Origin of the sequence: uncultured Roseibium sp., from assembly GCF_947496995.1 — a bacterium.
GTDB lineage: Bacteria > Pseudomonadota > Alphaproteobacteria > Rhizobiales > Stappiaceae > Roseibium.
In genome coordinates this window covers 1-114,866 of record NZ_CANMFD010000002.1, presented here as the reverse complement: position 1 = coordinate 114,866, position 114,866 = coordinate 1, and the positions used below count along the sequence as shown (strand labels likewise).

At 59.7% G+C, this 114,866-nt stretch carries 108 protein-coding genes and 1 tRNA gene (1 of these 109 running past the window's edge); 26 read left to right on the top strand and 83 right to left on the bottom strand.

What is annotated here, in order from left to right:
• The 10 genes from Q1B40_RS09195 to Q1B40_RS09150 all read right to left on the bottom strand — a co-directional run.
• Positions 1–1,895 carry the 5' portion of a xanthine dehydrogenase family protein molybdopterin-binding subunit gene (locus Q1B40_RS09195; RefSeq protein ID WP_299812847.1) on the bottom strand. 466 nt of this gene lie to the left of the window's left edge, so only the first 1,895 of its 2,361 coding nucleotides appear in the window; it begins with the start codon at positions 1,893–1,895; the stop codon falls past the left edge of the window.
• A gap of 197 nt (positions 1,896–2,092) precedes the next feature.
• Positions 2,093–2,584, bottom strand: a complete 492-nt coding sequence (locus tag Q1B40_RS09190) for a (2Fe-2S)-binding protein (protein WP_299812844.1) — start codon at positions 2,582–2,584, stop codon at positions 2,093–2,095.
• A gap of 130 nt (positions 2,585–2,714) precedes the next feature.
• On the bottom strand, positions 2,715–3,416 hold the full coding sequence (locus tag Q1B40_RS09185) for a carbon monoxide dehydrogenase subunit G (protein WP_299812841.1): 702 nt from the start codon (positions 3,414–3,416) through the stop codon (positions 2,715–2,717).
• 228 nt (positions 3,417–3,644) lie between these two features.
• Complete coding sequence (locus Q1B40_RS09180; protein ID WP_299812838.1) at positions 3,645–5,891, bottom strand: EAL domain-containing protein; 2,247 nt, start codon at positions 5,889–5,891, stop codon at positions 3,645–3,647.
• A 1-nt stretch (position 5,892) separates the two neighbouring features.
• Positions 5,893–7,503 (bottom strand): sensor histidine kinase, encoded by a 1,611-nt coding sequence (locus tag Q1B40_RS09175; protein WP_299812835.1) that lies wholly within the window; start codon positions 7,501–7,503, stop codon positions 5,893–5,895.
• 425 nt (positions 7,504–7,928) lie between these two features.
• Positions 7,929–8,732 (bottom strand): response regulator transcription factor, encoded by an 804-nt coding sequence (locus Q1B40_RS09170; protein ID WP_299812832.1) that lies wholly within the window; start codon positions 8,730–8,732, stop codon positions 7,929–7,931.
• 298 nt (positions 8,733–9,030) lie between these two features.
• Complete coding sequence (locus tag Q1B40_RS09165) at positions 9,031–10,377, bottom strand: FliI/YscN family ATPase (RefSeq protein WP_299812829.1); 1,347 nt, start codon at positions 10,375–10,377, stop codon at positions 9,031–9,033.
• A complete protein-coding gene (locus Q1B40_RS09160) occupies positions 10,346–11,146 on the bottom strand; it encodes a hypothetical protein (protein ID WP_299812826.1) in 801 nt (266 codons plus the stop codon). Before Q1B40_RS09160 ends, Q1B40_RS09165 begins: the two co-directional genes overlap by 32 nt.
• Positions 11,143–11,874 carry a flagellar basal-body rod protein FlgF gene (gene flgF / locus Q1B40_RS09155; protein WP_299812823.1) on the bottom strand — a complete coding sequence of 244 codons (732 nt, stop codon included), beginning with the start codon at positions 11,872–11,874 and terminating at the stop codon, positions 11,143–11,145. The genes Q1B40_RS09160 and flgF overlap by 4 nt, the downstream gene beginning before the upstream one ends.
• 3 nt (positions 11,875–11,877) lie before the next feature.
• Positions 11,878–12,666, bottom strand: a complete 789-nt coding sequence (locus Q1B40_RS09150; RefSeq protein WP_299812820.1) for a DUF1217 domain-containing protein — start codon at positions 12,664–12,666, stop codon at positions 11,878–11,880.
• A gap of 185 nt (positions 12,667–12,851) precedes the next feature.
• Between Q1B40_RS09150 and motA the strand changes: the two genes are divergently transcribed.
• The 10 genes from motA to Q1B40_RS09100 all read left to right on the top strand — a co-directional run bounded on the left by motA (position 12,852) and on the right by Q1B40_RS09100 (position 21,915).
• On the top strand, positions 12,852–13,745 hold the full coding sequence (gene motA / locus Q1B40_RS09145; RefSeq protein ID WP_299812817.1) for a flagellar motor stator protein MotA: 894 nt from the start codon (positions 12,852–12,854) through the stop codon (positions 13,743–13,745).
• Positions 13,746–13,748: 3 nt separating this feature from the next.
• Positions 13,749–14,708, top strand: a complete 960-nt coding sequence (locus tag Q1B40_RS09140; protein WP_299812814.1) for a flagellar motor switch protein FliM — start codon at positions 13,749–13,751, stop codon at positions 14,706–14,708.
• Positions 14,689–15,264 carry a hypothetical protein gene (locus Q1B40_RS09135; protein WP_299812810.1) on the top strand — a complete coding sequence of 192 codons (576 nt, stop codon included), beginning with the start codon at positions 14,689–14,691 and terminating at the stop codon, positions 15,262–15,264. The genes Q1B40_RS09140 and Q1B40_RS09135 overlap by 20 nt, the downstream gene beginning before the upstream one ends.
• Positions 15,264–15,656 (top strand): flagellar motor switch protein FliN, encoded by a 393-nt coding sequence (gene fliN, locus Q1B40_RS09130; RefSeq protein WP_299812807.1) that lies wholly within the window; start codon positions 15,264–15,266, stop codon positions 15,654–15,656. Before Q1B40_RS09135 ends, fliN begins: the two co-directional genes overlap by 1 nt.
• A gap of 51 nt (positions 15,657–15,707) precedes the next feature.
• The gene (locus tag Q1B40_RS09125; RefSeq protein WP_299812805.1) at positions 15,708–16,775 is read left to right on the top strand and encodes a flagellar motor switch protein FliG; all 1,068 of its coding nucleotides are present in this window, start codon (positions 15,708–15,710) and stop codon (positions 16,773–16,775) included.
• A 51-nt stretch (positions 16,776–16,826) separates the two neighbouring features.
• Positions 16,827–17,903 carry a flagellar biosynthesis protein FlhB gene (flhB, locus tag Q1B40_RS09120; protein ID WP_299812802.1) on the top strand — a complete coding sequence of 359 codons (1,077 nt, stop codon included), beginning with the start codon at positions 16,827–16,829 and terminating at the stop codon, positions 17,901–17,903.
• Positions 17,904–18,129: 226 nt separating this feature from the next.
• Positions 18,130–18,576, top strand: coding sequence for a hypothetical protein (locus Q1B40_RS09115; protein ID WP_299812799.1), 447 nt, complete (start codon positions 18,130–18,132; stop codon positions 18,574–18,576).
• A 201-nt stretch (positions 18,577–18,777) separates the two neighbouring features.
• A complete protein-coding gene (locus tag Q1B40_RS09110; protein WP_299812796.1) occupies positions 18,778–20,007 on the top strand; it encodes a putative DNA modification/repair radical SAM protein in 1,230 nt (409 codons plus the stop codon).
• Positions 20,007–21,446, top strand: coding sequence for a UdgX family uracil-DNA binding protein (locus Q1B40_RS09105; RefSeq protein WP_299812794.1), 1,440 nt, complete (start codon positions 20,007–20,009; stop codon positions 21,444–21,446). The genes Q1B40_RS09110 and Q1B40_RS09105 overlap by 1 nt, the downstream gene beginning before the upstream one ends.
• Before the next feature lie 211 nt (positions 21,447–21,657).
• The gene (locus tag Q1B40_RS09100; protein WP_299812791.1) at positions 21,658–21,915 is read left to right on the top strand and encodes a hypothetical protein; all 258 of its coding nucleotides are present in this window, start codon (positions 21,658–21,660) and stop codon (positions 21,913–21,915) included.
• Positions 21,916–22,043: 128 nt separating this feature from the next.
• On the opposite strand, the gene Q1B40_RS09095 is transcribed toward Q1B40_RS09100, so the two are convergent.
• The 30 genes from Q1B40_RS09095 to flgB form a co-directional block, all read right to left on the bottom strand.
• On the bottom strand, positions 22,044–22,502 hold the full coding sequence (locus Q1B40_RS09095) for a hypothetical protein (RefSeq protein WP_299812788.1): 459 nt from the start codon (positions 22,500–22,502) through the stop codon (positions 22,044–22,046).
• Positions 22,499–22,897 (bottom strand): hypothetical protein, encoded by a 399-nt coding sequence (locus Q1B40_RS09090; protein WP_299812785.1) that lies wholly within the window; start codon positions 22,895–22,897, stop codon positions 22,499–22,501. The genes Q1B40_RS09095 and Q1B40_RS09090 overlap by 4 nt, the downstream gene beginning before the upstream one ends.
• Positions 22,897–23,322, bottom strand: coding sequence for a rod-binding protein (locus Q1B40_RS09085; RefSeq protein ID WP_299812781.1), 426 nt, complete (start codon positions 23,320–23,322; stop codon positions 22,897–22,899). Before Q1B40_RS09085 ends, Q1B40_RS09090 begins: the two co-directional genes overlap by 1 nt.
• Positions 23,323–23,473: 151 nt before the next feature.
• The gene (locus Q1B40_RS09080; RefSeq protein ID WP_299812778.1) at positions 23,474–23,854 is read right to left on the bottom strand and encodes a flagellar biosynthesis protein R; all 381 of its coding nucleotides are present in this window, start codon (positions 23,852–23,854) and stop codon (positions 23,474–23,476) included.
• A 4-nt stretch (positions 23,855–23,858) separates the two neighbouring features.
• Positions 23,859–24,635: a flagellar biosynthesis protein FliR gene (gene fliR, locus Q1B40_RS09075; protein WP_299812775.1), complete on the bottom strand. Its 777-nt coding sequence runs from the start codon at positions 24,633–24,635 to the stop codon at positions 23,859–23,861.
• Entirely contained in the window at positions 24,632–26,722 is a 2,091-nt protein-coding gene (gene flhA, locus Q1B40_RS09070; RefSeq protein ID WP_299812772.1) for a flagellar biosynthesis protein FlhA, read from the bottom strand. Before flhA ends, fliR begins: the two co-directional genes overlap by 4 nt.
• A 219-nt stretch (positions 26,723–26,941) precedes the next feature.
• Positions 26,942–27,208, bottom strand: coding sequence for a flagellar biosynthesis protein FliQ (gene fliQ / locus Q1B40_RS09065; protein WP_299812769.1), 267 nt, complete (start codon positions 27,206–27,208; stop codon positions 26,942–26,944).
• Between the two features lie 16 nt (positions 27,209–27,224).
• Complete coding sequence (gene flgD, locus Q1B40_RS09060; protein ID WP_299812767.1) at positions 27,225–27,626, bottom strand: flagellar hook assembly protein FlgD; 402 nt, start codon at positions 27,624–27,626, stop codon at positions 27,225–27,227.
• A 12-nt stretch (positions 27,627–27,638) separates the two neighbouring features.
• Positions 27,639–28,109 (bottom strand): flagellar biosynthesis repressor FlbT, encoded by a 471-nt coding sequence (flbT, locus tag Q1B40_RS09055; protein ID WP_299812765.1) that lies wholly within the window; start codon positions 28,107–28,109, stop codon positions 27,639–27,641.
• Between the two features lie 4 nt (positions 28,110–28,113).
• Positions 28,114–28,464, bottom strand: a complete 351-nt coding sequence (gene flaF, locus Q1B40_RS09050) for a flagellar biosynthesis regulator FlaF (RefSeq protein ID WP_299812763.1) — start codon at positions 28,462–28,464, stop codon at positions 28,114–28,116.
• 51 nt (positions 28,465–28,515) lie between these two features.
• Positions 28,516–29,562 (bottom strand): flagellar hook-associated family protein, encoded by a 1,047-nt coding sequence (locus Q1B40_RS09045; protein WP_299812761.1) that lies wholly within the window; start codon positions 29,560–29,562, stop codon positions 28,516–28,518.
• A gap of 4 nt (positions 29,563–29,566) precedes the next feature.
• Positions 29,567–31,057, bottom strand: a complete 1,491-nt coding sequence (flgK, locus tag Q1B40_RS09040; protein WP_299812759.1) for a flagellar hook-associated protein FlgK — start codon at positions 31,055–31,057, stop codon at positions 29,567–29,569.
• Between the two features lie 43 nt (positions 31,058–31,100).
• Complete coding sequence (locus Q1B40_RS09035) at positions 31,101–32,390, bottom strand: flagellar hook protein FlgE (RefSeq protein WP_299812757.1); 1,290 nt, start codon at positions 32,388–32,390, stop codon at positions 31,101–31,103.
• 169 nt (positions 32,391–32,559) lie between these two features.
• On the bottom strand, positions 32,560–33,138 hold the full coding sequence (locus Q1B40_RS09030; protein ID WP_299812755.1) for a transglycosylase SLT domain-containing protein: 579 nt from the start codon (positions 33,136–33,138) through the stop codon (positions 32,560–32,562).
• Positions 33,092–34,426, bottom strand: coding sequence for a flagellar hook-length control protein FliK (locus Q1B40_RS09025; RefSeq protein WP_299812753.1), 1,335 nt, complete (start codon positions 34,424–34,426; stop codon positions 33,092–33,094). The genes Q1B40_RS09030 and Q1B40_RS09025 overlap by 47 nt, the downstream gene beginning before the upstream one ends.
• Entirely contained in the window at positions 34,423–35,646 is a 1,224-nt protein-coding gene (locus Q1B40_RS09020; protein ID WP_299812751.1) for a chemotaxis protein, read from the bottom strand. The genes Q1B40_RS09025 and Q1B40_RS09020 overlap by 4 nt, the downstream gene beginning before the upstream one ends.
• Positions 35,643–37,163 (bottom strand): MotB family protein, encoded by a 1,521-nt coding sequence (locus Q1B40_RS09015; RefSeq protein ID WP_299812749.1) that lies wholly within the window; start codon positions 37,161–37,163, stop codon positions 35,643–35,645. Before Q1B40_RS09015 ends, Q1B40_RS09020 begins: the two co-directional genes overlap by 4 nt.
• Positions 37,163–37,801 (bottom strand): hypothetical protein, encoded by a 639-nt coding sequence (locus tag Q1B40_RS09010; RefSeq protein WP_299812747.1) that lies wholly within the window; start codon positions 37,799–37,801, stop codon positions 37,163–37,165. Before Q1B40_RS09010 ends, Q1B40_RS09015 begins: the two co-directional genes overlap by 1 nt.
• Entirely contained in the window at positions 37,801–39,447 is a 1,647-nt protein-coding gene (gene fliF, locus Q1B40_RS09005) for a flagellar basal-body MS-ring/collar protein FliF (RefSeq protein ID WP_299812745.1), read from the bottom strand. The genes Q1B40_RS09010 and fliF overlap by 1 nt, the downstream gene beginning before the upstream one ends.
• A gap of 142 nt (positions 39,448–39,589) precedes the next feature.
• Positions 39,590–40,510, bottom strand: coding sequence for a flagellin (locus Q1B40_RS09000; RefSeq protein WP_299812742.1), 921 nt, complete (start codon positions 40,508–40,510; stop codon positions 39,590–39,592).
• A gap of 313 nt (positions 40,511–40,823) precedes the next feature.
• Positions 40,824–41,567: a flagellar type III secretion system pore protein FliP gene (fliP, locus tag Q1B40_RS08995; protein ID WP_299812740.1), complete on the bottom strand. Its 744-nt coding sequence runs from the start codon at positions 41,565–41,567 to the stop codon at positions 40,824–40,826.
• Positions 41,564–42,064, bottom strand: coding sequence for a flagellar basal body-associated FliL family protein (locus Q1B40_RS08990; RefSeq protein WP_299812738.1), 501 nt, complete (start codon positions 42,062–42,064; stop codon positions 41,564–41,566). Before Q1B40_RS08990 ends, fliP begins: the two co-directional genes overlap by 4 nt.
• Before the next feature lie 31 nt (positions 42,065–42,095).
• A complete protein-coding gene (flgH, locus tag Q1B40_RS08985) occupies positions 42,096–42,800 on the bottom strand; it encodes a flagellar basal body L-ring protein FlgH (RefSeq protein WP_299812736.1) in 705 nt (234 codons plus the stop codon).
• Positions 42,800–43,336, bottom strand: coding sequence for a MotE family protein (locus tag Q1B40_RS08980; RefSeq protein ID WP_299812734.1), 537 nt, complete (start codon positions 43,334–43,336; stop codon positions 42,800–42,802). The genes flgH and Q1B40_RS08980 overlap by 1 nt, the downstream gene beginning before the upstream one ends.
• 138 nt (positions 43,337–43,474) lie before the next feature.
• A complete protein-coding gene (gene flgI / locus Q1B40_RS08975) occupies positions 43,475–44,572 on the bottom strand; it encodes a flagellar basal body P-ring protein FlgI (RefSeq protein WP_299812732.1) in 1,098 nt (365 codons plus the stop codon).
• Between the two features lie 3 nt (positions 44,573–44,575).
• Positions 44,576–45,028: a flagellar basal body P-ring formation chaperone FlgA gene (gene flgA / locus Q1B40_RS08970; protein ID WP_299812730.1), complete on the bottom strand. Its 453-nt coding sequence runs from the start codon at positions 45,026–45,028 to the stop codon at positions 44,576–44,578.
• Positions 45,029–45,151: 123 nt separating this feature from the next.
• Entirely contained in the window at positions 45,152–45,940 is a 789-nt protein-coding gene (gene flgG, locus Q1B40_RS08965) for a flagellar basal-body rod protein FlgG (RefSeq protein WP_299812728.1), read from the bottom strand.
• A gap of 53 nt (positions 45,941–45,993) precedes the next feature.
• Positions 45,994–46,332, bottom strand: a complete 339-nt coding sequence (locus Q1B40_RS08960) for a flagellar hook-basal body complex protein FliE (RefSeq protein WP_299812726.1) — start codon at positions 46,330–46,332, stop codon at positions 45,994–45,996.
• Between the two features lie 2 nt (positions 46,333–46,334).
• Positions 46,335–46,751: a flagellar basal body rod protein FlgC gene (gene flgC / locus Q1B40_RS08955; RefSeq protein ID WP_299812723.1), complete on the bottom strand. Its 417-nt coding sequence runs from the start codon at positions 46,749–46,751 to the stop codon at positions 46,335–46,337.
• Between the two features lie 11 nt (positions 46,752–46,762).
• On the bottom strand, positions 46,763–47,143 hold the full coding sequence (gene flgB / locus Q1B40_RS08950; RefSeq protein ID WP_299812721.1) for a flagellar basal body rod protein FlgB: 381 nt from the start codon (positions 47,141–47,143) through the stop codon (positions 46,763–46,765).
• A 709-nt stretch (positions 47,144–47,852) separates the two neighbouring features.
• On the opposite strand from flgB, the gene Q1B40_RS08945 reads away from it, so the two are divergent.
• The 3 genes from Q1B40_RS08945 (at position 47,853) to Q1B40_RS08935 (ending at position 50,589) form a co-directional block, all read left to right on the top strand.
• Positions 47,853–48,233, top strand: a complete 381-nt coding sequence (locus Q1B40_RS08945; protein ID WP_299812719.1) for a PilZ domain-containing protein — start codon at positions 47,853–47,855, stop codon at positions 48,231–48,233.
• A gap of 212 nt (positions 48,234–48,445) precedes the next feature.
• Positions 48,446–49,159: a DNA helicase gene (locus Q1B40_RS08940; RefSeq protein ID WP_299812717.1), complete on the top strand. Its 714-nt coding sequence runs from the start codon at positions 48,446–48,448 to the stop codon at positions 49,157–49,159.
• A gap of 281 nt (positions 49,160–49,440) precedes the next feature.
• Positions 49,441–50,589, top strand: coding sequence for a fumarylacetoacetate hydrolase family protein (locus tag Q1B40_RS08935; protein ID WP_299812715.1), 1,149 nt, complete (start codon positions 49,441–49,443; stop codon positions 50,587–50,589).
• Between the two features lie 62 nt (positions 50,590–50,651).
• On the opposite strand, the gene fumC is transcribed toward Q1B40_RS08935, so the two are convergent.
• Together fumC and Q1B40_RS08925 are read right to left on the bottom strand one after the other, a co-directional pair.
• On the bottom strand, positions 50,652–52,037 hold the full coding sequence (fumC, locus tag Q1B40_RS08930; RefSeq protein ID WP_299812713.1) for a class II fumarate hydratase: 1,386 nt from the start codon (positions 52,035–52,037) through the stop codon (positions 50,652–50,654).
• A 22-nt stretch (positions 52,038–52,059) separates the two neighbouring features.
• Positions 52,060–52,869, bottom strand: coding sequence for an alpha/beta hydrolase (locus tag Q1B40_RS08925; protein ID WP_299812711.1), 810 nt, complete (start codon positions 52,867–52,869; stop codon positions 52,060–52,062).
• A 411-nt stretch (positions 52,870–53,280) separates the two neighbouring features.
• Between Q1B40_RS08925 and lexA the strand changes: the two genes are divergently transcribed.
• The gene (lexA, locus tag Q1B40_RS08920; RefSeq protein ID WP_299812709.1) at positions 53,281–53,991 is read left to right on the top strand and encodes a transcriptional repressor LexA; all 711 of its coding nucleotides are present in this window, start codon (positions 53,281–53,283) and stop codon (positions 53,989–53,991) included.
• Positions 53,992–54,153: 162 nt separating this feature from the next.
• On the opposite strand, the gene Q1B40_RS08915 is transcribed toward lexA, so the two are convergent.
• Complete coding sequence (locus tag Q1B40_RS08915) at positions 54,154–56,409, bottom strand: ComEC/Rec2 family competence protein (RefSeq protein WP_299812707.1); 2,256 nt, start codon at positions 56,407–56,409, stop codon at positions 54,154–54,156.
• Between the two features lie 301 nt (positions 56,410–56,710).
• Between Q1B40_RS08915 and gltX the strand changes: the two genes are divergently transcribed.
• Together gltX and gltA are read left to right on the top strand one after the other, a co-directional pair.
• Positions 56,711–58,135: a glutamate--tRNA ligase gene (gltX, locus tag Q1B40_RS08910; RefSeq protein ID WP_299812706.1), complete on the top strand. Its 1,425-nt coding sequence runs from the start codon at positions 56,711–56,713 to the stop codon at positions 58,133–58,135.
• Positions 58,136–58,374: 239 nt separating this feature from the next.
• Complete coding sequence (gene gltA, locus Q1B40_RS08905; RefSeq protein ID WP_299812705.1) at positions 58,375–59,667, top strand: citrate synthase; 1,293 nt, start codon at positions 58,375–58,377, stop codon at positions 59,665–59,667.
• Between the two features lie 141 nt (positions 59,668–59,808).
• Here gltA and lpxB read toward each other — a convergent pair whose 3' ends face one another.
• The 14 genes from lpxB to rpsB all read right to left on the bottom strand — a co-directional run bounded on the left by lpxB (position 59,809) and on the right by rpsB (position 74,747).
• The gene (gene lpxB / locus Q1B40_RS08900; protein ID WP_299812704.1) at positions 59,809–60,996 is read right to left on the bottom strand and encodes a lipid-A-disaccharide synthase; all 1,188 of its coding nucleotides are present in this window, start codon (positions 60,994–60,996) and stop codon (positions 59,809–59,811) included.
• The gene (locus tag Q1B40_RS08895) at positions 60,993–61,877 is read right to left on the bottom strand and encodes an LpxI family protein (protein ID WP_299812703.1); all 885 of its coding nucleotides are present in this window, start codon (positions 61,875–61,877) and stop codon (positions 60,993–60,995) included. The genes lpxB and Q1B40_RS08895 overlap by 4 nt, the downstream gene beginning before the upstream one ends.
• A gap of 4 nt (positions 61,878–61,881) precedes the next feature.
• Positions 61,882–62,679, bottom strand: coding sequence for an acyl-ACP--UDP-N-acetylglucosamine O-acyltransferase (gene lpxA, locus Q1B40_RS08890; protein ID WP_299812702.1), 798 nt, complete (start codon positions 62,677–62,679; stop codon positions 61,882–61,884).
• A 6-nt stretch (positions 62,680–62,685) separates the two neighbouring features.
• Positions 62,686–63,150: a 3-hydroxyacyl-ACP dehydratase FabZ gene (fabZ, locus tag Q1B40_RS08885; protein ID WP_299812701.1), complete on the bottom strand. Its 465-nt coding sequence runs from the start codon at positions 63,148–63,150 to the stop codon at positions 62,686–62,688.
• Between the two features lie 51 nt (positions 63,151–63,201).
• A complete protein-coding gene (lpxD, locus tag Q1B40_RS08880) occupies positions 63,202–64,239 on the bottom strand; it encodes a UDP-3-O-(3-hydroxymyristoyl)glucosamine N-acyltransferase (RefSeq protein ID WP_299812700.1) in 1,038 nt (345 codons plus the stop codon).
• A gap of 79 nt (positions 64,240–64,318) precedes the next feature.
• A complete protein-coding gene (bamA, locus tag Q1B40_RS08875) occupies positions 64,319–66,700 on the bottom strand; it encodes an outer membrane protein assembly factor BamA (protein ID WP_299812699.1) in 2,382 nt (793 codons plus the stop codon).
• A gap of 200 nt (positions 66,701–66,900) precedes the next feature.
• Positions 66,901–68,043: an RIP metalloprotease RseP gene (gene rseP / locus Q1B40_RS08870; protein WP_299812697.1), complete on the bottom strand. Its 1,143-nt coding sequence runs from the start codon at positions 68,041–68,043 to the stop codon at positions 66,901–66,903.
• A 111-nt stretch (positions 68,044–68,154) separates the two neighbouring features.
• Positions 68,155–69,354 (bottom strand): 1-deoxy-D-xylulose-5-phosphate reductoisomerase, encoded by a 1,200-nt coding sequence (locus Q1B40_RS08865; RefSeq protein ID WP_299812695.1) that lies wholly within the window; start codon positions 69,352–69,354, stop codon positions 68,155–68,157.
• Positions 69,355–69,370: 16 nt separating this feature from the next.
• Positions 69,371–70,249: a phosphatidate cytidylyltransferase gene (locus Q1B40_RS08860; RefSeq protein ID WP_299812693.1), complete on the bottom strand. Its 879-nt coding sequence runs from the start codon at positions 70,247–70,249 to the stop codon at positions 69,371–69,373.
• Between the two features lie 15 nt (positions 70,250–70,264).
• A complete protein-coding gene (locus Q1B40_RS08855; protein WP_299812691.1) occupies positions 70,265–71,032 on the bottom strand; it encodes an isoprenyl transferase in 768 nt (255 codons plus the stop codon).
• Positions 71,033–71,063: 31 nt separating this feature from the next.
• Entirely contained in the window at positions 71,064–71,627 is a 564-nt protein-coding gene (gene frr, locus Q1B40_RS08850; RefSeq protein WP_299812689.1) for a ribosome recycling factor, read from the bottom strand.
• 274 nt (positions 71,628–71,901) lie between these two features.
• Complete coding sequence (gene pyrH / locus Q1B40_RS08845; RefSeq protein ID WP_299812688.1) at positions 71,902–72,621, bottom strand: UMP kinase; 720 nt, start codon at positions 72,619–72,621, stop codon at positions 71,902–71,904.
• Between the two features lie 175 nt (positions 72,622–72,796).
• On the bottom strand, positions 72,797–73,714 hold the full coding sequence (gene tsf / locus Q1B40_RS08840) for a translation elongation factor Ts (RefSeq protein ID WP_299812686.1): 918 nt from the start codon (positions 73,712–73,714) through the stop codon (positions 72,797–72,799).
• A gap of 145 nt (positions 73,715–73,859) precedes the next feature.
• Positions 73,860–74,747 (bottom strand): 30S ribosomal protein S2, encoded by an 888-nt coding sequence (gene rpsB, locus Q1B40_RS08835; protein WP_299812684.1) that lies wholly within the window; start codon positions 74,745–74,747, stop codon positions 73,860–73,862.
• A gap of 797 nt (positions 74,748–75,544) precedes the next feature.
• Here rpsB and Q1B40_RS08830 point away from each other — a divergent pair.
• From Q1B40_RS08830 to Q1B40_RS08795, 8 genes are all read left to right on the top strand, one after another.
• The gene (locus Q1B40_RS08830) at positions 75,545–77,164 is read left to right on the top strand and encodes an ATP-binding protein (RefSeq protein WP_299812682.1); all 1,620 of its coding nucleotides are present in this window, start codon (positions 75,545–75,547) and stop codon (positions 77,162–77,164) included.
• On the top strand, positions 77,164–77,790 hold the full coding sequence (locus tag Q1B40_RS08825) for a response regulator transcription factor (RefSeq protein ID WP_299812680.1): 627 nt from the start codon (positions 77,164–77,166) through the stop codon (positions 77,788–77,790). Before Q1B40_RS08830 ends, Q1B40_RS08825 begins: the two co-directional genes overlap by 1 nt.
• Positions 77,791–77,926: 136 nt before the next feature.
• Positions 77,927–78,313, top strand: coding sequence for a response regulator (locus tag Q1B40_RS08820; RefSeq protein WP_299812678.1), 387 nt, complete (start codon positions 77,927–77,929; stop codon positions 78,311–78,313).
• A 193-nt stretch (positions 78,314–78,506) separates the two neighbouring features.
• Positions 78,507–79,343 (top strand): alpha/beta hydrolase, encoded by an 837-nt coding sequence (locus Q1B40_RS08815; RefSeq protein ID WP_299814842.1) that lies wholly within the window; start codon positions 78,507–78,509, stop codon positions 79,341–79,343.
• Between the two features lie 91 nt (positions 79,344–79,434).
• On the top strand, positions 79,435–79,686 hold the full coding sequence (locus Q1B40_RS08810) for a DUF1427 family protein (RefSeq protein ID WP_299812676.1): 252 nt from the start codon (positions 79,435–79,437) through the stop codon (positions 79,684–79,686).
• A gap of 39 nt (positions 79,687–79,725) precedes the next feature.
• A complete protein-coding gene (locus tag Q1B40_RS08805) occupies positions 79,726–80,415 on the top strand; it encodes a hydrolase (protein ID WP_299812674.1) in 690 nt (229 codons plus the stop codon).
• A 258-nt stretch (positions 80,416–80,673) separates the two neighbouring features.
• Complete coding sequence (locus Q1B40_RS08800; protein ID WP_299812672.1) at positions 80,674–82,524, top strand: amidohydrolase; 1,851 nt, start codon at positions 80,674–80,676, stop codon at positions 82,522–82,524.
• A gap of 106 nt (positions 82,525–82,630) precedes the next feature.
• Positions 82,631–84,247, top strand: a complete 1,617-nt coding sequence (locus Q1B40_RS08795) for an MFS transporter (RefSeq protein ID WP_299812670.1) — start codon at positions 82,631–82,633, stop codon at positions 84,245–84,247.
• A 241-nt stretch (positions 84,248–84,488) separates the two neighbouring features.
• On the opposite strand, the gene Q1B40_RS08790 is transcribed toward Q1B40_RS08795, so the two are convergent.
• Entirely contained in the window at positions 84,489–85,373 is an 885-nt protein-coding gene (locus Q1B40_RS08790; protein ID WP_299812668.1) for a LysR family transcriptional regulator, read from the bottom strand.
• An 88-nt stretch (positions 85,374–85,461) separates the two neighbouring features.
• Here Q1B40_RS08790 and Q1B40_RS08785 point away from each other — a divergent pair, with 88 nt between their 5' ends.
• Together Q1B40_RS08785 and Q1B40_RS08780 are read left to right on the top strand one after the other, a co-directional pair.
• The gene (locus tag Q1B40_RS08785; RefSeq protein ID WP_299812666.1) at positions 85,462–85,767 is read left to right on the top strand and encodes a YciI family protein; all 306 of its coding nucleotides are present in this window, start codon (positions 85,462–85,464) and stop codon (positions 85,765–85,767) included.
• Between the two features lie 224 nt (positions 85,768–85,991).
• Positions 85,992–86,510 carry a DUF421 domain-containing protein gene (locus Q1B40_RS08780; protein ID WP_299812664.1) on the top strand — a complete coding sequence of 173 codons (519 nt, stop codon included), beginning with the start codon at positions 85,992–85,994 and terminating at the stop codon, positions 86,508–86,510.
• 36 nt (positions 86,511–86,546) lie between these two features.
• Here the strand turns inward: Q1B40_RS08780 and dnaE are convergent, their stop codons facing one another.
• From dnaE to Q1B40_RS08655, 25 genes are all read right to left on the bottom strand, one after another.
• Complete coding sequence (gene dnaE / locus Q1B40_RS08775; RefSeq protein WP_299812662.1) at positions 86,547–90,050, bottom strand: DNA polymerase III subunit alpha; 3,504 nt, start codon at positions 90,048–90,050, stop codon at positions 86,547–86,549.
• 640 nt (positions 90,051–90,690) lie between these two features.
• On the bottom strand, positions 90,691–91,407 hold the full coding sequence (locus Q1B40_RS08770; RefSeq protein ID WP_299814839.1) for an ABC transporter ATP-binding protein: 717 nt from the start codon (positions 91,405–91,407) through the stop codon (positions 90,691–90,693).
• Positions 91,408–91,417: 10 nt separating this feature from the next.
• On the bottom strand, positions 91,418–92,722 hold the full coding sequence (locus Q1B40_RS08765) for a lipoprotein-releasing ABC transporter permease subunit (RefSeq protein WP_299812660.1): 1,305 nt from the start codon (positions 92,720–92,722) through the stop codon (positions 91,418–91,420).
• 99 nt (positions 92,723–92,821) lie between these two features.
• A complete protein-coding gene (proS, locus tag Q1B40_RS08760; protein WP_299812658.1) occupies positions 92,822–94,153 on the bottom strand; it encodes a proline--tRNA ligase in 1,332 nt (443 codons plus the stop codon).
• Positions 94,154–94,827: 674 nt separating this feature from the next.
• The gene (locus tag Q1B40_RS08755) at positions 94,828–95,118 is read right to left on the bottom strand and encodes a DUF1467 family protein (protein WP_068418532.1); all 291 of its coding nucleotides are present in this window, start codon (positions 95,116–95,118) and stop codon (positions 94,828–94,830) included.
• 4 nt (positions 95,119–95,122) lie between these two features.
• Positions 95,123–95,527, bottom strand: coding sequence for a methylmalonyl-CoA epimerase (mce, locus tag Q1B40_RS08750; protein WP_299812653.1), 405 nt, complete (start codon positions 95,525–95,527; stop codon positions 95,123–95,125).
• A gap of 47 nt (positions 95,528–95,574) precedes the next feature.
• On the bottom strand, positions 95,575–97,254 hold the full coding sequence (locus tag Q1B40_RS08745) for a ribonuclease J (RefSeq protein ID WP_299812651.1): 1,680 nt from the start codon (positions 97,252–97,254) through the stop codon (positions 95,575–95,577).
• A 35-nt stretch (positions 97,255–97,289) separates the two neighbouring features.
• Entirely contained in the window at positions 97,290–98,063 is a 774-nt protein-coding gene (locus Q1B40_RS08740; protein WP_299812649.1) for a biotin--[acetyl-CoA-carboxylase] ligase, read from the bottom strand.
• A gap of 8 nt (positions 98,064–98,071) precedes the next feature.
• Complete coding sequence (nuoN, locus tag Q1B40_RS08735) at positions 98,072–99,511, bottom strand: NADH-quinone oxidoreductase subunit NuoN (RefSeq protein ID WP_299812647.1); 1,440 nt, start codon at positions 99,509–99,511, stop codon at positions 98,072–98,074.
• A gap of 23 nt (positions 99,512–99,534) precedes the next feature.
• Positions 99,535–101,061 carry an NADH-quinone oxidoreductase subunit M gene (locus tag Q1B40_RS08730; protein ID WP_299812645.1) on the bottom strand — a complete coding sequence of 509 codons (1,527 nt, stop codon included), beginning with the start codon at positions 101,059–101,061 and terminating at the stop codon, positions 99,535–99,537.
• Entirely contained in the window at positions 101,061–103,064 is a 2,004-nt protein-coding gene (nuoL, locus tag Q1B40_RS08725) for an NADH-quinone oxidoreductase subunit L (RefSeq protein WP_299812643.1), read from the bottom strand. The genes Q1B40_RS08730 and nuoL overlap by 1 nt, the downstream gene beginning before the upstream one ends.
• 6 nt (positions 103,065–103,070) lie before the next feature.
• Positions 103,071–103,379 carry an NADH-quinone oxidoreductase subunit NuoK gene (gene nuoK, locus Q1B40_RS08720; RefSeq protein WP_068418566.1) on the bottom strand — a complete coding sequence of 103 codons (309 nt, stop codon included), beginning with the start codon at positions 103,377–103,379 and terminating at the stop codon, positions 103,071–103,073.
• A 199-nt stretch (positions 103,380–103,578) separates the two neighbouring features.
• Positions 103,579–104,193 carry an NADH-quinone oxidoreductase subunit J gene (locus tag Q1B40_RS08715; RefSeq protein WP_299812640.1) on the bottom strand — a complete coding sequence of 205 codons (615 nt, stop codon included), beginning with the start codon at positions 104,191–104,193 and terminating at the stop codon, positions 103,579–103,581.
• Between the two features lie 90 nt (positions 104,194–104,283).
• Complete coding sequence (gene nuoI, locus Q1B40_RS08710) at positions 104,284–104,772, bottom strand: NADH-quinone oxidoreductase subunit NuoI (RefSeq protein ID WP_103223580.1); 489 nt, start codon at positions 104,770–104,772, stop codon at positions 104,284–104,286.
• Positions 104,773–104,793: 21 nt separating this feature from the next.
• Positions 104,794–105,030 carry an NADH dehydrogenase gene (locus Q1B40_RS08705; RefSeq protein WP_068418504.1) on the bottom strand — a complete coding sequence of 79 codons (237 nt, stop codon included), beginning with the start codon at positions 105,028–105,030 and terminating at the stop codon, positions 104,794–104,796.
• A complete protein-coding gene (gene nuoH, locus Q1B40_RS08700) occupies positions 105,027–106,085 on the bottom strand; it encodes an NADH-quinone oxidoreductase subunit NuoH (RefSeq protein WP_068418497.1) in 1,059 nt (352 codons plus the stop codon). Before nuoH ends, Q1B40_RS08705 begins: the two co-directional genes overlap by 4 nt.
• Positions 106,086–106,101: 16 nt before the next feature.
• The gene (gene nuoG, locus Q1B40_RS08695; RefSeq protein ID WP_299812629.1) at positions 106,102–108,165 is read right to left on the bottom strand and encodes an NADH-quinone oxidoreductase subunit NuoG; all 2,064 of its coding nucleotides are present in this window, start codon (positions 108,163–108,165) and stop codon (positions 106,102–106,104) included.
• A gap of 26 nt (positions 108,166–108,191) precedes the next feature.
• On the bottom strand, positions 108,192–109,493 hold the full coding sequence (gene nuoF / locus Q1B40_RS08690) for an NADH-quinone oxidoreductase subunit NuoF (RefSeq protein WP_068418490.1): 1,302 nt from the start codon (positions 109,491–109,493) through the stop codon (positions 108,192–108,194).
• Positions 109,494–109,502: 9 nt separating this feature from the next.
• Positions 109,503–110,822: an NADH-quinone oxidoreductase subunit E gene (locus Q1B40_RS08685; protein WP_299812624.1), complete on the bottom strand. Its 1,320-nt coding sequence runs from the start codon at positions 110,820–110,822 to the stop codon at positions 109,503–109,505.
• A gap of 81 nt (positions 110,823–110,903) precedes the next feature.
• Complete coding sequence (locus Q1B40_RS08680; RefSeq protein ID WP_299812622.1) at positions 110,904–112,088, bottom strand: NADH-quinone oxidoreductase subunit D; 1,185 nt, start codon at positions 112,086–112,088, stop codon at positions 110,904–110,906.
• A complete protein-coding gene (locus Q1B40_RS08675; RefSeq protein ID WP_299812620.1) occupies positions 112,081–112,512 on the bottom strand; it encodes a GFA family protein in 432 nt (143 codons plus the stop codon). The genes Q1B40_RS08680 and Q1B40_RS08675 overlap by 8 nt, the downstream gene beginning before the upstream one ends.
• 12 nt (positions 112,513–112,524) lie before the next feature.
• A complete protein-coding gene (locus Q1B40_RS08670; protein WP_299812618.1) occupies positions 112,525–113,130 on the bottom strand; it encodes an NADH-quinone oxidoreductase subunit C in 606 nt (201 codons plus the stop codon).
• Between the two features lie 87 nt (positions 113,131–113,217).
• Complete coding sequence (locus tag Q1B40_RS08665) at positions 113,218–113,796, bottom strand: NADH-quinone oxidoreductase subunit B family protein (RefSeq protein WP_068418475.1); 579 nt, start codon at positions 113,794–113,796, stop codon at positions 113,218–113,220.
• Positions 113,787–114,152: an NADH-quinone oxidoreductase subunit A gene (locus tag Q1B40_RS08660; protein WP_068418473.1), complete on the bottom strand. Its 366-nt coding sequence runs from the start codon at positions 114,150–114,152 to the stop codon at positions 113,787–113,789. Before Q1B40_RS08660 ends, Q1B40_RS08665 begins: the two co-directional genes overlap by 10 nt.
• A gap of 506 nt (positions 114,153–114,658) precedes the next feature.
• A tRNA-Asp gene (locus Q1B40_RS08655) sits at positions 114,659–114,735 on the bottom strand.
• Between the last annotated feature and the right edge of the window lie 131 nt (positions 114,736–114,866).

Below are 114,866 nucleotides of genomic sequence, written 5' to 3'. Positions count from 1 at the left end.
TTTGTCGGGTCGTAGAAAGCCCCTTCCTTCAGTCCAGGCTCCATGCCTTCCGGCAGATTGTGAGCCGTATAGGCGGCAAGCGCCACTTCGGTGAAGGAGAGTTTCTTGTCCGTACCGGCGACCTTCAGCTCACCGCCCTCGATCTGGATATCCCCTTCCGAGGCTTCCATGAGATGGGCGGCGATCTTTTTCGCCTTCGCCTCGACCTTGTCAAGTGCCTTGACGATCGCGGACATTCCGACGGCACCGGAGCGCGAGCCATAGGTGCCCATACCGAATTGAACCTTGTCCGTATCACCGTGGACGATGGCAACGGAGTCGGAATCAATGCCGAACCGCTCGCAGATCAATTGCGAAAACGTGGTTTCGTGACCCTGGCCGTGGCTGTGGGACCCGGTAAGGATCTCGATCGTTCCGACCGGATTGACCCGCACCTCGGCGGATTCCCAAAGTCCGACGCCAGCTCCAAGCGAACCGACAGCTGCCGACGGCGCAATGCCGCAAGCCTCGATGTAGCAGGACAGACCGATACCCCGAAGCTTCCCGCGCGAGGCGGCTTCCGCCTTGCGGGCGGCGAATCCGTCATAATCGGCGGCGCTCAGCGCGGCATCCAGCGTCGCATCGTAGTCCCCGGCGTCATAGCACATGATAACCGGCGTCTGATGCGGGAAGGATCTGACGAAATTCCTGCGGCGGAATTCAGCCGGTGAAAGACCGACTTCGCGCGCCGCGGTTTCCATCATCCGTTCGATCAGGTAGGTCGCTTCCGGCCTCCCCGCTCCGCGATAGGCATCCACCGGCGTCGTGTTCGTATAGACCGCCTTCACATTGGCGTGGATCGCCGGAATGTTGTACTGACCCGAGAGAAGTGTCGCGTACAGATAGGTCGGCACGGAAGACGAGAACAACGACATGTACGCGCCGAGATTGGCGACGGTCTTTACCCGCAAGCCAATGATCTTGTTATCGGAATCGAGTGCCAGTTCCGCTTCGGACTCGTGATCCCGGCCATGGGCATCCGTCAGGAAGGCTTCGGTTCGGTCACAGGCCCATTTGACAGGTCTGTTGACGCGCTTGGACGCCCAGAGGCAGACCATTTCTTCCGGATAGATGTAAATCTTGGCGCCAAAACCGCCACCGACATCAGGCGCGATCACCCGCAGCTTGTGTTCCGGTGCGATATTGTAGAATGCCGACAGCACCAGCCGGGCCACATGCGGGTTCTGCGACGTGGTGTAGAGCGTGAAGTGTTCCTCGGCGGAATTGTAATCCGCCAGAGCAGCACGCGGTTCCATCGGATTGGGAACGACGCGGTTGTTCTGGATGTTCATCCGCGTGACGTGAGCTGCGTTTTCGAACGCGGCGTTGACCGCTGCCTCATCGCCGATTTCCCAGTCGAAAATCAGGTTGCCTTCGGCTTCGGGATGAATCTGCGGAGCATCCGGGCCAAGTGCGGCAACCGCATTGGTGACCGACGGCAATTCTTCATAATCGACGACCACCGCATCGGCTGCATCGCGTGCCTGTGCAAGCGTGTCGGCGATAACCACCGCAACAGCCTGGCCGACGTGGCGGACCACTTCCGGTTCAAGCGCGCGCCAGCCGCCCATTTTCATCGGCGAACCGTCCTTGGAATGGATCATCCAGCCGCAGATGATATTGCCGACCCCATCGCCGACCAGCTGGTCGCCGGTCAGAACGGCATCAACCCCGGGCATCACCGACGCGGCGCCGGAATCGATGCTCCTGATCCTTGCATGAGCGTGCGGCGAGCGCACGAAGGCCGCATAGCCCATCCCCGGAGCGACTATGTCGTCCGTGTACCGGCCCTTGCCGGTAATAAACCGCTTGTCCTCTTTGCGCAGGGCGCGTGCCCCGATCCCCTCAACAGCCATCGTCTCTCTCCCAAAAAATGCTCCGGTGCCGCCTGTGCCGGAAATTCTCCTCAGACCGGTCTTGCCGGTTTCTGTCTGTCTCAAGACCTGGCGGACAGCCCTCAATTGCCATGTTCCTCCCGGCAACGGATCGAGCTGAACGGTCTTGTTGTCTCGGCGCAGAAATCCCGCGCGTTGAAGTCAGGAGTGCAGACTGACTATTCGGCAGCCTGGGCCATACCGGCCATCTGGTCGGAAGCGGCTTTGATCGCCTTGACGATGTTGTGGTAGCCGGTGCAGCGGCAGATATTGCCTTCCAGCTCGTGGCGGATGGTCTTCTCGTCCAGGTTTCCCGCGCCGTGGCGGTTGATCATGTCCAGGGCGCTCAGGATCATCCCCGGTGTGCAGAACCCGCATTGCAGACCGTGATGCTCCCGGAAGGCGGCCTGGATCGGATGCAGCGTGCCGTTGCTGGCAAGTCCCTCGATGGTCAGGACTTCGGCGCCATCAGCCTGCGCGGCCAGCATTGTGCACGATTTGACGGCCCTGCCGTCCACATGAACGACACAGGCGCCGCATTGCGACGTGTCACAACCGACATGGGTGCCGGTCAACTGGCGGACTTCGCGGATGAACGAGACAAGCAGCGTCCGGTCTTCGACATCCGCCGAAACCGCCTTGCCGTTCAATACCATCGATACTTTCGACATGAATATCTCTCCCTCATGAAATTCTTCGAGCCTTGGCTCAACAGCACCCGGCTTGCCGCCGTGTTCTTTTTCAGCGAGGTCTGGCGGATCGAAAACCGTCAGACCTCAATTCAAGATTGAGCAGCAAGGCTCATGTTGCAAGAGCCAGGATCACGATGACAGCCGCCAAAAGGGCCAGCCCCCACACAACCGGTCCTCCCAGAACATTCCTGCCGGCAGCTGCCTCCAGATTCTCCTCAGCCTGGTGCAGCTTCTCTTCAACGGCGTGCTCGGCGTCCTCGAGCGCGTGGACGACACCACCTGTCGTATCTTCAAGTGCAATCCGCTTGGCTTCCTCGGCCACGCCCGGATCGAGCTGATCGTCGGAAGCGCCGCCGGCTTGGTCCCCGGATGCCCCGCCAACCATCGCGGAAAATTTGCCGAAAAATTCTTCCGCCATTTTCTTTGCGGTGGAATCGATCAGCCGGCTACCCAGCTGTGCAAGCTTGCCGCCAACCTGCGCCTTGGCTTCATACGTCAGAAGGGTCTCGTCGCCTTCCTCGAGCAGCTTGACGTCTGCTGAACCTTTCGCGAATCCGGCAACGCCTCCCTTGCCTTCTCCAACGATCGTATAGCTTTCCGGAGCATTGATGTTCTCGAAAGTCACCGCACCCTTGAACTTGGCCTTGACCGGACCGATTTTCGTGGTCACCGCCGCAGTCATTTCCGTGTCGGATGTTTTTTCAAGGGTCTCACACCCCGGTATGCAGGCCTTCAGGATCTCCGGATCGTTCAGAGCTTCCCATACGGTTTCCCGTTTGGCCGGTATCCGGTGGGATCCGTTCATGTCCATTTATCTTCTCCCCATCTCGCGCTTCGGCGAATATTGGCAATGACTTGGCTGAAGCTCAACGCAAAAAGACCCTCAGCACCGTTGCGTTGGTCCCATGAGAGCTTGTTTTGTATAAAATTTCAATCGGTTATCTGCTTGGAAATTATGCACGGGACACACACGCGCGCACAAGCTGCCTTCAGGGCATGCTTTGTCGGCGTCAAGCTTGGTGAAAACGGCTGCCGGAGGCTATCCGACAACCAGTCCGGAGCCGGCAGCTTTCTGGACGAAGGCGACGAGATCGGTGCTGCTCAAGGGCTTGGAAAAGAAAAAGCCCTGCAGATAATCACACTTCAACTCGCGCATGAGCTTGCGCTGAGCATCTGTTTCAACGCCCTCGGCTGTGACGCTCAGGTCCAGCGCCTGGGCGACCGCAACGATGGATTTGACCACCGCAAGCGCATCCGAATCCTGATCCATGTTCATGATGAAACTGCGGTCGATCTTGATTCCATCCACCGGAAGCTTGCGCAGATAGCTCAGGGACGAATACCCGGTGCCGAAATCGTCTATGACGACCTTCGCCCCCTTGTTGCGCAACCATGTCAGCAGGGAAAGCGTGACCCGGTCATTGTTCAGGAACAATCCTTCCGTCACTTCGAAGACAAGACGATTGAAGGGCAAGCCTGCAGCCGAGGCCGCATCTTCTATGTCCTTGTAAATCCTGTTTGCCTGCACCTGCTGGGGAGACAGGTTCACATTGAGCCGGGTCTGATCCGAAACGGCCGCCATTTCGCTGAACTCGGCAAAGGCTGACTTGAACATCCACGCACCGACTTCGGATATCAGCCCGCTGGTTTCGGCAGCTTCGATCATGCGGCCGGTGTTGAGAAAAGTGCCTGACGGGGTACGGAACCGCATCAACGCTTCGAATGAAGCAATCGTGTTGTCGCGTGCCTGCATGATCGGCTGGTAATGCACGATAAATTCGGTCTTGTCGCGTCCGCCGGTGAGCAGCGAAGCAAGGCGAAGACGTTCGAACGCCGCCTCCTGCATCATGGGATGAAAGACCGCATGATTGGTGAGGCCTTTTTGCCGGACATCGTTCAACGCGATCGAGGCATGGCTTACAAGTTGCTCGGCTTCCTGATCCTCACCGTCCACCACAGCGGCAAATCCGAGCCGAATCCTCAGGGTGATCTGGGTATCGTCCAGGGTAATCGGCTCATGGAAGGCGTCTTCCACCCGCTCGACGACATCCTGTATCCGGTTTTCCTGGCCGTCCTTCAGAAGAATGAGAAACTCATCCTTTTCCTTGCGCGCGATCGAAAGCGCATCCGGAAACGTCTGCGCCAGCCGGTGACCGGTTTTTTTCAGGACGGCTCCGGCCTTTTCATCGCCGATACCGTCGACGATCACCCGGAACCGTTGAATGTCCAGATGCACGACAAGAAGGGACGCGTGCTTGGCTGCGTGACGTTGAAAAGTTTCGATGAACCCCGAAAACGTCGACAGACCCGTTGTCCGGTCAACATAGGCAAGGTTGCGGATATGCTCCAGCAGGCCGGTCTTTTCGTAGCCGAGAGCAACGTTGGCGACAAAAAGCTGGACAACTTCCGAGCCGACGAGATCTTCCAGCTCCTCCTCCGGCATGGCGAGAAAAAGCGCGCCGGTCATACCGTTGCGCGTCACGAGCGGCAGAGCCACCCCCTTGGGCGATGAACTGGAGGACAGGGTTTCGATGCACTCGTGCACCGAGGCCCTGATGGCGTCATCGCCCAGCATGTCGATAGGAAGGTCGGTCTTGTCTGCAAAATCGCCCATTGCAGCCAGGATCCTGACATTGGACTTGTCGATGATCCCGTAGTCGGGAAGCGCATCCAGTCCGCACAGGAAGCAGCCGACGGGTTCGCCGATCAGTTGCGTGATTTCCGTCAGAACCGCGGACGCGAAGTCGCTGAGGGCGTTCTTTTCCACGATGGCGGCGAAATGCGCATTCAACTGCTTGAGCTTTTGCCGGTTGGTCTCAAGCGACATGACCAGCTTGTATCCCCGCAAGGCCGTAATGATCGCGGTGATCAGCTTGGTGCGCGAGAGCTCGGCCTTTTCGGCATAGCCGTCGATATCGAATTTCATGATCACGTCGGTCTGCGGCGCGTAGCCCGGCTGACCTGTCCGCAGGATCAAGCGCGTGAACTTGTTCTCAAGTTCGGAACGGATCCAGCTGACCAGGGCGAGGCCGGCAGTGTCGCTTTCCATGACCACGTCCACAAGCGCAACTGCGATATCGTCCTCTTCGGTAAAAATCCTGCGGGCTTCCTCTGCAGACAGTGCATGAAGAAGTTCGAAGGGCCGGTCTTCGAAGACGCAACCGGAGACCGCGATCCGTGTAACCTCGTGAACGTCCGGGTCGTCATCGACGATCAGAATTTTCCATGGCGATTTAATATTCTTTTCCAGCTTGGGATCTGCGGGTGCAAGAAAATCCATCACCATTTTATTGAACCTTTTTTCTTATTGGTGTTCGAGCCTTCTGTGGGGCTCTGGCAGGAAATTCAATTGTAAATTCAGTACCCGATCCCACCTCCGAGCTGACGGAAATTGTTCCGTTCAGGCCTTCCGTCACCAGTTGGTAACAGATCGCCATTCCAAGGCCCGATCCACCCTTGCCGAACTTGGTCGTGAAAAACGGTTCAAAGACCTTCTTCAGGTTTTTCTCCGGAATTCCAACGCCGTAATCCTTGCATTTGAAGATGACGGTTTTTTCGGGCTCTCCATCCTCAACGTTTTCCGTCGAAGATATGATTTGCGAGGACAACCTTATCCGGCCCCGATCGAGGCCCTCATATCCATGTTTGATGGCATTTTCGACGAAATTGGAAACGAGCTGGCTGACCGCCCCCGGATAGCTGTCGATAACTTCGTCGGCATCAAGGTCGAGTTCGATCTCGAAAGAGGTTTTTCTGATGGTCGGCTGAAGGGTCGCCAGTGTTTCACGAATGATATGGTCGAAATTGAAAGGTCGCTTCTTCTCGCTCTGGCGGTCGACGGCAACCTGTCTGAAATTGCCGACAAGCTCCCGTGCCCTGCCGAGCGTCTTTTCAATGATGCTGGCCGTGTCGCTGATCCGCCCGACCTCGGTTTCCAGCGCTTCCTTGCTCAGGCTTTGCTGGTCAAGTTCGGTGCGAAGATATCCGGTTGAATCCTTGATCGTCGTCGCCGCCATAAGGGCATTGCCGAGCGGTGTGTTCAATTCGTGCGAGACACCGGCGACAAGTGCCCCGAGAGCAGCAAGATTGTCTGCCTGGATCAGCTCCTCCTGAACCAGCTTGAGCTGCTCCGTCCTGTGAGCGACCAGTTCTTCGAGATTGGTCTGGTACTCCTGGATCTTCTTCAGATCCAGATGACGGCGTTGAACCATCAACTGCAGGCTTTCCGCAAGAATGCCGATTTCGTCGGCGCGACCAGGCATCAGTTCAGCTCTTGGAGGATCCTCGATCAGACGGGGTGTCGACAGATAGTCGACGATTGCCGACAGCGGACGGCCGATCAGGCGGCGAAAGACCGTCCGGATGACAACCGCAAGAAGTGAAAGATAAACAATGATGGCCGATACGATGAAGCCGACCGTGGAGACGATTTCATAGGAAATCGTATTCCTGTCGATCAGAATGTAGACCTGACCGATCGCATCCTTCTGCAGGATCGTGCTGGGAGAATTCAAGGTATAGCTGAGGGCCTCGGCCTGACGAGGTCCGGACGCCGGCTCTCCGAAATTACCCGTATCGGGTGTCTCGACCCAGACTTTCTCGACCACTTCGAGGCTTTCAAGTCCGCGAATGAGCTGCAGGGTGGCATCCGCGTTTACGGTCCAGATCGCCCGCTCAAACGGCCGTTTGGTGGCCTGAAAGAAAGCCTCGGTGACACGGATCGCTCGGGCGTGTGCCGCGTCCCAGGTGATTTTGGTGAGGATTCCGACAAAGATGATGCCGAGGATTGCAAAGAGGCCAAGTGTATAAAGAATAAACGTTCGGGACAGGCTCGCCCGGCCCTTCTCCTTGGGAGTATATGGCAACGCCGCACTGCCGCTCAAACTCAAGATGACCACCTTGACGTTGTCCTTCCGAACCGGGAAGACACGAAACAATACAATTCCGCTTTGATGCAATCACCTCGCGAAAGTGCATGCGATTAAGGCAAAAGGTTCGACCGAAGCCACCGATACGCGATTTAACGATACGCGATTCAAGGTCGCGACAACATCGCCCTGGAGTCCTTTCAACATGTCACCTTCGCCTCAGCGGAATTTGACATGGCCCCAGTCTCCAAAGTTATTTTCGGTAAGGTTTCTAAATTTTCCATGAAAATCAATTGTAATTTGAAACACCCCCCTGTCTTAACAACTAGGCAAATGCTGTTGCCAGTTGAGCTAATACCAATGCAATAGGCTCTGCCTCATGGACAGTATATCAGGCCCGGTTTCATGCCGGTCCACCCATTGCGTCGAAAGACTTCATCCGCCCCGGATCGCTGCTATGCACCGACCACGGAAAGATAGGGCGTCTTGGCTGCTTTGTTGTTCGTCGTCTTTTCACTCGCACAAGCAGCAACTTGCGACGGCTGAACGGGCCTGCGGGTGTCACCGACCTTCGGCTTGGCCGACGAACCGTCTTTCAGCATGTAGCCGATGTAACGGGTGGATTCGATGGCGTCATATCCAAGCTTGTTCCGAAGCTTTTTGCGCAATTTCGAAATATGGCTTTCAACCACACACTCGTCCACGCCATCGTTCATCACGCCGTAAACCGCGTTGAAAATCTGTGTTTTCGTCACACGGCGTCCCTTGTTCTTCACAAGATATTCCAGAATGCGGCGTTCGCGGCGCGGCAATTCCATCATCTCTCCGCCAACCAGCGGGTCCCGGCCGTCGAAAAACACTTCGATCGCCCCGGTTCCCGAAGAGCTGTTGCGAGCGGTAATGCGGCGGCGGAATGCCCCCACCCTGGCGATGATTTCCCGCACATGCACAGGTTTTCTGAGAACGTCGTCCATTCCGGCGGAAAACAGCTCCAGAGTGTTTTCGAGACTTGCCGCATCCTGCAGCGCAACGATCTGCGCTTCCGGGCAGCGGCTGCGGATTGCGGTCACGAAGCCGGTGCGATCCTCACTTTCGCCGAGCAATATGGCGTCGACGGAAGACAGGTCCTGGGCGCTGGTGATTTCCATCCAGTCCAGAATTTCCGACGGGTGAAGTTCAAGCGAAGCATATCCTTCGCGTTCAAAGGCCGAGGCATAGCCTGCGGTCACGATCTCTCTCGCGTCTACGATGATAAACATATTAGCCCCTTGGATTTACCAGTACCCAATGGGTAAAATTACTAATCCATAAGGTCAATGCTTCTTCCCTTGTTTGGGAAGTATTTCAAAAAACATAGTGGAGAGAGATTATAATTCGATAGAGCAATATAATTCAAAGATCAATTGTATTGAGAATAAAGTAATATATAATTTATCTAAAATCCTAAACGCTGATAAAATCAGCGATTTCTGTAAAATTATTTGAGTTTGTATATAGGGAAAGCGCTGCGCATCAAAGCGCATTTTTTTATTCAGTGTGGATAAGCAAACAAAGAGTTTACGCGTCTGCAGAAAGTGCCTGGGCAAGTTCGGCAAACGGATCGGACGGCAGAACCTGGTCCGCCCGCTGGCGCATCGCTTCGTAGATCTTGGGAACGAGACGACAGGCTTTTTCAAGCTGCTCGTCCCCCGCGCTCTGGAATCCGCCCATCATGCGCAGATCCTTCGTGTCCTCGTACTGCGAGATCAGTCCCTTGATCCTGTGGATCAGTTCCTGCTGCTCCGGGGTCCAGGCCCGCGTTGCCAGCCTGGATGTGGATTTCAGGACATTCACCGGCGGATAACGACCTGCTTCGGCGATCTGCCTATCCAGGACGATATGACCGTCGAGCAGCCCTCGGATGGTATCGGAGACCGGATCATTGTGATCGTCTCCGTCCACCAGCACCGAAAAGATACCGGTAATGGAACCTTCGCCGCAGCTTCCGGGCCCCGCCCGTTCAATGAGACGCGCCAGATCCGCGAACACGCTGGGCGGATAGCCACGGGCAACCGGCGGTTCGCCGGCAGCCAGCGCGACATCGCGGGCTGCATGGGCAAAACGGGTCGCCGAATCCAGAATGAGCAGAACCTTGTGGCCGAGGCTGCGGTAGAATTCGGCGACGCTCATCGCGGTCTTTGGCGCCAGCCGGCGCTGCATCGCGCTTTCGTCGCCCGTCGAGGCGACCACGACGGAACTGGCCAGAGTGTCGCCGAGACTGTCTTCAATGAATTCTCGCACTTCGCGGCCGCGTTCGCCCACAAGGCAGACAACCACCGTGTCAAAGTCGCCGAAGCCGGCCAGCATGCCGAGCAGCGTGGATTTGCCCACGCCCGATCCGGCGAAAACACCAAGGCGCTGCCCGACACAGAGCGGCGTGAACAGATCGATCACCCTGACGCCCGTTTTCACGCCGTCGGAAATCTTGGAGCGGTTCATGGCCGGGGGTGGCGCACGGTCCAGCAGGAAGGCCTCGACGCCGTGGGTCAACGGCCCCGCCCCGTCGATAGGATCTCCAAGCGCGTTGATGATGCGCCCGCGCCAGCTCATGTCCGGATGAATCGCAAGTCCGCCCGTCACGGAGGCAACACTGCCGATGCCGATATCCGTGACCCGCTCGAGTGGTTTGACCACGACGTCCTTTTGGTCCAGCCGGATGATTTCACCTTGCCGGAGACCCGAACGGCCCTCGAACTGGACAAGATCGCCCAGGCACACGATGCGCGACAGGCCGGACACGCGGATGGCCTCGGAGGATACCTGCGTCACACGTCCACTGAGTTTCACCGGACCGATTTCGGTCTCCAGGGAGGTCAGTGACGCGTGAACCTGGTCAAGAGCGTTCAGATGCGGTGCGTTGGGCATGGCGTTCCTGCAGGGCCTTTAATACATCCAGGGGAAGATGGTTGGCTTTATGCGTCGCCAGACGTCCCAACCCCTGCTCATCCGGCAGATCGGGCTTCTGCCGGTCCGCAGCTTTCGCGCCATCAACATAGGCAACCGAGGACGCGCCGGTCCCGGCGGCAGCACTCGTCTCGCCGATGGTCTCCGAAGAACCTTCGTTCGAAAGTATTTTGGCCAGGACGAGGGGTGGGCTGGATTTCTCCGCTACGGAGGCGACTTTCTGGCCCAGAACATTATCATTCCCGGCCCCTTGCGGACTGTCGATGCTACCCGGCTCCGCCTCGGGAACCCGGTCCGGCTTGCGGGCCGGCACCGGTATGTCACCCGTGTCGGAGATTTTTATGACGTCGGATACTTGAGAGGTGTCCGAAACTTGAATGCCGGCCGGCTTGTTTTCCTCACCGGACCCGTTTGCCCGATCTCCGGCTGCACTGTAGGCGAGCATGGCGCCTAGGCCGATGGGCCCGCCAAGGGCAAATCCGTAAAAGGCGTTCCCGGCCCTGCGCGCATCGTCGGAGATCTGGTCATTGGTCACCGAGCGGTAGAGTTCCGCAATCCCCGGAATATGTTGCAACGGGTTGATGACATCAAGGAAATCCCCGAAGTTGAACCCGCCGGCCGCCTGTTCCCCGGTCGTCACAGCCCGGCGAGCCGCCGTATGTGCTTCCGGTCGCCCTGTCTGCATTTCCGGTGATTTGGCGAGGGCCGCAGTCACGTCAACCGCGCTCACGAGGTCGCCCCCAGCTCGCGGATCGCCTTCTGCTGGCTTTCATTGCTCATGTCGATCATCTTCGTCGCGCCTTCGAAAGCGCGGGAAATCATGATCATCTTGGTCATCTCGCGAACCGGGTTGATATTCGCGCCCTCAACAAAGCCCTGGCGAATGCCGTGCTGGTCAAAGAACAGGACCGGAGTGGCAGGAATGTCCGGGATGACCGCCGAATTGTCCTTGCGCGTCAGCTTCGCGTCCTCGGGAATGAGGAAGAGGCCGACCTGCCCGACGATGCCGATATCACGCTGGGAGATTTCACCCGACTGCGTGATCAGCGGCGGTCCGGCTTCCGGGTCCACCGCGATCGGCTGGCCTCCGGTTCCCAGAATGGCCTGGCCGGTCAGCGTTTGAAGCGTTCCGTCCTGCGTGACTTTCAACCGCCCGTCCCTTGTATAGGAAACCGTGCCGTTCGCGTCCCGGATCGCAAACCACCCATCTCCCTCGATCGCCATGTCGAGCGGATTGTCGGTCTTGTTCAGGCTTCCGATCTGACGCGAGATGTATTTCTCGCCGCCCGTCGAAAAACTCACCTTGTTCTGCCCGGCTTGAGAGACCAGCTCCGCGAACTTGACTTCATCCGCCCGGTAGCCCGCCGTGTTCATGTTGGCGACGTTCCGGGCGACGGTGTCCAGACGATTGGACAGGGCGACCTGCGCCGAAAGCGCGACATAGAGAGCGGACTGCATGGATCAAAAGCCTCCGAGGCGGAATTTCTGGATACTGGCGAGAAGGCTTTCGCCCATCTGAACGATACCGTTGCTGTTTCCCATGACTGTCAGAGCTGCAGACTGGCTGGTCTGGGTACCGTTCGAAAGATCGTAGAGTGCGGAAAACCGGGTCAGGAAGTCAGAAAGATAAGCCGGGTCGCTGAACTGGTCGAACTCAAGCCGTTCCTCCAGATAAGCTGCCTGCTTGTCGATATCGCCCATCGCAAATGCCTGTGGCAGACCAAGCGCGGTATAAACCGTTTCAGCCAGCGCCGGATCGGCCAGGACATCATAGGCGTTGGTGATATCGGGTGCCTTGCGCTCGAAATACAGGGCGAGACGTACACCCTGGTTCTGTTCGCCTTCGCGAACCTCCAGCGTCTGGCGGTAATATTTGTCGACGATCCCGTCCTGCGTCCTGGAAAAGGACGTGGTCGTCGATCCGTAGCGCTCGAAATTGAAGGTTTCGGCGAATTCCTTGTACCTCGTATCCACGAGCTTGTTGGCGAAGGAAGCGGTATCCGAGACACCTTCTTCAAGCACCTTGCGCATGAAGGCCTTGGCATAGGTCATGTCTTCCAGACCCATGGCCTTCATAGCGTAATTATAGATGCGGTCATCCGCCAGGAAGTCGTCGATGGACTTAATATTCCGGATATTTTCCCGATAGTACTCGGTCTGGCGTTCCACCGTCGGATCCGCTTCCACGCTCTTCAGTGAACGCTCCATATTCGATCTGACGAGTTGTACCTGGGTCAGCGTATTGATCATGTCCTCATCCCTCCTGGCGGGCAAAAGAATTTGAGGAATTTTCACGCAGAGAGCTTACGCCAGGCTGACTGCGGTCCAGATGCGCGGATACGGGCCAAAATGCTGCCGCGTCAGCTTCGGACAAGTCTCACCTCCTAGCGTCCTCCCCACACAGTCGATTTTCTCACCAGTTCGGGAGCTATTAGGTGACTATTCTTATTGGCCTGTTCATTGCGGGTGCTTCCCTTATCGGTGGATTTGCCGCACTCGGCGGCAAGGTCTCCGTCCTTTGGCAACCCTGGGAACTCCTTATCATTCTGGGTGTCGCCGTTGGTGCATTCGTTGTCGCCAACCCGATGAAAACCATTCGGGGAACGGTGTTTGCGATCTCCGATGCGCTGCGCAACGCCGTCCCCAACAAACGCGAATACCTGGACGTTCTGGCGCTGCTTTACGGTCTGATGCGCGAGCTGCGCGCCAAGGGACGCAATCAGGTCGAACCGCATATCGAAGACCCGAACACTTCGCAGATCTTTCAGAAATATCCGACGGTTCTGCGCAACGCCAACCTGACGACCTTCATCTGCGACTACTTCCGGCTGATCATCGTCGGCAATGCCCGCGCCCATGAGATAGAGGCACTAATGGACGAGGAGCTGCAGACGATCCACCGCGACCAGATGAAGCCCTTCCACGCCATGAGCAGCGTCGCCGACGCCTTACCGGCGATCGGGATCATCGCGGCCGTGCTCGGCGTTATCAAGGCAATGGGCGCGATCGACCAGTCGCCTCAATTGCTCGGCAGCCTGATCGGCGCCGCGCTGGTGGGCACGTTCGTCGGGATCTTCTTTTCCTATTCTCTCTTCGGACCGCTGGCCGTGAAGATCAAGAACGTCCGGGAGTCGCGGCTGCGGCCCTACATCGTCGTCAAGCAGACCCTGCTCGCCTTCATGAACGGCGCCGATCCGCAGATCGCTCTGGAACATGGCCGCAAGACCATTTCCGACCACGACCGTCCAACCATCGACGAAGTTGAAAACGAGACCATGAGCGCGGGGTCCGGTGGCGACAACGTCCAGGACCTTCAGGGAGCGGCATAAGTCATGATCGAGGCAGCTACAGCAAATTCCGGCGGTTCCAGTTCCGAACGGGCCATGATCGCCGACCGCCTGCTCGATGCAGCGGGGATCTCCGTCGACCGTCTGCCGATGCTTCCGGTAGTTTTCGACCGCATGGCACGTTTGATGGCGGACGCCATGCGGCAGAAGTCCCCCTCACCTTCCTATATCTCGGTGAGCTACGTAGAAAACAACCGCATCGGCGACATTCTGGACGAGTTCGAGTCCAACGCGCTTGTGGCCGTGCTCTATTCCCCCGAATGGGACGCCCGGGTGCTCGTCGGTTTCGACCGCGATTTCATCTTCACGCTGGTGGATGTGCTTTTCGGAGCCGACGGCACAGAACCGCCAATCGACGACGAACGTCCGTTCTCCAACATCGAAACGCGCATCGCGCGCACCATGTTCGAGGTGGCTTCGAAAGCCCTGGCCGAATCCTTCGCGCCGATCGCCGAGACAACGCTCAGGATCGAGCGGGTGGAAAGCCGCATGGACTTCGCGGTCGTCGGCCGCCGCAACAACCCTGCCGTGGTCGCACGGCTGTTGCAGCAGGCAATCGGCCGTGGCGGCGAGGTGTTCGTGGTCATGCCGCATTCAACCCTCAATCCGCTCCGCCAGCGTCTCTCCCAGGTCCTTTCCGGTGAAATGTCGGGACGTGACAAACAGTGGACGCAGCACTTCCACAACGAAATCCAGCGCACCGAAGTCAGGCTGGAGGCCATCCTGGAAGAGCGTGAAATGTCGCTCGGTGATCTGTCGGCCCTGAGGGTAGGCCAGACCATCGAGCTTCAGGCAACGGCCCGCAGCCCGGTCACTCTCTCCTGTAACGATCAGCCGATCTTCACCTGCCAGCTCGGACAGCTGGACGGCTCCTATACGCTGCAGGTCGAAGAACTCATTCACGAGGAAGAAAAGGATCTTTTCGATGATCTCCGCAATCGTTGATGGCGTCCTCCTGATCGCGCTTGTCGCGACGACGGTGCGGATGCTGGCCATGCACCGGGAGCTGCGGCGCCTCGGAACATATCATTCGGATTACAAGCGCATATTCGACCAGACCGTACTGGCTCTGGACGGGATCGAGGTCTCCATCCAGGAGATCAACGTCAAGAGCGCGCAGATCCTCAATGCACTCGGCAACCGCATGGACGATGCGCGCGAGCTCATCGCCGAAATTGACGGACTGACACGGGAAGCCAAGCGCCAGCAAACGGTTCTGCGCGCGGAACTCAAGGAGCTTTCCAAGGCAACGGCCCTGTTCGAGACGTCCAACCGGCTTACCCCGTCCAGGGATGACCTGGAGATCTTCGCGGATTCGGACGGACAGACTGCTCCTTCGCAGCACGCGGGTGTGTTGACCAGCGGCAGATCCCAGAAGGAGCCGGCATCAATTCATCGTGGAGAAGCGCCAAAACCGGTCCCGGCACGCATTCACCGGATCGACAACCCGTCCGGAAGCCCGTTCCGCACCGTTTCCATGAACCAGAAGGATAAAATGTAATGTCCGACACTGTTATTGATCATGTTTCCGCGGACGCGGGTGTGAAGACGAAGCCGGCCGATGCCGCGAATTTCGCCAAGGTTGAAGCGCCGTCCAAGGACAGCAATCCCGGCACCATCGGGGACGACAAGAATCTGGACACGATCCTGGGTATTCCGGTGAACATTCAGGTTGTCCTCGGGTCGGCGACAATGCTGGTCTCCAACCTTCTGAAGCTGGGCCGCGGTGCGGTCATCCCGCTCAATCACCGTGTCGGTGAACCGATCGATATCGTCGTGAACGGCCGTGTGATCGCCCGCGGTGAAGTGGTGGTCGTCGAAGACGACAATTCCCGTTTCGGTGTCTCTCTCACGGAAATCATCAGCGCGCAGAACGGCGGTCTGGACATCTGATCCAGAAGCTAACCGGTCCGTAGCCCCAGGTCTCCTCAGGAACATGTGACAATGTCGAGCACTGCCAATGCCGCGGCCGCGGCGCAATCCGCGAGTTACTCCCAGCCTCCCACTCCGCCCGCGCGCCGTCTGAACGGCGTGCAGCGGGTGGCGGCGCTTCTCCTGTCGCTGGGCAAAACCAGCTCCCAGAAGCTGCTGCAGCATTTCGACCAGGAAGAAATCCGCATGATCACCGTTTCCGCAGCGCAGCTGGGAACGGTGGCCTCGGAAGAACTCGATCTGCTGGCCGAGGAATTCATCGAACAGTTTTCCCACGGCACGACCCTCTACGGTTCCGCCAATGAAGTCGAAAAGATGCTGGAGGGCATCCTTCCGGATGATCAGCTCTCGGACATCATGTCCGATGTACTCGGTAATTCGAACCGCTCCATATGGGACCGGCTGACCACGGTGTCCGAAACCGTCTTTGCAAATTATCTCCTCAAGGAGCATCCGCAGACTGCGGCTCTGATCCTCACAAAGATCAAACCGGCGGCGGCCGCCAAGGTTCTCGGCCAGGTTAACGGCGAGACGCGCAACCAGCTTGTCCGCAGGATGCTGTCGATCAAGGCAGTCGTTCCGGAAATCATGCGCGATGTGGAAAAGACCATGCACGAGGATTTCATGCTCAACCTGTCCGGAACCCTGGAGGCAGATTCCCATGCCCGCATGGCGGACATCCTCAACAAGATGGACCGCGAGCACATGGAAGACGCGCTGGACAATCTCAATGTTGTCAAACCGAAGACCGCGGAGCTTCTCAAGGGTCTGCTCTTCACCTTCGACGACATCACCAACCTCAACGCCCGGACCCGGATGGCAATATTCGATCAGATTCCGACGGACCGGATCGTACTGGCGCTGAAAGGAACCAGCGCGCAGTTCCGCGAAGTCATCCTTTCGTCCCTGACCTCTCGTGCGCGGCGCATCGCCGAGCACGAACTGGCGGCCGGAGAACCGGCAGCGCAGCGAGACGTTCTCGATGCCCGCAGCGCGATCACCAATCTGGCCCTGGAGATGGCCGGCAGAGGCGAAATTGAATTGAACCCGAAGCAGGACGACGGCGCATTTTTCGCCTGACCGCTGCCGGACCGGAAACGCGGTACCGCGGGCCAGGAGACGATTGGCTGAATGTCGGACGAGACAGACAAGGATTCAAAAACAGAAGAACCGACCGAGAAGAAGGTTCGGGACGCAATCGAGAAAGGCAACACTCCGGTTTCGAGAGAAGCACCGGTCCTTGCCACTTTCATTGCCGCCCTGCTGATCGGAGGTTTCGTGGTGACATCGGGAGCCCGTCAGCTCGTCGTGAAGCTGACCCATCTCCTGGATCTCTCGGGAGGTGTGAGACTTGGAAACAGCGCAGACGCATTGCTGCTCTCTCATGCGGTTTCAATCGAAACCGCCATATTCCTTGCTCCGGTCATTGCGCTGTTGTCAGTCGCAGGTCTCGCTTCGGCATTCCTGCAGAACAGTCCGAACCTCGTCTTTCACCGCATCAAGCCGGACTTCTCGAAACTCTCGCCCTCGAAAGGCTGGAAGCGGATTTTCGGGGCACAGGGCCTTGTTGAATTTCTCAAGGCGGTTTTCAAGTTCACCACGGTCAGCGCCATCGTGTTTGGCCAGTTCCGGGCAAATGAAGTGGAACTGATCAACGCCATGTTTACCGACCCCAGCGCGTTGCCGGAAACGATCCTGCAGATTTCCATGCGGCTGATCGCCGGCGTTTGCGTCGTGACAATCCTGCTGGTGACCGTCGATGTCCTGTGGTCGCGCTCGCACTGGCGCAAGAACCTGCGCATGAGCAAGCAGGAAATCAAGGACGAACACAAGCAGGCGGAAGGCGACCCGATCGTCAAGGCCCGCCAGCGCTCGCTGGCGCGCGACAGGGCCCGCAACCGCATGATGTCCGGCGTGCCGCAGGCAACTCTGGTCATTGCCAACCCGACCCACTTCGCCGTCGCCCTGCGCTATGACGGTGATCAGAGTCCGGCGCCGATAGTGATCGCCAAGGGTCAGGATCTGATCGCGCTGAAGATCCGCGAGATCGCGGAAAGCAACAACATCCCCGTGATCGAGGACGTACAACTTGCGCGATCTCTATATGCAGCGACAGAAATCGAACAAATGATACCGCCGGAATTCTATAGAGCGGTTGCAGAAATTATCTGTTATGTGTACTCACGCCAAACAAGAACTGCAGTATAGATCAAGTCGTGGTCAGGGTTAGTCCATCGCACCGGATAAAACCTCATTATGGCTGGAGCGAGAGGGCGCTTTATTTTGGGTTTATCGGTGAAGCAATCCGGGTCGACCGGCCGTAGCCGCAACGTATCGGCGCACGGCGCGCACCAGATCCTCCAACTGCGCATGAGCCTTGAACTCGCGATCCGGACTGTGCCAGGCTGGACCGATCGTATTGGAGGCGCCGCTCATGCAAGATATGCCTGAAGGCAACGGAAACATGTCGATCGGCCTTGCCAGCGACCGGCAGCGCCAGGAGGCGATCGCCTCGGCCCTGACCGATTTCATCGAAGACCTGAAGCTCGTCGATGTGGTCGATTTCGTCGCCTATATCCGCACCGACCAGCATGGCAACATCGAGGAACTCATCAAGACTGCGGCCGAGCTGTACTTCAAGGAAGGCTCCTTGCGGTATTCCATGGCCGCCCAGGCGGATGTCGAATGGGAAACCACGCCGAAGATCTCGCTTGATCTGGAATTCTTCAACAAGGGCGCCTGGATCTACTTCACGGTTGTCCTGGCCTGGCCGGACAATGCCGTTAACGTTTCCTACGTCGAGGTGCCCGACGCGGCCGGCGACAAGGTCAAGGAAACGGAATTGCTGCTCGAAGCCCTGAAGGATGCGCGGCTGAGGTAGGCAAAACCTGTCTCATACCTGTGTCCTTCAACGCATCAAATCCGCGAGCACCGGCTCACCGGCCGAACCGACCAACTCGGAAATTGCACCGGGTTTCTCGTTGCCACAGAACAACGAGACTTGAAGCCATTCACAAATCACGCCTCACCTTCTCCTGCCGCCTTCTTGACCAAAACGCCAAAAAGAACATATCAAGAACGAATGGCAAAAAGATCACTTTCAGACAAACTGGCGATCCTGGCGGATGCGGCAAAATATGACGCGTCCTGCGCGTCTTCCGGCGGCGAGCGACGCTCCTCCAGGGACGGCAAGGGGCTCGGATCGTCCGGGGGCAGCGGGATTTGTCACGCCTATGCTCCGGACGGGCGCTGCATTTCGCTTCTCAAGATCCTGATGACGAATTTCTGCATCTACGACTGCGCCTATTGCGTCAACCGGGCGTCGAGCCGGGTCGAGCGGGCGCGATTCACAGTTGAAGAAGTGGTCAAGCTGACCGTCGAGTTCTATCGCCGGAACTATATCGAAGGCCTGTTCCTGTCCTCCGGCATCATCCGCTCCCCGGACGGCACGATGGCCGACATGGTCAACATCGTGCGCACCTTGCGTGAGCGGGAGAATTTCCGCGGCTACATTCATCTCAAGACCATTCCCGATGCCAGCCCCGAGCTGATCGAGGAAGCTGGAAAATGGGCAGATCGCCTGTCGATCAACGTGGAACTGCCGACCGAAAACGCGTTGACGCGCCTGGCGCCGGAAAAATCCGCCTTGTCCATCCGGCGCGCAATGGCCGATGTCCGCACCCGGCGCGACGCGGCGAAAGAAAAGTCCTATCGGGGCAAGAGACCGGGCCGTTTCGCACCTGCCGGGCAATCGACCCAGATGATCGTCGGCGCTGACACGGCTTCGGACGGGGATATCCTCTCCAACGCCTCCCTGCTCTATTCGTCCTACAAACTCGGCCGGGTTTATTATTCCGCCTTTTCGCCCATTCCCGACGCCTCGCGGCTGCTGCCCTTGAAACGTCCTCCCCTGATGCGCGAGCATCGTCTCTATCAGGCCGACTGGCTGATGCGGTTCTACGGCTTCGAGGTGGAGGAGATCGCCCCGGCAGGCGGCATGCTGGATCTGAACGTCGATCCGAAACTTGCCTGGGCCCTGGCGCACCGCGGCCATTTTCCCGTGGATGTGAACCGCGCGTCGAAGGAATTGCTGCTGCGCGTCCCGGGTTTCGGCACCCGCTCCGTCCAGCGGATCCTGAACGCCCGGCGTCACCACTCCATCCGCTACGAGCACCTCGTCTCGATCGGCTGCGTGCTGAAACACGCAAAACCCTTCATCATCCTTCCCGGCTGGACACCGGGCCATTTGCCCGATGACGCCAATCTGCGGGCCCGGTTCACCGCTGCGCCGGAACAGATGAGCCTGTTCTGATGCAGATGGTGTGCCTGCCGCGCATCGGCACCGTGGCAGCCTGGCGCCGGCAGGCGCGGCGGCTGCTTCAGGCCGGGGTACCCGGCGAAAACCTGGTCTGGCAGACCGGAGAACCAGACGCCGACCTCTTCGCCGCGCCCGAAAAGATTGCCGATGCAGACTGTAAAACGCCATTCACGCTGACCAAATCGGCGCTCACGTCCATCGAGACCGCACTCCACCACAAGGATCCGGAACGATTTGCCCGCGCCTACGACATCGTTGCGCGACTGGCGAGCGGGAGGCTGCGCTGGGGAGACCGCTCCGACAAGCCGCTGCATTGCCTCCTTGGCCAGGAAAAGGCCGTCCGGCGCGACATTCACAAGATGCACGCGTTTGTGCGGTTTCGCGAAGTCGGTTCCCCGGATGCAGCGAGGCGCGCCTTTGCTGCCTGGTTCGAGCCCGATCATCCCATCGCTGAAGCCGCCTGTCCTTTCTTCGCCAGCCGCTTCGGTGACATGGACTGGATTATCGCCACCCCGTCACTGACCGCGCGGTTCGAGAATGGAACGCTGTCCTATGAGGAAACGAGAAATTTCTCTCCGCCTCCCGAAGATGCGACCGAGGACCTCTGGCGTACCTATTTCGCGAATATTTTCAATCCCGCCCGCCTGATGGTCTCGGCCATGACGTCTGAAATGCCCCGCAAATACTGGAAGAACCTTCCCGAGGCATCTCTCATACCCGGCATGATCCGCACCGCGCCGGAGCGGGCACTGGCAATGCAACTAGCGATGCCTACGGAACCGTCCGCATTTTCGGGCAAAGTCCGTCCCATGCGACCCGCGCCTCCCGATGACGGCAATTTGAGTCTCGACACCTTGAAACCGGCTCTGGATGCTTGTCGGCGGTGCACGATTGGCAGTTGCGCCACCCAGGCGGTTCCGGGAGAAGGCCCATCGGATGCGGACCTGATGATCGTCGGCGAGCAACCTGGCGATATAGAAGACCTGACAGGCAGGCCGTTTGTCGGTCCCGCCGGGCAATTGTTCGACAGCTGCGCCGAAGAAGCAGGACTGGACCGGACTTGCGCCTTCCTGACCAACGCCGTCAAACACTTCAAGTTCACACCGCGCGGAAAACGCCGTTTGCACAACAAGCCGAATGCCGGAGAAGTGGTCGCCTGCCGCTGGTGGCTCGATTTCGAGCGCAGGGCAGTGAAGCCAAAACTCCTTCTCGCCATGGGCTCAAGCGCGACACTCTCCCTGACCGGCTCGGGTGAAAGTCTGTTGCAGCGCCGGGGAACGGTGGAAAAGGCAGAAGACGGGACACCGGTGCTGATCACCTACCACCCTTCCTATCTGCTGCGTTTGAGGGAGGAAACTCAGCGCCGGCAAGCTAAGTCACACTTTATCCAGGATCTGCGCCAGGCCACCTCCCTCTTGCGATCACACGACTGATTTTGTGCGGGCTCATTGCAGGAGCCTTTCCGCTGGAAAAAACGCCAGACATTTCCGGGTGCCAATGACCGGGTGGTGCGAAGTTGACGGAAAGGTGTTGGAGGTCGTTGCCTGGATTGGCACCGATTTTGATTTTTGGTGTTAGAACCGGCACAGAGCGCACCCAGCCGCAACCGAGCGGCATTCCTTCCCAAGCACGGAACCGGCAGGCATGAAAAAGATCCAGATACCCGAGGAACCGACACATATGGTGACGGCAATCGTCGCCTACGCCGGTATCGCCAAGAGGCTGCATCTGGAACTTGCAAACCACTCGGGCGGCACGGCTGCAGATCTTGAAGCCATCAGGGCCGATCTGACCAACGAGGCCAAGAAGGCGGTTCCGCATGGTGATTTCGCGCGAGACGAAATTGGCGTCTACAACACGATTTTCCAGGCCATAGACACGATCTTCAGCTCCGACGGATGATCCCTGCAACTGATGCGCCCGGAAGTGACTAAGGATCGTCGTCGCCCTCCCCAAAAAAAGGGCGCCCAACCGAAGCTGGACGCCAATTGCCTGGGAGGCAAGAAGTAGAGGACAAGAAGGTGGGCCCGTCAGTTGCTTACGATGTCTTCCTGGTCGAAATAGTTCAGTTCTTCCACCAGGACGTCGCGGATCACCGAGCTGCCCAGCCGGGCATTGGTTTTCTGTTTCAGATCATCGGTGAAGGCGTCAAGGTCGTAGCGTTCCAAGTTTCTGAAATCGAGCTGGCTGTCCGAATAAAGGACGCGGAAGGCCTCATCAACCAGGAAAGGATGGGGCGGCACCGGAAGACGGCGCAGGACTTCCGCATCAGCTGTGAAGACCAGCTTGGCCACCACGTAGCCTTGCAAGGCGCCCTCGAACAGGATCGGGACGTTGACCGGTTTGACCGTTTCGTAGTCGAGACCGACAAAGGTGGCCTCGCCGTTTACATCGACCCGCTTCTGGGAGGCGATATATTGCGCGGTCGCATATCCCGACGCCAGCATGGTGGCTGCCATCCAGATGCCGGCAATCAGAATTTTCGTCATCGCGCGGGCTCCGGAAACGGTGCCTGGTAGGTGCCGTCGGAGTCAAAATCGATCATCGTCCTCGACATCATCTGCACCACTTCGGAAACGGCGTTCATGTGTAGTCTCAAGAGACCGACATTCTCCTCCAGCACCCCCTTGAACTCGCTCAGGTCGGCTTTCAATTCGCTGGAAAATGCATTCGGCGGGACAGCGGAACGGGCCCGCGAAAGATCCAGAAGCGCCTGGCTCTTGGCATATTCGAAGCGCTTGAGATCGGCTGTCGGATCGGCGCGCAGCGCCTGGGTTTCATCGCGCACGGCATTGATCGCGCGCTTGACGGCGATGATCAGCGGCGCCGAATGCACCGGGTTGGGAACCTGTTCCTGAAGGGCAATTTCCTGGCCGGCGTCCATTATGCTTTTACTCCGTGATCAAGCGTGTTTGAGATCATGTCCGCGATGCCCACTCCACCGCTGGCGGCAAGCTGGTTGGCGATTTGCTCGGCGAGCATCGATTTCCAGATTTCTCCCGTGGCCCCCTCACCGAAGACGGCTTCGGAGTCCTGGGGCAGCATCGTTTCCACGAACTGACTGAGAATCATCGCTTCGAATTTCTCGGCCGGTGACTTGTTCGCACCGGCAGCGTTTGTCGCTTCGGGACTGTAGCGGTTGAACGCCGCTGTGGTACCGGCCGAAGCGTCGGTGAAGGCCAACTGGAAGTCAGCGCCCGATCCGGAAGCCGCGATGGATTTCAAGCGGCTGGTGGCGGCCTGCAGACTGACCGGGTCCGCGGCCTTGGCAACATCCAGGATCAGGTCGGACGGAGGCGAAATCGCCATTGGACGGCTCCTTGGTCAAAACTGGTTGCAAACAAGGCCCGTGGGGTGACAGGGCGAGGCAAGCAGGGAAGCTTACTTCGGGCCTTGTTTGCAGTCTCTGTTCTAGCTGTCGCAGCTTGCGGGAGGCTTGCGTCCCGGATGTTTGGAACCGTCAGCCGAACCGGCGCTCCAGAAGGTCCATCAGATCGCGCTCTTCTTCCGCACGCTGCTCTTCGCCGCGCATTTTCGCCAGCCGCTCGGCCATCAGCTTCAGCATCATCCGCTGGCGGTCGAATTCGGAATTCACCCTCGAGCGGGCTTCGCTCAGCCGCGCCATTTCCTCGATGATCCGCCGCAGGCGCTCGGCCGCATTGGCGATGAAACGGTCATGCTGGGCCAGATCGCCGTTGGAAAGCGCCAGAAGGATGCGCCTTTCCTTTTCGGAGAGCTGGTAGACCTGGGCGTCGAGTTTCTGCAGGAGCCATGAGGAAAACAGAAAGATCTGCTTCTGCATCCGGAACAGGCGTTCGATTTCGTGACTGTTTCGCGCCATCGTCCTATCCTATCTGAAGCCAAGTGAAATACCCGTCCAGGAAGATCATGATCGCCTCCCCGATGACCAGGTAGAGGAAGTAGAGTCCGCCTGCGATGACAAACGGCATGGAGATGAAATAGACCGGGATCTGCGGGGTCAGCTTGTTGACCAGACCGACCGCCATGTTGACCACGACGGTATAGACCACGAAGGGGCTGCAGACGCGCAGCGCCAGAACGAAGGTCTGCGCCAGCTGATCGGCGAACTGTTCCAGGCTCGAAACAGCCGTCAACGGCACGCCCGCGGGAATGGCCTCGTAGGAAGCCACAAGTCCGCGCAGGATTTCCCAGTGCTGATTGGTGATGAAAACCATCGCGGTTGCGGTCACCGTGAAGAGGTTCGCGACAGGAGGCAGCGCATCGACACCTTCGATCGGCAGTCCGGGCATGTTGGAAAGACCGATCGCCATGGACACCAGCGTCGTCAGGGTTTCCAGCGCTGCGATGAAGGCCCGGCCGAGGAATCCGATGAACGCCCCGGTCAGCAGTTCCGCGCCGATGAACAGGGCGACGGTCGCCAGTTTTTCGTCCGGCAGGGCCGCCTGAATGGCTGGGGTCAGGAGCGGCGACAGCGCGAGCGAGATCGCCAGGGCGACAAACAGACGGACGCGGACCGGTATGCGGTTGCTGCCGAAACCGGGAATGATCATCAGGCAGGCGCCGATCCGGCAGAACAGCAGGAAAACCGCCAGCAGGACCGATGCGTTGAACGTGCCGAGCAACAGCCCGCCGGCAATCACGAGACACTTCCAAGGGCTGAGACATCCACACCGCGGGCAATCTCAAGGTGGGACAGAACAGGCAGCGTCGGGAACATGCGCTCGACGATCATGCGCACATAGGGCCGTGCATCCGGTGCCGCCACGATGGCGAAACGGCTGCCGTCCTTCATGTGTTTCTTGACCGCGTCGGACATCTGGTTTCCAAAATCCTCGACCAGCTGCGGTTCGATGTCGAACTCGATCACGTCCCCCTTCGCATCGCGTCTCAGGGCATTGTGGAACGCCAGGTCCCAGCGGTTGCCAAGACGCAGCACATTCAGCGGACCGCCTTCGGCCAGGTCGCCGCAGATCTGCTGGGCTATGCGCATGCGAACATGCTCCACGACCTGCTCCGAGCGGCGTACATGCGGAACGATTTCGGCGACCGCTTCCAGAATGAGGTTCAGGTTGCGGATCGAGACCCGCTCCGCCAGCAGAAGCTTGAGGACCGCCTGCAGACCAGAGAAAGACGTATGCGCCGGGCAGATGTCGTCCAGAAGCTTCTGGTATTCCGGGTCGAGGCGGTTGAACAGAACCCGCATGTCCTTGTAGGACAACAGCTGTGGCAGGTTGTTGCGGATCACTTCGCTCAGGTGGGTGAGAATGACGGTCATGTTTTCCGCAGGCGTCAGGCCGCGGCGCTTGAGCTCGTCCTTGTAGGCCGGCGGCACCCAGTAGGCGGGCATGCCGAAGGCTGGTTCTCTGGTGGCATCCGCCGGAACGGGCAGTTTCTCATCCGAATTCGGAATGACCAGCAGTTCACCCACCTTGAGGTGCTGCGAGGCGACAATCGTGCCGTGGATCTTGATCTGATAGCTTTTCGGATCCAGCGTCAGGCTGTCGGTGACACGGATATCAGGCACCACGAACCCGTATTGCTCCGCGAATTTCCGCCGCATCTTGGCAACCCGGCGCGAAAGTTCGCCGTGCTTGGTCAGGAGTTCAGCGGAAAGCTGCTTGCCGAGCACCAGTTCGACCTCGGAGGATTTGAGCGTCTCCTTGACGGAGTCCTTTTCCTCAAGCCGTGCCTTTTCGTCAGCGGCTGTCTTGTTGTCCGCCTCGACCTTCTTCTTGGCAGCCAAGCGTTTGGGGATGGTGTATCCGACGAAACCCATCAGCGCCGCCAGCAGCAGGAACGGCAGCATGGGAAGCCCCGGCATTATTGCAAAGATCGCCATCAGGATCGCCGCAACGAACAGCGCGCGCGGATACCCGCCAAGCTGGCCGAGAACCGCCTTGTCCGTCGATCCCCTGGTTCCCCCTTTCGAGACCAGCAGACCCGCTGCCAGTGACACGATCAGAGCCGGGATCTGGGAAACCAGGCCGTCCCCGACCGAAAGCTTGGTAAAGACGTCGGCGGCGTTCGAGACATTCATGTCATAGCGGGTCACCCCGATGACGATACCGCCAAGCACGTTGACCGCCGTAATGATAAGCCCGGCGACCGCATCGCCGCGGACGAATTTCGAGGCACCGTCCATGGCACCGAAAAAGGAGCTTTCCTCTTCCAGCTCCTTGCGCCTGTGCTGGGCTTCCTTGTCATCGATAAGCCCGGCGGAAAGATCGGCGTCGATCGCCATCTGCTTCCCGGGGATCGCGTCCAGCGTAAAGCGCGCGCCGACTTCGGCGATACGCGTCGCACCCTTGGTGATCACCATGAAGTTCACGATCACCAGGATCGCGAACACGATCAGCCCGATAACGAAATCTCCGCTCATCACGAATTGCGAAAATCCGTGGATCACATATCCGGCCGCATCCAGTCCCTCATGCCCCTTGGCGAGAATGACCCTGGTCGTGGCGATGTTGAGCGACAGCCGCAGCAAGGTGGCGATCAGCAGGATCGTGGGAAAGGAGGAGAAATCCAGCGGCCGTTGGATCCAGAGCGCCACCATCAGGATAAGCACGGAAAGCGCAATCGACATGGCAAGGCCAAAATCGATCAGAAAAGTCGGAATCGGCAGAAAAAGAACCACGAGAATGACGATGATGCCGAGCGCGAAACCCACGTCTCGGCGGCTTTCCGGCGGTGCATCGGCAATCGGGGAAACGGAGGTGTCTGTCATTCCTGCCCTCGCAGACGTTTTGGAGACCCGCAAGGTCGCCGCTCAAGCTTGCGCGAAGCTTTTAGAGCGCCTTGGTTTCCGATAATCGCGGGTGAATACGGGTTGATCTGCCGGGCGGGAAATGGCCGACGGCTCTCGGCGCGCGAGAGCGCAACCGCGCCGCCCTGCCCGCACTGGAGCAGAGACGGCGCTTTACGCGGAGCATCCCGGCAGAAAGTTTTAGAACCCGGTCTCGATCCGATCGTAGATCAGTGTGGTCAGCGTGTAGATCTGACCGCCGATGAATGGTCCGGCAATGACGATCATCACCAGGATCGCAACGATCTTGGGGATGAACGTCAGGGTGATTTCCTGCACCTGGGTAAGCGCCTGCAACAGCGCAATACCTATCCCCACGACCATCGCCGGCACGATCGCCGGCGCTGATCCGATAAGGATCGTCCAGATGGCGGTCCTCACAATGTCCAGCGCATCAACTTCATTCATGATCGGTTTTGCCCACTCAGGAGACCGTGACGCCCGGGCCAAGCAGAACGCCCTTGCCGTTATCGAGTGCCAGAAGCGTACCGTCCGAATAGATTTCCACCCGCTCCACGACACCTGACGTCCCGTTCGGGTCGGTGACCGTTCTTCCGATCAGGTCATCCACCTGTCCGAAGGACATGTTCATCAGCATCGTCTCGAGTTTGGCGTTGGTCTGGATCGCCTGTTCGACCTGGCTGAAGCTTGCCAGCTGCGACAGTTGTTCGGAAGCATCCATCGGGTTCGTCGGATCCTGGTTCTGCATCTGCGCCATCATGAGCTGCAGGAACGTATCGTAATCGACGGTCAGCTGCTGCTGGGCGCTGGAAGCACCGCCCGTGGCCTGGGTTTGTGTCGCACCGACACCTTCAACGGTAGTCATGCTGTCTCTCCTTTAAACGACGGCCAGTAGCGGGCCTTGGCGATACTTGTGGCCGGCCGAAACCGAAGGTACCGACCTCCCGGCCTGCACTTCGTTGCGTTTTTCCGCGACCATCAGATTCGCTTCGACCGGATAAAGGCCGCGGACGATCTTCATCGCCTCGAACCAGCGCTCGGACCTGGCGAGGTTCTCCACCTCGTTGAGCTGGTCCAGAACCTCTTTCGACGAAAAGGCTCCCCTGACCGACCCGAGCACCAGATGGAACATGTCCTGCACGGTAGGCGCCGACGCGGGATCCATGATCACGGTCTGCAGAATGAAATAGAGCTGCCGCAAAGGCGTTGTTGCATCTTCGGGCTGCAGGATATGTGCTTCCAGCAGGAAAACCGCGTCATTCAGCAGTTCGATGCTTGTCTTGCGTTCGGCCCGGATCACCGCGCCGTTGAGGAACAGGCGTTCGCCCGCTTTCAATCCGATTTTCATGAGGTTAACCGTCCAGACTGTCGCGGATAATGGAGTTGATCTGAATGATGTCGGCGAAGTCTTCCTGCTGCCACTGGCGCAGGGCCTCCGCTTCCTTCAGAACCCAGATACCGATGGAAATGAGGTTTGCCCGTGTTTCGACGGGCAGTTCATTGCCGTCATCGGCCAGCTGTTCCAGGAAATAACTCCACAGGCGCCGGGTGTAGAACAACGCCTCCACGGCCTCCGGCGAGCGGATCCCCAGCTCGCTGGCGCTGTTCAGTTTCTCGATGACAATCGTCATCGCCTCATGTTCGTTCAACCGTTGATCGCTGCAGAGATCATCCATGACCTCAGCATAGGACAAGTTGTACATGGGCCCTCTCCAGTTTCGTATTTACTATCAATGTCAAGAACTTGGACATGATCAGATGTAGTTCAGAATACTGAGGCCCTGCATGCGGGCGGTCACAGCATAGGTCGTCTCCAACTGGGTCAGCGCAGTGTTCAGACGAACCGACGTTTCCTCCGGATTCACATTTTCCAGATCATTGATGCGGCTGTTCAGGATATCGGTCTGGACTTGCAGCCGGGAACTCGCCAGCTTGACCTGTTCCTGCACGTTGCCGAGTTTCCCCATCTCGCTGGTCACGCCGGCAATACCGGTACCAAGCTTTTCAATGGCCTTGTTCAGCACGCTCTTGTAGGTGCCCGGGTCCAGGTTTTCGTTGCCGAGATCCGCCATCAGCGTGTAGGCCTGCGCCAGGTCCCGGAAGGCCTGCTCGTTGGCGCTCACAGAGCTGTTGACCGTCTCGCTGGCAGAAATCCGGCTGACCGTGACGCTGTCGGAAGCACTCGACCAGTCCGTCCCCCACGCAGGATCCTGGAACAAGGCGTCAAAGGCCCCGCTCAGATAGGCGTCCATGGCCGCAGGCGTGATGGTGGAAACTGCCGGATCTGACTGCGTCATCCCGAATTCGGCGAAAAAGGCGGCGTCGGCAGCCAGTTTGTTCGGCGACGCAGGGTCGAGATAATCGGCGACCGGCTCCTGATCGGAATTGATCCCGGCAAACACGAAGTTGCCGTTCAACTGTGTGTTCAAGCGCGACACCAGCAGCTCCATGCTGCCCTGGGCGTCCGACTTGACGATCTCCGCACTGCCGCCATCTTCGCGCAGCGCAATGAGCGTGCTCAGGAAACCCTGGGCATCGCTGAGCATGTCGCCCATCGCTGCCTGGCTCACATCGAGCCGCGAGGCTGTCAGCGCGTTGGTATCGACGATGCCGTTCAGAAAATGGAATTCCGCCCGCAGGGACACGCTCTCGCCGGTCCGCGACCCCAGATCAAGGCCAACGTCGAACTTGCGTCCGGACGACATCTCGATGCTGAGCTTGTTGACCAGATTCGCCTGGTTCATGATCTGCCGGCGTGAGGCGTTCGCAAATGAAATCGTGGAGATATGGGTGGTTTTCATGACGTTACCTCGCTGCGGCCAATAGATCTTCGAACATTGCGTCGACCGCTGAAATGAGCCGCGTCGCGGCCGAATAGGAGCGTTCGATGTCAAGCAACAGCGTCATTTCCTCGTCGATGTTGACACCGGTCTTGTTGTCGAGATTTTCCGCCGTGCGGCCCAGGATGACCGTCTGCACCTCGACATTGCTGGTCATCGTCTTGCGGCCGCTTTCCAGCCAACTGACGGACGATGCCGCAAATCCGCTCAAGGAGTCCGACGGGTCGAGCTCAACGCCGCCGTCAAAGACCCTGTCCTGATCGAACACGGACACCAGTTCCTGCAAGCGGTCGGAAAATCCGGCCGCGGCCGACGGGTTGTAATTGTAATTGGGATCGAACGGATCGGAGATGCCGCCGTCCCGGATCCTGTCCAGACTGCCGCCGAGATCGGGATCCGCATTGGCGTTGACCTCGATCTCCGCCGCCAGACCCGCAACCAGCGTGCTGGTCGCCGGCACCGCAGGGGCGCCCGGCCAGGTGAACAGGCCGGCCTGATCCGGCCCACCGCCACCGCTCTGATCGCTTTCGGCAAAAGCCTCGATCAGGCCGCGTGCAACCTCGTCGAGCTGGTTCTGGTAAGTCACGGCGACATCGTCGCGAAGTTCAGCCAGCCCGTGCAAACGCCCGGAACTGATCGGCATCATCGCACCTGGACCCGCAACCGGAACGCCGTCGATGAAGACCGCATTGCCGACCGTGGTCGCGTCGTAAACCAGCGTAGGCTCGAACCTCACCTCACGCGCACTGGTTTCGAACAGGGTCACACCGCTGTCTGTGTAGACGACGATATCCCCGTCGGCACGATCCAGCGTGGTGATACCTATTTCCTCCGACAGAGCCAGAAGGACCTGGTCCCGGCTGTCGAGGGCATCGGTCACATCGGCGCCGGACTGGGTGCCCTTGACGATGACCGTATTGAGGCCCTCCAGCTGGTCGAGGAGATTGTTGATCTGCCGAACCGATCCCGCCATATCGGAATCCGCGTTCGCACGCACTTCCTGAACGACGGCGGAACCGGACTGCAGGGTGGTGGCCATATCCTTGGCGGATTGCAGAACGTTCTGGGCCAGAATGGTGTTGTTCGGGTCAGATGCGTAATTCTGCAGGGAAAGCTGCAGCTCTCCCAGCATCGCCGCAGGAGACATCTCCAACTGGGTGTCGTTTATCGTCTCGGACATTCTGGTCAGGCCGTTCAGGATGGATTCCTGGGAGGTGCCGACAGATGTGGAAGAAAGGAGAGACGAATACAGAGCACTGTCCGTCACCCGGACGATACCGTCGACGCGGACGCCGCCGGACTGACCGTTCGAGGTGTAAACCTGGCTGAGAACCACGGATTTACGGGAGAACCCGGCATCCTGTGCACCCGCGATATTTCGGGCGATGACCGCGGATTCTGTCTGGCGGGCAGCCAGCGCGGACTGGGCAACCTGCAATGCGACGGACAGGCTCATGACAACAACTTTCCGGTTAACGGGCCAATGGATCTACTGAGGTTTATCGGGCCAGGTTCACAAGTTCCTGCAGCAGGTCGGAACCTGCCTTGAACACCTGGGAGTTGGCCGTGTAGGTGCGTTGGGATTCGATCATCGAGGTCAGCTCGCTCGCCAGATCCACGTTCGAACTTTCCAGCGCGCCCACTTCCAGAGCACCCATCCCGGCTTCTCCCGGGAAACCGACGCGCACCTCACCGGACTCGAAGGACGGGCGGTAGATGTTGCCGCTCAGCGGATCGAGTTTGTCCGGGCTCGCGACATCCGCCAGCGGGATCTTGTAGAGCGCACGGCGGTCACCGTTTTCGTAGACCGCGAAAAGCGTACCGTCGTCAGCGAATTCCACGCCCTCGACGGAACTCGGTGCATTGCCGTCCGTATCGACGGTCGTGACCTCGAAATCAGCATTCAGGTAGGTGGAATCGGCCAGGTCGATATCGAATGTGCCACCGTTCGGCACCGCGACGTTGATCGTCGTGGGGCTGGCCCCGTCGAGATCGCCCGTGGTGGTGTCGAAGTTCAGGGTCTGGGTGTTCAGCGGCGGGCCGGCATAGGGAAATCCGCCGTCTGTGGAATCGGCTGAATCAAACACCGCAACTTCCCAGTCGGATGTCGGAGGCCCGTCGGTCGTCTTGGAATAATAGAGATCCAGCTTCACCTCGTTGCCGAGGTTGTCGTAGACGATAAGCGACGTCTTATGGGAATAATCGACGGTCGCCGCAGACGCGAAGTCTACGGAAGGAAGGTTGGCGCCGGCCACGATCGTCGCATCCTCGGATACGTTCGTGTAGAGCGTTGCTCTGCCTGTCGGGGTCGCTTCGAGCTTGTTCTGCGAGATATTGATCGGCTCCAGACCGCCGAGACCGTTGGCCACCAGAGCCGGTTCAGAACCGTCGGCAAGCGGATAGCCCTGCAGATAGTAACCCGCTGTATTGACGAGAAAACCTTCCCCGTCGGGCACAAAGGACCCGGCGCGGGTGAGCGCCTGCTGCGAGGTTGCGTCGGTCCCGGTGGAGACGATGAAAAATCCGTTGCCGCTGACCGCAAGGTCGAGACTGGAGGTGGTGTAGGACCGTGCCCCCTGATCCGTTATGGCGTATTTGGTATGAGCCTGCACGCCCCCGGAGTTGTAGGTCCCGGACCCTTGCGAAAGCACCAGGGAGGAAAACTCCGTCATCGCCCGCTTGTAGCCGGTGGTGCTGGAATTGGCGATATTGTCGGCAACGGTGCCGAGTTTGCTAGACTGCGCATTCATGCCTGAAACGCCTGTGCGCATTACTCCGAAAAGGCCCATGACAGGTCTCCTGTTTCCAGATCAACTGACCACAGTGAAACCGACAGAACTTGCGTGAAGCTGTTGCCCGAAAATATTTATTCTTTATATTCAGATACTTAATTATCTAAAATTTTATCTTTTGAAACAAATGAAAGCATCGGCACCAAGGGATGCCAATGCTGATCAGTCAAGCGTTACAAAACTGCTTGGAATTCTGGGTCCAGTGACCGAAGCCGGAAGCAACCATGTTTCTGATCACCGTACAGACATAGCGCTTTTGTGCCGGATCATTGTTCGGACCGGCGTGATACCTGGCGACAGCCATCGTCCAGGACCCCTGCCTGCTCCGCAGGTCTTTCAGGAAGCGCGCGGCATATTGCACGTTGGCGCGCGGTTCGAGCATGTGATCGACTGACCGGAATTGCTTGCCGTGATAATGATGGTTGATCTGCATGCAGCCGATATCGATCAGTTTCTTGCCATGCTTGCGGGCCTGGAGAAAATCCTGCTTGGCGGCCAGCCGGCTGGGTGGAAACACCGATTTGCCTTCTATGTTCAGGGCAAAGGGATAGAGGGAGTTCCGTCTCCCGGTCTCGGTCAACCCCACGGCGTAGAGCACGCCAAGCGGCACCCGGTATTTTTTAGCCGCCGCAATCATTTCCCGTTCGCAGACGTTTTGCACTTCTGCGGCAGCCGGAAGGCTGACCGTCAAAACGCCACTAAAGATAGATGCCGTCAGAAAGGCTGATGTCAGAAGTTTTTTCATGACCTGCTCCCTCCGTAGTCTCGATGACATTGGCCTCGTTGGCCGGATACGCCCCCTCCGGATCATTTCGACCCGAGCGGTTGTTCTGCTGATCGGAGCCGCCGCCGTTGAAGGACTGGGCCTGACCGTCACCGGAACCGTTTTGTCCTGTGGACGATTGGCTGTTCGCGGATGCACCGGTGTGCATTGCCGGACGGTCGTCGGCGGCCTGAACGGTAATCGCATCCGTCTTGACGCCGGTCACTCGCAGCATCTGGTCGAGCAGCTGCCTGTCCTGTTTCAACAGCTCGGCGGTCTGCGCCTTGCTGGCAACCAAAGTCACCTCGACGGTGTCGCCGACCATTCTGAGAGACACTTTCACGCTGCCGAGCTCATGCGGCGTAAGCTGGATGTCCAGGGTTTTGAGCACCGGCCCTTCCGCTCTCGCGGACAGACCCGTCTGCTGCGCGCCGTTGCCTGACGGCATTTCCTTCATGGCGGAAACGATCTGCTCGCCAACCTGCTGTACGGGCGACAGCCGCATGTTGGGTGCGAAATGGGTTTCCTGACGCAATATCTTGACCGTGCCCGCAGCTTCTTCCGGCAACATCGACCGTCCGGCAGACCTGCCGGACGCCTCGTCAGCTACACGCTCGGGCTCGACGCCGAACTGCGAAAAGAGCGAGGTCGCCCCGGTTTTTCCGCCGCCTTCAGCCTCAAGTGCCGACCCGGCTTTTACCTGTGCTCCCGGGAAAGGCTGACGCTGACGAAGCGCCTGGTCCTGAGATCCGGGCGTGGCAGCCTGCCTGTTTTGATCTGCCGGAATGGCGAGCACCGTCGTGATCGGCAAGGCGGTCGGAGCCTGAGCCGACCCCTGTCCTGAACCTTCCGTACCCGGATCGAGCGGGATCGGATCCCCGCCGGCCTGCGATCCTGCGCCGCCATTTGCAGGATTGGACAGGATTTTCTGGGAAACCTGACGCAGGGCATCGGCAAGATTGCTCGTCGTGAAGGAGACGAACCCGGATTTTCTGGCCTCTCCGCCGTCCGCCTTCGCGCCGTCCTCTGCCTGCGGCTCTATGGTCTCTTCCGGCACGGCGCCCTTGCCGTCTTCCGCCTGACCGTCCGGTGTCCCGGATTGTCTTCCGCCGCCGGCTCCAACCGCACCGCCCTTTTTCATGCCCTGCATGAACGACTGAAATTCTGCCGCCGTCTCCTGCGAGGATTGACCGCCGTCTGTGGCCCGGCCGTCCGCCGATTTGCCGGACTGCGGCGACGAAGGCACAAAGGCTTGCGTATTCACGCTCATTCTTCTTCTCCCATTGCTTCGAGAGACTTCTCGGTGCGGCGTAACAGCCGCTCGGCCAGATTCATGTCCGGCGTGACCCAGGACAGGTCTTCGGGATCGGCGATATTGCTCGCCACGTTGAATTCTCCGATTACGTTGTCCGGTGGTTCCGGGAAATGCCGCACGGAATTGAGAACCGTGTAGACCCCGTCGAGGAGTGCAAGATCCTCATAGGAAAGCGCACTCTTGTCGATCGACCACAGCAGATCCCTGTTTTCCGAGATCATCTCCGGTTCAAGGCGGGTCGCGGCCGAATACACCTTCAGGATCTCTCTTTCCCGGGTGCCCTCGACGGCCAGTATCATGGCTTCTTCGGTCGATTTGCGCGCTACGTTCAAATGCCCCGCCAGCAGTGCGGAACGGGCGAGCCGCATGTAGAGCCCACGCCTGGAATCGGCGTCGAATTCATGCAGGACAGGAACGATCAGCGCGAACTTGTCCTCACTCTTCACAAAGCCGAGCGTATCGATCGCCAGCGCAAAGCGCCTGCGGAAATCGCCGGCATAGATCGAATTGCTGAACCGGCGCAGATAACGTGTGCTCAGGACCCGGAAATGGTCGACATCGCCCATGATGCCGGCGACGAAGACCTCCCGCCGAAGCGCCGCCTCCTCCACCAGGGTACCCGGCATCAGCAGACTGGCGACTTGCAGCAGCTCCCGCGCCCGTGCCGGATCGCTTCTGAGGTAGGACGCAGCCTTGACCAGAGCCACATGACCGCCGAGACCGGAGGGAAGATCGAGCGGGTCGATGTCTTCCAGAAGATCCCGCATCTCATCTTCGCGTCCCTCGATATAGGCCAGAGAAGCTTCCATCAACTTCCGGTCGATAACCGGGGCCGGGTCGAGCGTCAGAAGATACCGCATGACATCGGGGTGACCACCGCTGAGAAGGTGTATGACCGCCGCCCGCGCGTTGCGGGGGTCCTGCCAGACATCCGGCGACATCTGGATAAACCTTACGTCCATCCTGGCCAGAAGCGACCTTTGGGCAACCGTGGCGTGGCTGTTGCCCTGGGCCACCTGCTCCTGAAGGGATTGCAGCGACCTGACGAGCTCATAGGGAAGAGGTCCGCCGCCGGCATCCTGCGAACGCGCCCCTGCAGCCGCCCCGGCAAGAAACACCATGCTCAGCAAAAGCCGGACAAAACCTGTCTTCAGCTGTGACGTAAAACCCATCATTCGCTTCCCTCCAGAAGATAGATCTCGATCCGGCGGTTTACTGCCGCGAAGGGATCTTCCGGATTTTTCAGATGACGGTCGGCATAGCCTTCAACCCGGTCGAAGCGATCCTTGGCTACGCCACCGCGTGTGAGCATGTAGAGCGCCATGTGAGCCCTCGAAGATGACAAGCGCCAATTGTCGTAGGACTTGCTGCGGAACGGCCGTGCGTCGGTGTGGCCCTTGATAACGATCTGGCCGGGCATCTCGGCAACGACCTTGCCGATCCGTTCCAGAAGTTTCACCAACTCGGGACGGGGTTCTGCTGAGCCTATGGCGAACATGCCGAAGTTCTGATCGTCCGTCAGGCTGATCAACGCCCCCTCACCTTCGCGTACAATGGTGATCTGAGCGGCGGTCTCCTCAAGGACGGTGCCTTTCGTCTCTTCGAGGACCCGCGTCAGGCGTGTGACAAGGATTTCCGCTTTCGACAGGCCATCGACAATCACTTCAGAGGATTCCAGATCGATGACTTCGATCCCGGTATCCACATCCTGCGTGCCGGTACTGACCTGAGCCACCGCCCGTGAGGCATTCTGGAGCGACAGACCCGTCACGTGGGCGACAACCGGATCCATTTTCTTGAACGGATCGGCGTGAGGTCCTTCCCCAAGGTCCGCAAAGACATCCGGGCCGCTACCGGAGGCATGCTGGAGATCGCCGCTGCGGGGCGTGGCTTCCTCCATTGAACCGCTAAGCGGCTCTCCGGCCAATTCCGTGGCAGATGACGCACCCAGGGCATGAAGATCCTGGGATTGAACGTCTGCAGCGTCCGTTCCTTTGGTATGGCCCTGCCCCTTTTGTTCCTTGCGGGCCTGTGCGCGCAACAGGGGATCGGTGCCGTCGATGCCCCGTCCGGGACGGAATTGCCAATACAGCGGATCAAACGGATCGCGATACGCCTGTCCGCCCTGAACTCCCTCGTGTTTTTCCAGGCCGGAGCCTATGCCCAGAGGGTTCGCTTCGAGTGTGTCGATAACGCGGATCTTTTCTGAAAGAGTGTCCAGGACAGCATAAGGATCGGAAAACAGGATCGATTCCGAATGGATCTGCGTGAACTGGCCGGTGGCGGAGTTGCCCCCCTGCTCCGGCAGCTCTTCCATTTCGATGGCCTTGTGACCGGATCTTTCCCCGTCACCGAAATTCGCGTCCTGATCGACAGGCTCGTCCGAGCCGCCAAGTTTGCCGCTGAACGGTTTCGTACCATCGTTGCTGGTTTCGCCATCGACCTGCGGATCGTTCAAACCCTTGCGGTTCGGTGCCGTCGACGCGAGTTTGACCGGGTTGAAATACTGGGCGACACCCTTGCGCACGCTTTCATCGGTAACGTTTATGAGCCACATCACCAGGAAGAAGGCCATCAACGCGGTCATGAAATCCGCATAGGCGATCTTCCAGACACCATGAATATGAGTTTCTTCGTCCCAGCTGTTCTTGCGTCGGACGATGACAATTTCGTTCGGGAGACCATCCAGCATCAGTCTGCCTCCTTCCGCAATTGCTCGAGCTGCCCAAGCCATTGCTCCAGGCGGGTTTCGATCGTGGTTTCGTCGAACAACGCGACGAGCTCCACCTGATCGGAGATCTGGACTTCGATCCGCTCGCGAAGCTCCGGCAGCTGCTCCATGACCTGTTCGGTCAATCTGTCCGGGCCGCGTAGAAGAATCAGTTTGCCCTCGGTCTCAAGGGTCAATTGCCGCAAATTTGATGCGAAAGCGGTCACCAGCTGCTCGGTGATGCGTTCGTTCAAAAACGGCTGAAGCAGTTTGGTCAGGGAATAGGCTATCCGCTGTTCCATCACGTCGAGAAAGCCTTCTATTGCCGCGCTGACATTGGCAGACTCCCGCATGTCGAACCGCACCTGCTCGTCTTCCAGCGCCTTGGCGTAGCCCTCGCGCTCATTCTCCAGAAGCTTTTCGTAATGCGCCCGCATACGGGCCTCGCCTTCCGTCAGGCCGCGCTGATATTCGGCCTGCCGGCGCTCTTCCTCGCTCGGCTCGGGAACGCTCTCGTCCTCGGGCTCGAGCACATCGACCAGTGCCGGATCATATGCGCCGAAGGATTTGAATTTCGGTACGGTGATAACCGGAATGTGGGCTGCTGCGGACATCGACATTAGATTCGCTCCGATTCATAGAGCCACTGGCGCAGGATCGCGGCGGACTGTTCCTCGTTGAATTCCAGAAGCGATTCCAGTTTCCTGAGAGCGGACTGATTGCGTTTGCTGTTCAGGTCCTGAATCAGGTCCGAATGATCCGGCGGTACGAGGAATGAATGTTCGGCATCCGGGTCTTCAAAGTGTCCATCGACCCCTTCCTGGGCCATGCCCAGCTCGGCCATTTCCACCTGAGGACCGGAAATCTGCGGTACGAGGGCAGAGACGGCCGGACGCAAGCCGAACCAGATCACGAGCATCGACACGGTCAAGATGGCCAACGCATTGATGATGTTGCCGGACTGGCGCAGCAGGTACTCCGTGATGCTGATCGGCGGTATCGGCTCCATGGCGTGCCCGCCATCGACAAAATCCACCACAGCCACCTTCACATTGTCTCCGCGGGTCGCCTCGACGCCGGCGGATGACGCCACAAGGCCCTCGATTTCAAGCAGTTGCTCGGCGATCTGGGATTCTGTCGGTTGGCCTCCGAGCGATTCTACAATCCGTGTCCTATCGACCAGGACGGCGATGGAAAGACGATCAACGCGATAGCCGTCCTGGGATGTTTCAATCCGCTTGGAGGAAATCTCGTAGTTGACCGTTTCTTCCCGCCGTTCGTTTTCTTCGGTCGACTTCTCGCCGTTTTCAGCCGCGACGTTTTCTTCCGGCAGGTTCTGCTCGACGGTCGTCGGCGAACTGACGCTGGAATTCTGCGCGTTCTCGTTTTCCCGGACGGTTCTGATGGACCGTTCGGTGCGCGAGTCAGGGTCGAAAATGGTTTCGGCGATCATCTTGCGGTCGGTGTTCAACTCGGCCGCGACACTGACCTGGAAATTGTCCAGACCGAGATATGGTGCCAGCGTCTTGCGGATGTTCTCCTGGATCCGGCTGCTGACCGCCGTCTCAAGACTGGCCATCTGTCCGGCGGAAGCCTTGGTGGGATCGCTGCCCGCTGCCAGAATGCCCCCGGTTGTATCCAGAACGGTGACCTTGTTGGCCTCCATGCCCGGAACACCGGCGGCAACCAGATGGCGGATCGCGTCGGCAGTGCGAACATCGTCCGGAACATCGGAACGGATCACGACGGAGGCGGAAGGTGGTTGATGGTCCCGGCGGAAGGAGCCTTTTGCCGGCAGGACGATATGGACCCGCGCTGCCCGGATTCCCTTCATGAGTTGAATGGTCCGTGCGAGTTCCCCTTCCAGGGCGCGAACTCTTGTGACCTCTTGCATGAAGGACGTCAGGCCGAGGGATCCCAGCTCATCGAACAGCTCGTAGCCGGAATTCGCGCCCCGAGGCAGGCCTTTTTCCGCAAGCAGCATGCGGGCCTTGGCGGTTTGCGCATGAGAGACCATGACCGCGTCACCGTCCGACGTGATGTCGAACGGTATGCCGGCGTCCCTGAGGGCGGAGCCGATGCGGGTAACATCCTCGCCTTCGAGACCGGTATAAAGAACGGTCTGTTCCGGCCGGCTCAGGTAATAGGCGCCAGCCCCGACGGTTGCGATTGTGGCGAGTCCGATCAGGGCGAGCGCGACCAGTCTGCGCAGCCCCAGTTCCATCAGATTTGCCCAGAGTTTTTCAGCTTGTTCGCGGCCCGGCATGCAGAACCCCTTGATGCACGTTCGTGTCTGTTCGCACCACTATGGAATTTGGAGCTTGTGCGAGCCTGTCATGAGCGGCGGCGCACAAAAAAAGACCGCGCCCCGAAGGGCGCGGTCCTCTTTTCCATCAGATCCTGGTGGATTAACGGAACAGGGACAGGATGTTCTGGCTGCCCTGGTTTGCGATCGACAGAGCCTGGATACCGAGCTGCTGCTGAGTCTGCAGAGCCTGGAGGCGAGTCGATTCCTTGTTCATGTCGGCATCCACAAGCTGGCCGACACCACGGTCGATGGCATCACGCAGAGCAGACACGAAGTCTTTCTGCAGATCGACACGGCTCTTGATAGAACCGAGCAGAGTTGCGGAGTCGGTGATTTCACCCAGAGCCGCGTCAATGCCGTCAACCAGAGCATCGATACTTGCCGTATCCGCGTCAGTCACTGCGGACAGATCGAAGTCGGCAATACCACCGGAACCGGTGACGTTGGCCAGACCACCGAAACCACGGTCCTGATCGAGGATACCAGTCGTGCCGGCAGCCGTATCATAGAGCTGCGTGGCAGTGATATCGACGGTCGTAACCTGGATTTCGATCGCGCCACCTGCACGTGTGAAGGAGCTGACGATGTCCTTCGAAGTAACGGTGGTTACGTCGCTTGCAAGCCAGTTTTCACCGTTGAACACAGCCGAGTCAGCGGTCGAACGCAGCTGGTTCTGCAGTTCGGTGATGTCCGACTGGATCTTGGTGCGGTCAACACCCGGCGTACGGGCGGCAACGACCTTGGCCTTGATCTCGTTCATGACATCGACGGTGCTGTCCATTGCCGTGTACATGACGTCGACCGTGGCGGCACCGAGACCCAGGGAGTCTTCAACGGCGCCAAGTGCCATGTTATCGGAACGCATGGTGGTTGCGATGGACCAGTAGGCTGCGTTGTCTTCCGCACCGGCCACACGGTAACCGGTAGAAATGCGGTTCTGCGTTTCAGCCAGGTTGGAGCTGGTGTGCCGCAGGGTCTGCAGCGCGGTCATTGCGGAAGCGTTGGTCAACAAGCTAGACATGATATGTCCCTTTCAATGTTTCAGTAGATACTGGAATTGGTGGGGGACATGCCGGACTGGTACCGGCACAGCAGGAGCAGCGTCATGCTTTTGAACCTCAATCGGGTGCGGTTCAACCTGCTGTAATAAGGACACTAGCGACCCAATCTTGCGCGAAGCTTACGCCTATCCGGTCAATTTGATCTATTTCGCGTTTTCACGTGATAAAGGCAGATAATTCTCAAGATATAATCGCGAGATTTAAAATCGCGAACGACAAAAAAAACGGAGCCGACTGGCTCCGTTTTGATTTCGTCGTTTCAGGGCTGATTTTTTAGAAGAATGAGCGCACCAAGCTGCCCACCAGAAGGTTCCAGCCATCGATCAGGACGAAAAACAAGGCCTTGAAGGGCAAGGAAATCACCGTCGGCGGCAGCATCATCATGCCCATGGACATGGTAATCGTCGCCACGATCATATCGATCACGAGAAAAGGCAGCGCGATCAGAAAGCCGATTTCAAAACCGCGGCGCAGCTCCGATATCATGAAGGCCGGAATGAGCACCCGCAATTCGACCTCTTCGGCCGTTTCAGCCTCATTTTCGGTCACCCTGCCGGCGGCAAGGTCGTCGAACAGAACCAGGTCTTCTTCACGCACCTGTTCGAGCATGAACTCCCGGAAGGGTGTGGTAACGCGCACATAGGCCACCTCTTCGGATATCTCATTGTTCATCAACGGCTGAATGCCGTCTTCCCAGGCTTTGTCGAAGGTCGGCGCCATGACGTAGAAAGTCATGAAAAGCGCAAGGGAAATCAGGATCAGGTTGCCGGGCGTCGTCTGCAGGCCGATCCCCGAGCGCAGGAACGAAAAGGCGATCACGAACCGGGTGAAACTGGTGACCATGATCAGGATGCCAGGGGCAAGCGATAGCACGGTCAGGAGCGCGATCGCCTGAATGATCCTGCCGCTCGCGCTGCCCTCACCCGCCGGCAACAATGTCGACAGGTCGGGTACCTGGGCCGCCGCTGGCCCGGTCAGCAAGAACAGCGCGGCAACGAAAAACAATATCCGGATCATTGAATCACCACCGACTCCAGAATGACTTCATGGATCAGTCCCTTGGAGCGGGTCTTCGCGCGTTCCGTGAGATCTTCCTTGAGGTGCTGGAGCCCGGCCCCGCCTTCCAGGTGGGCCAATGTCAGTGTCCGCAAATACCCGAGGAAATCGTCTTCCACCTTTTTGCGCAAAAGCCCGACTTCCCCTTCCGTTTCCTCTTCCAGCAGGACGGAGGCGTGAACCCTTATCCATGCGTCTTTCGGAGAGGCCAGGTTGGTCACCAGTGGATCGAGTTTCTGCAGCCGGGTCGAGAGTGTGAAAGGCAGCGTTTCGGAGTAGGTCTGCTGCTGACGCAGCCGTCCCTGCACTTCCTGCTCGGTATAGTCGACGACATATTTCGCGAATATCGCGCCAGCGCCACCGCCTACCAGGGTGAGCAGAAACAGCGCGGCCAGAAAGCTGGACTTTCCGGACTGGCCGTCGGCACCGCCGATCGGCGCTTGAATCAATCTTGGCATGAAGGGTGTCCCGTTGTTGCCTGTACGCGGATCAGAACGGCGTCACGATGTCGTAAAGCTGCTGCCCCCAACCGGGTTGCTGCACTTCGGTGATCCGGCCACGCCCGCCATAGGAAACGCGGGCTTCCGCGATCTTGTCGTAGGGAATGGTGTTGTTGCTCTGGATATCCCGGGGCCGGACGATCCCGGCGATCTGCAGAATGCGCATCTCGTAGTTAACACGGACTTCCTGGGAACCGGCAATAAGCAGGTTGCCGTTCGGCAGCCGGTCGGTCACGACGGCAGCAACGGAAAGCTTGATTTCCTCGGACCGGTCGATGGAACCGGAGCCTGACGAACCCGACCCGGAATCCAGATCGAGATCGGCCGAACCATCGGTGTCGGTACTGTCGAAGCTCGTCCCGAACGAACCGCCTATGCCGATGTCGGACGTTCTGCGCCGGTCGGAGCTGTTGTCGAGATTGGCTTTGTCGTTGATATGAATGGTGACCGTCAGAACGTCACCGACCTTTTTTGCCCTGGGATCGGCGAAGAAATTGTCCCGGCCGCTCATCCACAGTGAATTGTAGTCCTTAACGCCACCCGGCGCGAATGTGCTGAGCGGATAGACCGCCGTTTCCTGTGCAGCCAGACCGTATCCGACAGGCGACATCGCAGGCGCTCTTCCGATGTCATCCAGTTGCCCAGCGCAACCGGTCAGCATCATTGCCGCAAAGGGATAAACAAGGGTTCGCATCAAAAACTCCGTTGTATGTCCGGGTTGGCGATACCCATCATGGACTGGGTCAGTTGTGCCGCACGCGCGGGATCCATTTCGTCGAGAATGCTGCTGGCAACGCGGGCCTTGAGCTTCAGAAGAACTCCGACGGCTGCTTCTTCGTCCGTGGTCGCCAATTGCGCAGCAGCGGCTTCCGGACGCATCCGGCCGATGATCGACACCACCTGGTCCTCGACTTCACCGAGCAGCTCTTCGCGGCGCTCGACCCAAGTTTCGAATTCCCGTTCCTTGCGTTGCAGCTCGGCAATCCGATCCCGCAAGCTGGCCTCAAGGCTGATCATCTTCCACGTCTGCCATTTGACGCGCGCATCCGAAGCCGCCTCTGCAATGTTCTTGCAATAGAGTTCGCTGTCGGGAGGTGGAATGAGAATGTCCACGATCTCGGGTTTGTCCCTGGGCTCCTGCGCCATGGCAGAACTTCCCGAAAATGCGATTGAAACCACCGCGATTGCCAAAAGGCCCTGCTTCAGGCCGTTGTCCAAAGTGAAAGGCATAAGGCGTGCCGTCCTTTGTGCTGAACCGGTTTGAGTGCACATTCACAGATCGAGCTTGCGCGGGGCTGGCGGTGCCCACAAAAAACGCCGCTCTGGTGGCGGCGTTTCTGCAGTTCGTTGTGGCGGGTCTGACAGGCGTTACTGGATGACCAGTTCAGCCTGCAGGGCTCCGGCGGTCTTGATGGCCTGGAGGATGGCAATGATACCCGTCGGACGCAGGCCGATACGGTTGAGGCCCCTCACCAGCGTCGGCAGATCCGTCCCCCCGACCACCGCCAGCTGGCCACCGGTTTCCTGAGCATCGACGTAAGTCCGAGGCACCACCACGGTCTGTCCGTTCGAGAACGGTGTTGGCTGCGATACTTCAGGCGCTTCGGATATCCTTACGGTCAGGTTGCCGTGGGTGATCGCGACCGTCGAGATCTGAACGTCCTTGCCGATGACTACCGTACCTGTGCGCTCGTCGATCACCACCCTTGCCGTCTGGTCAGGCCGGACGCGGATGGACTCGATCTCCGAGATAAACCGGGTGACGCTCATGTTTTTCGGCGGGGTCAGATCCACCGTCCGATAGTCGCGCTCCTTGGCCACCCGGATGCCATAACGCTCCTTGGAGTACAGGTTTATGGCATCGGCAATCCGGACCGCCGTCTTGAAATCCGGATTGGTCAATTCAAGCGCGAGGTCGGGAATTTGCGAGAACTTCGCCGGCAGGTCCCGTTCAATGAGACCGCCGTTGGGAATGCGGCCAACCGTGGGAAAGCCCTGGGTCAGGCTTTCCGCCTGCCCGAGCTCCGCGAAGCCGGAAACCGTAACGGCACCTTGCGCAACCGCATAGATCTGACCGTCCGCTCCAAGCAGAGGTGTTGCGACCAGCGTCCCGCCGCCAAGAGACGTCGCATCTCCCAGAGAAGACACGCTGACGTCTATGGAAGACCCCTTGCCGATGAAGGACGGCATTTCCGCAGTGACCACAACCGCGGCGACATTCCGGGTGCGCAGACGCGCATCGCGCACATTGACGCCGAGACTGTCCAGCATCGACTGGAGCGACTGTTCCGTGAACGGCGAATTGCGCAAGCTGTCCCCGGACCCCTTCAGGCCGATGACCAGCCCGTAGCCGACAAGCTGGTTGTCACGGACACCCTGCAGATTGGCAATATCCTTGATCCGGACCATCGCGGAGGCCGGACCGACCGCAAGAACGATAAGAAGTATGATGAAAAGCCGGGTCATGTATCAGTTCTCCACCCGGATCGTGCCGTCATTCTGCACCCGGCCGGACACGACCTGGCCGCTATCGACATTGCGCACACGGACGAAACTGCCCGCACCGCCGTTCTGCAAGGCTTCCACCTGCATGACGATGACCAGCCCCTGCTCCTGAAACACCAGGCGTGCCGGTTCCCCGCGCCGCACCAGGACCTGCTTTTCAACCGACTTGATTGGAATAGGCTGACCCGGCAGAAGCGTCCGGCGGGCAACCATGCCAACCAGCTGGCCTCTATGGGTTGAAACGGCGAATTGCTGTGCGGTGCGGCCCGGGAACTTTCGTTCGATCAGATCCTGATGCGAAATTTCCGAACCGGGATGAATTGTCTGCCGGGGCACGGGGAGTTCGACACTGGCGGCAAATGCCGCCTGGCCGAAAAACACCGCCAGCAGAAGCGTCGACAGGGTTCTGATCAGCATGGTCATGTTCCGGGACCTTTCCAGATCAGCCTGTCTGCCTGCAAACTCACACAAAGCCGAAAACGCTGATCGATAATTAGGTGCTCGAGCATCTTGTCTGCGCTCCTGAGAACGCCGAACGCTCTAGCGGATGCCGTTGGTTACGGTTCCGGCCATCTCATCGGCGGCCTTCATAACCTTCGAGTTCATTTCATATCCGCGCTGGGCGTTGATGAGCGCCGTGATTTCCTTCACCGGATCGACGTTCGAACTTTCAAGGTAGCCCTGGCGGACCACGCCGAAACCGGGATCTCCCGGAACACCGGCCACAGGTGTGCCGGAGGCTTCGGTTTCGCGGAACAGATTGCCGCCGACCGGCTCGAGGCCGACATCATTGGCGAAATTCGCCAGGGTCAGCTGTCCCAGTTCGCGCGGCGCCAGTTCACCGTCGACCTTCGCGTAGACCTCACCGGATTCATTGACGACCACCTCGATGGTCTCTTCCGGCACGAGGATCGCGGGTTCGACAGCATATCCGTCGATGGTCACCAGGCGACCCTCTGCGTTCTTGTTGAAGGACCCGGCGCGGGTATAGAGGGTTTCGTCGTCAGGCCCGGTAATCTCAAACCAGCCCCGTCCGTCCAAAGCGACATCGAACTGGTTGCCCGTATTGGTCAGCGAACCCTGGACATGCAGCTTGCGGATACCGGCGGTTCTGACGCCCAGTCCAAGCTGAGCACCTTCGGGAACCGGATCTTCACCGCCACGGTTCGGCACGCCCTGCAGGCGCTCGGCCTGATACAGAAGGTCCGAAAATTCCGCCTGGGACCTCTTGTAGGAGGTGGTGTTCATATTGGCGATGTTGTTCGCGACAACTTCGACATTGAGCTGCTGGGCGCTCATGCCGGTCGCGGCAATAGCTAGGGCTTTCATGGTTCGTCTCCGTGATGGGTTCCGCTATGTTCAGATGGTCTTCCCCCTCAGGGTCAGATCGACATGCGGCTGATTTCCTGATAGGCGCTCACGACCTTGTCGCGGATGGCGATGGCGGTCTGCAGCGTGGATTCAGCGGCCAGAACGGCCTCGACGACCTGCTGTGCGGACGCCTGTCCGTCAACACCGGCGATCGCCGCCGCTTCCCCATGCTTGATCTTGTCGATGGCTTCCTGGGAAACCTGAGACACGGCTTCTGAAAAGCTGGGTGCGGAAACCTCGGCGGTTCCCCCCATGTCCGGAGTGCTCGCCGAATAACGGGTGGTGGACGTCGCCTTGAGGAGCCCGTCCGTGGACGAGGAAGAAGTCAGCGCGGAAATTTCATTGATCATGGTCAGTTCCTCAGGAGATCGATGTTGCGCATAACCATCTCGCGGGCCTGCGTCATGACTTTCAGATTGGCTTCGTAGGAGCGGTTGGTCTCGCGCATGTCAGCGAGTTCCAGCAGCGTGTTGACGTTCGGCATCTTCACGTAACCATTCTCGTCTGCAGCCGGATGGCCAGGCTCGTACTCCACCGTGAACGGTGCCTTGTCGGCCCCGATCCCCTTGACGGAGACGAGCTGCGCCTGATGAGCGCGGCTGAACTCGCTTTCAAAAGTGATTGTCTTGCGGCGATAGGGATCGTCGCCGGCGGTTTTGCCGGTTGACCGCGCGTTTGCGAGGTTCTCGGACACGACGCGCAACCGCTCGGACTGCGCCCGCAGCCCCGAACCGGAAATCTGAAGAGAAGCGGACAATGGATCGGACATGGTCAAATTCCTTATGATTTCACCGAGGCGAGATACATGCGGTGAAACGACTTCGCGATACTGGCGTTCAAGGAATGATCGCGCGCGACTTCACCGGCCTTCACCAGTTCCTGCTCGATGCTGACGGAGTTGCCGGAGTGGGTCACCGTCCAGCTGTCCTCCTTTTCCACATCGGAGGGGCGTGGAGCCTCCATCGACTGACCGAGATGGCTGTCATGGGTCGCCGTCATGGCAAGCCGGGTTTCGCTTATCACCGACGTGAAAGGCTCAAGGTCCCTGGCGTGGAACCCGGGTGTGTTGGCGTTTGCCATGTTCTCGGCGATGGTCGCCTGGCGCATGGAGAGCCAGTCATTGTTTTGCGAGACGAGTTTGTTCAGGAACACAGGCTCCATCGAAACCTCCTATCAGCTCATGTTGCGTCAAGGAGTAATCGGCCAACCTTGCCCGAGGCTGATCCGGGAGGTGTTTCCTGCCGCGTCCGGCGCAAGCCCCGCACAATCTTCACAGTGCATGCAGAAATGATGTCGGGATCCAGCCATCGGGCGGGAGCGCCGACACATATGGAGGCGTCATGATGTCGATATCCGGGCCCAGCCTGTTAATCCGATCGGGTAAAAAGCACCCGGGCAAGAAGGTCTCATGGCCCGATTTCCCGGCTGCTCCGCACCGGCGTTTGATCTTCGCGGGGGTTCTGCTCTCACTGGGGCCCTTGTCTGCGGCAAATGCACAGACAGTAAACTGCGATGCTTACGCCAAATCCTATGCCGATGCCCACACAAGCAATGATCCGACGGATGTTCCGATCGTGGACGGTGGAATGCGCGGAGCGGTCGCAGGCGGTGCCTGGGACGGTCCAAGCGGTGCGCGTCGAGGCGCCGTGGCCGGCGGGGCTCTCACTGTTCTGGACACCCTTGGAAATTATCCCGGCGGCTGGCAGGGCCTGTATGATCTTGCTTACAACACCTGCAGCAATCAACAGTCACCGGTGAACCACAGGCCGACAACGCTGGGTGATCCTTCCTACAGACCCGCCCCATCGCCACAAAGAAGACCCGTTCCTCCCCTGCCCGCGTCCCCTGGCATCCCGTTCAGGCAGAACCAGTGAAATCCGCCGTGTTTGCATTCCTGAATTCCGGCAAGAATTCCCTCGTCCATGCCATCCAGAGACGCCTTGACCCGCGACAGCGTACACGCCTTCGCCCGGCCAAACTCGCCGGCCTCGACAATGCGTTCATCTGCGACTGCATGATCCGGGATATGTCAAAGGGCGGCCTGAGGCTGGTGCTGAACAGATACATGGATATTCCTGAGGAATTTTACGTCTACGATGTGGGCGCGAGAACACTCGCCCAGGTTCAGCTGCGCTGGCGCAACGGCCTTGCTGCCGGCGTTCTCTATCTGGTACCGCCCGCTCATATCCGCCATTTCAGCAACAGCGGTGTCAGAAAACTGGCTCAGCGGCTCTATGAGCTGGATGACTGAGGGCGCGGCTCTGCGCCACCTCCGCGATCATTCAGCCGGAACGGCTTGCCAGAATCGCCTAGCGGAAATAACGTCGATGCAGGCTTGGCCCGCGCCTCCCCCCCTCCGCCGGGGAAGTATCCGACATATGGGGCAGCACGTCATCGGACCATCCGTTCGAGCACTCGCATTAGGAGGGATTGCGTATCCAGCTCGTGATGGAGGTTTGCGAAATGACACTTTCCGCACCGATTTTCCAGCTCAAGCGCCGGGCCAGGTTGATGGCCCGCGAACACAAAATCCCACTGGCCACGGCCCTGGACCGGATTGCCAGAGAAGAAGGCTTTGCACACTGGAGCCTGCTCGCGGCCCGATCAACCGGGACCACATCTTCTGAAGCCACGATTTCCAGACTTGAAAACGGCGACCTTGCGCTGCTGGGCGCACGTCCCCGGCAGGGCAAGACTCTCATGGGACTGAAGCTCCTGCTTGAAGCGGCTCGCGAAGGGCGCAAAGCCGTGCTGTTCTCTCTTGAACTCACCGAAAAAACAGCGCGGGAATATCTTGCAAAACTCGGTGCCGATCCCGGAGGGCCAACCGAAGGCCTGTCGGTGGTGACATCCGGGGAGATCAGTTCGGAATTCATCATCGAGTATCTCGATGGCGTCCCGCGCGGAACTCTCGCGCTGATCGACTATCTGCAGATCCTCGACCAGCGGAGAAGCAATCCGGACCTGGCCGTGCAGGTCAGGGAACTTCGTGACTTTGCCCGAAAGCGGGGACTTATTCTGGCTTTACTGTCCCAGATAGATCGCTCCTATGATCCCGCGGTGAAACCCCTTCCCGACATGAGCGATATCCGCCTTCCCAACCGGCTCGACCTGAGCGTTTTCAGCAAGGCCTGGTTCCTTCAGGACGGCAAGGTCGGCTTCCAGTCCACCCCTTAAATTAATTTGCAAGGCGGCCGCTGCGCACTCCGGAACGGAGTAGCATCGGCCGCCAGTCGTTGGTATACCATTAGAAAAAACACAGCCTGAAAGTCAGCTATCAGATCGCAATCGGATCGGACCTCAATATTGTGCAGTGATTTTTCCCCGACCTCTGCCTCCAATGGAGCGCAGACTGATTGAGCTGACGTGTCGGCGAAGTCGACAAATCCGCTTTCACGTTTCCGGATGAAAGTGGAGTAATCCAATAAATAGAAATCACGTTGAACTAGGGATGGAAAATGAGCTTTCTGGATACTTCGGAGTTGAATGGGACCTTTCTTGGCCGTGTGTGGCGGCCCGAGGTGAGCGGCCCGGCCGTGGTTACACTGCGCGACGGTCAGGTGATCGACATAACCGCAAAATCCGCGCCGACGGTTCGCGACATTTGTGAGATGAACGATCCGGCGGCCTATGTTTCGGCCGCCGCAGGCACTTCCCTCGGCACTCTGGAAGAAATTGCGTCCGCAACGCCCGGCGATCTTTCCACGACCCATTTTCTGGCCCCTTGCGACCTTCAATCGGTGAAAGCCTGCGGCGTGACCTTCGCAAGCTCCATGGTCGAGCGTGTGATCGAGGAACAGGCCGCGGGGGACCCGCAAAAGGCCGAGGAAATCCGGGGCCGCGTCGGCAGCGCAATCGGCGAAAGCCTGCGCAACATCAAGGCGGGCTCGGAAGAAGCCGCCAGAGTGAAGCAGGTACTGATCGCCGAAGGCCTCTGGAGCCAGTATCTGGAAGTCGGCATCGGTCCGGATGCGGAAGTGTTCTCCAAAGCGCAGGTTCTGTCGTCCATGGGCCCGGGCGCGGATGTCGGCCTTCACCCGATTTCAAAATGGAACAACCCGGAGCCCGAGGTGGTTCTGGCTGTGTCCTCGAAAGGCAGGATCGTCGGGGCGACCCTCGGCAATGACGTGAACCTGCGCGACGTCGAGGGCCGCTCCGCCCTGCTTCTTTCCAAGGCGAAAGACAACAACGCCTCCTGTTCCATCGGCCCGATGTTCCGCTTGTTCGATGCAACGTTCTCGATTGATGATGTCCGCGAGGCTGAACTGGACATGAGGGTTGAGGGACCTGACGGATTTGTGCTGGACGGCCACTCCTCCATGCGGGAAATCAGCCGAGATCCGGAAGATCTTGTCCGTCAGACGGTCGGCCGCCATCACCAGTATCCAGACGGCATCGTGCTTTTCCTGGGCACTCTCTTTGCCCCGACGAAAGACCGCGATGTTCCCGGCGAAGGCTTCACCCACAAGCTCGGCGACGTCGTGACGATTTCCGCACCGGGCTTCGGCAGATTGACGAATACGGTCCGTCTCTCAACCGAATGCCCGGAATGGACATTCGGGATCAGCCACCTGATGCGCAACCTCGCCCAGCGCGAGCTGATATGAACGACAAAGGGGCGGCCCGGTGCCGCCCCTCCCGAAATAATTAGCAGAAGGCGTTCATTCGCTTACAAGGCAGGGTGGATCATCTTCGAGGGGTCGACGACCCTGTCGAATTCCGCCGCATCGACATAGCCGAGGTCAAGGCAGGCCTGTTTCAGGGTCAGGTCGTGCTCGAACGCATGATGGGCGGCATGGCTGGCCTTATCGTAACCGATGACCGGGCTGAGTGCAGTGACCAGCATCAGCGACTGATCCAGATATTCCCTGATCCGTTTCTCGTTCGGTTCCATGCCGTCCACTAGATAACGGGCGAAGTTCGTGCAGCCGTCCCCCATGATCTTGATCGATTGCAAGATGGCGTTGATCATCAGGGGCTTGTAGACATTCATCTCCAGATACCCGCTCGCCCCGCCGATGCCGACCGTGACGTCGTTGCCCATCACCTGGGCGGCGATCATCGCCAGCGCTTCGCACTGGGTAGGGTTGACCTTGCCCGGCATGATTGACGACCCCGGCTCATTCGCGGGGATTTTCAGCTCGTAGAAACCGCAGCGTGGCCCGCAGGACAGAAGGCGGATGTCATTGGCGATCTTGAAGAGCGAGACGGCGAGCGTCCGCAGAGCGCCGCTGAACATCACCAGCGCATCGTGACTGCCCTGCACCGCGAACTTGTTGGGAGCGCTGACAAAGGGAAGCCCGGTGAGCTCCGCGATCCGGGCAGCCGAGCGTTCCGCGAATTCCGGATGGGTGTTGATCCCGGTTCCCACAGCCGTTCCACCCAGCGCCAGCGCGTAAACATCGGTCAGCGCCTGCTCGATTCGCGCAATGTCCTGATGGAGCATTTCGGCGTATCCGGAAAACTCCTGTCCGAGCGTCAGCGGCGTCGCATCCTGCATATGGGTGCGCCCGACCTTGATGATCTCGTCCCACGCCTCCGATTTGGCCTTCAGGCTTTCATACAGCGTCCTGACGCCGGGCAGCAGCCGGTGGATCGCCTGAATGGCGGCCGCCATATGCATGGCCGCCGGAAAGGTGTCGTTGGACGACTGAGACATGTTGACATGATCATTCGGGTGGACCGGGTCCTTGGCCCCCAGCACCCCGCCGGCATGGGCGATCGCCCGGTTGGAGATTACCTCATTGACGTTCATGTTGGTCTGCGTGCCGCTGCCCGTCATCCAGACATGCAGGGGAAAATGCGCGTCCAGCTGGCCGTCCGCGACTTCTTCGGCTGCCCGGACGATCAGATCGGCTTGTTGACCGTCCAGCAGGCCGAGATCCAGATTGGTCAGCGCCGCCGCCTTCTTGAGGATGCCGTAGGCATGGATGAGTTCCATCGGCATCAGGTCGCTGCCGATGGAGAAATAGGTCAACGACCGCTGTGTCTGTGCGCCCCAGTATTTGTCCTCGGGAACGCTGATCTCGCCCAGACTGTCACTTTCCATGCGCATTCGGGATCTCCTGAAGAGTGGCTTATGAAGCCAGCAGGGTTGAAGTCAGATTGCTGTCGGGAACCTGCAGGCCGTCGATGACATCGAAATGATGACGGCCGGGTTCTTCATGAAACGTGGCGTTCGGCCATGCCTCGGAAAGCAGGCGGGACTGGCGGATGAATTCCGGTCTTTCGTCCCCGCCCACCCAGGCAACGACCGGACAGGTGCCCGACGGCGTCTTGAGGGCCGGGCTTTCGGCAACCGCATCCTCTTCCGTCATCCGGAACGCATCGTTCATGGAAGTGTTCCGCAGCGGGCGCAGATCGTGCAGTCCACTGATCGAAACGACTTTCTCGACCCGCTCAAGAACCTGCGGAGAAAGCGGCGTATCCTCGCACACGAGACGCGTGACGAGATGCCCGCCCGCCGAATGCCCCGTCAGCCGAACCGGGCCGCCGACCCGCTCACCGGCCTTGCCGACCGCCTGGCCGATCTGCAGGGTTATGTCGGATATGGCGACATCCGGGGCCAGATCATAGCCCGGCAGGCACACGGACCACCCGCGAGCGAGACAACCTTTGGCGAAATGAGACCACGATGACTTGTCGAATTTGAGCCAGTAGCCGCCATGGACATAAACGACGAGCCCTTTCGCCTTGCCTTCCGGATGGAAGATATCGAGGCGCTGACGATCCGTCTCGCCATAAACAATCCCCAGGTCCTTTTCGATCCAGGTTTTCCGGAACGCTCCGGCTTCTTCCACCCACCGCGGCGGATAGTCCGCAGCTCCCGGGATATGGGCAGCGTTGGCGTAGGCATCATCCCAGTCGGTAACTTGAGCAACCGTCATTCACACATCCCTGCCGAATCCGAAATCCATTGCGGCGCACATCCTTGCAGATTTGTCTCTCCAGCGGAATGGACAGTGTGAAGCATGCAGCCTGCAGGCCCGGCTGGATTTCCGCCCCCGAGCTGCTCGTCCCGCAAGGATGCGGATTCGGCCACGGGACGCCGCCAAGCTCAGACCTGATGTCGCGCAGGTCACAATTGTCGGGGTAGTTTCATTGGCAAATCCACCACCATGCGGGCCGAACCCTTCCCGTCGAAGTATCGGGCGGTCCGGCTACCAGCAACAGAGCGTGAACTCGAGCGCTTCCCACACCGGAACAGTAAGAGAACATTTACCCTTGCGGAACACAATGAGAACAGGTAGCATGTTCTTGATTTGTACCAATCCGTTCTCGCGATCAGGGGAAGCACTATGTTGACGCGCAAGCAGTATGAACTGCTCATGTTCATTCACGAAAGACTAAAGGAAACAGGTGTCCCGCCGTCGTTCGATGAAATGAAAGATGCGTTGGACCTGCGTTCCAAATCCGGAATCCACCGGTTGATCACGGCTCTTGAAGAGCGCGGCTTCATTCGCAGGCTGCCCAACCGGGCCCGTGCAATGGAAGTGGTCCGCCTGCCAGACTCCATCGCTCCGGGTCTCGGCACGCTACGGCCACGCGGCAGCTTTTCTCCGGAAGTCATCGAAGGATCCCTCGGCAAGCCGGAAGCCGCCATGCCGGTTGCCCAGGCTGCCGGAACCAGTGTGGAGATCCCGGTGATGGGCCGCATCGCAGCCGGTGTTCCCATCGAAGCCATCCAGACCCACAGCCATTCCATCACCGTTCCGCAGGATCTTCTTGGCAAGGGCGAGCATTACGCCCTGGAAGTGCGCGGCGATTCCATGATCGAGGCCGGTATTCTGGACGGCGATACGGTTCTGATTCGCCGCACGGAGAGCGCCGACAGCGGTGATATCGTCGTTGCTCTGGTCGACGATGAGGAAGCCACCCTGAAACGGCTTCGCAAGAAAGGCGCCTCGATTGCACTCGAAGCTGCGAACCCAGCCTATGAAACCCGTATTTTCGGGCCGGGCCGCGTCCGTGTTCAGGGCCGTCTGGTCGCCTTGTTCCGCCAGTATTAGAATATGTCGCGTTTAAGCGGATTCATGGTTTCAGGAAGGCGCTCGAGGCAGCGTTTGCATTGCAAATGCATTCCGGCGATTTCTTGAATTCAATTCAACGCGACATGCTCAAGACAGCAGTGTCAAACCCCAGCGGCTGCCCCTTTGTTTGCTCGGATTTCTTCACTGACCGTTTCTCGGTGTCGAGCGTCGCAGGCTTTCCCTGGTGACGCTCCCCGGCCGATGCCAAGGTCGGGGTGAAACGGGCATAGCGTGTCTGATTTTGCTGATTTCGGTATGCGCGGGACCGCCGCCCGCTGGCGGGTCGCCGCCGGCCGGATTGGGATGAGATAACCATACCGAGATCGCTCCCCGTCGTCGCCGTACCTCACGATCGAATACAATTCGGGCCCCACACCCGAGCGGAGCGATCATATCGCTCACGACAATATCGGCATAGCGGCAGTCCAGAGACAGAGCCTGCGGGCTCTTCGGCAGGGCAATGCTCAGCGGAGCCGCTCCACTTTCCCCCGCAGCTTTTTCCCCGATATCTTTCTTGTCTTGCCCGGCATAAGCCAGGACAACGCACCCGTCTTCATCGCAGCGTCTTTGCGGCGATTTCATCGTGCGCGATTCTATCTCCTGTTCCGGTATACCTTCCCGCTGAAACCACAGCTCCGCCTGAAAGCTTTTTCGCCCCTTCGACAACCGCAGAAGTCCTGCCTCGTCCCGCGTGGCAACCACTTGCCCCGAGGCGGCAATCTGAATGTCCGGAGGCCGCGACAAGACCATCAGCGCGAGAGCCCCGGTCAGCGGAACGAGCGATAAAAACCGACGCCGCCCGGAAATCAGGAGCGCAATGAACAGCGCAGACAGAAGCAGCAGCGCAGACACGCCGTTCAAGTTCCCGACAGCTCCTGCATCAGCACTGAGATTCGCCGTGAAGGCGGCCGTCTCTTGCAGGATGGACAGACCGAAAGCCATGACATGCAGGGGAAGCACCGCCAGGCCCAGCGGCATCAACACCAGCGCCAGCACGCCCATCGGCATGACGAGCAGCGAAAATACCGGCATGCCCAGAAGGTTGCCCAGCAATCCGTAGGGGGCAATGCGGCCGAAATGATGCGCACCGATGATGCCGGTGGCGAGCCCGGCAACCAGAGCGGTAACAAACAGACCCATCGCCCATTTGCCGACAAAGCGCAGCACCTGGTTGATACGCCCCGAAGCGTGACCCTCGTCCTGATGCTGGTGCAGGTCTGCGGAGCGCTTGCGCCACTGCTCGTACACGGCGACAAGGCAGATCACTGCGGCGAAAGACATCTGAAAACCCGGGAAGAACAAACGCTCCGGTGCGATCAGCAGCAGGAACAGGCCAGCGAGCGCCACGCTTCTCAGCGTCAGACCGCGCCGGCCGGTGAAAATCCCCAGAAAGACAAGAGCGATCATCAGGAAGGACCGCTGAGTGGCAACCGCTGCACCGGATATGAGCAGATAGCCCACCGCGGCGGTCAGGGCGACGATGGCCGCCCATTTGTGGGTCGGCCAGCGCAGCGCCAGGGATGGAAACAAGGCAAACAGCAGCAGCACCGAGCCGTAGGCGCCGCCGGCGAAAAGCGCCATATGAAGCCCGGATATCGCCAGGATATGAGCAAGACCTGCCGCCCGCAGATCGTCCTCCTGCTCCTGGCTGATACCGCTGCGATCCCCGACCAGAAGAGCAATGATCAACGCCCTTTCCGGCGTGTCCGGCAGAGCCGACCTGATCCGGTTCGCCAATCCTTCCCGCACCTGCTGAATTTGTGCCGCGAAGCGCAGCATCATCGATGGATCGCCGGTTTCGGCAGGCACAGCAGGGCCGTAACTGAAGCCAGTCGCACCAATTCCCGAAAAGAAGGCACGATAGGAAAAGTCATAGCCGCCAGGGCTGACCGGTCCCGCGGGAGGAAACAGCCGCGCCCTGAGGCTGACACCTTCGCCGACCCGGTTATGGTCGCCTGCCGGAACCCGCAGGCGGACTTTTTCCGGAAACGTCACCGTGCTTCGCGGACGCCCGTCTATTGTTTCCACCCCAAGCAGAACACGTGTTCCCCTCAAACCGGCCTGACTTTCAAGAACATGCCCGGTCAAGGTGACGGTCATCGTCTCGCCAAGCCGCGGCGCCTCGACGATGGCGGTTCTGATTGCCGCGACGGTGAGACCACAGGCCAATGCAAAGGTCAGAATGACGGCTCTGCCCAGGGTGCCGTGACGCCCGGCCCATATGACCAGCGCCAATGCCAGCGCAGCCAGAACGGCCAGCGCCGGCCAATGAGGCTCTTCGGGAAAAAGATTGTACGCCGCGATGCCCGCCGCGAAGGCGAAGCTCCACCACAGCAATCCACGGCTGTCTCCGTCACGCTCGTCCGCGACCGGGTTCGCAACCGGTGACCCGGACAAGAAAGCCCACACGGACCCGCGCGCTTCGGCAGGGTTTCCGTTTCCGCTTCCCTGGCGGTTTTTTCCGGTTGTTACGGCCGGGGCATCACGAACCGTTGCCGAGAAAGAGCGGCTGTCATCCTGTGGAAGCTGTTCTGGCCCCTTTGCCAACGATCCTTTCACCTCACCATCGGAAGAACGGGTAATTCCAACCGTATTTGGCGGGCCCCTATTTTGCCTTGCCGAAGCCTGTGCTAAGACCGCGCCACCATGAAGGCGCGGACCGCGTCGCTATTCTTACAGAGACTTTCAAATAAGCACCATGCCACAAGAAATCGTCACGCGCTTCGCACCCTCTCCTACGGGCTTCCTTCATATCGGCGGCGCTCGCACAGCGCTCTTCAACTGGCTGTTCGCCAAACATCATGGCGGCCGCATGCTGCTGCGCATCGAGGACACCGACCGTGCCCGTTCGACCCAGGAAGCTGTAGACGCCATCCTGGACGGGCTTTCATGGCTGGGACTTGACTGGGACGGCGATCCGATTTCCCAGGCCGGGCGCGTCGAGCGCCACAAGGAAGTCGTCGAGGAAATGCTCGCCAACGGGACAGCCTATCGTTGTTACTGCTCTCCGGAAGAAATCACCGCCATGCGCGAAAAGGCCCGCGCCGAAGGCAAGCCGCCCCGCTATGACGGCACCTGGCGCGACCGGGATGCCTCCGAGGCTCCGGAAGGCGTCGCTCCGGTCGTCCGCATCAAGGCCCCGCTCGACGGCGAGACAGTGGTTGATGACATGGTGCAGGGCCGGGTCGTGATTCCGAACAAGGACCTTGATGATTTCATCCTGCTGCGCTCGGACGGAACACCGACCTATATGCATGCGGTCGTGGTCGACGATCACGACATGGCCGTCACGCATATCATTCGCGGCGTCGACCATCTGACCAATGCCGCCAGGCAGACCCTGATCTTCAAGGCACTTGGCTGGGACGTTCCGGCCATGGCGCATATTCCGCTGATTCACGGTCCGGACGGCGCCAAGCTTTCCAAGCGTCACGGCGCCACCGGCGCGGAGGCCTACCGGGCGATGGGCTACCTGCCGCAGGCAATGCGCAATTACCTCGCCCGCCTGGGCTGGAGCCACGGGGACGAGGAAATCATGTCTCTCGAAGACATGATCAAATGGTTCGGACTGGACGCCGTCGGCCAGTCCGCCGCCCGCTTCGACTTCAAGAAACTCGAAAACCTCAACGGGCATTACATGCGCGCCACCGGCGATGCGGAGTTGCTGGACCACTGGAAGGTCTATCTGGCGCATGCCGAAGGCGGCCAGGCGGTCCTGGACTGGCTGGCAACGGGCGAAAACGCCAACACAGCCCTCACTGCCCTGCCCGGCCTGAAGGAACGCGCCAAGACGCTCGTGGAATTGACCGAAAGCGCTTCTTACCTGTGGCGCCAGCGTCCGCTCGACACTGACGAGAAGGCCGACAAGATCCTGAACGATGAAGCAAAGGCGATCCTCGCCGACCTTCACACCGTTCTGTCGTCCGCCTCCGAATGGTCCGCAGAGCCTCTGGAAGCGGCCGTGAAGGCCTATGCGGAGGAGAAGGACCTCAAGCTCGGTAAAGTGGCCCAACCGCTTCGTGCGGCCCTCACAGGGCGCGGTACGTCGCCAGGGATCTATGACGTTCTGATTGCGCTCGGCAGGCAGGAGTCCCTTGCCAGGATCCAGGATCAGGCCGCCTGACAGCGTCTGTGCTTCGCCCCTGTTCGGGCAACGCCTCAATTAAATCGACCGGCCGACCTCGGCCGATCGATCGCTCTTGGACCAAAGCTTTATACCGGCCAGCTTGCGGCACTGCGGTAAATGGGCTACGCAAGACGCGAAAATTTCTCAATTGCCGCCCGACAACCGATATCGGGGCCCTTCCCAGGAAGCGCCAGTCATCAGGGCGGTACTCAGGTTAACGTGAAGGGGTTTTCTGAATGGCCGACAACAACGCCAAGCTCAGCGTCGATGGTAAAAACCACGATTTCGACGTTCTTGACGGATCCATCGGACCGTCGGTGGTGAACATCTCGTCCTTGTACAAGGACACCGGAATGTTCACGTACGACCCGGGGTTTACCTCAACCGCGTCTTGCGAATCCAAGATCACCTATATCGATGGTGACGAAGGAACGCTTCTTTACCGCGGTTATCCGATCGATCAACTCGCAGACCATGGCGACTTCCTCGAGTCCTGCTATCTGCTGCTCTACGGCGAACTGCCGACAAAGGTGCAGAAGGACGACTTCGTCCAGCGCGTCACCTATCACACGATGATCCACGAGCAGATGAACCGGTTCTTCTCCGGTTTCCGCCGGGATGCCCATCCGATGGCCGTAATGGTCGGTACAGTCGGCGCACTGGCCGCCTTCTACCACGACTCCACCGACATCACCGATCCGCATCAGCGCATGGTCGCATCCCTGCGCATGATCGCCAAGATGCCGACAATCGCCGCCATGGCCTACAAGTACCATGTCGGCCAGCCCTTCGTTTATCCGCGCAACGACCTGGGGTATGCAGCCAACTTCCTGCATATGTGCTTTGCCGTTCCCTGTGAGGAATACAAGGTGAACCCTGTCCTGGCCCGCGCCATGGACCGGATCTTCATCCTGCATGCCGATCACGAGCAGAACGCATCCACGTCGACGGTCCGTCTCGCTGGCTCTTCCGGCGCCAACCCGTTCGCCTGTATCGCGGCCGGCATTGCCTGCCTCTGGGGCCCTGCCCACGGCGGCGCCAACGAAGCAGCGCTCAACATGCTGTCGGAAATCGGTTCGGTGGATCGCATTCCCGAATACGTCGCCCGCGCCAAGGACAAGAACGACCCGTTCCGCCTGATGGGCTTCGGACACCGGGTCTACAAGAACTACGACCCGCGCGCGCGCATTATGCAGAAAACCACGCATGAAGTGCTCAACGAGCTCGGCATCAAGGACGATCCGCTTCTGGACGTCGCCATGGAGCTGGAAAAAATCGCTCTCAACGACGAATACTTCGTTGAGAAGAAACTCTACCCGAACATCGATTTCTACTCGGGCATCACGCTGCGTGCGCTCGGCTTCCCGACGACGATGTTCACCGTCCTCTTCGCTCTCGCCCGTACAGTCGGCTGGATCGCACAGTGGAAGGAAATGGTGGAAGATCCGTCCCAGCGCATCGGCCGGCCGCGCCAGCTCTATACGGGCGCCGAAAAGCGCGATTATACGCCGATCGAACAACGCCGCTAAAGCAGCAAGTATCAAAAAGCCCCCGGAAATCCGGGGGCTTTTTTCGTTTCCGCCCAACCTGACGGTTTCATTCGGGACGGGAGCCAGACTGAAAATGCTGCCTGCGGCTTCCCGTCCGGATGCAGGCGCACCCGGACAATTCTAACCTCTGTACTCGGTCATGGCAGCTACCACGACATCCGCCGCCGCACCGCGCTGACTGTAGCCATCCGGCAGGCGCATCACCTCATCCAGCCGCGCCAGTTCGCCAACCTGTTCGCGTCGTTCGGCACTGTCGCAGAGCAAAGCCTTCAGATGTCCCGCAAGAACATCCGGTTGCACCTCGTCATCAAGAAACTCGGGAATCGCCTTTGCACCGAGAATTATGTTCGGCAGAACGAAGGAATCGACGTTGGAGAACCTGAAGATCCGGTTGAGGTCCTTGATCCGGCGAAAAAACCAGTCGACCTTGTAGGCAACGACCATAGGAACGCCCGACAGCGCCAGTTCCAGCGATACAGTACCGGAAGCCGCGAGCGCGGCATGGGCGCGGCGGAAGGCTGCTTTCTTGGCGTCCTGTCCGCAGACGATCTGAGGCTTCACAGGCCAGTTCGAAACGCCGTCCCGTATCCTGTCCTCAAGATGGGAGACCGCCGGCAGGACGACCTCCAGGCCCGGCTGGTCCCGAGCCACTTCTGCAACCGTCTCTCCGAAAACACCCAGAAGCCGATCGATCTCGCTGCCCCGGCTTCCCGGAAGCACCAGGAGCACTTTGCCGCTCTCGCTCAAGGGACTGCGTTCGCCCTCGCGCGGCCGCAGATCAGCGGAGTTTTCAGTTAACGGATGACCGACGTAATGGGTGCGGGGTCCACCGAGGCGCTGATGAACCTCCGGTTCGAACGGCAGAAGCGCCAGCAGTTCGTCGACATAGACGCTCATTTTCCGCGCCCTGCCCGGCCGCCAGGCCCAGACGGAGGGAGACACGTATCCGACAATCGGAATATGCGGCGCTCTTTTGCGCACCCGCTTGGCGACATTGTGCGTGAAATCGGGACTGTCGACGATCACCAGCACATCCGGATCGGCCGCGACCACCGCTTCGACCGTCTGATACACACGTCTGACGATGCGCGGCAAACGGGCCAGAACAGCCGTCAGTCCCATCACCGAAACATCTGATATATCGAAGAAACTTTTGAGACCAAGCGCAGTCATCCGCTCACCGCCGACGCCGCAATACCGGACACCTTCGCCAAGTCTCTCATTCAGAGCCTTGATGAGTTCAGATCCGAGCAGGTCGCCAGATTCCTCCCCGGCGACAATGCAGACGGTCGGCTTGCTGTCGGTCATTTTCCCGAGGCTCCGGCACCCTGTGACAGGTCCAGACCGATCAGGAACAGGCCTGCGGCATCCGCTTTTCGCAGGGTCTCGTCCCTTTCGGCAATAAGAGCTCCATGCGCTTCCACCGCGATCCCTGCAAGGCCCGCCGCGAGGGCGAGTTCGATTGTCCTGGGTCCGACAGCCGGAAGGTCCACCCGCAGGTCCTGGTTGGGTTTGGCCGTCTTGACCAGAACACCCGCACGTCCCTTTGTCCGCACTCTTCCAGTCTGTTTCAAGTCCGCACAGCGTTCGAGCATGGCGTCCGTGCCCTCGGCTCCTTCGAGTGCGATAACACGCCCGGCGACCGCGACCGCAGCCTGGCCTATGTCGAGTTCGCCGAGTTTCTCGGTTGCTTTCAAGGCCAGTTCGACATCCCGCCAGTCGTCCTTGCCGGGTTGAACGCGGCCCAAAACACCGCTGGAGGCCAACAATTGCGGCGCGACATCCTTTATACCCACGACGCGATACCCCTCGTCTTCAAATAGCCGGATAACTTTCGTCAGCAGGCTGTCATCTCCGCCCGCCAGCGCCCGGATAATGGTCGGCAAACGCTTGAGCGTGCCGAGGTCTCCCAGAACAGAGGTAAAGTCGGGCCGCCTGGTCACCCCGCCGATTAGCAGGATATCCCGGCAGCCCGTCGATTTCAGGAAAGTATAAAGACGGCCGATCTCGCCCCAGCCCAGCTCCGTGTCGGCTTTCGCGCGGGTCCGCGCGTCGGCTTCTCCCCTGATGGCAACGACCCGGAAGTCACGCCCAGCCGCACCAAGCGCATCGGCAATCTGTCCCGGCAAACTGCCGTTGCCGGCAATCAGGGCAATCCGTCTGGTTTCTGCCTGATCAGGGGCGGGCATTTTATCAGTCTTCGCTGCGCGGCGTACAAAAGCGCCGATCATCCTTTTCCAGGATAAAGTCCGTCACTGTCTTCACCAACGGCTGATCGGCGCTGTCGGCAGCCAGAGCTTCGGCCCGGCTGCGCAGCGTGCCGTCCTGACTTTCGAACAATGCACGGTAAGCCGCCCTGAGAGCATGAATCTGCTCCCTCGGAATGCCCTTGCGTTTCAGCCCCACCAGGTTAAGGCCCGCGAGACGCGCCCTGTCGCCGATCGCCGATCCGTAGGGGATAATGTCGAATTCGACACCGGTCATGCCACCGACAATCGCACCGGTTCCGATCCGGGACCATTGCCGTACGGCGCTGAGACCGCCCAGAATAACAAAATCAGCCAGTTCCACGTGACCGGCCAGCGTGGCATTGTTGGCCAGAATGGCATGGTTGCCCACCTGACAGTCATGCCCGACATGGGCACTCATCATGAACAGGCAATTGTCGCCGACCGTCGTCACACCGCCGCCACCCTCGGTACCGGGGCTCATGGTCACATGTTCGCGGATCTGGTTGTTCGCGCCGATCTTCAGATAGGTCACCTCACCGGCGTATTTCAGATCCTGCGGCTTGTGGCCGATGCTGGCGAAGGGAAAGATGTGCGTGCCCGCACCGATGCTCGTGTGTCCGGCGACGACGACATGAGCCTCCAGTGTCACCCCCTCGGCAAGTTCGACGTTCGGCCCGATAATCGAATATGGTCCGATACGCACTCCGTCGCCGATAACGGCCCCGTCTTCGACAATGGCCGTCGGATGTATGTCAGTCATGTTACCTCACGCGTCTACCAGCATGGCGCTGACTTCTGCTTCTGCGACTTTTGCTCCGGCGACCGTCGCCACAGCATCGAATTTCCAGATATTGGAGCGTTGCTTGATCTTCTTGACGTGGAAATGAACCTGATCGCCGGGTTCCACAGGCTTGCGGAACTTGGCTCTGTCGATGGTCATGAAATACACGAGCTGCGGCGGAGCATCGCTTCCCCGCGCATGCACGCAAAGCGCACCGGCGGTCTGAGCCATCGCTTCGATCAGAAGCACACCGGGAAAGACCGGGCGGCCCGGAAAATGACCGGTGAAATGAGGTTCGTTGATGGTGACGTTCTTGATACCGATACAGCTATCGTCGCCATCCATCTCGATGATCTTGTCAATCAGCAAAAAAGGGTAGCGGTGCGGCAGAAGCTTCATGATTTCCATGATGTCTGCGCTCGCAAGTGTCTTGTTTTCTGCGTCTTCCATGAAATGCCCCTTGGCGGATCAGCACCGCAAAGTTCTTGACTGTTTATCCGTTTACGATCCGCCGCCGCGCTCTGCAAGTTTTCTCAGAGCAGCCACTTCGCGGAACCATTGTTTGACCGGTTTTGCGGGAGTACCCCCGTAGCGTCCCCCGGCCGGAATATTGTCGCTGACGACACTTACCGCCGCAACCTGGGCGCCCATGCCGATGGTCACATGTCCGCGCACACCGGTCTGGCCGCCGATGGCGACGAAATCCTCAAGTGTGCAGCTTCCCGACAGACCGACCTGCGATACGAGAACACAATGCCGGCCGATGACGACATTGTGGCCGATCTGCACCTGATTATCGATCTTGGTGCCTTCTCCGATAATCGTGTCACGGTTGGCGCCGCGGTCGATGGTGGTGTTGGCGCCGACCTCGACATCGTCCTGAATGATGACCCGTCCCACCTGAGGGACCTTCAGATGCCCCTGGGGGCCCATGGCATAGCCGAACCCGTCCTGTCCGCAACAAACCCCGGGATGAAGATAAACACGGTTGCCAAGCACCGTATGCTGAACGGTGCTGTTTGGTCCGATCACACAATCGCGGCCGATCTTCACGCCCTGGCCGATCACCGTATTCGCCCGAATGACGGTGCCTGCCCCGATTTCGGCGCCGGCGCCGATCACGACGCCCGCCTCCACGGTTACATTTTCTTCAAGGGAAGCTTCCGGATCGACCACCGCCTTGCCGGAAATGGTTGCAGGTCCCGGATCCTTCGGCACCATGGCATCAGGATAGAGCCGCGCCAGAACCTTGGCCCAGGACCGGTAGGCATCCGCGCAGACCAGCACCGCCACCCCGTCGGGGACCTTGTCCTTATGCTTCTTGGTGACCATGCAGGCTGCTGCAGTGGTCGCCTGAAGATGATCGAGATAGATCGGATTATCAAAGAAGACCAGCAATCCGGCTCCGGCCTCTTCCAGTGGCCCGACACCCGTGATTTCCAGGGTCTCGTCGCCACGATGGATTTCAGCCTCCGCCCAGTCGGCGATTTCTCGCAGCGAAACGGGATTCGGGGTCGCAAAAAAATTTGGCTCGGACATGATCGTATCCTTGTTGCCAGCCAATAAAAACGGCCGCCGATCAGATCGGCGGCCGATTTCTAACCTGTTTGAGCGCTATTTAGAAGCGCGTGCCACCACTCAAGCGGAATACCTGGGTCTTGTCGGTATCTTCCTTGACGATAGGATAGGCGAAGTCGGCCCGCAGCGGTCCAAACGGTGAATTCCAGCGGATACCGGCACCCACGGAGGCCCGCAATGCAAAGTCGTTGGAGTCGATCCGTCCGCCGTTGTCGTCCACAAGGCTCACCAGACTGCTGTCCGCATCCCACAGGGAACCTGCATCGGCAAACACCGCACCGCTCAGACCGAATTCCTTCGGAAGGATCGGGAACGGGAACCGGGTCTCGGCAGTCGCCGCGACATAGAACCTGCCGCCGATAGCATCTTCGGTCGCCGCATCCCGCGGGCCTATGCCCTGGTTTTCGAAACCGCGAATGAGATTGCCGCCAAGCATGAACTGCTCGGACACCCGCAGGCGCTCGTCTCCAAGAGCCATGATGTTACCACCGCGGACGGACAGGCTGCCGACGAGACCGTAGTCTGCGAGGATTTCCTTGTAGGCCCGTGCTTCGGCTTCGGTCTTGATGAAGTAGCTGTCGCCACCAAGGCCTGCGAACTGCTGACCGAAAGAGGCATAGAAGCCATCTGTCGGATCAAGGTTGCGGTCCAGCGTGTTGTAGCGGAACTCGTACCCGACCAGCGAGGTCAGATAGGTGCCGAGCGAGTCACACACTGCAAGGGACAGGTTCGCCGTGTCGCAGTTGTTGATGCCGGTCGACTTGTTGTCCGGATCGGAGTTCTTCTCCTGGAAGATATTGTAGTATAGCCGAACCGTCAGCTCTTCTTCCCGGAGCGGCAACGTGAAGCCGAAACCGCCACCCGTCTTTTCCTGGTCGAAGGACCGGTAATCGTTGGCATCGTCGACCTTGCGATAAAGATCGAGATCAAGCGCAACGCGGCGGCCCATGAAGAACGGCTCGATGAACCGGAACTCGTAAGACTGCGTGTCCGCACCGCCACCCACGGCGAGCTTCACGAACTGGCCACGGCCGAGGAAGTTCTTCTCGGTCAGCGAGATATCGCCGATGACGCCATCGACCGTCGAATAACCCACACCGAAGGAGATCTCACCGGTCGCTTTTTCCTCGACGCGAACATTGACAACCACGCGGTCGGGCGCACTGCCCTGCTGAGTGGTGATCGAAACACGTTCGAAGAACCCGAGGTTGCGCAGGCGGCGCTCGGCCTTGTCGACCAGAGCCCGGTTGAACGCATCTCCTTCGGCGATGTCGAATTCCCGGCGGATGACGTATTCGCGGGTCCGGTCGTTACCGATGATGTTGATCCGCTCGATATAGGCGCGCGGACCTTCCTCGATATAGTAGATCAGGGAGATCTTGTTGTTCTCATAGTCGCGAGCGGCACGCGGACGAACCCGTGCGAAGGCATAGCCTTCTTCGGAGACGCGCAGCGTGATGTCCTCGACGGTCTGCTCGATACGCAGGGAGTTGAAGGTCTGGCCGCTGCGGGTCCGGATCAGACGACGCAGCTCTTCCGGATCGACATCGGCAATCGTGGACACGATTTCGACATCGCCGACTTCATATTTCTCGCCTTCGTCAACGTTGAAGGTGACGTAGAAGATGTTCTGCTCGCGATCGAGATCCGCGCTTACGGACACGATACGGAAGTCGGCATAACCCTTCTTGTTGTAATACTGACGCAGCAGCTCCTCATCGGCAGCAAGCCGGTCCGGATCATAGGTGTCGGTGCTGCGAAGCCAGCTCAGCAGACCGCTTTCCCGGGTGCGGATGACATCGCGAAGACGACCGTCACTGAAGGATGTGTTGCCGATGAAGCTGATACGCTCGACACCGGTCTTTGCACCTTCGTTGATTTCAAACACCAGATCGACACGATTCTGACCGCGATCGATGATCTGCGGCTCCACTGACGCGCCATAGCGGCCGGAGCGGCGATAGGCTTCCAGAATGTTCTGAACGTCGGCCTGAACCTTGGCGCGCGACAGCATCGAGCGCGGCTGGGACCGAACGGCTGTTTCCAGCGCCCCGTCCTTGATCTTCTTGTTTCCTTCGAAGGAAACGCGGTTGATGATCGGATTTTCCGTGACCGTGACGACAACGGTGCTGCCACTCGGGGTGATATCGACCGTGGCGAACAAACCGGTTGCATAAAGCGCCTTCAGCGACTCATCGACATCGAAGGCGCTGTACGAGCGCCCCGGAACGATGGTCATGTAGCTGACGACGGTTTCATCCTCGACCCGCGTGTTGCCGCGCACCTGAATGCTTCTGGCAACTGCCGCTTGCGCCTCCGTCACAAAGGACGGAATGCCAATGGTCTGAGGCAGAGCCGCCCCGATTGAAAATACGGCCGCAACTAACAATACGGCTCGTGTAAACTTCTGCAATCGCTGCATTATTGCGCTATGCCTTTGTTTTTAAATACCCCTCCCGGAACCCGCACTCACCCTGGCAGATTCTCGGAACCGATGATCGTTTTATAGGATTTTACCGATAACGCAACTGCACTTGGCGGGTGAAAGCGATTTAGTCAGAAGACGTTGCGTCAATGTCACGGCCTGTGGACGGACATCGCTTCACCCTGCGGCGCATTGCCCTAGGAACTGGGCCCTACCAGCCTCATTATGTCCTTCCATGTGACGAAGACCATCATCATCAACACAAGCCCCAGTCCGATACGGAATCCCACGTCCTGAACCCTCTCGCTCAAGGGCTTGCCACGCAGCGCTTCGGCGGCGAAATAGAGCAGATGCCCGCCGTCGAGCATCGGCACCGGGGCCAGATTGATGAGGCCGATGCTCACCGAAAGCACTGCGGTAAGGGAAATCAGCGGCAGAAAGCCGAGATCGGCGACCTGGCCGGAGATCTGCGCGACGCGAATCGGACCGCCGAGCTGATCTGCGGACTGACGCTGGGTGATGACGCCCCAGACGTAGTTCACCGTCCCCTCCATGATCCGCCATGTTTCCAGGACGCCTTCGTTGACCGCACCGAGCGGGCCGTATTTGATGCGCACCAGATACTGGGGGTCGTTCGAACCGCGCAGGCCGATATCTCCGGCCATCTGCCGCTCGCCGAGAAAGACTTCCTTCTCGCGGGAATCGGGGGTGACGGTCAGGTCGACGAGTTTTCCATCGCGCTCGACCGCGAAGACAAGCGGCGTATTGGCATTCATCAGCACCACCTGGCGCAACTCGCCGAAGGTGTGAATTTCGCGCCCGTCGATTTCCCGCACGATATCGCCGGCCTGAATGCCGCCGCGCTCGGCGGCCCGGCCGGCAAACACTTCCTCGACGACCGGCTCGAGACCCTGCTTTCCCATCAGCATGAAGAGCGTCGCAAAGATCACGATCGCCAGAATAAAATTGGCCAGCGGCCCCGCAGCGACCACAGCCGCCCTCTGCCACACCGGCTTGGCGATGAAAGCGGTCTTGCGGTCTTCTTCGCTCATCTGCGCGATCAGCTCACGGCTCGGCACGCTGGCGGCGTTCTCGTCCCCGGCAAACTTCACGTATCCGCCCAGGGGAATCATGCAGAGTTTCCATCGCGTCCCCTGCCGGTCGGTTCTGCCGATGATCTCGCGGCCGAAGCCGACCGCAAATGCGTCAACCTTGACGTTGCACCAGCGGGCGACGGCGAAATGCCCCAGTTCATGGAAAAAAACCACGATCGTCAGCACGAACAGAAAGGGAATGATGGTTCCGACGACCAGGGAATACGCGGAAATAAGAAGGTCCATAAAGGGCGTCCGATCCTGCACAGCTTGGATGATTTCGAGCCACTGTACTAAAAGGAAAATTACGGCGTGTTAATGGTCCGGCGTGAAAAACTGAAAAACGCAGGACCGTTTCTACCTGGAAGCGATCCATTCGCGGGTTTTTTGCCGGGCTTCCGTGTCGAGGGCCAGAACGTCCTCGACACGGTCACATGCCGCCAGGCTTCCCTCCCCCTCCATCCGCTCCAGAAGGGCTTCGATGGCGGCGGGTATGTCGGGAAAGCGGATCTTCCTGTTCAGGAAAGCATCCACGGCGATTTCATCGGCGGCGTTCAGCGCCGCAGGCGTCGCCCCACCTGCCTTCATCGCACTGATGGCAAGCCCGAGCGCGGGAAACCGCACCGGATCGGGCGCTTCGAAACTCAGCGTGCCGAGCTCTGCTAGATCGAGCCTTCTGACAGGCACGGCCATCCTGCGGGGATACGCCAGGCAATGGGCGATTGGCGTGCGCATGTCCGGGCTGCCGAGCTGCGCGAGCAGCGAGCCGTCCTTGTACTGGACGAGGCCGTGAACGACGGACTGTGGATGAACCAGCACGCCCAGCTGATCGTGGCTCACCGGAAAAAGATGCGAGGCCTCGATAACCTCGAACCCCTTGTTCATCATCGTGGCGCTGTCGATGGTAACCCGTGCGCCCATGTCCCAATTCGGGTGTTTCAACGCCTGCTCCGGTGTCACCCCCGCCATTTCGGCAAGGGAAAACGTCCGAAACGGCCCGCCCGACGCGGTCAGGATGACTTTCTCGACCTGATCCGCCTTGTCCGACTCGAAGACCTGGAAGATGGCGTTGTGCTCGCTGTCCACCGGCAGCAGTTCAGCTCCGCTCCGGCGGATCTTTTCCATGAAAAGATCACCTGCACACACCAGGCATTCCTTATTGGCAAGGGCGATCCTGCGGCCGGGCTTGATTGCCGCCATGGTGGGCGCGAGGCCTGCCGCACCGACGATGGCGCCGACGACCAGGTCCGCGTCGCGCTCGACCGCTTCAAGGACCGCGGCCTCTCCCGCCGACACAGCGATGCCGGTCCCTTTGAGGTGGTCGGCAAGATCCTGGTAACAGGATGCATCCGCCAGAACAGCCGATGACGCATTCAGTGTTTTTGCCATTGCCGCAAGAGCTTGCGCGTTGCGGTTCGCCACAAGGGCAACGACGTCGAACCGTTCTGGAGATCGTTCGATCAGATCCGCAAGGCTCTGGCCGATCGAGCCGGTGGCGCCAAGCACGATGATCCGTATCGGCGCAGTCTCGTCGATGAAAGCGGTTCCCGCCGCCATGGTCGCAACTCCAGACTTAACTCAGACCCAGGCCCGCGATCGGGTCCCTCAGGGAGCCTCCTGCGATCACGCCGATCAGAACGGCGAAAATAGCCGCGGCGACAAGACCGTCGATACGGTCCATGATTCCCCCGTGGCCGGGAATAAGACGGCTGGAATCCTTCACGTCGAACCTGCGCTTGACCGCGGATTCCAGAAGATCGCCCGCTTGAGAGACGATTGAAAGCGCGGCCGCCAGCAAGGCCCAGACCCTCAGGTTCCGGTCCGCGTCTCCCAGCCCGGCTTCTTGCCCGGCCCAGGCGCCCGCGACAACAACCACGCCGACACCGAATGCCGCCGCCAGAACCAGTCCGCCGATGGCGCCCGACCAGGTTTTCTTCGGCGAAACCCGGGCCCAGAGTTTCGGGCCTCCGAGCGCCCGGCCGGTGAAATAAGCGAAGATGTCGGTCGCCCAGACCACGAACAACAGAAAGAACGTGAACAGCAGGCCTCCAGTCCCTTCCCGGATCGCCAGAAGCGCGAAAAGCGCGCACCCGCTATAAAGGATCCCCTCCGCGCTCCATCTCCCGGCTCGGGAAAATCTGCCGAGACCAAAGGCGGCAAGCGCCGCCAGCAGGACCACCGCGAAGCCGATCTCCGCATGGCCGGCCACATGACAGAGCGTCAGCACGACGAGCGCGCCCTGCCCGATCAGAGCTGCGGGCGATACCTGGCGCGTTCCGGTGATCGAGAACCATTCCCACAGGAAAAGCACCGCCGCCACCAGCATCAGCGCGGCATAGGGCAATCCGCCCAACCAGGCGATCAGCAACACCAGCGGCCCGAGAACCACCGCCGAGGCGAACCTCAAACCGAGGTCGGACAGTTTTTTCGAAGTGTGTTGGGGGTCTGCCATTACGCGGAAAGCCCGCTACAACGCTTTGGCATCGAGACCGCCATACCGGCGCTGCCGGTTGCCAAAACAGATAAGGGCCTCGTCAAACGCTGCCTCATCGAAATCCGGCCAGTGTTTGTCGCAGAAATAGAATTCCGAATAGGCCGCCTGCCAGAGAAGAAAATTGGAAAGCCGCATCTCGCCACTTGTGCGGATGATGAGGTCCGGGTCGGGCAGCCCGCCGGTGTCGAGAGCTTCGGAAAAGGCAGCTTCGGAAATGTCTTCCGGCTGCAGTTCACCGGAAGCAACCTTTTGCGCCAGCGCTTTCGCAGCACGGACGATTTCCATGCGCGCCCCGTAATTGAAGGCCACCACGAGGTTCAGCCCGGTGTTGTTGCGGGTCAGGTCCTCGGCCTCCTGCAGCAGGGCGGCGATGCCCGGTTCCAGTTCGCAGCGGCTGCCGATGATCCGAATGCGCACATTGGCTTCGTGCAGCTCGCTCAGATCGCGTTGCACGAAGCGCCGCAGCAGCCCCATGAGAAAGGAGACCTCGGTTTCCGGCCGGCTCCAGTTCTCGGAGGAAAAACTGTAGATGGTGATTACCTCGATGCCGCGCGCGCCGGCATGGCGGATCACCCGGCGCAGGCTTTCCAGACCGTGGCGGTGCCCTTCCGTCCGCGGCAGGCCGCGCGCGGTCGCCCATCGCCCGTTGCCATCCATGATGAAGGCAACGTGGCGCGGCGTTTTCGCGCTGCCACCTTCCGCGGCAGATACATGCGGGCTCCGGTCCGGGCTGACGCTCATGAGGCTCCCCTGTTCACAGGTCCGGGTCCGATCAGACCTGGGAAATTTCCTGCTCTTTTTTCTCCAGCATGCTGTCCACCTCACCGATCATCTGATCGGTCAGCTTCTGCACTTCATCGGATGCGACACGGCTGTCGTCCTGGGAGATGTCACCGTCTTTTTCGGCCTTTTTTGCGGTATCCATTCCGTCGCGGCGGACGTGACGGATCGCGACGCGCGCCTGTTCGGCGTATTTGTGGGCGACCTTGATCAGTTCCTGGCGGCGTTCCTGATTGAGCTCGGGAATCGGCAGGCGCAGCAGCTGGCCGTCGACAACCGGGTTGAGCCCGAGATTCGATTCCCGGATCGCCCGTTCGACGGCGGCAACCATCGTCTTGTCCCAGACCTGGATCGCGACCATGCGCGGCTCCGGTACGGACACGGTGCCGACCTGACTGATCGGCATGGACTGGCCGTAGGCCTGAACGGAGATGGGATCCAGCATGGATGCGGATGCCCGTCCGGTCCGAAGGCCTGAGAAATCGGTCTTCAGCGAAGCGAGCGCTCCTTGCATCCGGCGCTTCAAGTCGTCCAGATCGACACCTACTACCGACATTTTATCCTCACTCTTGTTTTTGACTGGGCTTGATAGAGTCCCGGCGCGCGCCAACATGGCATAAACGTGCTGAAACACAAGTGCTTGTGCCCGTTCTGTTGACAATTTGGCGCCGTCCACACGGCATAGCCCACCCATTGACACGCGGTCCGGCGTCAAGGCCTGCAAGGCAGGAAAACACCAGCCCCGCCCGTGACTTCACTCGTGGCAGTCTATCATGGCAGCATCCGCGGCAGTTGCTTCGGGGTCCTCGGGGAACCTGAAACTTCGAGCGTTAGCCGCCGACGACCGTGTAAGTGCCGGTCTCCTGCAGAACGCTGACAAGCGCGCCGGGTGTATGGATGGAAAAGACGATAACCGGAATGGAATTGTCGCGCGCCAGTGCGATGGCGGTGGTGTCCATCACCTTTAAATTGCGGCTGATGATCTCTTCATAGTCGAGGCTGTCGTAGCGCTCCGCATTCGGATTGACCTTCGGGTCTTCCGAGTAGACGCCGTCCACCTGGGTACCTTTCAGGAAGGCATCGCATTTCATTTCGGCAGCGCGCAGCGCGGCGCCGCTATCGGTGGTGAAGAACGGATTGCCGGTGCCGCCGGCGAAGACAATCACATCGCCGTCTTCCATGTAGCGGTCCGCGACACGCTGGGAAAACGTCTCGCAGATGGACGGTACGGCAACAGCGGACAGAACGCGGGCGTTGACCTTGAGCCGGCGCAGGGCATCGGCGAGCGTCAGGCTGTTCATGATGGTGGCCAGCATGCCCATATGGTCACCGGTGACCCGGTTGCCGCCCTTGGCAGCCACGGCTACGCCCCGGAAGATGTTGCCGCCGCCCACGACGACGCCGACCTGGGCTCCAAGCGCCACCGCGTCGGCAATCTCCTTGGCGATCCTCTGCACGATGGCCGGGTCGATCCCGAAAGCCTGCGATCCCATCAGGGCCTCGCCGGAAAGTTTCAGGAGGATACGTTTCCATCGCAAGGAATTCGTCACGGCTGCGCCCTTCTTGAAAGTCTTTGTCCAGATCGGCTTTCAGACCTCCAACCGCAGTCGGTGGAAGGTCTGCAAGCGGATCCCCTCAAATGTACCGCGGCATCCGGTCCGCGTCGGTGCGCATGCGGAATGCCTCAAAAAAAAGCGCCGGACTGACCGGCGCTTTTTCTGGAACTTACTGCCCGGAGGCTGCCGCCACTTCGGCGGCGAAGTCTTGCTCTTCCTTCTCGATCCCCTCGCCGAGAGCGAAGCGGACGAAGCCGGTAAGCTTGACCCCGGTACCGAGATCCTTTGCCAGAGCCTCGACGGCCTGTTCGACCGTCTGGTCCGGATTGATGACGAACGCCTGTTTCACGAGGGTAACTTCCTCGTAGAATTTGCGCAAACGTCCTTCCACCATTTTCTCAATGATGTTTTCCGGCTTGCCAGAGTCGCGTGCCTGCTCGGAGAAGACCGACTTTTCACGCTCGACCACAGCCGGGTCCAGCGCTTCGGTGTTCAGCGCCAGCGGGCTGGTCGCGGCCACGTGCATGGCGATCTGACGGCCAAGCGCGTTGAGCTTTTCCTTGTCACCGGAAGATTCAAGCGCGACAAGCACGCCGATCTTGCCTAGGCCATCGGCTACGGCGCCGTGGACATAGGTGGCGACAACGCCCTCACCGGCAGAAAGGGTGGCGGTGCGGCGCAGGCTCATGTTCTCGCCGATGGTGGCGATCGCTTCGGTGATCGTGTCGGCGACCGACTTGCCACCAATATCGGCGGCGGAGACGGCTTCAACGGATCCATCGGTCGTCACGGCAACCTGGGCAACCTTGGAAACCAGTTCCTGGAAGCCTTCGTTGCGGGAGACGAAGTCGGTTTCGGAGTTCAGCTCGATCACGGCAGCCTTGCTGCCGTCCGTGGCGACGCCGACAAGACCTTCAGCGGCCAGACGGCCTGCCTTCTTTGCTGCCTTGGCCAGCCCCTTGGTGCGCAGCCAGTCGATAGCCGCTTCCATGTCACCGTCGGTTTCTTTAAGGGCGGTCTTGCAGTCCATCATGCCAGCGCCGGATTTCTCGCGGAGCTCTTTTACCATCGCGGCGGTAATGCTCATCGATTGCCTCGTGCATGGGGGTTTCGGGTGAGACACGGTTTAGCCGATGGCTTTCCGCGTCTTTATGACGGGGCTGCAACAAAGTGCAGCCCGCCTTGCGAATTCAACAAGTTTCTGCCGCAGATAAACTGCGGCAGAGCTGTTATCAGGCGGCCGGTGCGGCCTTGTCTGCTTCCGGTTCTGCTTCTGCAGCTGCCGGTGCAGCTTCAGCCGGAGCCGCTTCAGCGGCAGGCTCGGCCGGGGCCTCTTCGGCAGCAGGTGCTGCTTCGGCAACCGGCTCGGCCAGAGCTTCTTCGACCGGCGCTTCTTCCGACGCACCGACATCCATGCCGGATGCACCCTGGGCGCGGGAAATACCGTCGATGGCGGCACGGGCGATCAGATCGCAGTAAAGCGAAAGCGCGCGGCCTGCATCGTCGTTGCCCGGCACCGGATAGGTGATGCCATCCGGGTTGCAGTTCGAATCGAGGATCGCGGCGACCGGGATGCCCAGACGGCGGGCTTCCTGGATGGCGATGGCTTCACGGTTGGTGTCGATCACGAAGATCAGGTCCGGGATGCCGCCCATGTCCTTGATGCCGCCCAGGTTCCGCTCGAGCTTTTCGCGCTCGCGGTCCATGAACAGGCGCTCTTTCTTGGTCAGAGCGTTCGCAGCGTCCGAGGACAAGGTCTCTTCCAGCTTGCGCAGGCGCTGAATGGACTGGGAAATGGTCTTCCAGTTGGTCAGCATACCACCGAGCCAGCGGGCGTTGACGAAATACTGCGCGGAGTTACGCGCGGATGTCGCCACTGCTTCCTGTGCCTGACGCTTGGTGCCGACGATCAGAACGCGGCCACCACCGGCAACGGTGTCTGAAACGGCTTTCAGCGCCTGATGCAGCAGCGGAACGGTCTGGGACAGGTCCATGATGTGAACATCGTTGCGTACACCAAAGATGTACGAACCCATGCGCGGGTTCCAACGGTGTTTCTGGTGACCAAAGTGCACGCCAGCTTCCAGAAGCTGACGCATGGTAAAATCGGGCAATGCCATTGGGCTTGCTCTCCTGGTTTTCCGGTTTGACCTCCGCAAGAGGATTGTGGGCCGAAGGATTTCTCCCATCGGCCACCGGATGGACCCCGATAAAGCTCAGGTTCCGCCCCTTGCGTGTGGAATGCGCGCCTTATAGTTGGCGGGGGATTTTATTTCAAGGCCAAAAGACCGGTTTTGTCCGGGGATGGCAGGATTAGCGGGATCGAAGCCACATTCTGCTTGAATGAGCCCGGATTTCCTCGAAAAAGCCGAGTCGATAAAGGCGGTGCAAATTCGCCGAAAAGGCATGGAAAGTGGACGGCTGTCGTAAGTTGAACGACTGGCCGGATCGGCGCCGGATCCGGACTGATCGGGATCCAGACGCCATGCTGCCGAAGCCGGCTTTAACGAGAGGATGGCCAATATTGACAGCCAGCCACGGCAGACACCGGAAACGCAGAAGCAATACATGCCTCCACAATAGTCTGGTAACGCGAGCGTTTTTGGAGAAAACTACGGAGAGAATTTTACACCAACAGACCCCCTTCCAAATTCCGATCAACATTTCTCGCTATTGTCCGAAAGGTAAAAAGTCCTCTTGGTGAAGTGGAATGAGACTGCCCCTGATGATTTGGTTTAGTCGCCTGGGTCGCAATCATCGGATTTCACCGAACTAGCACGTTTGTTTTTGAGACGCTGTCTCCGCATTCAATCTGGTATTCCCTCTGATCGAAGGATCGGCTGCAGGAGGGCACGACCGAACAACGACGCAGTTTGCTTTCCGGCAGAGCCCCGCGGGAATCCATTGAGGTAAGAAAGTGCACTCGACGAGTAAATCGAGGGAAGACCATCTCTTCCTGCTTACGACATCACTCAGTGGCCGCGATCAATGGCAGTTTGCAATTGGCGTGCTGGTCGTGCTCGTTGCCGCGCTTCTGGTCACAGTGCCCTTCGCAAGCATCGCGCTCGAACACACGGAAGCATTGCTTCCCGCCTATGCAACCGCAGTATTCATCGTCGATCTCGTGACCGCAACGTTGCTGCTGGCTCTGTTTTCAGTTCAGCGTTCGAGTGCCGTACTCGCCCTATCGCTCGGATACCTCTTTTCGGGAGCGATGATCCTGCCATGGGCACTCACGTTTCCGGGGGTGTCCGCTTCGCTCGGCCTGCCCGATGCCGGACTTCAAACCACCGCCATGATTGCCACAGTGCGCCGCCTCAGTTTCCCGCTGTTTGTACTTGCCTACGCGCTCATGAAGGATTCCGACACGTTCTTGCGAACTCCGCAGGGCACCGAGCGCAACATAATCGTTATGAGCGTCACCGGCGTCATCGTCATCGCACTCGCTCTCACATGGCTCGTCGTGGCCAATGATGATGCGCTGCCGACGTTCATGCGGGACGAGATGCACGTCTCGGACCTCTGGCATTACGTTCCAGCCACTGCGGTTGGCCTTTCTCTGGCCGGGCTTCTCAGTCTCTGGAGAGGTCGATGCTCCGTACTCGATCTCTGGCTGATGGTGGTGCTGTGTTCGAGCCTCATCGAGATCATTCTTCTGTCTTACGTCAGCTCGGGTCTCCGCCTCAGCGTCGGCTGGTGGGCAGGACGACTTTACGGGTTGATCTCCGCAAGCATAGTTTTGCTGGTCTTGCTCTCAGAAACGATGACACTCTACGCGCGGCTTGCTCGGTCGGTTCTGGCTGAGCGCCGCACGCGCGATGCCAGGATCACGGCGATGGAAGCCTTGTCGGCATCCATCGCGCATGAAGTCAACCAGCCGCTGGCAAGCATGGTGACCAATGCCGATGCAGGAATGCGCTGGCTCGGAAGGTCTCCCCCCGATCTCCCGGAGGCAAAGGCTGCACTGGAACGCATCGTCAATGACGGCCATCGCACCGCCAAGGTTATCGACGGCATCAGGACGATGTTCAAAAAGGGTACCCAGGAACGGGTTCCAGCCGACGTGAACCAGCTCATTGTCGAAACCTTGAAGCGCAGCCGGAGCGAGACACATCTGGCGCGCATATCCGTCCAGACGGAGCTTTACGAGACACTGCCACTGGTAACGGGGTGTCCCGTCCAGCTTGAGCAAGTCATCTCGAATCTCGTCGCGAACTCCATTGACGCCATGACTGCCGTAAGCAGCCGGGAGCGTGTGTTGCGCATCCAGACCGCGCCTCAGGGCTCGGACAGAATTCTGGTTTCAGTTGAAGACTCGGGCTCCGGAATGACACCCGATTGCAAGGAGCGTATTTTCGAGCCGTTCTTCACGACGAAACCCGACGGGATGGGCATGGGGCTCATTTTTTGCCGGTGGATCATCGAGGCCCATGGCGGACGGTTGTGGATGATGGACAACGAGCCGCACGGCACCATCTTTCAGTTCACGCTGCCACGAGCCGATGCTCCCATATTCCTGACCGGGGAACGGACATAATGAGCACGGACCAGTCCCTCGTCTTCATCATAGACGACGACCCGTCAATGCGCGCTTCCATCGAGAGCCTGGTACGCTCCGTCGGTCACACCGCGCAGTCGTTTGCATCGACCCGAGAGTTCATGCTCAGCGAGTTGCCTGAAGTCTCCGGTTGCCTGGTGCTTGATGTCCGATTACCGGGGCAAAGCGGGCTTGAGTTTCAGCAGGAACTGGCCAGGTCTGACGTCCATTTTCCCGTCATATTCATCACCGGCCACGGCGATGTTCCCATGTCCGTTTCCGCGATGAAAGCCGGAGCAATCGAATTTCTCACCAAGCCGTTCCGCGATCAGGACCTCCTCGATGCGATACACAGAGGTCTTGAAATAGATCGGGACCGCAAAGCAGAGGCGGTGATGCTGGCGGAGCTTCGACAACGCTACAAATCGCTGACGCCGCGTGAACGCGAAGTCATGCCGCTCGTCGCTTCGGGTTGGTTGAACAAGCAGATTGCCGCAGAACTCGACCTCAGCGATATCACGGTCAAGGTCCATCGCGCGCAGGTCATGCGCAAGATGGAAGCGAAATCGTTGCCTGACCTCGTACGTTTCTCGGACAAATTGGCTCTCGCTACCCAAAAGCGTTAGACGGCCGAAACCACCGTATAATTGTTCCCACACCACCCATTCGTCCAACATTCCCTGGCCCAAGCGGTTGCCGTGTTGTGTGACATGGCGGCAAGCCCTGTCGGTGCCGCTGATTGAGCTGACGGAAATCGTGGTGATGTCTGAAAAGTCTCTGATTTCCATCGTCGACGATCATGATGCGTCCCGTGAGGCTGTTGCCGGCCTCGTCAGGTCGCTTGGGCTTGTGACCGCTGTCTTCGAAAACGCGTTCGATTTCCTGAAATCGGAAGAGTTTTCGCGAACAGCCTGCCTGATTGCAGACATACGAATGCCAAGGATGACAGGGCCTGAGCTTTACAATCACCTGATAGCTACCGGCACCCCAATTCCGACGATCTTCATCACCGCCTACGTCGATGAAAGGGATCGGGAGCTCGCACTGAAGGCTGGGGTCCATTGCTATCTTTCGAAGCCTCTCAGCCCCGACGACCTTCTCGCATGCATTCGTTCCGTCATCAGCAACGGGTCTGAAGGGCCCGAATGAACGTTATCGGTGCCCAAAGCCCCAGGAAGCCACGGAGTTCAAAATGATTTCAACCATCGCCCCGGGCCTGTCGCTCAACCGGCGAGATGCCCTGATTTCGGGCTCTGCGCTCGCCGCCAGCTTCGCCTTTCCGACGATCATGGCGCATGCCACGGAACCAGCTACCAACGACATTCAAGAAGGAAACATCACCATGGGCTTTGTCACGACCACAGACAACGTACAGATCTTTTTCAAGGATTGGGGCCCCCGGGACGCTCAACCCATCGTCTTTCATCACGGCTGGCCACTCAGCTCTGACGACTGGGACGCGCAAATGCTCTTCTTTCTTTCGAAGGGCTATCGCGTCGTCGCTCACGACCGCCGCGGCCACGGACGCTCGGAGCAGGTCGCCGAGGGACACGACATCGATCACTACGCCGCCGACGCATTTGCCGTCGCCGAAGCGTTGGATCTTCGCAACGCTGTACACATCGGCCATTCCACCGGTGGCGGTGAGGTCGCCCGCTACGTCGCCAGGCACGGTGAGCCTTCCGGCCGGGTGGCAAAAGCCGTTCTCGTTGCCGCCATACCGCCGCTGATGCTGAAAACGGAAAGCAATCCGGAAGGCACGCCGTTGGAAGTCTTCGACAGCTTTAGAGACGCTCTGGCCGCCAACCGGGCTCAGTTCTTTCGCGACGTCCCTTCGGGTCCTTTCTACGGCTTCAACCGCGACGGCGCGACGGTCCATGAAGGCGTGATCCAGAACTGGTGGCGGCAGGGCATGATGGGCAGCGCCAAGGCGCATTACGACGGCATCAAGGCCTTCTCGGAAACCGACCAGACCGAGGACCTCAAGGCGATTACCGTACCGACCCTCGTCCTGCATGGCGAGGATGACCAGGTTGTTCCGATCGCTGCAGCGGCCTTGAAGTCCGTCAAGCTGCTGCCGAATGGAACCCTGAAGACCTATCCCGGCTATTCCCACGGCATGTTGACGGTAAACGCCGAGGTACTGAACGCCGACCTTCTGAACTTCGTCGCCGGATGACGGGTATCTGCGTGGCAGGGCCTTCGGCCCTGCCCGCTTAACCGAGTACTTGCGTGCGTTCCAGAGGGCGCCCGTTCAACAGGAGCTCTGCATGAGTCAGTTTCAGCCCTATCTGCTCTCGCTTGGCATCGGTTTGGGTGTCGGCGTGATCTACGGTTTTCTGGCCGTCAAATCTCCTGCTCCGCCGATCATCGCCCTCCTCGGACTTCTCGGCATGCTCGCCGGTGAAGCCGGGGTGCAATGGCTGAAAGGCCAGACGAATTTTGTGCAGTCCTGCCTGCATGAAAAATCCTTCGCACACAGTGCTTCCGAGGATGACGCGAAGAACCGCGACGCCACCTGAACCCTTTCCCCCTCTCAACCCGACATCTGGAGCCAGTCCATGTCCAGCAAACTCGACGTCCTCACCCCCCAGAACAGCCAGGTCATCTTCATTGACCATCAGCCGCAGATGGCCTTTGGCGTTCAGTCAATCGATCGGCAAGTGCTGAAGAACAACACGGTGGCACTCGCCAAGGCCGCAAGGGTCTTCAATGTGCCCGTAACGATCACCACGGTTGAAACAGACGGTTTCTCCGGTCCGACTTATCCGGAGCTGCTCGACGTCTATCCCGAAACCCCGCTTTTGGAACGGACTTCGATGAACTCCTGGGACGACCGCAAGGTTCGTGACGCACTGGCCAGAGGCGCCGCCGATGGCCGCAAGAAGATCGTTGTCTCCGGCCTCTGGACCGAAGTGTGCAATCTCTCTTTTGCGCTCTCCTGTCTGAAGGACACCGATTACGAGATCTATATGGTGGCCGATGCATCGGGCGGGACATCCGTTGATGCCCACAAATACGCCATGGACCGAATGGTTCAGGTTGGCGTTGTGCCGGTAACCTGGCAGCAGGTCCTGCTGGAATGGCAGCGCGACTGGGCGCGCAAGGAAACCTATGACGCGACGCTGAACGTCGTAAAGGAGCATTCCGGGGCTTACGGCATGGGCGTCGACTACGCCTATACCATGGTTCACAAGGCTCCTCAGCGCACCAAACATTCCGCGCCGCGACTTGATCCTAAACCGGCGTGAAGAAACACCGATCCGGCAGCTTCCCTGCTGCCGGATCGATCTTCCGTGATCCTCACCCGGAGATGCCGATGGATCGACTTGGCCTGACTGTACGGCCTGGATGAGCGGGTGCCTGGCACTGAACTCGACATATCCCGGCTGTTTCCGCTCGCTGTGCAAGCCAGGTTGATGCGGAAAAACCTCCAAACAAGCAATCGCGGCTGCGAGCTACGGGCTCCGCGGCGAAATTCAACATACGGACCCGCGAAGGAGATCCCGATGTCGGAACAAGATCTGATCATAGTCAATGCCAAGGTCACGACGCTGGACAAGCAGAATCCGGTCGCCGAAGCGGTGACCATTCGCGGTGGAAAATTTCTCGCGGTCGGCTCCGAGGCAGAAGCCCGCGCAGCAGCGCCCGACGCGACAGTGATCGATGCTGCTGGCCGCCGTCTCATTCCGGGTCTGATCGATAGCCATACCCACGTGATCCGTGGCGGTCTGAACTACAATATGGAACTCCGCTGGGACGGGGTACCGAGCCTTTCCGAGGCGATGGCCATGCTCAAGACCCAGGTAAGCCGTACCCCCGCGCCGCAATGGGTCCGGGTGGTCGGCGGTTTCACCGAGCATCAGTTCGCCGAAAAGCGCCTGCCGACCCTGGACGAACTGAACATTGTCGCACCCGACACACCGGTCTTCATCCTGCATCTTTATGACCGTGCGCTGCTCAACGCCGCCGCGCTGCGTGTCGTGGGCTACACCAGGGACACACCCAACCCGCCGGGCGGCGAAATCATCCGGGACGCGAAAGGCAACCCGACCGGTTTGTTGCTGGCGCAGCCGAACGCGACGATCCTTTATTCGACACTGGCCAAGGGACCGAAGCTCGATCCTGATTATGCACTGAACTCTTCCCGGCATTTCATGCGCGAGTTGAACAGCCTCGGCATCACTTCCGTGATCGACGCAGGCGGTGGCTTTCAGAATTATCCCGACGATTACGAGATCATCGAGAAGCTGCATGCCGACGATCAGTTGACGGTCCGGATCAGCTACAATCTCTTCACCCAAAAGCCGAAAGAGGAAATGGACGACTTCTCCTCCTGGGTGAAACAGGTCTCCCCCGGCCAGGGCGACGACACCTACCGCCACAACGGCGCGGGCGAAATGCTGGTCTATTCAGCCGCCGATTTTGAGGACTTCCGGGTCGCGCAACCGGAAATGCCGCCGAACATGGAAACCGACCTCGAACCGGTCATCCGGCTGCTGGCCGAACACCGCTGGCCATGGCGTTTGCACGCGACTTACGATGAGACCATCTCGCGCGCCCTCGATGTCTATGAAAAAGTGAACCGGGATATCCCGCTTCAAGGCATCAACTGGTTCTTCGATCACGCCGAAACGATTAGCGAAAAGAGCATCGACCGGATCGCCGCACTCGGTGGCGGCATCGCCGTGCAACATCGCATCATGTACCAGGGCGAATACTTCATCGACCGGTATGGTGCGAAAGCGGCGGAAAACACGCCGCCGATCAAGCGGATAATGGAAGCGGGTGTGCCACTCGGCGCGGGAACTGATGCCACGCGTGTGGCAAGTTACAACCCCTGGGTTTCGCTCTCCTGGCTTGTGACCTCACAGACGCTGGGCGGCACCCGTCTCTATCCGCCGGCAAACCGGCTCGACCGTGAGACGGCGCTAAGACTGTGGACCGAAGCCAACACCTGGTTCTCCAACGAGGAAGGCAAAAAAGGGCAGATAAAGATAGGTCAGCTCGCAGACCTCGCCCTCCTGTCCGACGACTACTTCTCCGTACCAGAAAGCGAGATAGTTCATCTGCGCTCGGTCCTTACGGTGCTGGGCGGCAAGGTGGTGCACGGTGACGGCACTTTCGCGCCGCTGGCCCCCGCCCTGCCCGCACCGATGCCGGACTGGTCACCGATCGCGACGTTCAGCGGTTATCACACGTCCCCCGAATCCCGGGCGAAACTGGCTGTTCATTGCGGCTGCGCCAACGACTGCGTGGTCCATGGACACAATCACGCAGCCGCGCTCGGCGCCAGTGTGCCGGCATCCGATGCCCGCACCTTCTGGGGCACTTTCGGGTGTGGTTGCTGGGCGGTCTGAGCCGACTTTGCCCTGAAATGACATGAACTCGATCTGCGGGCGTTCACGTCCACTACCCGATCCGAACGGCCAATGAACGCCATTCTGCCGGCGACAAGGAAACAAGATGACCGAAGCCACTGCGAAACCCGACGGAGGTTCCGGTCCCCTGAGTTTCACGGTGTTCCGCGCCCTCTGGATCGCCACCATTGTTTCGAACGTCGGCACCTGGATGAGCGATGTAGGTTCCGCCTGGCTGATGACCTCGCTCTCGACGAGCCCGATGCTGGTTGCCCTGGTCCAGGCTGCAACGACACTGCCGATGTTTCTTCTGGCGCTGCCGGCCGGCGCGATGGCCGATATCATTGATCGCCGCAGGATGTTGCTCGCGACCCAGACGCTCGGCCTCGCGGCAGCGGCAACACTGTCCATCCTGACACTGCTGGAGTTCACGACACCCTGGGTGCTTTTGGGCGTGACCTTCCTCCTCGGCGTCTCCGCGGCGCTCAGCGCGCCGGTCTTTCAGGCCATAGTGCCGGAGCTGGTCGACAAACAGACGTTGCCGGACGCGGTCGCGCTGAACTCGCTCGGAGTGAATATTTCACGCGCCATCGGTCCGGCGCTTGGCGGTGTGATTATAGCCATCGCAGGGACACCGGCCGTCTTCGCCTTGAACGCCCTCTCCGTAATGGCGGTTTTAGGTGTCCTTTTTTTCTGGAAACGTCCGGCAACCATCCAGAGCCTGCCGCCCGAACACTTCTTCGGTGCCCTGCGAGCAGGCTACCGCTACACGCGGCACTCACCGGCATTGAGACTGGTGCTGCTGCGCTCCGTGGGCTTCTTCCTGTTCGCCAGCGCGCTCTGGGCAATGTTGCCCCTGGTTGGACGGCGCGCGTTGGAGCTTGAGGCAGCCGGATACGGCGCCCTGCTTGGCTGTATGGGTTTGGGAGCCGTATTAGGCGCACTGCTTCTGAAGCATCTGCGCAAGAAGGTGCCGAGCAACACGATTTCCGTGTGGGCGACACTGCTTTTCGCTTTGGCGACACTCGCGCTTGCCCAGGTTCCCAATGTCTGGATTGCGGGGGCGACCCTGTTCTTCGCGGGGCTTGCCTGGATCGGAATGCTGACTTCCCTCAATGTCGCCGCGCAAATGGCCTCACCCGGGTGGGTCAAGGCGCGGGCCCTTGCCGTCTATCTGGTGGTGTTTCAAGGTGCCATGACCGGCGGAAGCATCCTTTGGGGGATAATCGCCACCCAGGCAACCGTGGATACGGCGCTGAACGTTGCGGCGATCGGATTGCTGGCTTCGCTTCTGCTGGCAAGACGCTGGCGTCTGCCGAAAGATTCCACCATCGATCTGGCTCCCTCGAACCATTGGGCCGAGCCTGTTGTCGCCGTTCCGTTTGAAGATGATCGCGGCCCTGTCCTGATCGAGATTGAATACCATGTCGATCCCGACCGGCTTGGCGAATTCGTTGCCGCGCTGCGTAAATTCAAAACCACTCGCTACAGGGACGGAGCAATCCGCTGGAATGTCTGGGAGGATGTGGCAGAACCCGGCCGCGTGATCGAAGCTTTTGTCGTCGAGAGTTGGGTAGAGCATCAGCGCCAGCATGCCCGTGCGACCCATTGCGATCAGCTGGACCAGGAGACTCTCCACAGCTTCCAGCTGGGAGACACGCCTCCGGTCGTGCGGCATCTCTTGCAGCCGCGAAAGGCCTCGCCAGCGCTTTCGCAGGCGTAGATTTGCGGCTGCAGCACGCTCAACAGCCTAGTTCCGCTCCCAAGGTACCGAAGGCATTCGACCCAAATGCCGCGCGTGGCCGCTGCCGAGAAGTGCATTGGAAATTTCACGTCCAGCTTTGGACGCAGATTTTTCAGAAGATTGGAACCGCAACCTCATCCTTGTGGCGGATGTCGGCCCCGTGTGACTGTGGCGCTTGTCGTCTAGAAACTCCCGGCCACCGCCTGATCGAATCCCCCTCTCAGCCGTCACTGCCCCATGCTATCCCCGCCAGCCAATCCTTTACGACTGCCACCGACACCCGAGCGCTCTGGTCAACATGGGACAAAAGCCAGACGTCCCTGACCGGCAGGCTGGTGCCGTCACCGGCGGGAAGCCTCGACAGACGCTTGTCCCTGTCGGCAACCAGCCTCGGCAGGATCGTCCTGCCAAGTCCGGCGGCGGCGGCTTCCAGAGCGGTTTCGGCATCGGTCACTCTCAGCGATGCACGCGGGGCGCCTTGGCGGTTCAGTTCCGCTTCGATCCATCGCGCCTGTGGCAGACCCGAATGCGCCTCATCATAACCGATCCAGGGCAGTGTCTCCGGGTGCTCCGCTTCCGCCGGTGGCGGGCCGTATACTCCAAACGCCAGTTCCGCGAGTTTCTGCGCCCGAATACGCAGGCCACCCTGCGCCGGTCTGGCAAAGCGCACAGCCAGATCGGCCTCCCTCCTGGAAAGATCGAGATTGCCTGCGGACGGCACCAGTTCGACGGCCAGTTGCGGGTGCCTGTCGGTCAGGCTTGCCAGAGCGTGAACCAGGACACGGTTGACGATGATCGGCACCGAACTGATGCGCACGACACCGCTCACAGTTCCCGAAATTCCGCCGAGTTTCTCCTGGATCGCGATATGTTCCCGTTCGACCGTCTCGGCATGGGCGATGAGTTCAATGCCGGCATCCGTCGGTTCATAAAGACCGGCCGCACTGCGCACGAAGAGTATGACACCAAGCGCATCTTCGATACGCCGGAGACGCCGGGCAATCGTCGTCTCGCTCACACCGGTCGCAAGGCCCGCCTCCCTGAGCTTCCCGCTGCGGTGGAGGGCCAGCAGATATTTCAGGTCGTTCCAGTCATGGCTCTGCATAATTGCAGACTAGGACGGCAAAGATGCCAGTTCAATCGTCAGTTCCGCTGTGACAACCTGCGGCCACTTCACCTAAGGAGCTGACCTCATGAAATTCATTGTCCTGTTCGAGGACCATCCGGATGCCGCCCCGGATATCCGCAAGACCCATATGTCCCGGCACCTCACCTTTCTGGAATCCCGCTCAGACATGATCGAGGCTGCAGGTCCTCTCTCGGACCCCACAAATGCCGGGCGTGACGGGCTCTGGATTGTCGAGGCTGACCGGGAGGAGGACGTCGAGCGGCTGATCCGTGAAGACCCGTTCTGGCCGACCGGACTGCGCAAGTCCTGGTCCATCCTGACGTGGAAACAGGTCTATGCCGCCGGCGGAAGGCTCATCGAGGCGGTCTGACCAGGCCGCCCTCGCCGGATCTGCCGAGTAGTCCGGCGAGCGTTCCCAGCCTCGTCGCAGCGGTATTGACCCCCCGAACCACCTGAATCCGGAACCTTGCGGCCGCCGAGCAGTTGTTCCCTTGTTACCGGAACCCACCAAGGACGCCAGACAATGCTCCGCACTACTCAGATTCGAGACAGGCTTACCCGCCGCACAGCCCTGCGCATTGGAGCAATACGCTGATGTTTTTCAGTTCTGTTCCGGTCGATACCATTGCGCGTGCCGCGCTGCTGTCCACCATCGCGCTGATCTGGGTGGTGTTTGTCGTGCGGGTCATCGGCCTGCGGGCCTTTTCGAAGATGACGTCCTTCGACTTCGTGGTGACGGTGGCGACCGGCTCGTTGCTGGCGGGCGCAAGTCAAGCGACAAGCTGGTCCGACTTCGCGCAAAGCTGCCTTGCCATCACGACCCTGCTTTCAGTCCAATTCGTCGTGGCGCGCTGGCGCAGGGCCTCCGATCACTTTCAGCAACTTTCCCAGAACACCCCGATCCTGCTCATGGAGGATGGGGCCTTCCTGCCGGAAGCTTTGCGCCGGACCCGGGTGGCGCGAAACGATATCTATGCAAAATTGCGGGAGGCGAATGTCCTGTCGCTTGCCAACGTGCGAGCGGTTGTTCTGGAAACCACCGGTGACATTTCCGTCCTGCACGGCCCGGAGCTGGAAACTGAGCTTCTGACCGGTGTGCGCACGCGCGTTTGAGCAACAGGCCCAACGCACGCCCTCTTTCTCGTGCCCTTACGCCACCTGCACATCCGTCACGCCCGGCACCGCCTTCAGTGCTCCGGCGATCTCGGGTGACAGGCGGAAGCGGCCCGGCAGCTTGACTTCCACCTCGCGCGCACCGTTTTCCAGAAGAACGATGACCGTCACATCGCCCTCGCCGCGCATCGTGAGATGTTTGGCAAGGCTCTGGATGGGGCGTTCGTCGCGGACGAAGACGCGCATGCTCTTCTGAAGACGGGCGGCGACCTTGTCGATCGGGTCCACCTGCTCGATCCGTAGCGAAGGCTCGTCATCGCGCATATCGGCGCCGACCAGAATCACGACGGATCGGCCGGTCTGAAGCGATTCACGGAACTGCTCCAGCTTTTCTCGGAACAGCAGCGCCTCATACTGGCCGGTGGCGTCGGAGAGCCGGGCAATGCCCATGCGCGTGCCGGTCTTGGTCTTGCGCTCCTGCATGGAAATCACCGTGCCGGCCAGACGCCCGGCGGAAGCACCCTTCTTCACCGCCTCGGCAAACTGCGTCCAGGGCTGGACACGCATCTTGTCGAGGATACCGGCGTATTCGTCGATCGGATGGGCGGAGAGATAAAAACCGATGGCGGAATGCTCTCGCTGCAGCTTTTCCTCCGTCGCCCAGGGCTGAACTTCGTCCAGTTGCAGCGGCTCTTCGCTGTCGCTGCCGCCGAAAAGCTCGTCCTGGCCAAGCGTGCGGTTCTCCTCCGTGCGCTGCGCCAGACCCATGACCCGATCGAGACCTTCAAAGACCCGCGCCCGGTTGGGCTCAAGTTCGTCGAAAGCTCCGGCGGCAACGAGATTTTCCAGCGTCCGCTTGTTGAGCATCTTCGGCGAGATCCGGCGGGCAAAATCACCGAGGCTCTTGAAGGGCGTGTCTCCCCTCACCTCGACAATGTGTTCGACCGCCTGTTCTCCCGCTCCCTTGATCGCCCCAAGGGCGTAAAGGATCTTGCCGTCGGCCACGTCGAAATACACCTGGCCGCGGTTGATCGACGGCTGCTCGATCTCGATTCGCATGCGCCGGGCTTCCTGGCGGAAGTCTCCCAACTTGTCGGTGTTGCCCATATCGAGCGTCATCGATGCGGCCATGAATTCGACCGGGTAGTTCGCCTTCAGCCAGGCCGTATGATAGGACACCAGCGCATAGGCAGCCGCGTGCGACTTGTTGAAGCCGTAGTTGGCGAATTTCGCCACAAGGTCGAAGATCGTTCCGGCCTGGGTCTTGTTGACACCCTGTGCAACCGCCCCATCCACGAAGCGGGCCCGCTGCACTTCCATCTCCGCGGCAATCTTCTTGCCCATCGCACGGCGCAGAAGATCGGCTTCGCCGAGCGAATAGCCCGACAGCACCTGGGCGATCTGCATCACCTGTTCCTGGTAGACGATGATGCCGTTCGTCTCCATCAGGATGGGTTCCAGCAGCGGATGCAGACAGTCCGGCTCCTGTTCGCCGTGCTTGACGGCGTTATAGACCGGAATGTTCTCCATCGGTCCCGGCCGGTAGAGTGCCACCAAAGCGATGATGTCCTCGAACCGGTCCGGCTTCATGCCAGCGATGGCCCGGCGCATGCCCTGACTTTCCAGCTGGAACACGCCGAAGGTCTCGCCCCGCGCCAGCATCTGGTAGGTCTGTTCATCGTCGATCGGCAGCCCGGCGACATCGATCGTAATTCCACGCCGCTCGATCAGCTTCACGGCGGTGTCGATGACGGTCAGCGTCTTCAGGCCAAGAAAGTCGAACTTCACCAGCCCGGCATCCTCGACCATCTTCATGTTGAACTGCGCCACCGGCATGTCCGAGCGCGGATCGCGGTAGAGCGGCACGAGCTGTTCCAGCGGCCGGTCACCGATCACCACGCCTGCCGCGTGGGTGGAGGCGTGCCGGTAAAGCCCTTCCAGCTTCTGCGCCATGCCGAGCAGTCGCTCGACATTCTCCTCGTCCTTGGCCGCCTCGCGCAGGCGCGGCTCATCGGCGATGGCCTGGGCGAGCGTCACCGGATTGGCCGGGTTCGCCGGCACCAGCTTGCACAGCCGGTCAACCTGGCCGTAGGGCATCTGCAGCACCCGGCCGACATCGCGCAGCACGGCACGCGCCTGCAACGACCCGAAGGTAATGATCTGCGCCACTTGCTGGCGGCCGTATTTTTCCTGAACGTAGCGGATCACCTCTTCACGCCGGCTCTGGCAGAAGTCGATGTCGAAATCCGGCATCGACACACGTTCCGGATTGAGGAAACGTTCGAACAGCAGGGAGAACCGCATCGGGTCGAGGTCGGTAATGGTCAGTGCCCACGCCACCAGCGAGCCCGCCCCGGAGCCGCGGCCCGGCCCGACGGGAATATCCTGCCCCTTGGCCCATTTGATGAAGTCGGCAACGATCAGGAAGTAGCCGGGAAATTTCATCCGTTCGATGACACCGGTCTCATAGTCGAGCCGGTCCCAGTAATCCTTTTCCTCAAGCCCCGGCGCAAGGCCGTGGGCATCGAGGCGCGCCCGCAGCCCCTCGCGCGCCTGGCGTTTCAGCTCCTCGGTTTCCGCCTGCTCGGCTTCCTCCCCGTCCACATCGGCGCTGGTGAAGCGCGGCAGAATGGGGTCACGGCGCAACGGGCGGAAATGACAACGCTTGGCGATTTCCACCGTGGAAGCCAGCGCCTCGGGCAGATCGGCAAAGAGCGCGCACATTTCCGCCCGGCTCTTGAAATAATGCTCCGGGGTCAAGCGGCGGCGATCGTCCTCGATCAGCACCCGGCTTTCGGAAATGCAGATCAGGGCGTCATGCGCCTCATAATCCTCGCGCTTGGGGAAAAACGCCTCGTTGGTTGCGACCAACGGCAGGCCCATGTCGTAGGCTAGCGCAAGGAAAGCCTCCTCGGTCTTGCGCTCCACCTCCATGCCGTGGCGCTGGATCTCGACGTAACAGCGCCCGGCAAAGCCCGTTGCCAGCTTCTGCAGCCGTTCCCTGGCCAGATCCTTGCGTCCGGCAAGCAGCGCCGCACCGACAGGCCCGAGGGCCCCGCCGGTCAAAACAATCACGTCGTCGGATCTGGACAGCAGATAGTCGAGCGATACATGCGGCCGAAGCCCTGTTTCCGTATCCAGGAAGGCGCGTGACGACAGCTCCATCAGGTTGCCGTAGCCGCGTTCGCTCATGGCGATCAGAACCACATCGGCCAGCGCAGGCTCACCCCGCCGTCCGCTCTCCAGTCCATCGTCGAAGAACACGGACAGCTGGCAGGCGGTGATCGGCTGGATGCCGGCTCCCCAGGCCTTGCCGGAAAACTCCTGCGCTCCGAACAGATTGTTGGTGTCGGCAATCGCCAGCGCCGGCTGGCCGTCGGCCTTGGCCAGATCCAGCAGCTTCTTGATCGGCAGCGCGCCTTCCAGGAGAGACAGCGCGGAGTGGACCCTGAGGTGAACATACCCCGGCCCCGCGCCCGCCTGTCCTGCATGTCCAGCAGCGCCGGAAGGCACGATGGCAGAGGAGTGGGAATCAGTCATGACGGCGCTTCTCGCATCTTCCGGAATCAGCTTTCAAGTGAAGCGCTTCAGAAAAGATATGTCGAGCCGTCAAAGCGGTTGTTACCGCTGTTCTTTGCCACATCGTCCCGCCCGGCACACCGAAAGACGGCGCACACAAAAACAACACACGGACACGGCAGCAAATTTCTTATCGCGAGAGCAAGGCACGCCGGAAACACTTCCCGGCGCACCGGAATGGGATCTTCCCTCAGAAGACGAATTTCTCAGCCGACGGAAAACAGCACGTCGCCCCAGACAGCAAGCGTCGTGCAGAAACACATCAGGGAACCGAATGCGGCAAAATCACGAGCGATATAAATCATCACACCCTCCAACCTTGGCTTATGGCTTGAAGAGAGTATGTTCAATGTTTGTTCTCTTTGCAAGCCCTTTTTGTTCCTGTTGCCATCAAGAGGATCAAATTATCTGAAAATCACGGGTTTTCGCTTTGTTCCGCTCTTGTCGAGGCGTGCAAGAAAGTTTTGTCCGGTGTCATGTCGTGCATCTCGTTCTCGATTGAACGCGGCACGATCCGGCGCTTGTAGGCAGGGGGAGTTAAAAAAAACAGGCCTTGCCGTTTCTCAATCCGGATTATCCGGTCCGGCAACTGGCAGCAGACCTAAAGCGGCTGTACCAGCCCGTCCTTCAGGGTGATCGAGCGATCCATCTGCGCGGCGAGTTCCAGATTATGTGTGGCGAACAGCGTCGCGACGCCGGAGGCCCGCACAAGCGCCGCCAGGGCATCGAAGACATATTTGGCCGTCGTCGGATCGAGATTGCCCGTCGGTTCGTCCAGCAGCAGGATGCGCGGCGCATTGGCCACCGCACGGGCAACCGCCACCCGCTGCTGCTCACCACCGGAAAGCTCCGAGGGACGGTGCTTTCCCCGCTCGCCAAGCCGCATGTAGCTGAGCAGTTCATCGGCCCGCTCGGCGGCGACCTTTTTCGGAAGCCCGCGGATCATCTGCGGCATCATGATGTTCTCCTGCGCGGTAAATTCCGGCAGCAGATGATGGAACTGGTAGACAAAGCCGATGTCGTTGCGGCGGATGGCTGTGCGCTGGTCGTCGGACAACTCCGAACAATTCACCGGTCCGAGAAACACATCCCCCTCGTCGGGGCGCTCCAGCAGCCCGGCGATATGCAGCAGGGTGGATTTGCCGGTTCCGGACGGCGCGACCAGCGCCACCATTTCCCCGGCCTCGATCCGCAGGTTCGCACCGTTGAGGATGTGAAGCTTGCGGTCGCCCTCATCGAAACTGCGCCCTATGCCGGCAAGCTCGAGAGCCGCCGGTGCGAGGCCAGATGTCCGGCATGGATCGACGGTCATGTTCATCGGCGCTTCCTCACTCATACCGCAGCGCTTCAACAGGATCGAGCCGTGCGGCCCGCCAGGCGGGATAAAGCGTCGCCAGCAGCGACAGCACCAGGGCCATCAGGAGCACCGTCAGCGTTTCACCGCTGTCGATTTCCGCCGGCAGCCTGGACAGGAAGTAGAGCGTCGGGTCGAAAAGCTGCGTTGACGTCAGCCACGAGACACCCTGGCGGATGCTCTCGATATTCAGGCAGACAACCAGACCGAGTACGAACCCCGCGAAGGTGCCGACACAGCCGATGCTGGCGCCGGTGATCAGGAAGATCCGCATGATCGAACCGCGGGTTGCCCCCATGGTGCGCAGAACGGCGATGTCCCTGCCCTTGTCCTTCACCAGCATGATCAGTCCGGAAATGATGTTGAGCGCCGCCACCAGCACGATCAGCGTCAGAATGATGAACATCACGTTGCGCTCAACCTCCAGCGCGGAGAAAAACGTCACGTTGCGCTGCCGCCAGTCGGTGACGAAAGTCGGACGCTCGGCGGCTTCTTCGATGGCCTTGGCCATGACGCCGACATTGTCCGGATCGACCACATAGATCTCGATCCCGGTCGCCTTGGTGTCCATGTTGAAATAGGCCTGCGCCTCTTCCAGCGGCATGAACACGAAGGTGCTGTCATATTCGCTCATGCCGATCTCGAAGACGGCCGACACCGGATAGGCCTTCAGCCTTGGCGTCACCCCCATCGGCGTGACGCTGCCACGCGGCGAAATGATGGTGATGTTGTCGCCCGTGGTCACGCCGAGCTGCTGCGCCATGCGCGAGCCGATGGCGATCCCCTCGCCTTCGTCGAAGCCGTCAAGAGAGCCGGAACGGATGTTGTTGGCGATCAGCGGCACACGGCGGAGGTCCGCCTCGTGAATACCGCGCACCAGGGCTCCCAGATTGCCTGCAGGCCCGGAGACCAGCGCCTGGCCCTCGATGAAGGGAATGGCGCTGACCACATCAGGCACGCCTTCCAGTCGCGCCGCCACCGCGTCATAGTCGGTGAGCGGCAGATCTATCGGCTGCACGAGCATATGGCCGTTGATGCCGAGAATCTTGCCCAGGAGCTCGGAGCGGAAGCCGTTCATCACCGCCATGACGATGATCAGCGTCGCCACGCCCAGCATGATCCCGGCAAAGGAAAATCCGGCGATGACGGAAATGAAGGTCTCGCGCCGCCTCGAGCGCAGATACCGGCCGGCGATCATCCACTCGTAGGCGGAAAACGGACGTGTCGGCTCAGCTGATTTCCGGCTCTCGTCAACGTCCGCAGTATCTACCGCTGTCATCGTCCATCCACTTCAGCAATGCCCCACCGGCCCCAATGACTTGTGGCGGCTCGCGGCGGCCTGCGGCCGAATCCCCGCTCCGAGCATCACCGCAGTTATCTAACCCGTCAATGCCGCCGTCAGTTTGTTCAGCGTCGCTTCCGGGGAAAGCATTTCCTTTTCCCCAGTTGCGCGGTCCTTGACCTCCAGAAGGCCGTCTTTCAGCCCGCGCGGACCCGCCACAACCTGGAACGGCAAGCCGATGAGATCCATGGTCGCGAACTTCGCGCCCGCCCGCGTATCCGTGTCGTCGTAGAGCACCTCGATACCCGCGGACTCAAGCTTGCCGTAAAGATCTTCCGACACACTGTCGGTAAGATCGTCTCCCGGCTTCAGGTTGACCAGACCGACATGGAAAGGTGCCACGGATTTCGGCCAGATGATTCCATTTTCATCATGATTGGCCTCGATCAAGGCGCCAAGAAGGCGGGAGACGCCGACGCCATAGGAGCCCATATGAACCGCAACCTCGGTGCCGTCCGAGGTGGCGACCTTCGCCCCCAGAGGTTCGGAATACTTGGTGCCGAAGTAAAATGTCTGACCGACCTCGATACCGCGCGCGACGATGCGCTTGTCTTCAGGTACTGAAGCCTCGAACTCCGCCTTGTCGACGATGTCCTCCGTAGCGGCGTAAAGCGACGTCCAGTCACTGACGATGGGCGTCAGGTCACCGTTGAAATCGACATCCTCGCCCGGCGTCTCCTTGCCCAGATAGTCAGCGTGGCAGTAAACCTCGCTCTCACCGGTGTCGGCGAGCACGATAAACTCGTGGCTCAGATCGCCACCGATGGGACCGGTCTCGGCACGCATCGGGATCGCCGTCAAGCCCATGCGCTTGTAGGTGCGCAGATAGGCAACGAACATGCGGTTGTAGGCCTCGACCGCCCGTTCCTTGTCCAGATCGAAGGAATAGGCGTCCTTCATCAGGAATTCCCTGCCCCTCATGATGCCGAAGCGCGGACGGACCTCATCACGGAACTTCCACTGGATATGGTAAAGGTTGAGCGGCAGATCCTTGTAGGAGCGCACATAGCTGCGAAAGATCTCGGTAATCATTTCTTCGTTGGTCGGACCGTAGAGCATCTCGCGCTCGTGCCGGTCGGTGATGCGCAGCATCTCCTTGCCATAGGCATCGTAGCGGCCGCTCTCGCGCCACAGGTCGGCGGACTGGATGGTCGGCATAAGCAGCTGAATGGCCCCTGCCCGCGCCTGCTCTTCTTCCACGATCCGCTCGATCTTGCGCAGCACCTTCAGTCCCAGCGGCAGCCAGGAATAGATCCCCGCAGATTGCTGGCGAATCATGCCGGCACGCAGCATCAGCCGATGGGAAACGATTTCCGCTTCTTTCGGTGTTTCCTTGAGGATGGGCAGAAAGTATCTGGAAAGACGCATGAATATTCTCTCAGTCCTGGCAACGCCTGTTTGCGGCGCAGTCAAAGCGCAAGCGGCGCACAAAAACAAGTCCTTTACGCTGCGCCTGCCATCTTTTGCGGGATTTGCCGCAAAATAGGCCGAGAAGGCGCAGACGCAATGCATTTTACCGCCTGGTTTTGGGCCTGGCGCCAGCATGATCTGACGTCGAATTTTCCGCTTGCGAAATAGGCAAGCAAAAAATGTAGGCTACACACTACAAATAGGTGACAAGTCAGATTCAATCCGTTAGGTTTTTGTTTCATAAGAAAAAGACGCCTTGGTAGTAATGCCAAGAAGCTGAAGGACATCGCGGTCTGAGTCTTGGGAGGAAGGACCCTTAGGCGCGCCTCACGGTTCGCAGCCGCCCAACCGGATTGTTAACCCAATCGGTAAGGGAATAGGGTCAGTTTAGACGCGGAACTTTACAAAGGCAGGGCTTGACCCTGCCTTTTTCTTTTTCTGAATATCAATTTGAAGAATTCGTTCCGATTTTCTGCAGGTGAGCGGCGTTATTGGAGGAAATCCCGGAACTGGACCAGTTCCGGAGCGTGTCCCATTGCTCTGAACTCGGGAAATCACCCGAACGCATTTGCACAGCAAACGCTGCCTTGAGCGTCTTCCTCAAACCATAAGTTTGCTTGAGCGCAGACGCTCTAATTCCCGGGATTGCCGTAGCTCTCGGCCGGCGGATTGAAGAACGGAATATCGTCCAGACCGTATCCCGATGCCCGCATGCCCACAAAACCGGCGAACAGGACCGTGGCGACGATGGTCGTCAGCACGATCACCTTCAGGAAGCGCGGCCTGTCCGGGGCGCTTGGCTCCGAACCCGGAATCACGTCTCCCGCCTCTTCCTGGGTCCGGTGCATGCCGAAGGGAAGAATGGCGAACAGGATAATCCACCAGATCAGGAAGTAAATCGCCAGGCCGAACGTTACGGACATGCTTTTACGCCTCTTCCAGTTCGGTCAACGTGCCCAGAAAATCCTTCGGATGCAGAAACAGGACAGGTTTGCCATGCGCGCCGATCTTCGGTTCGCCGTCGCCCAGTACCCGCGCGCCGTTTTTCACCAGTTGGTCCCGCGCGGCGATGATGTCATCGACCTCATAGCACACGTGATGGACACCGCCGGACGGGTTCTTCTCCAGGAACTTCGCGATAGGCGACCCCTCGCCCAGCGGTTCCAGCAGTTCGATCTTGGTATTTGGCAGATTGATGAACACGGTCGTCACGCCATGGTCCGGCTGATCCTGCTTGCCTGAAACCTCGGCGCCGAGCGTGTCCCGGTAAACCGCTGTCGCCGCATCGATGTCCGATACGGCGATTGCGACATGGTTGAGCCGGCCGATCATGCATTTTCCTCCGCAATCGGCGGCCGGGACCGGCCGCCTGTGAAAGGTTATAGCCGGGTCACCATCACCTTGCAGAGCGTCTTTTTGCCCCACACGCTCTGGATCTCCGCGCGTGCTGCCCGCCGGGCAGCTTCGCCGATCAGTTCCTTGTCCTTGCGCCGGGCTTTCGGAATACTCTTCATCGCGCCGTTGACGGCCTTGATGACGATATTCTCCATCGGCTCACCCTCGTCGTCCGTGTCCGGCAGACCGAGCAGCGTGACTTCGGGATCGGTGAGAAGTTCTCCCGCCCGATTGATGACCAGCGCAATGACGGCAGCCCCCGCAAACGACAGTTTGCGCCGTTCGCCGACACCGGTGACTTCCGGGTCGTCGAGAATGTCGCCGTCCTTGACCATGATGCCGAAAGGCGCTTGATCGATGACAGCGGCCTTGCCGGCGGTCAGGCGAACGATGTCGCCGTTCTTGCCGCGCACGACTTCAGGAACGCCCTGTTCGCGGGCAAACGCCGCCTGGGCGGCAAGATGCAGCGGTTCGCCGTGCACCGGCAGCAGGACCTTCGGTTTCAGCAGCTTGTAGAGCTGCTCCAGTTCGCCCCGGCGCGGGTGGCCGGAAACGTGCACCAGCGCATCCTTGTCGGTAACGATGTCGACGCCCAGGTCCGCGAGATTGTTGAGAACCTCGGCAACCGCCTTTTCATTGCCGGGAATGGTCCGCGAGGAAAAGATCACCATGTCGCCCTTGGACAGCGCGACGTTGCGGTGATCTCCGGAGGCAATTCGTGCCAGAGCGGCGCGGTTTTCCCCTTGCGAGCCGGTGCAAAGAAGCACCGCCTTTTCGCGCGGCAGATAGCCGAAGGCGTCCTCGCCATGGAAAGCCGGCAGGCCTTCCAGATAGCCGAGTTCTCCCGCAACTTCGATCACCCGGTGCATCGAGCGGCCCACCACGACGACATCGCGTTCGTTGGCCGCCGCAGCCTCGGCAATCGCCCGGATACGGGCAACGTTGGAGGCAAAGGTTGTGATGGCGATCCGCTTTGTCGCCTTTGCCATCACCTTCTTCAGCTCTTCGGCCACATCCGCTTCACTCGGGCTGACGCCGTCGCGGATCGCGTTGGTGCTGTCGCAGACCAGTGCCATCACGCCTTCGCGGCCGAGCTCCGCCAGCCGATCCAGGTCGATCGGCAACCCGACGCCCGGGGTCGTATCGATTTTCCAGTCGCCAGTATGCAGAACCATGCCCGCCGGCGTACGGATAGCCAGCGCACAGGGTTCCGGGATCGAGTGAGCCATGGCGACGAACTCGACGTCGAACGGCCCGATGTTGACCCTGTCGCCCTGCTTCACCACCGTCACCGGCACTTCTTCAGCACCCGGCTCGCTTTCGGTCTTGGCGGCAAGCAACCCGGCCGTGAAGGCCGTCGCATAGACGGGAACCTTCAGAAACGGCCAGAGATGCAGGATGGCGCCATAGTGATCCTCATGTGCGTGGGTGATCACCATGCCGACAACATTGTCGATCTCGTCTTCCAGAAACTTGATGTCCGGCACGACCACGTCGATGCCGGGAAGCTCGGGACCAGCGAAGCTGACGCCGCAATCGACGATCAGCCAGGTCCTGTTGTCTTCGGGGCCGTAGCCGTAAAGACCCAGGTTCATGCCGATTTCGCCAACCCCGCCCAATGGCAGAAACACTATGTCGTTATCTTTCTTTTTGGCCGAAGCCATGAATTGCTCCTTTAAAGCTGTGCACAGGCCGGCGGTTAAGCCTCTGGCAAAAACACGTCGCCTGCATAAACGGTGCGCTGGCCGCCATCTTCCTGTTTCAACACGAGATAGCCGCGCGCATCCATATCGGCAAAAATGCCGGTAATTTCTTCCCGGGCGGTTCTGACCGTTATTTCCCTGCCCAGATGTGCCGCCCGATTGAGCCAGGCGGTCCGGATACTTTCAAACCCGTCAGGCCGCTGCCAGTGGCTAAGCTGCTCCGCCAGGGATTCCGCCAGGCAGGCAAAAAGCCGTTCCGCGGTTACCTGAAATCCGAGACTTCTCAGATCGGTTGCCTGATAGAGCGTAAGCGGCGGGTGGGAGACACAATTCACACCAAACCCGATGACCACGGCCCGCCGGCCATCGGCCAGTGTTTCCGCTTCAAGAAGTATTCCTGAAAGCTTGGCTCCGCCGACCAGGAGATCATTTGGCCATTTCAGCGATACCAGTTGCAGTGTCCCGGCTGCTTTGTCAACGGCTTCCGCAAGAGCAACCGCCGCCGCAAGAGGCAATTCGGCGATTCTGTCGGCCGGTTCGGGGTCAATCAGCAGTAGACTGGCAAAAAGATTGCCCTCGGACGACATCCAGTCCCGGCCGCGCCGACCCCGGCCTTCCGACTGCTCCCGTGCCCGGATCCATAGATTGCCGGGATGACCGGCACGGGCGCGTTCGAAACACAGCGAATTGGTCGAACTGACGGTCTCCAGCTCTTCATAGAGAAAGTCCGGCGCACCGGGCGCCGGACATTCCAAGCCCTGGGCGGTCATGCCGGCGGTCAGAACAGGGACTGCGCCGCCGCACTGGCGGCATTGACCACATGTCCCGGAGCCAGCCAGAAGAAGATGACGAAGACACTGGAGAGGCCGAGCACCACCCGCAGTTCCATCGGCATCTTCTCGAAAGCCTCGACCGGCTCGTCGAAGAACATCACCTTGACGATGCGCAGATAATAGTAGGCGCCGACCACCGACATCAGCACGCCGATGACTGCCAGCGGATAAAGTCCGGCCTGGACTGCCGCCACGAAGACGTACCATTTGCCGAAGAAGCCGATCAGAGGCGGTATTCCGGCCAGCGAGAACATCAGCAATGCGAGCAGGATCGCCATCGGCAGGTTGGTTTGTGACAGTCCGGCGAGATCGTCGATCTCCTCAACCATGCCGTCCTTGCGGCGCATCGACAGGATGACGGCAAAAACGCCGAGCGTCATGCCGAGATACGCCATCATGTAGAAGATCACGCCTTCCACACCGGTCTGCGTACCGGCGGCAAGCCCGACGAGCGCATAACCCATATGACCGATGGAGGAATAGGCCATCAGTCGTTTCAGGTTGCGCTGCCCGATGGCGGCAAACGCACCGAGCGCCATGGAGGCGATGGACACGAAGACCACGATCTGCTGCCAGTCGCTGGTCACAGGCTGGAAAGCCTCGATGACGATCCGGACCAGCATGCCCATGGCAGCCACTTTCGGGGCGGCGGCCAGGAAGGCGGTAACAGGGGTCGGTGCGCCCTCATAGACATCCGGGGTCCACATGTGGAACGGCACCGCGGAAATCTTGAAGGCAAGGCCGGCCAGAATGAAGGTCAGACCGATGACAAGACCGATCGAGTCGCCCTCGTGAGTCAGAACCTCGGCGATTTCCGCAAAGCCGATCTGCCCGGTGAAGCCGTAGACCAGCGACATTCCGTAAAGCAGCATGCCGGAGGACAGCGACCCGAGCACGAAATACTTCAGGCCGGCTTCCGTGGAACGCACGCTGTCGCGGTTGATTGCCGCCACCACATAAAGCGCAAGGCTCTGCAGTTCGAGACCGAGATAGAGCGCAATCAGGTCGTTGGCGGACAGCATGAGCATCATGCCAAGCGTCGCCAGCACGATCAGGATCGGGTATTCGAAATGATCGAAGGACTGGCTCTTGGCATAGGCCCAGGACATGGCGATCGCAAAGAACGACCCTGCCAGCACGAGCAGTTTCAGAAGATAGGCGAAATCGTCAAGAACGAAGGATCCGCCGAAGGTCTCGCCAAAGGTCGGCACAAGCAGAAGCACCAGGAAGGTACCGCCCAGCAGGCCCATCGCACCGCCGAAAACCGCGTAGCTGACGCCTTTGCCGCCGAAGGCACCGACCATCAGCAACGCCATGGCTCCGAGGGCCAGGATGATCTCCGGCAGGACCGGCATGAGATCTGGCAATTGGGTCATATCCGACATAGCTCTGTCTCGTCCTCGAAACCTTAGTGAGACACGGCGGCGGGCGCCGCGTGCTGGGCGACACCTGCCGCGTCAAGTGCCGCAGTGTAGTGATTGATGAGATTGTCGACCGCCCCCTGGGTGACGTCCAGGATCGCCATCGGATAGAAGCCGAAGAAGATCGTCAGCAAGACCATCGGGATCAGAATGACCTTTTCCCTGAGATCCAGATCGAGGATCGACTTCAGGCTTTCCTTCTCGATCGCGCCGAAAACAACCCGGCGGTAGAGATAGAGCGCGTAGACCGCGGACAGGATCACGCCGGACGTCGCGAAGACCGCGACCCAGGTGTTCACCTGGAAGGCACCCATCAGGACCAGGATTTCGCCGACGAAGCCCGAGGTGCCCGGCAGGCCGACATTGGCCATGGTGAAGATCAGGAACACCACCGCGTATTTCGGCATCCGGTTGACCAGTCCGCCATAGGCGGCGATCTCGCGGGTGTGCATCCGGTCGTAGATCACCCCGACGCACAGGAAGAGAGCGCCGGAAACGATGCCGTGAGACAGCATCTGGAAGATGCCGCCCTGAACGCCCTGATGGGTCATCGTGAAGATACCCATGGTCACGTAGCCCATGTGGGCGACGGAGGAATAGGCGATCAGCTTCTTGATGTCTTCCTGGGCGAGCGCCACCAGCGAGGTATAGATGATCGCCACTACCGAAAGCGTATAGATCAGCGGCGCGAACATGTCCGAGGCGATCGGGAACATCGGCAGAGAGAAGCGCAGGAAGCCGTAACCGCCGAGCTTCAGGAGAACGCCGGCCAGAATGACCGAACCCGCCGTCGGGGCTTCCACGTGCGCATCCGGCAACCAGGTATGCACCGGCCACATCGGCATCTTGACCGCGAAGCTCGCGAAGAACGCCAGCCACAGCCAGGTCTGCATGCCGGCCGGGAAGCCGTGCGTCAGAAGCTGCTCGATGTCCGTCGTTCCGGCGTTCCAGTACATCGCCATGATCGCGATCAGCATCAGCACCGATCCGAGCAGCGTGTAGAGGAAGAACTTGTAGGACGCATAGACGCGCCGCGCGCCGCCCCAGACACCGATGATCAGGAACATCGGGATAAGGCCGGCCTCGAAGAACACATAGAAGACCACCAGATCGAGCGCGCAGAAAACTCCGATCATCATCGTCTCAAGCACCAGGAAGGCGATCATGTATTCCTTGACGCGCTTCTGGATGCTTTCCCAGGACGCCAGGATGCAGAACGGCAACAGGAACGTGGTCAGGATCACGAAAAGCACCGAAATGCCGTCCACGCCCATCCTGTAGCTGACATTGCCGCCGAGCCATTCGCGTTGCTCGACGAACTGGAAGCCCGGATTGTCGTAGTCGAAGCTGCCCCAGATGAACAGCGACAGGACGAAGGTCACGCCCGTGGTCACCAGGGCAACCATGCGTATGTTCCGCCTGCTTCCCTCATCCTCGCTGGGAACCAGCAGGATGAAGACCACGCCAAGCAACGGCAGGAAAGTCGTGAGTGACAGAATTGGCCAGTCAATCATTAGTGTGCACCCCCGCCGGTGCCTGCACCGGTGAACATCGACCAGGTTATGAGCGCAGCCACACCGATCAGCATCGCAAAAGCATAGTGATAGAGATATCCGGTCTGCAGTTTCACGACCCAGGTCGTGACGTTCTGGACGCGGGCAGCAACACCGTTCGGACCGAAGCCGTCGATGACTGTGCCGTCGCCCTTCTTCCACAGCATGCGGCCGATCCACATGGCAGGCCGGACGAAGATGAAGTCATAGAGCTCGTCGAAGTACCACTTGTTGAGCAGGAACTGATAGAGGCCGGAATGGCGCTCCGCCAGTTGCTTCGGCATCTCCGGCGAGCGGATGTAGAACTGGTAGGCCACCAGGAAACCGAGAACCATCATGATGAAGGGCGAGACCTTCACCCAGGCCGGAACCTCGTGCATGGCATGCAGAATGTGGTTGGTTTCACTGGTGAACAGCGCTCCCTTCCAGAACTCCGCATAACCTTCCCCGTAGAAGATCCCGTAAAAGACCATTCCGGCAAAGGCCGCGCCGATCGACAGGATCCCCAGAGGGATTGTCATCACCAGCGGCGATTCATGCACGTGTTTCATGACATCCACCGGCGCGCGCGGCTTGCCGTGGAAGGTCATGAAAGTCAGACGCCAGGAATAGAAGGCCGTCAGCGCCGCGGCGATCACCGTCAGCCAGAAGCCGTAGAGCGCCATCGGGTTGGCATGATCGCCGGTGGACCCAGCAAACGCCGCTTCGATGATGGCATCCTTGGAGATGAAGCCCGCAAAGCCGATATGGGTGAACGGAATGCCGACGCCGGTCAGGGCCAGCGTGCCGATCATCATTGTCCAGTAGGTGATCGGAATGTGTTTTCTCAGCCCGCCCATCTTGCGCATGTCCTGCTCGTCGGAAACCGCATGGATCACGGACCCGGCGCACAGGAACAGGAGCGCCTTGAAGAAGGCGTGTGTGAACAGGTGGAAGATGCCGATGGAATAGGCCCCGACCCCGAGGGCGACGAACATGTAGCCGAGCTGGGAACAGGTCGAATAGGCAATCACCCGCTTGATGTCGTTCTGCACAAGACCCACGGTCGCGGCGAAAAACGCCGTCGTCGCGCCGAAGAACACGATCACGGCCAGCGCCGTATGCGACAGCTCCATCAGCGGCGACAGACGCGCCACCATGAAGACACCGGCTGTCACCATCGTCGCGGCGTGGATAAGGGCGGAGACCGGCGTCGGGCCCTCCATCGCGTCCGGCAGCCAGGTGTGCAGCAGGAACTGAGCCGATTTGCCCATCGCTCCCATGAACAGCAACAGGCAGACGACGGTCATCGCCGCATGCGCATCCAGATGATAGCCGAGGAAGGTCATCACCTCGCCGTGCTCCCCGATGAAGGACGGCGCATCGTTGAAGATAGTGGTGAAATCGATGCTCTGGAACAGATAGAACACGCCGAAGATACCGAGCGCGAAACCGAAGTCGCCGACACGGTTGACCACGAAGGCCTTCATGGCGGCCGCGTTCGCGGACGGCTTCTGGTACCAGAAACCGATCAGCAGGTAGGAAGCCAGACCTACGCCTTCCCAGCCGAAGAACATCTGCAGCAGGTTGTCTGCGGTCACCAGCGACAGCATCGCGAAGGTGAACAGCGACAGATAGGCGAAAAAGCGCTGCCGGTGCGGATCGTGGTGCATGTAGCCGATGGAATAGACATGCACCAGCGCGGACACGGTGGTGACCACGACCAGCATGACCGCCGTCAGCGTGTCGACACGGATCGACCAGTAGACGTTGAGGTCTCCGACATTCAGCCAGCGGAACAGATTGACGACCTGTGCTTCCGATCCGCCGAACCAGAAGCCGCAGAACGTGATCCAGGACAGCACCGCCGTCACGACCAGCAGTGAACTGGTAATATATTCGCAAGCCTTGGCGCCCAGGGAGCGTCCGAAAAGGCCGGCAATCAGAAAGCCGATAAGCGGCAGGAACAGGATTGCGGAATACATCGGCCCCTACCCTTTCATCACGTTTACGTCTTCCACGGCGATGGAACCGCGGTTCCGGTGGAAGACCACCAGGATCGCCAGGCCGATCGCCGCTTCGGACGCGGCCACGGTCAGCACCAGCATGGTGAAGATTTGCCCCATCATGTCGCCAAGGAACGACGAGAAGGCGACAAAGTTGATATTCACCGACAGCAGCAGCAGCTCGATAGACATCAGGATGACAATCACGTTTTTCCTGTTCAGGAAGATCCCGAAGATCCCGATCGTGAACAGGATCGCCGCGACCGAAAGATAGTGCGACAGACCGATTTCCATGGACGCCTCGCCGTGCTCCCCTCGTTTACCCCAACCGGAAACCGCACGGAGGAGCGTGCCGGTGTCCGGGCTTTCCCAGACCAACCTGCTTTTGCGGGTTGCCCCGCGAAAGCAGAAAAGTTGATCAATTCAATAGTGCTGGAGCATCGTATCCGCGATGGTTCCAACGCGGGACGCTCCTGAACGCAATGAAATTGCGTCAGATACCTTTTCCCGTTTCCACTTTCCGGACCTCGATGGAGGTTTCGCGGTTACGCGCAACCTGATCCGGTATGCTTTGACGTTTGACGTTCGGCTTGTGGCGCAGCGTCAGGACGATTGCCCCGATCATCGCCACCAGCAGCACCAGGCCAGCGACCTGGAAGAAGTAGATGTATTTCGTGTAGAGCACCGACCCGAGTGCCTGGATGTTGCTGGTTTCGGTCAGCGGCGGCATCGGTTCGGCGCCGTGTCCGAGCATTTCCGGTGCAATGACCCAGGCCCCCAGGCCCATCAGCAGTTCGACAAGCAGAATCAAGCCGATCAAGGCTCCGACAGGCATGTACTGCAGAAAGCCCTGGCGAAGCTCGACGAAATCCACATCCAGCATCATCACCACGAACAGGAACAGGACCGCGACCGCGCCGACATAGACGACGACCAGCAACAACGCGAGATATTCCGCCCCCAGGAGAATGAACAGGCCGGCGGAATTCACGAAGGCGAGAATCAGGAACAGAACCGAGGACACCGGGTTGCGGGACGCGATCACCATGAAGGCGGACGCCACCGTGACGCCGGCAAACAGGTAGAAAAAGAGGGCTTTCAGGATCATTTCTAAGACCTGTCTGTCGTATGGCCTGTCGGCCGGAAGTGCGGTGCCCGGCCGGATTGCCGGGCGGAAGTCGAAGTGTCCGGTTAGCTCCTAGCGGTAAGGAGCGTCCATTTCAATGTTTCGGGCGATTTCACGTTCCCAGCGGTCGCCATTCGCAAGCAGCTTGTCCTTGTCGTAGTAAAGCTCCTCGCGGGTTTCCGTTGCGAATTCGAAGTTCGGTCCCTCGACGATCGCATCCACCGGGCAGGCTTCCTGACAGAAGCCGCAGTAGATGCATTTGACCATGTCGATGTCGTAACGCGTGGTCCGGCGGGTGCCGTCGTTGCGGCGCGGGCCGGCCTCGATTGTGATGGCCTGCGCCGGGCAGATCGCCTCGCACAGTTTGCAGGCAATGCAGCGCTCTTCGCCGTTCGGATAGCGGCGCAAAGCGTGTTCGCCGCGAAAACGCGGGCTCACCGGTCCCTTCTCGAAGGGATAGTTGATTGTCGGCTTCGGCTTGAAGAAGTAACGCATCGCAAGAATGAATGCGGATACGAACTCCTGCAGAAACAGCGATTTGACGGCTTGATTAAGTCCCATCGCTTTTTTGCCTCTCTTTCCTCAACCTGCCAGCTGGCTGGCGGCCCAATACCCGATAATCGGAAAGCCGATCACCGGAACTCCAAAAATGACGACGCCCAGAAGCGTCTTGTATCTTGCCGCGGCGCCACCGTCGCCTCCGGCCTGTCTGTTTTTCGTTTCCATCGCCTGGAGCATCCCCTTCAGGATCTTCCAGTCGAGCCAGCCGACATACAGGCCGACAGCGGCACCGATCAGCCCGGCAAGCGAGATGCTCACGCCGCGCCCGGAGCCCAGCCCATGATCATCAGCACGGCGGCCACGACAACGACCATACCCAGCGACAGCGGCAGGAACACCTTCCAACCGAGGCGCATCAGCTGATCGTAGCGGTAACGCGGCACCATCGCCTTCACCATGGCGAACATGAAGAAGCCGAGGAAACATTTCAGCAGGAACCAGACAATGCCCGGAACCCAGGTGAACGGCGCGAAGTCGAACGGCGGCAGCCATCCACCCATGAAGAAGATGCTCATGAGCGCGCACATCAGGCAGATGGCGACATACTCACCAAGCATGAACATCATGTACGGCGTGGAGCCGTATTCGACCATGAAACCGGCAACCAGTTCCGATTCCGCTTCCGCCAGATCGAACGGCGGACGATTGGTTTCCGCGAGAGCCGAAATGAAGAACACCACGAACATCGGGAACAGCGGCAGCCAGTACCAGTTCAGGAAGGACAGCCACGGCACGCCAAGCAGCGTCGCGAGCCCGGTTTGCTGGGCCATAACGATGCCGGAAAGGTTCAGCGTCCCCGCACACAGAAGCACCGTGACGATCACGAAGCCGATGGAGACTTCATAGGACACCATCTGTGCGGCAGACCGCAGCGCCGACAGGAAGGGATATTTGGAGTTCGATGCCCACCCGCCGATGATCACGCCGTAGACCTCGAGCGAGGAAACGGCGAAAACGAAAAGCACGCCAAGATTGATGTTGGCAATCACCCAGCCGTCGGCGACCGGAATAACCGCCCAGGCGGCCAGCGCCAGCAGAACCGACACCAGCGGAGCCAGCAGGAACAGGATCTTGTTCGAGCCCGCCGGAATGACCGGTTCCTTCAGAACGAACTTCAGAAGGTCGGCAAAACTCTGCAGCAGGCCCCAGGGGCCGACCACGTTCGGTCCACGGCGGATCTGGACGGCTGCCCAGATCTTGCGGTCCGCATAAAGAACGTAGGCGACAATCACCAGAAGCACGACCATCAGCAAAATGCTCTGGAATGCCATCCACAGGAACGGCAGACCGTAGGTCGTCATGAACTCAGCCATATCGGTCCCCTACCCCTTATTCTGCTGCTTCCGCCGCCCGCGTTCTGGCGAGCGCCGAGCACTCCGCCATCACCTTGGACGCGCGTGCGATCGGATTGGTCAGATAAAAGTCCCGGATCACATTTGCAAATCCGGCATTGTTCATTTTGGCCTTGGCGTTGGCCAGTTTTGCGATATCCGCGGCATCGCCCGGTTCGATCGCGTCGATGCCCGTCATATGCGGCACGGCTTCGAACAGCTTCGAGCGCAGCTCGCTCAGCGAATCGAATTCCAGCGTCTGGCCGAGACTTGCGGACAGCGCCCGCAGGATCGCCCAGTCTTCGCGCGCATCGCCCGGCGGGAAGGCAGCCCGTTCGCCCAGTTGGACGCGGCCTTCCGTATTGACGTAAATCGCAGACTTTTCCGTATAGGCGGCGCCTGGCAGGATCACGTCGGCCCGATGCGCACCCTTGTCACCGTGAGTGCCCTGATAGACGACAAAAGCGCCATCGGGAATCTCGACCTCATCGACGCCGAGCAGGAACATGACATCGAGCGCACCGGCTTCGAGCATGGCGGCGGTGTCCTTGCCACCCTCGCCCGGAACGAAACCGATATCGAGCGCGCCCACCTGGGCCGCTTCGGTATGCAGGATGTTGAAGCCGTTCCAGCCGTCCTTGATGACGCCGAGAGACTTCGCCGCCGCCGCAAGAGACGCAAGAACTTCGTCCCCATCGGCCCGATTGAGCGCGCCCTGACCGATGATGAACATCGGACGTTCGGCCCTGGTCGGTGCATGGTCGACAAATTCTTTCAGGCTGTCCGGACCGGCACCGATATAGGTGACCGGATAGGTCAGATCAGCGTTTTCGCCGATCAGGCCGATCTGAACGTCGCCGCGCGACCAGCGCTTGCGGATGCGCGCATTCAGAACCGGTGCTTCCTGGCGGGGATTGGTGCCGATCAGCATGATAGCGTCGGCGTCTTCGATCCCCTGGATCGTGGAGTTGAAGATATAGCTGGCGCGGCCGTTCCTCGGATGCAGCGGCGAACCCGGGAAACGGCTGTCCATGTTGGCGGAGCCGAGCTTTTCCATCAGGCTCTTCAGCGCGAACATTTCCTCAACGCCCGAAAGCTGTCCCGCCAGCGCACCGATACGCTCGGCCGGCGCCGCTTTCTCCTTTTCGGCGATGATTGCGAAGGCTTCCGACCAGGAAACCGGCTGCAGCTTGCCGTCTTTCTTCGCGTAAGGGCGGTCGAGCCGCTGGGTCTTCAGGCCGTCCCAGATGTAACGGGTCTTGTCGGAGATCCACTCTTCGTTGATCTCCTCGTTCAGCCGGGGCATCACGCGCATGACTTCCTTGCCGCGCGTATCGACCCGGATCGCCGATCCGAGCGCGTCCATCACGTCGACGCTTTCCGTTTTGGTCAGCTCCCACGGACGGGCATGAAAGGCGTAGGGCTTGGAGGTCAGCGCGCCGACCGGGCACAGATCGACCACGTTGCCCTGCAGTTCAGAGGACAGCGCAGCTTCCAGATAAGTGGTGATTTCAGCATCTTCACCGCGGCCGATCAGGCCCATGTCCGCAACTCCGGCCACTTCCGTGGTGAAGCGGACGCAGCGCGTGCAGTGAATGCAGCGGTTCATGATCGTCTTGACGAGCGGGCCGATATGCTTGTTCTCGACCGCCCGCTTGTTTTCGTCGAAACGCGAGGTGTCGACACCATAGGCCATCGCCTGGTCCTGCAGGTCGCACTCGCCGCCCTGGTCGCAGATCGGGCAATCCAGCGGGTGGTTGATGAGCAGAAACTCCATCACCCCTTCGCGGGCCTTCTTGACCATTTCGGATTTCGTTTCGACCACAGGTGGTTCGCCATTGGGGCCCGGACGCAGATCCTTGACGCCCATGGCGCAGGAAGCGGTCGGCTTCGGCGGTCCACCCTTGACCTCTACAAGGCACATGCGGCAGTTGCCGGCAATCGACAGCCGGTCGTGATAGCAGAAGCGCGGAACCTCGGCGCCCGCCTCTTCACAAGCCTGAAGCAGCGTATAGTCCGCCGGGACATCCACTTCGTTGCCGTCGATGATGAGCTTCGTCATCCGTTGCTCTCCAAATCCCGTTCCGCTTACTCAGCCGCCACCATGGTCGAAGACGTCTTCGACCTGGCCACAAAGTCATCGATGCGCTCTTCGATGACAGGCCGGAAATTCTTGATCAAGCCCTGGATCGGCCAGGCGGCCGCATCCCCGAGCGCGCAGATCGTGTGCCCCTCGACCTGCTTGGTCACCTTGAAGAGCATGTCGATCTCCTCATAGGAGGATTCGCCCTTCACCATGCGCTCCATCACGCGCCACATCCAGCCGGTGCCTTCCCGGCACGGCGTACACTGGCCGCAGCTCTCGTGCTTGTAGAAATAGCTCAGCCGGGCAATCGCCTTGATGATGTCCGTCGACTTGTCCATGACGATCACCGCCGCCGTGCCGAGGCCGGAGCCCATGCCGCGCAGCGTGTCGAAGTCCATCGCGGCATCCTTGATCTGCTCCGCCGTGCAGCAGGGCACGGAGGAACCGCCGGGAATTACCGCCAGAAGATTGTCCCAGCCGCCACGGATCCCGCCGCAATGTTTGTCGATCATCTCCGAGAAGGGAACGCCCAGGGCTTCCTCGAAGGTCGCCGGCTGATTGACGTGCCCGGAAACACAGAAAAGCTTGGTGCCGGTGTTGTTCGGCTTTCCGATGGCGGAGAACCATGCCGCGCCACGGCGCAGAATGGTCGGCGCCACGGCAATCGATTCGACGTTGTTCACCGTTGTCGGGCACCCGTAGAGACCGACATTGGCCGGGAACGGCGGCTTCAGGCGCGGCTGGCCCTTCTTGCCTTCCAGGCTCTCCAGCAGCGCGGTTTCCTCGCCGCAGATATAGGCGCCGGCGCCATGGTGAACGTAGATGTCGAAATCATAGCCGTTCTTGTTGTTCTTGCCGATGAGACCGGCATCGTAGGCCTGATCGATGGCCGCCTGCAGGCGCTCGCGCTCACGGATGAACTCGCCGCGCACATAGATATAGGCGGCGATCGCACCCATGGCGAAACCGGCAATCAGACAGCCCTCGACCAGCGTATGCGGGTCATGGCGCAGAATTTCACGGTCCTTGCAGGTACCAGGTTCCGACTCGTCGGCATTGACCACCAGATAGGCCGGACGGCCATCTGATTCCTTGGGCATGAAGGACCATTTCAGGCCGGTCGGAAAGCCCGCCCCGCCACGGCCACGCAGGCCACTGTCCTTCATTTCCTGAACGATCCAGTCGCGGCCCTTGTCGATCAGGCCCTTGGTGTCGTCCCACTGGCCGCGCTTCTTCGCGCCTTCCAGACCCCAGTCATGCAGACCGTAAATATTGGTGAAGATCCGATCCTGATCTTTCAGCATCTCTTCCCCCTAGTCTTCGCTCTTGGAGGAGGCCACTTGACCGGCATCCACGCGCTTGGAAAATTCCGTATCCCCGCCACCGGCGAGCGTTTTGGCCTGTTCGATCCAGCCGTCCCGTTCGATCCGGCCCTTGAATTTCAGCCGACTGTCGACCCAGGCAACCTCTTGCGGGCCCCAGCTTGCGACCTGGTCGAAGTGGTAGAAACCGAGTTCGTTCAGTGTTGCTTCGAGCTTCGGACCGACACCCTTGAGCTTTTTCAGGTCGTCCGGCTTGCCGCCGCGCGCCTGCGTCAGGGTTTCCGGCGCTTTCTCGTCGCCGGCCGGCGCCTTGTCCTGGTCGGAAGCCGTACCGCCGCTGGCACCGCCTGAACGTGCAACTTCCACTTCCGTGCGGTCATTTGCGTCGGGACGGGCCTTGTTCTGACCGCGAGCCTTGGGCGTTGCGGCCTTTTTCTCTGGATCGTCGCCTGCCGTCTTTGCCTTGACTGTCGGCTTTGTATCCGGATCGGCCTTCTTCGGCGCGGAGGCAGCCGGATTTTCAACCGGTTCCTTCTTCGCACGCGCCGCGACTTCCGCCCTCACCCGCGCAACGGCATCTTCCGCCGGAGTGGGAACGCCATCGTAATCATTGCCGCCCGCATTGATTGGGCCGCCGGCAAACACATGGGAGGCCTTCTCGGCTCCATCGACGATATGGGCAAGGGGCAGTTCGCCCTTGGTATCGTCGTCGATCTCGGAGAGCGTCGTCTGGCCGCCCTCGGCCATGGCGAAACGGCGGCCGTTCTGCGGACCCGGCGTGACTTCCTTGCCGGCGGCAATGTCGTCGATCAGCTGGTTGAAGCTCTCCGGCGTCAGATCCTCGTAGGTATCCTTGAAGATCTGTACCATCGGTGCATTCACACAGGCGCCCAGGCATTCAACTTCTTCCCAGGAGAACATGCCGTCCTCGGAAATTTCGTGCATGTGCTTGGCGATGCGCGACTGGCAGATCTTGATCAGGTCTTCCGACCCGCGCAGCTGGCACGGAGTTGTGCCGCAGACCTGGATATGGGCCTTCTTGCCGACCGGCTGAAGCTGGAACATGGTGTAGAAGGTGGCCACTTCCAGAACGCGGATCCGCGGCATGTCGAGGAGGTCGGCGATGTAACGGATCGCAGGCTCGCTGACCCAGCCGTCATTCTGTTCCTGCGCACGCCACAAAAGCGGAATGACCGCGGAGGCCTGACGGCCGGCCGGGTACCGGTCGATCAGCTTCTTTGCCCACGCGAGATTCTTCTCCGTGAAATCGAAGCTGTCTGGTTGTTCCGCGGCAAGTCGGCGAACTGCCATGGTGCTATCCCCGTTCTTTCAAAGTGACCGGAGCCGGACGGGCGGCTGCCAGGGTCGAATATTTGTGGCAGGCGGTCCGCATCAGCGGTCGACCTCACCGAACACGATGTCCATGGACCCCAGCACAGCCGAAACGTCGGCGAGCATGTGGCCCCGGCACAGGAAATCCATTGCCTGAAGGTGGGCGTAACCCGGCGCCTTGATCTTGCAGCGGTAGGGCTTGTTGGTGCCGTCCGCAACCAGATAGACACCGAATTCACCCTTGGGCGCCTCGACCGCGGCATAAACCTCACCGGCGGGCACATGATAGCCTTCGGTGTAGAGCTTGAAGTGGTGAATAAGCGCTTCCATGGAACGCTTCATTTCACCGCGCTTCGGCGGAACGATCTTGCCGTCGGTCGTGGAGACCGGCCCCGTCTCGACAGTCAGCTTTTCCAGGCATTGCTTCATGATCCGCACCGACTGGCGCATCTCTTCCATGCGGATCAGGTAGCGGTCGTAGCAGTCACCGTTCTTGCCGATCGGAATGTCGAAATCAAGCTCGGAATAACACTCGTAAGGCTGCGACTTGCGCAGATCCCAGGCAGCGCCCGAACCACGAACCATGACCCCGGAGAAACCCCAGGCCCAGGCATCGTCAAGTTCGACAACACCGATATCAACGTTGCGCTGCTTGAAGATACGGTTCTCGGTGAGCAGCCCTTCAATGTCGTCCAGCGTCTGCAGGAACGGATCGCAGAAATCCCAGATATCGTCGAGCAGATCGCGCGGCAGGTCCTGATGCACGCCGCCCGGGCGCACATAGGCCGCATGCATGCGGGCCCCGCAGGCGCGCTCGTAGAACACCATCAGTTCTTCACGCGGCTCGAAGCCCCAGAGCGGCGGCGTCAGGGCGCCGACGTCCATCGCCTGGGTCGTCACGTTCAGAAGATGGGAGAGGATACGGCCGATTTCCGAGAAAAGCACACGCACGAGCTGCCCGCGTTTCGGCACTTCGATGCCGACCAGGCGCTCAACCGCAATGGCAAAGGCATGCTCCTGATTCATCGGCGCAACATAATCGAGGCGGTCGAAATACGGGATCGCCTGCAGATAGGTTTTCTGCTCGATCAGCTTTTCTGTGCCCCGGTGCAACAGGCCGATATGGGGATCGACCCGGGTCACCACTTCGCCGTCGAGTTCCAGCACCAGGCGCAGAACACCGTGGGCAGCCGGGTGCTGCGGGCCGAAGTTGATGTTGAAATTTCGTACCTGAGCCTCAGCCATGTTGAGGATCCTGCTGTTGGGTGAAATACGCGATGACTTCAGCGCCGGTCATTCTGCTTGTGTCGTTGGCGAAGGCGTAATTGGCCGGCTGTTCGTCGACGAAGATTTCGCTCGTCAGTCTGAAAACCGAAGGATCATCGAAGGCTTGAGCGGACATGCTGGTGTGCGAGCCATCGGCCATCCGCCAGAAAAGCGTCGTACCGCACATCTTGCAGAACCCCCGCTCACCGTAGTCGGAGGACTTGTAAACGCCTAAAGCATCTTCGTTTTCCAACTGAACGTCGTTGCAGCCGACTGCCATGAAGACACCGCCAGTCCAGCGACGGCACATGGAGCAGTGGCAGACACCCATTTCGGGTTTCTCCGGCACCGCGGTGAACCGCACCGCGCCGCAAAGACAGCTGCCTGAAAGCCGTTCGCTCATCCCTGCCCCGCCCTAATTCGTCGTTGCTTTTTCATCGCCCGGCAGCACGTAGTCCGTGCCCTCCCAGGGCGAGAGAAAGTCGAAGGTCCGCATTTCCTGGTTCAGGCGCACGGGCTCGTAGACAACGCGTTTCTTCTCGTCGTCATAACGCACTTCCACGAACCCGGTGACCGGGAAATCCTTGCGCAGCGGATGACCGTCAAAACCGTAGTCGGTCAGGATGCGGCGCAGGTCCGGATGGCCGGAGAACAGGATGCCGTACATGTCATAGGCTTCGCGTTCGAACCATTCGGCGCCGGGAAACAGCGGCGTCAGAGAGGCAACCGGCGTGGTCTCGTCGGTCGCGACTTTCACACGGATGCGCTGATTCTGGACCGGAGACAGGAAGTGATAGACCACATCGAAGCGTTTTTCGCGCTCGGGGTAATCCACGCCGCAGATATCGGTCAGATTGATGAACTTGCAGGAGCTGTTGTCGCGCAGGAAACGGATCGCGTCGAGCACACCGGTGGCATCCACGGTCAGTGTCAGCTCACCGTATTCGACCTGCCAGGAAACAAGGATTTCTCCCAGACCAAGCTCAATATGCTCGGCGAGTTCCTTCAAAGTCTCGTCCATCGCGTTCGACCTCACTCCTGGGGAGCCTCAAATTCAAGACGCCGGGCGTCTCATTCCTTGAATCCGCCGCCACGGGGCGACTGATTCTTATCGTTCAATCGTACCGGTACGGCGGATCTTCTTTTGCAGCATCAGGACACCGTAAAGAAGCGCCTCGGCAGTCGGGGGACAGCCCGGCACGTAGATATCGACGGGGACAACACGGTCGCATCCGCGCACCACCGAATAGGAGTAGTGATAATAGCCGCCGCCGTTGGCGCATGATCCCATCGAGATGACGTAGCGCGGCTCCGGCATCTGGTCATAGACCTTGCGCAGGGCCGGTGCCATCTTGTTGGTCAGCGTTCCGGCGACGATCATCACATCCGACTGACGCGGAGAGGCGCGCGGAGCAAAGCCGAAGCGCTCGGCGTCGTAACGCGGCATCGACATCTGCATCATTTCCACGGCGCAGCAGGCCAGACCGAACGTCATCCACATCAGCGAGCCGGTGCGCGCCCACTGGATGAGATTGTCGGTCGAGGTGACAAGAAAGCCCTTGTCGCCGAGCTCATTGTTGACTTCGAGGAAAAACGGATCGTCCGCACCAACCGGATTGCCGGTATTCGGATCGATGATGCCTTTCGGCTGCCGTGCGACGAGCGGCTCGGTCGAGGTCAATCCCATTCCAGCGCTCCCTTTTTCCATTCGTAGATAAATCCGATGGTCAGCACACCGAGGAAGACCATCATGGACCAGAATCCGTACCAACCGAGTTCGCCGAACACCGTTGCCCATGGGAACAGGAAGGCGACCTCAAGGTCAAAGATGATGAACAGGATAGACACCAGATAAAAGCGCACGTCGAACTTCATGCGCGCGTCGTCGAAGGCGTTGAAGCCGCACTCATAGGCCGACAGTTTTTCCGGATCCGGATTCTTGTAGGCCAGGATGAACGGGGAAATCAGCAGAGCAAGGCCGATCACCAGGGCAATGCCGATGAAGACGACAATCGGGACATATTCCCGCAACAGTTCTTCCATGTCTTTCGCGTCCTTGCATATGGAGCGGATCGGGAGGCGATCCAGGTCGGGGCTTCGGCCCTCTCGTCACATCTCCCGACCGAAAGCGCTTAAAGCCGCCGGCCGAGTGAAACCAACATGCGAGCGCACGCTTAGCTTACGACTTGGTGCAACGCAAGACCCAGATCCGGGCAAACTCCTGCCACAGTTGGACCAATTTCCCGCGCAGCCTCGACAATTCCCTCTTTTCAGCCACTTTGCAGCAGAACAAAATCTTTGCACAGGCAGACAAGGAAATATGCCGCACCTGCGATAGAAATCCACCCCTCCCACAGAATCGGATCTGAACCATCGGTATAGCAAAAGCCGAACAAATTGAAGCCGCTGCGTTACCACGGGATTCGACCTGTGGAACCGGCTCGCAAATCGCCCGGATGCGATGCATATCGACGAGCTCCGCTGACGAAGCCGGGATTCTGCATTAGGTTTTAAGTGGAAGATATTGAGAATTCGATAAAAACCGTGAGTGGCGCGAGTGACGGGACTCGAACCCGCGACCTCCGGCGTGACAGGCCGGCACTCTAACCAACTGAGCTACACCCGCACATTCACGGTAGTAAAGCGCCCTTCCCTGACCGCTGCCTTCAGCGATTTGGAAAGTGGCGCGAGTGACGGGACTCGAACCCGCGACCTCCGGCGTGACAGGCCGGCACTCTAACCAACTGAGCTACACCC

Excerpts from the sequence above, each read along its gene's own strand:
- Q1B40_RS09190 (WP_299812844.1), bottom strand. The coding sequence starts at position 2,584 with ATGTCGAAAGTATCGATGGTATTGAACGGCAAGGCGGTTTCGGCGGAT.
- Q1B40_RS09185 (WP_299812841.1), bottom strand. The coding sequence starts at position 3,416 with ATGGACATGAACGGATCCCACCGGATACCGGCCAAACGGGAAACCGTA.
- Q1B40_RS09180 (WP_299812838.1), bottom strand. The coding sequence starts at position 5,891 with ATGGTGATGGATTTTCTTGCACCCGCAGATCCCAAGCTGGAAAAGAAT.
- Q1B40_RS09170 (WP_299812832.1), bottom strand. The coding sequence starts at position 8,732 with ATGTTTATCATCGTAGACGCGAGAGAGATCGTGACCGCAGGCTATGCC.
- Q1B40_RS09165 (WP_299812829.1), bottom strand. The coding sequence starts at position 10,377 with ATGCCCAACGCACCGCATCTGAACGCTCTTGACCAGGTTCACGCGTCA.
- flgF (WP_299812823.1), bottom strand. The coding sequence starts at position 11,874 with ATGCAGTCCGCTCTCTATGTCGCGCTTTCGGCGCAGGTCGCCCTGTCC.
- Q1B40_RS09150 (WP_299812820.1), bottom strand. The coding sequence starts at position 12,666 with ATGATCAATACGCTGACCCAGGTACAACTCGTCAGATCGAATATGGAG.
- Q1B40_RS09140 (WP_299812814.1), top strand. The coding sequence starts at position 13,749 with ATGATCGAGGCAGCTACAGCAAATTCCGGCGGTTCCAGTTCCGAACGG.
- Q1B40_RS09135 (WP_299812810.1), top strand. The coding sequence starts at position 14,689 with ATGATCTCCGCAATCGTTGATGGCGTCCTCCTGATCGCGCTTGTCGCG.
- fliN (WP_299812807.1), top strand. The coding sequence starts at position 15,264 with ATGTCCGACACTGTTATTGATCATGTTTCCGCGGACGCGGGTGTGAAG.
- Q1B40_RS09125 (WP_299812805.1), top strand. The coding sequence starts at position 15,708 with ATGTCGAGCACTGCCAATGCCGCGGCCGCGGCGCAATCCGCGAGTTAC.
- flhB (WP_299812802.1), top strand. The coding sequence starts at position 16,827 with ATGTCGGACGAGACAGACAAGGATTCAAAAACAGAAGAACCGACCGAG.
- Q1B40_RS09115 (WP_299812799.1), top strand. The coding sequence starts at position 18,130 with ATGCAAGATATGCCTGAAGGCAACGGAAACATGTCGATCGGCCTTGCC.
- Q1B40_RS09110 (WP_299812796.1), top strand. The coding sequence starts at position 18,778 with ATGGCAAAAAGATCACTTTCAGACAAACTGGCGATCCTGGCGGATGCG.
- Q1B40_RS09105 (WP_299812794.1), top strand. The coding sequence starts at position 20,007 with ATGCAGATGGTGTGCCTGCCGCGCATCGGCACCGTGGCAGCCTGGCGC.
- Q1B40_RS09100 (WP_299812791.1), top strand. The coding sequence starts at position 21,658 with ATGAAAAAGATCCAGATACCCGAGGAACCGACACATATGGTGACGGCA.
- Q1B40_RS09095 (WP_299812788.1), bottom strand. The coding sequence starts at position 22,502 with ATGACGAAAATTCTGATTGCCGGCATCTGGATGGCAGCCACCATGCTG.
- Q1B40_RS09090 (WP_299812785.1), bottom strand. The coding sequence starts at position 22,897 with ATGGACGCCGGCCAGGAAATTGCCCTTCAGGAACAGGTTCCCAACCCG.
- Q1B40_RS09085 (WP_299812781.1), bottom strand. The coding sequence starts at position 23,322 with ATGGCGATTTCGCCTCCGTCCGACCTGATCCTGGATGTTGCCAAGGCC.
- Q1B40_RS09080 (WP_299812778.1), bottom strand. The coding sequence starts at position 23,854 with ATGGCGCGAAACAGTCACGAAATCGAACGCCTGTTCCGGATGCAGAAG.
- flhA (WP_299812772.1), bottom strand. The coding sequence starts at position 26,722 with ATGACAGACACCTCCGTTTCCCCGATTGCCGATGCACCGCCGGAAAGC.
- fliQ (WP_299812769.1), bottom strand. The coding sequence starts at position 27,208 with ATGAATGAAGTTGATGCGCTGGACATTGTGAGGACCGCCATCTGGACG.
- flgD (WP_299812767.1), bottom strand. The coding sequence starts at position 27,626 with ATGACTACCGTTGAAGGTGTCGGTGCGACACAAACCCAGGCCACGGGC.
- flbT (WP_299812765.1), bottom strand. The coding sequence starts at position 28,109 with ATGAAAATCGGATTGAAAGCGGGCGAACGCCTGTTCCTCAACGGCGCG.
- flaF (WP_299812763.1), bottom strand. The coding sequence starts at position 28,464 with ATGTACAACTTGTCCTATGCTGAGGTCATGGATGATCTCTGCAGCGAT.
- Q1B40_RS09045 (WP_299812761.1), bottom strand. The coding sequence starts at position 29,562 with ATGAAAACCACCCATATCTCCACGATTTCATTTGCGAACGCCTCACGC.
- flgK (WP_299812759.1), bottom strand. The coding sequence starts at position 31,057 with ATGAGCCTGTCCGTCGCATTGCAGGTTGCCCAGTCCGCGCTGGCTGCC.
- Q1B40_RS09035 (WP_299812757.1), bottom strand. The coding sequence starts at position 32,390 with ATGGGCCTTTTCGGAGTAATGCGCACAGGCGTTTCAGGCATGAATGCG.
- Q1B40_RS09030 (WP_299812755.1), bottom strand. The coding sequence starts at position 33,138 with ATGAAAAAACTTCTGACATCAGCCTTTCTGACGGCATCTATCTTTAGT.
- Q1B40_RS09025 (WP_299812753.1), bottom strand. The coding sequence starts at position 34,426 with ATGAGCGTGAATACGCAAGCCTTTGTGCCTTCGTCGCCGCAGTCCGGC.
- Q1B40_RS09020 (WP_299812751.1), bottom strand. The coding sequence starts at position 35,646 with ATGATGGGTTTTACGTCACAGCTGAAGACAGGTTTTGTCCGGCTTTTG.
- Q1B40_RS09015 (WP_299812749.1), bottom strand. The coding sequence starts at position 37,163 with ATGCTGGATGGTCTCCCGAACGAAATTGTCATCGTCCGACGCAAGAAC.
- Q1B40_RS09010 (WP_299812747.1), bottom strand. The coding sequence starts at position 37,801 with ATGTCGATGTCCGCAGCAGCCCACATTCCGGTTATCACCGTACCGAAA.
- fliF (WP_299812745.1), bottom strand. The coding sequence starts at position 39,447 with ATGCCGGGCCGCGAACAAGCTGAAAAACTCTGGGCAAATCTGATGGAA.
- Q1B40_RS09000 (WP_299812742.1), bottom strand. The coding sequence starts at position 40,510 with ATGTCTAGCTTGTTGACCAACGCTTCCGCAATGACCGCGCTGCAGACC.
- fliP (WP_299812740.1), bottom strand. The coding sequence starts at position 41,567 with ATGATCCGGATATTGTTTTTCGTTGCCGCGCTGTTCTTGCTGACCGGG.
- Q1B40_RS08990 (WP_299812738.1), bottom strand. The coding sequence starts at position 42,064 with ATGCCAAGATTGATTCAAGCGCCGATCGGCGGTGCCGACGGCCAGTCC.
- flgH (WP_299812736.1), bottom strand. The coding sequence starts at position 42,800 with ATGCGAACCCTTGTTTATCCCTTTGCGGCAATGATGCTGACCGGTTGC.
- Q1B40_RS08980 (WP_299812734.1), bottom strand. The coding sequence starts at position 43,336 with ATGCCTTTCACTTTGGACAACGGCCTGAAGCAGGGCCTTTTGGCAATC.
- flgI (WP_299812732.1), bottom strand. The coding sequence starts at position 44,572 with ATGACCCGGCTTTTCATCATACTTCTTATCGTTCTTGCGGTCGGTCCG.
- flgA (WP_299812730.1), bottom strand. The coding sequence starts at position 45,028 with ATGCTGATCAGAACCCTGTCGACGCTTCTGCTGGCGGTGTTTTTCGGC.
- flgG (WP_299812728.1), bottom strand. The coding sequence starts at position 45,940 with ATGAAAGCCCTAGCTATTGCCGCGACCGGCATGAGCGCCCAGCAGCTC.
- Q1B40_RS08960 (WP_299812726.1), bottom strand. The coding sequence starts at position 46,332 with ATGATCAATGAAATTTCCGCGCTGACTTCTTCCTCGTCCACGGACGGG.
- flgC (WP_299812723.1), bottom strand. The coding sequence starts at position 46,751 with ATGTCCGATCCATTGTCCGCTTCTCTTCAGATTTCCGGTTCGGGGCTG.
- flgB (WP_299812721.1), bottom strand. The coding sequence starts at position 47,143 with ATGGAGCCTGTGTTCCTGAACAAACTCGTCTCGCAAAACAATGACTGG.
- Q1B40_RS08940 (WP_299812717.1), top strand. The coding sequence starts at position 48,446 with ATGACACTTTCCGCACCGATTTTCCAGCTCAAGCGCCGGGCCAGGTTG.
- Q1B40_RS08935 (WP_299812715.1), top strand. The coding sequence starts at position 49,441 with ATGAGCTTTCTGGATACTTCGGAGTTGAATGGGACCTTTCTTGGCCGT.
- fumC (WP_299812713.1), bottom strand. The coding sequence starts at position 52,037 with ATGCGCATGGAAAGTGACAGTCTGGGCGAGATCAGCGTTCCCGAGGAC.
- Q1B40_RS08925 (WP_299812711.1), bottom strand. The coding sequence starts at position 52,869 with ATGACGGTTGCTCAAGTTACCGACTGGGATGATGCCTACGCCAACGCT.
- lexA (WP_299812709.1), top strand. The coding sequence starts at position 53,281 with ATGTTGACGCGCAAGCAGTATGAACTGCTCATGTTCATTCACGAAAGA.
- gltX (WP_299812706.1), top strand. The coding sequence starts at position 56,711 with ATGCCACAAGAAATCGTCACGCGCTTCGCACCCTCTCCTACGGGCTTC.
- gltA (WP_299812705.1), top strand. The coding sequence starts at position 58,375 with ATGGCCGACAACAACGCCAAGCTCAGCGTCGATGGTAAAAACCACGAT.
- lpxB (WP_299812704.1), bottom strand. The coding sequence starts at position 60,996 with ATGACCGACAGCAAGCCGACCGTCTGCATTGTCGCCGGGGAGGAATCT.
- Q1B40_RS08895 (WP_299812703.1), bottom strand. The coding sequence starts at position 61,877 with ATGCCCGCCCCTGATCAGGCAGAAACCAGACGGATTGCCCTGATTGCC.
- lpxA (WP_299812702.1), bottom strand. The coding sequence starts at position 62,679 with ATGACTGACATACATCCGACGGCCATTGTCGAAGACGGGGCCGTTATC.
- fabZ (WP_299812701.1), bottom strand. The coding sequence starts at position 63,150 with ATGGAAGACGCAGAAAACAAGACACTTGCGAGCGCAGACATCATGGAA.
- lpxD (WP_299812700.1), bottom strand. The coding sequence starts at position 64,239 with ATGTCCGAGCCAAATTTTTTTGCGACCCCGAATCCCGTTTCGCTGCGA.
- bamA (WP_299812699.1), bottom strand. The coding sequence starts at position 66,700 with ATGCAGCGATTGCAGAAGTTTACACGAGCCGTATTGTTAGTTGCGGCC.
- rseP (WP_299812697.1), bottom strand. The coding sequence starts at position 68,043 with ATGGACCTTCTTATTTCCGCGTATTCCCTGGTCGTCGGAACCATCATT.
- Q1B40_RS08865 (WP_299812695.1), bottom strand. The coding sequence starts at position 69,354 with ATGGCGGCGGGAACCGCTTTCATCGACGAGACTGCGCCGATACGGATC.
- Q1B40_RS08860 (WP_299812693.1), bottom strand. The coding sequence starts at position 70,249 with ATGGCAGACCCCCAACACACTTCGAAAAAACTGTCCGACCTCGGTTTG.
- Q1B40_RS08855 (WP_299812691.1), bottom strand. The coding sequence starts at position 71,032 with ATGAGCGTCAGCCCGGACCGGAGCCCGCATGTATCTGCCGCGGAAGGT.
- frr (WP_299812689.1), bottom strand. The coding sequence starts at position 71,627 with ATGTCGGTAGTAGGTGTCGATCTGGACGACTTGAAGCGCCGGATGCAA.
- tsf (WP_299812686.1), bottom strand. The coding sequence starts at position 73,714 with ATGAGCATTACCGCCGCGATGGTAAAAGAGCTCCGCGAGAAATCCGGC.
- rpsB (WP_299812684.1), bottom strand. The coding sequence starts at position 74,747 with ATGGCATTGCCCGATTTTACCATGCGTCAGCTTCTGGAAGCTGGCGTG.
- Q1B40_RS08825 (WP_299812680.1), top strand. The coding sequence starts at position 77,164 with ATGAGCACGGACCAGTCCCTCGTCTTCATCATAGACGACGACCCGTCA.
- Q1B40_RS08820 (WP_299812678.1), top strand. The coding sequence starts at position 77,927 with ATGTCTGAAAAGTCTCTGATTTCCATCGTCGACGATCATGATGCGTCC.
- Q1B40_RS08815 (WP_299814842.1), top strand. The coding sequence starts at position 78,507 with ATGGGCTTTGTCACGACCACAGACAACGTACAGATCTTTTTCAAGGAT.
- Q1B40_RS08810 (WP_299812676.1), top strand. The coding sequence starts at position 79,435 with ATGAGTCAGTTTCAGCCCTATCTGCTCTCGCTTGGCATCGGTTTGGGT.
- Q1B40_RS08805 (WP_299812674.1), top strand. The coding sequence starts at position 79,726 with ATGTCCAGCAAACTCGACGTCCTCACCCCCCAGAACAGCCAGGTCATC.
- Q1B40_RS08800 (WP_299812672.1), top strand. The coding sequence starts at position 80,674 with ATGTCGGAACAAGATCTGATCATAGTCAATGCCAAGGTCACGACGCTG.
- Q1B40_RS08795 (WP_299812670.1), top strand. The coding sequence starts at position 82,631 with ATGACCGAAGCCACTGCGAAACCCGACGGAGGTTCCGGTCCCCTGAGT.
- Q1B40_RS08790 (WP_299812668.1), bottom strand. The coding sequence starts at position 85,373 with ATGCAGAGCCATGACTGGAACGACCTGAAATATCTGCTGGCCCTCCAC.
- Q1B40_RS08785 (WP_299812666.1), top strand. The coding sequence starts at position 85,462 with ATGAAATTCATTGTCCTGTTCGAGGACCATCCGGATGCCGCCCCGGAT.
- Q1B40_RS08780 (WP_299812664.1), top strand. The coding sequence starts at position 85,992 with ATGTTTTTCAGTTCTGTTCCGGTCGATACCATTGCGCGTGCCGCGCTG.
- dnaE (WP_299812662.1), bottom strand. The coding sequence starts at position 90,050 with ATGACTGATTCCCACTCCTCTGCCATCGTGCCTTCCGGCGCTGCTGGA.
- Q1B40_RS08770 (WP_299814839.1), bottom strand. The coding sequence starts at position 91,407 with ATGAACATGACCGTCGATCCATGCCGGACATCTGGCCTCGCACCGGCG.
- Q1B40_RS08765 (WP_299812660.1), bottom strand. The coding sequence starts at position 92,722 with ATGACAGCGGTAGATACTGCGGACGTTGACGAGAGCCGGAAATCAGCT.
- proS (WP_299812658.1), bottom strand. The coding sequence starts at position 94,153 with ATGCGTCTTTCCAGATACTTTCTGCCCATCCTCAAGGAAACACCGAAA.
- Q1B40_RS08755 (WP_068418532.1), bottom strand. The coding sequence starts at position 95,118 with ATGTCCGTAACGTTCGGCCTGGCGATTTACTTCCTGATCTGGTGGATT.
- mce (WP_299812653.1), bottom strand. The coding sequence starts at position 95,527 with ATGATCGGCCGGCTCAACCATGTCGCAATCGCCGTATCGGACATCGAT.
- Q1B40_RS08745 (WP_299812651.1), bottom strand. The coding sequence starts at position 97,254 with ATGGCTTCGGCCAAAAAGAAAGATAACGACATAGTGTTTCTGCCATTG.
- Q1B40_RS08740 (WP_299812649.1), bottom strand. The coding sequence starts at position 98,063 with ATGACCGCCCAGGGCTTGGAATGTCCGGCGCCCGGTGCGCCGGACTTT.
- nuoN (WP_299812647.1), bottom strand. The coding sequence starts at position 99,511 with ATGTCGGATATGACCCAATTGCCAGATCTCATGCCGGTCCTGCCGGAG.
- Q1B40_RS08730 (WP_299812645.1), bottom strand. The coding sequence starts at position 101,061 with ATGATTGACTGGCCAATTCTGTCACTCACGACTTTCCTGCCGTTGCTT.
- nuoL (WP_299812643.1), bottom strand. The coding sequence starts at position 103,064 with ATGTATTCCGCAATCCTGTTCCTGCCGCTTATCGGCTTTCTGATTGCC.
- nuoK (WP_068418566.1), bottom strand. The coding sequence starts at position 103,379 with ATGGAAATCGGTCTGTCGCACTATCTTTCGGTCGCGGCGATCCTGTTC.
- Q1B40_RS08715 (WP_299812640.1), bottom strand. The coding sequence starts at position 104,193 with ATGATCCTGAAAGCCCTCTTTTTCTACCTGTTTGCCGGCGTCACGGTG.
- nuoI (WP_103223580.1), bottom strand. The coding sequence starts at position 104,772 with ATGGGACTTAATCAAGCCGTCAAATCGCTGTTTCTGCAGGAGTTCGTA.
- nuoH (WP_068418497.1), bottom strand. The coding sequence starts at position 106,085 with ATGGCTGAGTTCATGACGACCTACGGTCTGCCGTTCCTGTGGATGGCA.
- nuoG (WP_299812629.1), bottom strand. The coding sequence starts at position 108,165 with ATGACGAAGCTCATCATCGACGGCAACGAAGTGGATGTCCCGGCGGAC.
- nuoF (WP_068418490.1), bottom strand. The coding sequence starts at position 109,493 with ATGCTGAAAGATCAGGATCGGATCTTCACCAATATTTACGGTCTGCAT.
- Q1B40_RS08685 (WP_299812624.1), bottom strand. The coding sequence starts at position 110,822 with ATGGCAGTTCGCCGACTTGCCGCGGAACAACCAGACAGCTTCGATTTC.
- Q1B40_RS08680 (WP_299812622.1), bottom strand. The coding sequence starts at position 112,088 with ATGGCTGAGGCTCAGGTACGAAATTTCAACATCAACTTCGGCCCGCAG.
- Q1B40_RS08675 (WP_299812620.1), bottom strand. The coding sequence starts at position 112,512 with ATGAGCGAACGGCTTTCAGGCAGCTGTCTTTGCGGCGCGGTGCGGTTC.
- Q1B40_RS08670 (WP_299812618.1), bottom strand. The coding sequence starts at position 113,130 with ATGGACGAGACTTTGAAGGAACTCGCCGAGCATATTGAGCTTGGTCTG.
- Q1B40_RS08665 (WP_068418475.1), bottom strand. The coding sequence starts at position 113,796 with ATGGGATTGACCTCGACCGAGCCGCTCGTCGCACGGCAGCCGAAAGGC.
- Q1B40_RS08660 (WP_068418473.1), bottom strand. The coding sequence starts at position 114,152 with ATGGAAGAACTGTTGCGGGAATATGTCCCGATTGTCGTCTTCATCGGC.